Origin of the sequence: Kitasatospora sp. NPDC086009 (genome assembly GCF_044540385.1) — a bacterium.
Lineage (GTDB): Bacteria > Actinomycetota > Actinomycetes > Streptomycetales > Streptomycetaceae > Kitasatospora.
This window is the reverse complement of sequence record NZ_JBITSA010000009.1, coordinates 225,780-324,488: the sequence shown is the minus strand read 5'-3', so window position 1 is coordinate 324,488 and position 98,709 is coordinate 225,780. Positions and strand designations below refer to the sequence as shown.

The 98,709-nt window shown below is 73.9% G+C and carries 90 protein-coding genes and 1 riboswitch (1 of these 91 cut by a window edge); of the genes, 34 read left to right on the top strand and 56 right to left on the bottom strand.

The window, feature by feature from the left end:
• Positions 1–436: 436 nt before the first annotated feature.
• The gene (gene tyrS, locus ACIF6L_RS23105) at positions 437–1,705 is read right to left on the bottom strand and encodes a tyrosine--tRNA ligase (RefSeq protein ID WP_396490099.1); all 1,269 of its coding nucleotides are present in this window, start codon (positions 1,703–1,705) and stop codon (positions 437–439) included.
• Between the two features lie 339 nt (positions 1,706–2,044).
• Here tyrS and ACIF6L_RS23100 point away from each other — a divergent pair, with 339 nt between their 5' ends.
• Positions 2,045–2,569, top strand: coding sequence for an HNH endonuclease (locus tag ACIF6L_RS23100; protein ID WP_329490154.1), 525 nt, complete (start codon positions 2,045–2,047; stop codon positions 2,567–2,569).
• A 67-nt stretch (positions 2,570–2,636) separates the two neighbouring features.
• On the opposite strand, the gene ACIF6L_RS23095 is transcribed toward ACIF6L_RS23100, so the two are convergent.
• The 7 genes from ACIF6L_RS23095 to ACIF6L_RS23065 all read right to left on the bottom strand — a co-directional run bounded on the left by ACIF6L_RS23095 (position 2,637) and on the right by ACIF6L_RS23065 (position 8,885).
• On the bottom strand, positions 2,637–4,637 hold the full coding sequence (locus ACIF6L_RS23095; protein WP_396490089.1) for a PQQ-binding-like beta-propeller repeat protein: 2,001 nt from the start codon (positions 4,635–4,637) through the stop codon (positions 2,637–2,639).
• A 161-nt stretch (positions 4,638–4,798) separates the two neighbouring features.
• Entirely contained in the window at positions 4,799–5,101 is a 303-nt protein-coding gene (locus ACIF6L_RS23090) for a 4a-hydroxytetrahydrobiopterin dehydratase (protein WP_396490088.1), read from the bottom strand.
• A gap of 38 nt (positions 5,102–5,139) precedes the next feature.
• Positions 5,140–5,316: a DUF1272 domain-containing protein gene (locus tag ACIF6L_RS23085; RefSeq protein WP_329492298.1), complete on the bottom strand. Its 177-nt coding sequence runs from the start codon at positions 5,314–5,316 to the stop codon at positions 5,140–5,142.
• A gap of 88 nt (positions 5,317–5,404) precedes the next feature.
• A complete protein-coding gene (locus tag ACIF6L_RS23080; protein WP_329490151.1) occupies positions 5,405–6,163 on the bottom strand; it encodes a sulfite exporter TauE/SafE family protein in 759 nt (252 codons plus the stop codon).
• Between the two features lie 272 nt (positions 6,164–6,435).
• Entirely contained in the window at positions 6,436–7,482 is a 1,047-nt protein-coding gene (locus tag ACIF6L_RS23075; protein ID WP_329490150.1) for an SPFH domain-containing protein, read from the bottom strand.
• A 10-nt stretch (positions 7,483–7,492) separates the two neighbouring features.
• The gene (locus ACIF6L_RS23070) at positions 7,493–7,915 is read right to left on the bottom strand and encodes an NfeD family protein (protein WP_396490087.1); all 423 of its coding nucleotides are present in this window, start codon (positions 7,913–7,915) and stop codon (positions 7,493–7,495) included.
• Between the two features lie 178 nt (positions 7,916–8,093).
• A complete protein-coding gene (locus tag ACIF6L_RS23065) occupies positions 8,094–8,885 on the bottom strand; it encodes an ABC transporter ATP-binding protein (protein WP_329490148.1) in 792 nt (263 codons plus the stop codon).
• Positions 8,886–9,032: 147 nt separating this feature from the next.
• On the opposite strand from ACIF6L_RS23065, the gene ACIF6L_RS23060 reads away from it, so the two are divergent.
• The gene (locus ACIF6L_RS23060) at positions 9,033–9,830 is read left to right on the top strand and encodes a hypothetical protein (protein ID WP_329490147.1); all 798 of its coding nucleotides are present in this window, start codon (positions 9,033–9,035) and stop codon (positions 9,828–9,830) included.
• Positions 9,831–9,860: 30 nt separating this feature from the next.
• On the opposite strand, the gene ACIF6L_RS23055 is transcribed toward ACIF6L_RS23060, so the two are convergent.
• The 3 genes from ACIF6L_RS23055 to ACIF6L_RS23045 all read right to left on the bottom strand — a co-directional run bounded on the left by ACIF6L_RS23055 (position 9,861) and on the right by ACIF6L_RS23045 (position 14,528).
• The gene (locus ACIF6L_RS23055) at positions 9,861–10,517 is read right to left on the bottom strand and encodes a response regulator transcription factor (RefSeq protein WP_329490146.1); all 657 of its coding nucleotides are present in this window, start codon (positions 10,515–10,517) and stop codon (positions 9,861–9,863) included.
• Complete coding sequence (locus ACIF6L_RS23050) at positions 10,510–11,607, bottom strand: GAF domain-containing sensor histidine kinase (protein WP_396490098.1); 1,098 nt, start codon at positions 11,605–11,607, stop codon at positions 10,510–10,512. Before ACIF6L_RS23050 ends, ACIF6L_RS23055 begins: the two co-directional genes overlap by 8 nt.
• Before the next feature lie 338 nt (positions 11,608–11,945).
• Positions 11,946–14,528 (bottom strand): FHA domain-containing protein, encoded by a 2,583-nt coding sequence (locus ACIF6L_RS23045; RefSeq protein ID WP_396490084.1) that lies wholly within the window; start codon positions 14,526–14,528, stop codon positions 11,946–11,948.
• 301 nt (positions 14,529–14,829) lie between these two features.
• Between ACIF6L_RS23045 and serB the strand changes: the two genes are divergently transcribed.
• Positions 14,830–16,086: a phosphoserine phosphatase SerB gene (serB, locus tag ACIF6L_RS23040; RefSeq protein WP_329490144.1), complete on the top strand. Its 1,257-nt coding sequence runs from the start codon at positions 14,830–14,832 to the stop codon at positions 16,084–16,086.
• A 94-nt stretch (positions 16,087–16,180) separates the two neighbouring features.
• Here the strand turns inward: serB and ACIF6L_RS23035 are convergent, their stop codons facing one another.
• From ACIF6L_RS23035 to ACIF6L_RS23025, 3 genes are all read right to left on the bottom strand, one after another.
• Positions 16,181–16,708 (bottom strand): histidine phosphatase family protein, encoded by a 528-nt coding sequence (locus tag ACIF6L_RS23035; protein WP_329490143.1) that lies wholly within the window; start codon positions 16,706–16,708, stop codon positions 16,181–16,183.
• Positions 16,709–16,898: 190 nt separating this feature from the next.
• Positions 16,899–17,021 carry an SGM_5486 family transporter-associated protein gene (locus ACIF6L_RS23030; RefSeq protein ID WP_329490142.1) on the bottom strand — a complete coding sequence of 41 codons (123 nt, stop codon included), beginning with the start codon at positions 17,019–17,021 and terminating at the stop codon, positions 16,899–16,901.
• Positions 17,022–17,067: 46 nt separating this feature from the next.
• Positions 17,068–18,369, bottom strand: coding sequence for an MFS transporter (locus tag ACIF6L_RS23025; RefSeq protein ID WP_329490141.1), 1,302 nt, complete (start codon positions 18,367–18,369; stop codon positions 17,068–17,070).
• Between the two features lie 129 nt (positions 18,370–18,498).
• Here ACIF6L_RS23025 and ACIF6L_RS23020 point away from each other — a divergent pair, with 129 nt between their 5' ends.
• Positions 18,499–19,173 carry a FadR/GntR family transcriptional regulator gene (locus tag ACIF6L_RS23020; protein ID WP_329490140.1) on the top strand — a complete coding sequence of 225 codons (675 nt, stop codon included), beginning with the start codon at positions 18,499–18,501 and terminating at the stop codon, positions 19,171–19,173.
• Positions 19,174–19,285: 112 nt separating this feature from the next.
• Here ACIF6L_RS23020 and fabI read toward each other — a convergent pair whose 3' ends face one another.
• Both fabI and fabG read right to left on the bottom strand, forming a co-directional pair.
• Positions 19,286–20,053, bottom strand: a complete 768-nt coding sequence (fabI, locus tag ACIF6L_RS23015) for an enoyl-ACP reductase FabI (RefSeq protein WP_329490139.1) — start codon at positions 20,051–20,053, stop codon at positions 19,286–19,288.
• 2 nt (positions 20,054–20,055) lie between these two features.
• Complete coding sequence (gene fabG, locus ACIF6L_RS23010; RefSeq protein WP_329490138.1) at positions 20,056–20,775, bottom strand: 3-oxoacyl-[acyl-carrier-protein] reductase; 720 nt, start codon at positions 20,773–20,775, stop codon at positions 20,056–20,058.
• A gap of 340 nt (positions 20,776–21,115) precedes the next feature.
• On the opposite strand from fabG, the gene ACIF6L_RS23005 reads away from it, so the two are divergent.
• The 6 genes from ACIF6L_RS23005 (at position 21,116) to ACIF6L_RS22980 (ending at position 26,935) form a co-directional block, all read left to right on the top strand.
• The gene (locus tag ACIF6L_RS23005; protein WP_329490137.1) at positions 21,116–22,261 is read left to right on the top strand and encodes an MBL fold metallo-hydrolase; all 1,146 of its coding nucleotides are present in this window, start codon (positions 21,116–21,118) and stop codon (positions 22,259–22,261) included.
• 146 nt (positions 22,262–22,407) lie between these two features.
• The gene (locus ACIF6L_RS23000) at positions 22,408–23,961 is read left to right on the top strand and encodes a TldD/PmbA family protein (RefSeq protein WP_359804449.1); all 1,554 of its coding nucleotides are present in this window, start codon (positions 22,408–22,410) and stop codon (positions 23,959–23,961) included.
• Positions 23,961–25,358 carry a metallopeptidase TldD-related protein gene (locus ACIF6L_RS22995; RefSeq protein ID WP_359804348.1) on the top strand — a complete coding sequence of 466 codons (1,398 nt, stop codon included), beginning with the start codon at positions 23,961–23,963 and terminating at the stop codon, positions 25,356–25,358. Before ACIF6L_RS23000 ends, ACIF6L_RS22995 begins: the two co-directional genes overlap by 1 nt.
• Positions 25,359–25,386: 28 nt before the next feature.
• Positions 25,387–25,935: an RNA 2'-phosphotransferase gene (locus tag ACIF6L_RS22990; RefSeq protein ID WP_396490083.1), complete on the top strand. Its 549-nt coding sequence runs from the start codon at positions 25,387–25,389 to the stop codon at positions 25,933–25,935.
• A gap of 103 nt (positions 25,936–26,038) precedes the next feature.
• A complete protein-coding gene (locus tag ACIF6L_RS22985) occupies positions 26,039–26,422 on the top strand; it encodes a DUF3099 domain-containing protein (RefSeq protein WP_329490134.1) in 384 nt (127 codons plus the stop codon).
• A 264-nt stretch (positions 26,423–26,686) separates the two neighbouring features.
• Positions 26,687–26,935 (top strand): hypothetical protein, encoded by a 249-nt coding sequence (locus tag ACIF6L_RS22980; RefSeq protein ID WP_396490082.1) that lies wholly within the window; start codon positions 26,687–26,689, stop codon positions 26,933–26,935.
• A gap of 47 nt (positions 26,936–26,982) precedes the next feature.
• Here the strand turns inward: ACIF6L_RS22980 and moaA are convergent, their stop codons facing one another.
• The 4 genes from moaA to ACIF6L_RS22960 form a co-directional block, all read right to left on the bottom strand.
• On the bottom strand, positions 26,983–27,972 hold the full coding sequence (gene moaA, locus ACIF6L_RS22975; protein WP_329490132.1) for a GTP 3',8-cyclase MoaA: 990 nt from the start codon (positions 27,970–27,972) through the stop codon (positions 26,983–26,985).
• A gap of 92 nt (positions 27,973–28,064) precedes the next feature.
• Positions 28,065–29,675 carry a cation acetate symporter gene (locus tag ACIF6L_RS22970; protein WP_380392201.1) on the bottom strand — a complete coding sequence of 537 codons (1,611 nt, stop codon included), beginning with the start codon at positions 29,673–29,675 and terminating at the stop codon, positions 28,065–28,067.
• Positions 29,672–30,028, bottom strand: a complete 357-nt coding sequence (locus ACIF6L_RS22965) for a DUF485 domain-containing protein (RefSeq protein WP_329490130.1) — start codon at positions 30,026–30,028, stop codon at positions 29,672–29,674. The genes ACIF6L_RS22970 and ACIF6L_RS22965 overlap by 4 nt, the downstream gene beginning before the upstream one ends.
• 250 nt (positions 30,029–30,278) lie before the next feature.
• Positions 30,279–31,322 carry a zinc-dependent alcohol dehydrogenase family protein gene (locus ACIF6L_RS22960; RefSeq protein WP_329490129.1) on the bottom strand — a complete coding sequence of 348 codons (1,044 nt, stop codon included), beginning with the start codon at positions 31,320–31,322 and terminating at the stop codon, positions 30,279–30,281.
• 159 nt (positions 31,323–31,481) lie between these two features.
• On the opposite strand from ACIF6L_RS22960, the gene ACIF6L_RS22955 reads away from it, so the two are divergent.
• Entirely contained in the window at positions 31,482–32,477 is a 996-nt protein-coding gene (locus tag ACIF6L_RS22955) for a DEDDh family exonuclease (protein ID WP_329490128.1), read from the top strand.
• A 31-nt stretch (positions 32,478–32,508) separates the two neighbouring features.
• The gene (locus tag ACIF6L_RS22950; protein WP_396490081.1) at positions 32,509–33,309 is read left to right on the top strand and encodes an SURF1 family protein; all 801 of its coding nucleotides are present in this window, start codon (positions 32,509–32,511) and stop codon (positions 33,307–33,309) included.
• Between the two features lie 8 nt (positions 33,310–33,317).
• On the opposite strand, the gene ACIF6L_RS22945 is transcribed toward ACIF6L_RS22950, so the two are convergent.
• Both ACIF6L_RS22945 and ACIF6L_RS22940 read right to left on the bottom strand, forming a co-directional pair.
• Positions 33,318–33,650, bottom strand: a complete 333-nt coding sequence (locus ACIF6L_RS22945) for a thioredoxin domain-containing protein (RefSeq protein ID WP_329490126.1) — start codon at positions 33,648–33,650, stop codon at positions 33,318–33,320.
• Complete coding sequence (locus ACIF6L_RS22940; protein ID WP_329490125.1) at positions 33,651–34,076, bottom strand: MerR family transcriptional regulator; 426 nt, start codon at positions 34,074–34,076, stop codon at positions 33,651–33,653.
• A gap of 178 nt (positions 34,077–34,254) precedes the next feature.
• Between ACIF6L_RS22940 and ACIF6L_RS22935 the strand changes: the two genes are divergently transcribed.
• Complete coding sequence (locus ACIF6L_RS22935) at positions 34,255–35,025, top strand: SDR family oxidoreductase (RefSeq protein ID WP_396490078.1); 771 nt, start codon at positions 34,255–34,257, stop codon at positions 35,023–35,025.
• A 28-nt stretch (positions 35,026–35,053) separates the two neighbouring features.
• Here the strand turns inward: ACIF6L_RS22935 and ACIF6L_RS22930 are convergent, their stop codons facing one another.
• From ACIF6L_RS22930 to ACIF6L_RS22890, 9 genes are all read right to left on the bottom strand, one after another.
• Positions 35,054–35,695 carry an alkaline shock response membrane anchor protein AmaP gene (locus ACIF6L_RS22930; RefSeq protein ID WP_329490123.1) on the bottom strand — a complete coding sequence of 214 codons (642 nt, stop codon included), beginning with the start codon at positions 35,693–35,695 and terminating at the stop codon, positions 35,054–35,056.
• 79 nt (positions 35,696–35,774) lie between these two features.
• Positions 35,775–36,389, bottom strand: coding sequence for a DUF6286 domain-containing protein (locus ACIF6L_RS22925; RefSeq protein WP_396490077.1), 615 nt, complete (start codon positions 36,387–36,389; stop codon positions 35,775–35,777).
• Between the two features lie 296 nt (positions 36,390–36,685).
• Complete coding sequence (locus ACIF6L_RS22920; RefSeq protein WP_359804354.1) at positions 36,686–37,075, bottom strand: hypothetical protein; 390 nt, start codon at positions 37,073–37,075, stop codon at positions 36,686–36,688.
• Entirely contained in the window at positions 37,075–37,266 is a 192-nt protein-coding gene (locus ACIF6L_RS22915) for a hypothetical protein (protein WP_329490120.1), read from the bottom strand. The genes ACIF6L_RS22920 and ACIF6L_RS22915 overlap by 1 nt, the downstream gene beginning before the upstream one ends.
• Positions 37,267–37,308: 42 nt before the next feature.
• Positions 37,309–37,815 carry an Asp23/Gls24 family envelope stress response protein gene (locus tag ACIF6L_RS22910; RefSeq protein WP_359834588.1) on the bottom strand — a complete coding sequence of 169 codons (507 nt, stop codon included), beginning with the start codon at positions 37,813–37,815 and terminating at the stop codon, positions 37,309–37,311.
• Positions 37,816–37,980: 165 nt separating this feature from the next.
• On the bottom strand, positions 37,981–38,787 hold the full coding sequence (locus ACIF6L_RS22905) for an enoyl-CoA hydratase/isomerase family protein (protein ID WP_352288345.1): 807 nt from the start codon (positions 38,785–38,787) through the stop codon (positions 37,981–37,983).
• Between the two features lie 231 nt (positions 38,788–39,018).
• Positions 39,019–39,252, bottom strand: a complete 234-nt coding sequence (locus ACIF6L_RS22900) for a helix-turn-helix domain-containing protein (RefSeq protein WP_049658450.1) — start codon at positions 39,250–39,252, stop codon at positions 39,019–39,021.
• A 361-nt stretch (positions 39,253–39,613) separates the two neighbouring features.
• Entirely contained in the window at positions 39,614–41,212 is a 1,599-nt protein-coding gene (locus ACIF6L_RS22895) for an ABC-F family ATP-binding cassette domain-containing protein (RefSeq protein WP_329490117.1), read from the bottom strand.
• A 202-nt stretch (positions 41,213–41,414) separates the two neighbouring features.
• Entirely contained in the window at positions 41,415–42,344 is a 930-nt protein-coding gene (locus ACIF6L_RS22890; RefSeq protein ID WP_329490116.1) for a hypothetical protein, read from the bottom strand.
• A gap of 353 nt (positions 42,345–42,697) precedes the next feature.
• Here ACIF6L_RS22890 and ACIF6L_RS22885 point away from each other — a divergent pair, with 353 nt between their 5' ends.
• Positions 42,698–43,942, top strand: coding sequence for a glycoside hydrolase family 26 protein (locus tag ACIF6L_RS22885; RefSeq protein WP_396490074.1), 1,245 nt, complete (start codon positions 42,698–42,700; stop codon positions 43,940–43,942).
• Between the two features lie 34 nt (positions 43,943–43,976).
• Here the strand turns inward: ACIF6L_RS22885 and ACIF6L_RS22880 are convergent, their stop codons facing one another.
• From ACIF6L_RS22880 to ACIF6L_RS22825, 12 genes are all read right to left on the bottom strand, one after another.
• Positions 43,977–45,140: a GNAT family N-acetyltransferase gene (locus tag ACIF6L_RS22880; protein WP_396490072.1), complete on the bottom strand. Its 1,164-nt coding sequence runs from the start codon at positions 45,138–45,140 to the stop codon at positions 43,977–43,979.
• Positions 45,137–45,949, bottom strand: a complete 813-nt coding sequence (locus ACIF6L_RS22875) for a Wzz/FepE/Etk N-terminal domain-containing protein (RefSeq protein WP_396490070.1) — start codon at positions 45,947–45,949, stop codon at positions 45,137–45,139. The genes ACIF6L_RS22880 and ACIF6L_RS22875 overlap by 4 nt, the downstream gene beginning before the upstream one ends.
• A gap of 65 nt (positions 45,950–46,014) precedes the next feature.
• A complete protein-coding gene (locus ACIF6L_RS22870) occupies positions 46,015–47,130 on the bottom strand; it encodes a glycosyltransferase (protein ID WP_352288332.1) in 1,116 nt (371 codons plus the stop codon).
• Positions 47,127–48,152: a polysaccharide deacetylase family protein gene (locus ACIF6L_RS22865; protein WP_396490068.1), complete on the bottom strand. Its 1,026-nt coding sequence runs from the start codon at positions 48,150–48,152 to the stop codon at positions 47,127–47,129. Before ACIF6L_RS22865 ends, ACIF6L_RS22870 begins: the two co-directional genes overlap by 4 nt.
• Positions 48,142–49,851: a lipid II flippase MurJ gene (locus ACIF6L_RS22860; RefSeq protein WP_396490066.1), complete on the bottom strand. Its 1,710-nt coding sequence runs from the start codon at positions 49,849–49,851 to the stop codon at positions 48,142–48,144. The genes ACIF6L_RS22865 and ACIF6L_RS22860 overlap by 11 nt, the downstream gene beginning before the upstream one ends.
• Positions 49,848–51,176, bottom strand: coding sequence for an O-antigen ligase family protein (locus tag ACIF6L_RS22855; protein ID WP_359804362.1), 1,329 nt, complete (start codon positions 51,174–51,176; stop codon positions 49,848–49,850). The genes ACIF6L_RS22860 and ACIF6L_RS22855 overlap by 4 nt, the downstream gene beginning before the upstream one ends.
• Positions 51,177–51,181: 5 nt before the next feature.
• Positions 51,182–52,705, bottom strand: coding sequence for an exopolysaccharide biosynthesis polyprenyl glycosylphosphotransferase (locus ACIF6L_RS22850; protein WP_329490108.1), 1,524 nt, complete (start codon positions 52,703–52,705; stop codon positions 51,182–51,184).
• Between the two features lie 333 nt (positions 52,706–53,038).
• A complete protein-coding gene (locus tag ACIF6L_RS22845; RefSeq protein ID WP_396490063.1) occupies positions 53,039–54,193 on the bottom strand; it encodes a glycosyltransferase in 1,155 nt (384 codons plus the stop codon).
• A gap of 186 nt (positions 54,194–54,379) precedes the next feature.
• On the bottom strand, positions 54,380–54,820 hold the full coding sequence (locus ACIF6L_RS22840; protein ID WP_359834569.1) for an SRPBCC family protein: 441 nt from the start codon (positions 54,818–54,820) through the stop codon (positions 54,380–54,382).
• A gap of 126 nt (positions 54,821–54,946) precedes the next feature.
• A complete protein-coding gene (locus ACIF6L_RS22835; RefSeq protein WP_396490061.1) occupies positions 54,947–55,948 on the bottom strand; it encodes an ABC transporter permease in 1,002 nt (333 codons plus the stop codon).
• A complete protein-coding gene (locus ACIF6L_RS22830) occupies positions 55,945–56,952 on the bottom strand; it encodes an ABC transporter ATP-binding protein (RefSeq protein WP_396490059.1) in 1,008 nt (335 codons plus the stop codon). Before ACIF6L_RS22830 ends, ACIF6L_RS22835 begins: the two co-directional genes overlap by 4 nt.
• Before the next feature lie 55 nt (positions 56,953–57,007).
• On the bottom strand, positions 57,008–57,811 hold the full coding sequence (locus ACIF6L_RS22825; protein ID WP_396490057.1) for an ABC transporter permease: 804 nt from the start codon (positions 57,809–57,811) through the stop codon (positions 57,008–57,010).
• 137 nt (positions 57,812–57,948) lie between these two features.
• Here ACIF6L_RS22825 and ACIF6L_RS22820 point away from each other — a divergent pair, with 137 nt between their 5' ends.
• Positions 57,949–58,836, top strand: coding sequence for a winged helix-turn-helix transcriptional regulator (locus ACIF6L_RS22820; protein ID WP_396490055.1), 888 nt, complete (start codon positions 57,949–57,951; stop codon positions 58,834–58,836).
• Between the two features lie 41 nt (positions 58,837–58,877).
• Complete coding sequence (locus ACIF6L_RS22815) at positions 58,878–59,771, top strand: HipA family kinase (protein ID WP_396490053.1); 894 nt, start codon at positions 58,878–58,880, stop codon at positions 59,769–59,771.
• 122 nt (positions 59,772–59,893) lie between these two features.
• On the opposite strand, the gene ACIF6L_RS22810 is transcribed toward ACIF6L_RS22815, so the two are convergent.
• From ACIF6L_RS22810 to ACIF6L_RS22800, 3 genes are all read right to left on the bottom strand, one after another.
• Positions 59,894–61,384, bottom strand: coding sequence for a S8 family serine peptidase (locus ACIF6L_RS22810; protein WP_380394050.1), 1,491 nt, complete (start codon positions 61,382–61,384; stop codon positions 59,894–59,896).
• Between the two features lie 357 nt (positions 61,385–61,741).
• On the bottom strand, positions 61,742–62,860 hold the full coding sequence (locus tag ACIF6L_RS22805; protein WP_396490051.1) for an amidohydrolase family protein: 1,119 nt from the start codon (positions 62,858–62,860) through the stop codon (positions 61,742–61,744).
• 3 nt (positions 62,861–62,863) lie between these two features.
• Positions 62,864–64,357, bottom strand: a complete 1,494-nt coding sequence (locus ACIF6L_RS22800) for a glutamine synthetase (protein WP_396490049.1) — start codon at positions 64,355–64,357, stop codon at positions 62,864–62,866.
• 559 nt (positions 64,358–64,916) lie between these two features.
• Here ACIF6L_RS22800 and ACIF6L_RS22795 point away from each other — a divergent pair.
• From ACIF6L_RS22795 to ACIF6L_RS22755, 9 genes are all read left to right on the top strand, one after another.
• Positions 64,917–66,692: a 3-hydroxybutyryl-CoA dehydrogenase gene (locus ACIF6L_RS22795; protein ID WP_359804372.1), complete on the top strand. Its 1,776-nt coding sequence runs from the start codon at positions 64,917–64,919 to the stop codon at positions 66,690–66,692.
• 224 nt (positions 66,693–66,916) lie between these two features.
• Entirely contained in the window at positions 66,917–67,825 is a 909-nt protein-coding gene (locus ACIF6L_RS22790; RefSeq protein ID WP_396490048.1) for a TetR family transcriptional regulator, read from the top strand.
• A 389-nt stretch (positions 67,826–68,214) separates the two neighbouring features.
• Positions 68,215–69,552 carry a crotonyl-CoA carboxylase/reductase gene (gene ccrA / locus ACIF6L_RS22785; protein ID WP_359834559.1) on the top strand — a complete coding sequence of 446 codons (1,338 nt, stop codon included), beginning with the start codon at positions 68,215–68,217 and terminating at the stop codon, positions 69,550–69,552.
• The gene (locus ACIF6L_RS22780; RefSeq protein ID WP_329490094.1) at positions 69,552–71,591 is read left to right on the top strand and encodes a protein meaA; all 2,040 of its coding nucleotides are present in this window, start codon (positions 69,552–69,554) and stop codon (positions 71,589–71,591) included. The genes ccrA and ACIF6L_RS22780 overlap by 1 nt, the downstream gene beginning before the upstream one ends.
• Positions 71,592–71,616: 25 nt before the next feature.
• Entirely contained in the window at positions 71,617–72,594 is a 978-nt protein-coding gene (locus ACIF6L_RS22775; protein WP_329490093.1) for a CoA ester lyase, read from the top strand.
• Positions 72,595–72,623: 29 nt separating this feature from the next.
• Positions 72,624–73,127, top strand: coding sequence for a MaoC family dehydratase (locus tag ACIF6L_RS22770; protein ID WP_352288293.1), 504 nt, complete (start codon positions 72,624–72,626; stop codon positions 73,125–73,127).
• Between the two features lie 183 nt (positions 73,128–73,310).
• The gene (locus tag ACIF6L_RS22765; RefSeq protein ID WP_329490091.1) at positions 73,311–74,513 is read left to right on the top strand and encodes an acyl-CoA dehydrogenase family protein; all 1,203 of its coding nucleotides are present in this window, start codon (positions 73,311–73,313) and stop codon (positions 74,511–74,513) included.
• Positions 74,514–75,018: 505 nt separating this feature from the next.
• Positions 75,019–75,711, top strand: a complete 693-nt coding sequence (locus ACIF6L_RS22760; RefSeq protein WP_329490090.1) for a phosphatidylserine decarboxylase — start codon at positions 75,019–75,021, stop codon at positions 75,709–75,711.
• Complete coding sequence (locus ACIF6L_RS22755) at positions 75,698–76,576, top strand: CDP-alcohol phosphatidyltransferase family protein (protein ID WP_380391186.1); 879 nt, start codon at positions 75,698–75,700, stop codon at positions 76,574–76,576. Before ACIF6L_RS22760 ends, ACIF6L_RS22755 begins: the two co-directional genes overlap by 14 nt.
• A gap of 215 nt (positions 76,577–76,791) precedes the next feature.
• Here ACIF6L_RS22755 and ACIF6L_RS22750 read toward each other — a convergent pair whose 3' ends face one another.
• The 3 genes from ACIF6L_RS22750 to ACIF6L_RS22740 form a co-directional block, all read right to left on the bottom strand.
• Positions 76,792–78,117, bottom strand: a complete 1,326-nt coding sequence (locus tag ACIF6L_RS22750; RefSeq protein WP_359804377.1) for a hypothetical protein — start codon at positions 78,115–78,117, stop codon at positions 76,792–76,794.
• 402 nt (positions 78,118–78,519) lie between these two features.
• Entirely contained in the window at positions 78,520–79,635 is a 1,116-nt protein-coding gene (locus ACIF6L_RS22745) for an alpha/beta hydrolase (RefSeq protein ID WP_329490088.1), read from the bottom strand.
• A 322-nt stretch (positions 79,636–79,957) separates the two neighbouring features.
• Positions 79,958–80,671, bottom strand: a complete 714-nt coding sequence (locus ACIF6L_RS22740; protein ID WP_396490044.1) for a transcriptional regulator — start codon at positions 80,669–80,671, stop codon at positions 79,958–79,960.
• A gap of 212 nt (positions 80,672–80,883) precedes the next feature.
• Positions 80,884–81,076: riboswitch (cobalamin riboswitch) on the top strand.
• Between the two features lie 93 nt (positions 81,077–81,169).
• Here ACIF6L_RS22740 and ACIF6L_RS22735 point away from each other — a divergent pair.
• From ACIF6L_RS22735 to ACIF6L_RS22710, 6 genes are all read left to right on the top strand, one after another.
• Complete coding sequence (locus ACIF6L_RS22735; protein WP_396490042.1) at positions 81,170–82,141, top strand: cobalamin biosynthesis protein; 972 nt, start codon at positions 81,170–81,172, stop codon at positions 82,139–82,141.
• Complete coding sequence (locus ACIF6L_RS22730; RefSeq protein ID WP_359804381.1) at positions 82,138–83,655, top strand: cobyric acid synthase; 1,518 nt, start codon at positions 82,138–82,140, stop codon at positions 83,653–83,655. Before ACIF6L_RS22735 ends, ACIF6L_RS22730 begins: the two co-directional genes overlap by 4 nt.
• Positions 83,648–85,777, top strand: coding sequence for a putative cobaltochelatase (locus ACIF6L_RS22725; protein WP_396490040.1), 2,130 nt, complete (start codon positions 83,648–83,650; stop codon positions 85,775–85,777). Before ACIF6L_RS22730 ends, ACIF6L_RS22725 begins: the two co-directional genes overlap by 8 nt.
• Before the next feature lie 5 nt (positions 85,778–85,782).
• A complete protein-coding gene (cobO, locus tag ACIF6L_RS22720; protein ID WP_329490083.1) occupies positions 85,783–86,388 on the top strand; it encodes a cob(I)yrinic acid a,c-diamide adenosyltransferase in 606 nt (201 codons plus the stop codon).
• Between the two features lie 194 nt (positions 86,389–86,582).
• Positions 86,583–87,959, top strand: a complete 1,377-nt coding sequence (locus ACIF6L_RS22715) for a cobyrinate a,c-diamide synthase (RefSeq protein ID WP_396490038.1) — start codon at positions 86,583–86,585, stop codon at positions 87,957–87,959.
• A gap of 202 nt (positions 87,960–88,161) precedes the next feature.
• Positions 88,162–89,625 (top strand): M6 family metalloprotease domain-containing protein, encoded by a 1,464-nt coding sequence (locus ACIF6L_RS22710; RefSeq protein ID WP_396490036.1) that lies wholly within the window; start codon positions 88,162–88,164, stop codon positions 89,623–89,625.
• Positions 89,626–89,974: 349 nt separating this feature from the next.
• Here ACIF6L_RS22710 and ACIF6L_RS22705 read toward each other — a convergent pair whose 3' ends face one another.
• The 4 genes from ACIF6L_RS22705 to ACIF6L_RS22690 all read right to left on the bottom strand — a co-directional run bounded on the left by ACIF6L_RS22705 (position 89,975) and on the right by ACIF6L_RS22690 (position 94,227).
• The gene (locus tag ACIF6L_RS22705; RefSeq protein ID WP_396490034.1) at positions 89,975–90,844 is read right to left on the bottom strand and encodes a hypothetical protein; all 870 of its coding nucleotides are present in this window, start codon (positions 90,842–90,844) and stop codon (positions 89,975–89,977) included.
• A gap of 87 nt (positions 90,845–90,931) precedes the next feature.
• Entirely contained in the window at positions 90,932–91,969 is a 1,038-nt protein-coding gene (locus tag ACIF6L_RS22700; protein ID WP_359804388.1) for a TolB-like translocation protein, read from the bottom strand.
• The gene (locus tag ACIF6L_RS22695) at positions 91,966–93,330 is read right to left on the bottom strand and encodes an MFS transporter (RefSeq protein ID WP_396490032.1); all 1,365 of its coding nucleotides are present in this window, start codon (positions 93,328–93,330) and stop codon (positions 91,966–91,968) included. The genes ACIF6L_RS22700 and ACIF6L_RS22695 overlap by 4 nt, the downstream gene beginning before the upstream one ends.
• Positions 93,331–93,336: 6 nt before the next feature.
• Positions 93,337–94,227 (bottom strand): alkaline phosphatase family protein, encoded by an 891-nt coding sequence (locus ACIF6L_RS22690; RefSeq protein ID WP_329490074.1) that lies wholly within the window; start codon positions 94,225–94,227, stop codon positions 93,337–93,339.
• A gap of 359 nt (positions 94,228–94,586) precedes the next feature.
• On the opposite strand from ACIF6L_RS22690, the gene ACIF6L_RS22685 reads away from it, so the two are divergent.
• The 3 genes from ACIF6L_RS22685 (at position 94,587) to ACIF6L_RS22675 (ending at position 97,166) form a co-directional block, all read left to right on the top strand.
• Positions 94,587–95,333, top strand: coding sequence for a cobalamin biosynthesis protein (locus tag ACIF6L_RS22685; RefSeq protein WP_396490030.1), 747 nt, complete (start codon positions 94,587–94,589; stop codon positions 95,331–95,333).
• Positions 95,330–96,391, top strand: coding sequence for an Rv2231c family pyridoxal phosphate-dependent protein CobC (gene cobC / locus ACIF6L_RS22680; protein ID WP_396490028.1), 1,062 nt, complete (start codon positions 95,330–95,332; stop codon positions 96,389–96,391). The genes ACIF6L_RS22685 and cobC overlap by 4 nt, the downstream gene beginning before the upstream one ends.
• A gap of 100 nt (positions 96,392–96,491) precedes the next feature.
• Positions 96,492–97,166, top strand: coding sequence for a hypothetical protein (locus ACIF6L_RS22675; RefSeq protein WP_359834542.1), 675 nt, complete (start codon positions 96,492–96,494; stop codon positions 97,164–97,166).
• 110 nt (positions 97,167–97,276) lie between these two features.
• Here ACIF6L_RS22675 and ACIF6L_RS22670 read toward each other — a convergent pair whose 3' ends face one another.
• From ACIF6L_RS22670 to nadE, 3 genes are all read right to left on the bottom strand, one after another.
• On the bottom strand, positions 97,277–98,068 hold the full coding sequence (locus ACIF6L_RS22670) for an MOSC domain-containing protein (RefSeq protein WP_396490026.1): 792 nt from the start codon (positions 98,066–98,068) through the stop codon (positions 97,277–97,279).
• Entirely contained in the window at positions 98,065–98,598 is a 534-nt protein-coding gene (locus ACIF6L_RS22665) for a hypothetical protein (protein WP_396490025.1), read from the bottom strand. The genes ACIF6L_RS22670 and ACIF6L_RS22665 overlap by 4 nt, the downstream gene beginning before the upstream one ends.
• 83 nt (positions 98,599–98,681) lie before the next feature.
• Positions 98,682–98,709: the end of an ammonia-dependent NAD(+) synthetase gene (gene nadE, locus ACIF6L_RS22660; RefSeq protein WP_329490068.1), read on the bottom strand. It continues 803 nt past the right edge of the window; only the last 28 of its 831 coding nucleotides appear in the window; its start codon lies beyond the right edge, outside the window — the gene reads right to left on this strand; the stop codon is at positions 98,682–98,684.

Here is a 98,709-nt window from a genome sequence, read left to right as displayed (position 1 = left end):
GGAACGGACACTTCCTTCGGACCGCCTTCCAGCGGGCCCTCCGGGCGCTTCGTTCTTTCGTGTTTCCAGCTTACCAGATGTTTTCCGCTCCGTTTTCCGGAGTTTCATTCATCCGACCCTTGCTGGGAAGGTCCGCTTTTCTGCGGCGACCTCCACATTAGCTTATTCCGGGACTGGCCCGAAATTCCCCGCTCCCACCGTTCGACGAAAACGCCGAGCGACCCAAGTTAATGGGCGACGAGTGAGAGTTGGACTTGCCGATTGCGATGGCCGCTCGGCCGACCCCCGGCTGCCTCTCGGCCCGCCGTGTGTCCGCCCGCTTCAGCGACTCGTCCAACACTAGGCCAGTCGGAGGAGGACGTCAAACACCGGAGGGCCGGATCTGTCCAGATCCGGCCCTCCATGCTCAAACCCGCAGGTCAGCGGTGGTGCTTTTTCAGCCGGCCGAAACCAACTCGATGGCGGCCAGGTTGCGCTTGCCACGCCGCAGGACGAGCCAGCGGCCGTGCAGCAGGTCGGCCTCGGCCGGCACCGCCTCCTCGTCCGTCACCTTGACGTTGTTGAGGTACGCGCCGCCCTCCTTGATCGTCCGGCGAGCGGCCGAGCGGCTCGGCGCCAGGCCGACGGCGACCAACAGGTCGACCACTGCCTGGAGTTCGGCCACCTCGGCCCTCGGCACCTCGGCCAGCGCGGCGGCCAGGGTCGGCGCCTCCAGGTCGGCGAGGTCACCCTGGCCGAAGAGCGCCTTCGATGCGGCGACCGCGCGGTCGTACTGCTCGGCGCCGTGCACCAGGGTGGTCAGTTCCTCGGCGAGTGCGCGCTGGGCGAGACGGGCGGCGGGGCGCTCAGTGGTCTCGCGCTCCAGTTCCTCGATCTCCTCCTTCGAGCGGAAGCTGAAGATCCGCAGGAAGGTGGAGACGTCCCGGTCGTCCGCGTTCAGCCAGAACTGGTAGAAGGCGTACGGGGTGGTGAGCTCGGGGTCGAGCCAGACCGTGCCCGACTCCGTCTTCCCGAACTTGGTGCCGTCCGCCTTGACGATCAGCGGAGTGGCCAGCGCGTGCACGGACTTGGCCTCGGCCTTGCGGATGAGGTCCGTGCCGGCGGTCAGGTTGCCCCACTGGTCGCTGCCACCGGTCTGCAGCGTGCAGCCGTAGCGGCGGTTCAGCTCCAGGTAGTCCATGCCCTGGAGGATCTGGTAGCTGAACTCGGTGTAGCTGATGCCCGCGTCGGAGTTGAGCCGCCGCGAGACGGCCTCCTTGGCGATCATGTTGTTGACGCGGAAGTACTTGCCCACGTCGCGCAGCAGGCCGATGGCCGACATCCCGGAGGTCCAGTCCAGGTTGTTGACCATGCGCGCCGCGTACGGGCCCTCGAAGTCGAGGAAGCGCGAGATCTGGCCACGCAGGCGGTCGACCCAGCCGGCCACCGTCTCGGGGTCGTTCAGGACGCGCTCGGCGGTCGGCTTGGGGTCGCCGATCAGGCCGGTGGCGCCGCCGACCAGGCCCAGCGGGAGGTTTCCCGCCTGCTGGATGCGGCGCATGGTCAGGATCTGCACCAGGTTCCCGAGGTGCAGGCTGGGGGCCGTCGGGTCGAAGCCGCAATAGAACGTGACCGGGCCGTCCGCGAACGCCTTGCGCAGTGCGTCCTCGTCGGTGGACAGGGCGATCAGCCCACGCCACCGCAGCTCGTCGACGATGTCCGTCACGGTCACGCTTCTCCTTGGATCGGGCGTCCGCCCGGTACGGACCCGGTTCGGTCGGGCCCCGGTACGGAACGGCTCCAGCGTGGTAGAGCCTACGCGGTCCCGGCCATCGGGTTTTCGCCGAGGCGTCCGACCGGGCGGCTGCCCGCAGCGCTCCCGCGGGCCGCGCGGACTCCCGGCGGAACGCTCCCCCTCCCCCGCTCCACCCCTCACCTCCACCGGAAATTCCGTTGTTCGTCGGCCCGGGGCCCCTTCAGAGTGGTCCCACCGCCGTGCGGCGGCAGTGACGTGTGTGGAGACGGTCGTGCCGCCGTGGCACGCCCGGGGAAAGGGTGTGCCGAGGTGCGCAACACGCTGGTTCTGAACGCGAGCTACGAGCCCCTGACGACGGTGTCGCTCCAGCGCGCCGTGGTCCTGGTGCTCCAGGACAAGGCCGTGGTCGAGCAGGCCCATCCGCTGCGGAGCATCCGCGGTACGGGCGTCTCCGTCCCGGTGCCCCGGGTGATCAGACTGCAACGCTACGTGCGGGTGCCGTTCCGACAACAGGCTCCGTGGTCCCGCCGCGGTGTCCTCGTCCGGGACCAGCACCTGTGCGCCTACTGCGGGCGCCGGGCCACCACCGTGGACCACTTGCAGCCCCGCTCCCGCGGCGGGGCCGACAGCTGGCTGAACACGGTGGCCGCCTGTGCCGAGGACAACCAGCTCAAGGCCGACCGGACGCCGGAGCAGGCGGGGATGAAGCTGCTGCGCAAGCCGTTCGTCCCGACCCCGCAGGCAACCCTGATGATGGCGCTCGGCCTGCGCGGCTCGGACCTCCGGGACCTGGCGGACTGGCTGCCTGCCCCGGTGGCCGCCTCCGCCGCGTAGCCGCCCCGGCCGCACGGCCACCCCGGCCGCCCCGGCCGTGAAGGGCTGGGCCCCGGACGGCCGGGGCTCAGCCCTTGGCCTGGTACCCGGCCGCTATCCCGAAGTTGGCCGAGTGCTCGGGCACCGCGACGACCCGGCCACCGCCGATCAGGACGCGGCCGGAGACCAGCAGCGAGCCGGTGCCCTGCGGGAAGTTGCCGCCGACCGTCTCCTGGCCGCCGGCGAGTGCGAAGCGGCTGAGGTGGGCGGGCTGTTCGAGGCGTTCGTCGGCGGCGAGCACCAGCGCGCCGCCGTCCACACCGACGGCCCGGGCGACGCCCTTCTCGGCGGCGGCCGCCTTCCAGCGCTGCTTGCCGCTGTCCAGGTCGTACCCGACGACGGAGATCGCACCGCCGCCGTTCGCCGGGGCCAGCGTGGTGACCATCGTCCGATCCTGGAAGAAGACACCGGGGGTGGCCGAAAACGTCCCGTGGGCGGCGTCCAGCCTGCCCTCGCCGGCGGCGACCGGTATCTCGGCGGCCGGGTCGCCGGCCGGGCCCCAGGCGAACACCTTGTCGTCCTCCGGCCTGGCCCCCGTGGTCAGCACCACGGAGGGCTCGGCGGAGAGCACCGTGACCGTCTTCGGCTGGTTGTTGAGGCCGCGCCACCAGCTCACCTTGCCGTCGGCGGTGTTCAGCGAGACGGCCTGGTCGACGGGGGTGGAGTCGGCGCAGGAGCTCGCCACCATGACGGTCTTGCCGGTGACTCCACCGGAGAGGGTGCAGAACTTGCCCTGGCCGGTGTACTGCCAGACGTCCGTGCCGTCGGCCGACTCCCAGGCGACCACGTGGTCGTCGCCGACCGCGATCACCTTGTCCTCGGTGACGCCGACCCGCGCGGTGTAGCCGCCCTTCGCATCGGAGAGCGGCTTGCTCCACGCCGTCCGACCGGTCCTGCTGTCGACGGCGGCCACCACCGTGCACGGGCTCTTCGGGTCCGGCTGGCTCCGGAACAGCACGGCGCCCAGACCGGCCTGGTTGACGCCCGCCGAGAGCCCGCAGGGAGCGGCCCCGGCCACCGGGGGCTGAACCGACCAGGTCGGCCTGCCGGCCGCCAGGTCGTAGGCGTGGACGCCGGTGGCATCGGCCCGCACCACCGCGTCGGCCAGCAGCCAGCTGCCGACCAGCGTGTCGTCGGTGCCCGGCCGGAGTGCGGCGGCGGGCTGGGCCGACCAGGCCTTGGCGTGGGCGACGGTGAAGCCCGGTTCTCCCCCGGCGGCGGCCGTGCCGCCGCCCTGCGCACCGACCATCGCGGCCGCCGCCACCAGGACGCCGAGCGCCGCCACCCCGGCGCCGGTCCGGACCATCAGGGCCCGCCGGCCGGGGGCGTGGTCGGCGGAGACCACCGCATCGGCCGCGGCCCGGGCCTTGGACCCGAAGCCGGCGGACCGCTTCCCGGCCCCCCGCGCGTCCGCGTCCGCGCGCACGTCCACCGCGGCGCCACGCCGCCGCCCGGTCGACCGGGGGCCACCACCGGCGGGCTTCGACGCGACGACGGCGGCCGGGGCGGGCTCGGGCTCGTCAACCGGCCCGGGCTCGCCGCCCGGCTCAGGCTCGGGTTCAGGCTCGGGCTCGGGCTCGGGCCGCACATAGCCGTCGGTGGAGTACGCGGCACCCGGCGGGGCGTACAGCTCCTCACCGGTCGGCTGCTGCGGGACGGCGTACGGGGCGTACTGCTGCTGCCCGTAGTCGCCGTACGGGTAGGACGGCTGGTGCTGCCCGCCCTGGCCGTACCCGGTCTGGGGGTACTCCGCGTATCCGGCCTGCGGATAGCCCGTCTGCGGATAGCCGGCCTCCGGGTAGCCGGTCTGCGGGTAGCCCGTCTGCGGGTACACAGCCTGCGGGTACGCGGTCTGCGGGTAGCCGCCCTGCCCGTGGCCGTGCGGCAGGTGGCCGTCGGCCGGGTGGCCGGTACCGCCGTCGTACCCGTGGCCGCCCTGCCACTGCTGCTGGTCCGGGTACGCCGTCTGCCAGTCCTGCTGCGGGTACCACGGCTGCTGTGCGGCGTCTCCGAGGGGATCCTGCGCCATCCGTTCCGTCCCTCCCGACCGCCGGCGATGCGGCAGTCAGCATCTCACGCCGCCCGGAGCGCCTCCTTCCGGCCTCGACGGGGCCGGAAGGAGGCCCCCTGAGGCACCACGAGGCCGGTGCGGCACGGGTGCGGGCAGGTGCGGGACAGGCCCGGGAGGCGTCAGGCGGACTCGGCCCGCAGGGCGGCGTCGATGCGGCCGGCCAGGGTGGCGTCCAGCGAGGTGAGGCCACCCGCGCTGTGGGTGGAGAGCGCGAAGTGCAGCGTCCGCCAGCGGATGTCGATGTCCGGGTGGTGGTCCAGCGCCTCCGCCTGCTCCGCGACCGCGACGACCACCCGGATCGCCGCCGGGAAGTCCGCCGCGTCGGCGGTGCGGACGATGCTGTCGCCGTCCCGGCTCCACTCCGGCAGGTCGGCCAGGGCGGCCGTGATCTCGTCCTCCGTCAGACGCGCTCTGCTGCTCATCGAACCGCTCCCGGGTGTCGGGGGTGACTGGTGAAGGGTCAGGCCCTCCGGCGCGGACGGGGCACCAGTTCGCCGCCGCAGTTGGGGCAGGTGGCGGCCATGGCCTCGGCACAGTCCGGACAGAAGGTGCACTCGTAGGAGCATAGGGACGCCGGGCCGTCCGCCGTCAGCGACACCGCGCAACGTTCGCAGGTGTCGCGCATCTCCAGGGCCATGGCTTCCTCCACATCGAATTCCGGGACCACGTCGAACAGGTCAGACAGCTCGGACAGGTCGAGAAGCACCGCGGCGACCGGCGGACCGTCAGCTGACGAGCAGCTTGGTGACGGCCACCAGGCCGACCACCACGATCACCCCGCGCAGCGCCGGCGGCGGCAGCTTGCGCCCGACCTTGGCACCGAGCAGGCCACCGCAGAGCGAGCCGACGGCGATCAGCCCGGCGGCGGCCCAGTTGATGGTCGAGGTGAAGAGGAAGAACACCGCGGCGACGCCGTTGACGATCATCGCCAGCGCGTTCTTCACCCCGTTGATCCGCTGCAGGTCCTCCTGGAGCAGCATGCCCATCAGGGCCAGCAGCAGGACGCCCTGCGCGGCACCGAAGTAGCCGCCGTAGATGCCGGTCAGGAAGACGCCGGCGAGCAGCGCCAGGCCGCCGTCGGGGTCGCCGCCGGGCCGGCGCCGGGCGGCGACCGCCTTGGCCACCCGGGGCTGGATCACCACCAGGACGAGGGCCAGCAGGATCAGCACCGGCACGATGGTGTCGAAGGCGCTGCTCGGCAGCTCGATCAGCAGCACGGCGCCGACCAGGCCGCCGAGGAGGGCGGCGATGCCGAGGCGGACCAGCCGGCGGCCCTGGTCGGCCAGTTCCCGCCGGTAGCCGATCACACCGCTGAGCGAGCCGGGCACCAGGCCGAAGGCGTTGGAGACGTTGGCGGTGACCGGCGGGATGCCGACGGCGAGCAGCACCGGGAAGGTGATCAGGGTCCCGGAGCCGACGATCACATTGATCATCCCCGCGCCGACACCCGCCACCAGGACGGCGATCGCCTCCCAGAGCGTCATGGGCCACCTCTCGTCTCGGACCTGTCCGAGGCGATCATGCCGGACGGCGGGGTGCCGCTACCAGGGTCCGCCCACGATTCGGGACGTACACCACACGCCCGTTCACCGGAGCCGACGGACGCACGACGGACGCACGACGGAGGCCGGGCGGGCGCACGGCGGACGCCGGGCGGGCGCACCACGAATGCCGGGCGGAGGCGGAGCAGGCCGAGGGCCCGCCACCCGCGCCAGACGGGTGGCGGGCCCTCGGCGCCGCGTGGGACGGGCTCAGCTCACTCCGGGTCGATCTTCCGGTACTCGCGGGCCGGGTCCACCCGGGGGCGGGCGGCGCCCTTGGTGTCGGTGTCCAGCGGGCGCGGACCGGCCGCCGGGTCGAGCGGGACCTGGGTCGCGGCCGGGGCCGGGGCGCTGGGGGCGGCGGCCGCACCGCCGTTGATACCGCCGTTGCCGGCCAGGCCGGTGAAGGCGCCGCCGAGGCCCTTGAGCGCGTCGCCGACCTCGCTGGGAATGATCCACAGCTTGTTGGAGTCGCCCTTGGCGAGCTCGGGCAGGGTCTGCAGGTACTGGTAGGCGAGCAGCTTCTGGTCGGCGTCGCCGTCGTGGATCGCCTCGAAGACGGTGCGGATCGCGGCGGCCTCACCGTCGGCGCGCAGCACCGCGGCCTGCGCCTCACCCTCGGCCTTGAGCACCTCGGCCTGCTTCTCACCCTCGGCCCGCAGGATCTGGGCCTGCCGGGCGCCCTCGGCGGTGAGGATCGCGGCGCGCTTGTCACGGTCGGCGCGCATCTGCTTCTCCATCGAGTCCTGGATGGAGGTCGGCGGCTCGATCGCCTTCAGCTCGACGCGGTTGACGCGGATGCCCCACTTGCCGGTGGCCTCGTCCAGGACGCCGCGCAGACCGGCGTTGATCACCTCGCGGGAGGTCAGCGTCGACTCCAGGTCCATCGAGCCGATGATGTTGCGCAGCGTGGTGACGGTCAGCTGCTCGATCGCCTGGATGTAGCTGGCGACCTCGTAGGTGGCGGCCCGGGCGTCGGTGACCTGGTAGTAGATCACCGTGTCGATGTTGACCACCAGGTTGTCCTGGGTGATCACCGGCTGCGGCGGGAAGGGCACGACCTGCTCGCGCAGGTCGATGCGGTTGCGGACCCGGTCGATGAACGGGACGACGATGTTCAGTCCCGCGTTGAGCGTCCGGGTGTAGCGGCCGAAGCGCTCCACGATCGCGGCGCTGGCCTGCGGGATGACCTGAATCGTCTTGATCAGCGCGATGAATGCCACCACGACCAGGACGACCAGGACGATAAGGACGGGTTCCACGGACTCTCCCCTAGACGACCAGGGCGGTCGCGCCCTGGATTTCGACGACGTCGACCTGCTGCCCCGGCTCGTACACGCTGCCGGGGTTGAGCGCGCGGGCCGACCAGATCTCGCCCTTGAGCTTGATCCGCCCGCCCTCCCCGTCGACTCTTTCCGCGACGATCGCGGTGGCGCCCGGAAGCGCCTCGATGCCCATCTTGATCTGCGGGCCCTTCCTGAGCTGCCGGTACGCGATCGGGCGGACCACGACCAGCAGGGCGACCGAGACCACGACGAAGGTCAGGACCTGGACCACCGCCCCGGCGCCGAGCCCCGCGGCACCGGCCGCGGCGAGCGCGCCGACCGCGAACATCGCGAACTCCGGCATCGCGGTGACGACCAGGGGTATGCCGAGGCCGACGGCGGCCAGGAGCCACCAGATCCAGCTGTCCACGTGTCCATCCTAGGGAGCGAAGGGCCTTCGAGGCGGACAGTTCCCGCAGGTGGAGGGGCGGAAACCGGTCGCACGTGCGACCGGCTCCAGTTCAGTGGAGTTCAGCCGGATTCCCCGGGCTCCGGCCGGGGCCCGCGGGAGGCCGGCACACGGCCCGGCGCACGGCCCGGCGCGGGCCTCAGCCGAGCGGCAGGCCCTGCGCGGACCAGCGGTCGCCGTGGCGCTCCAGGGTCAGCGGCAGGCCGAAGCACCTGGAGAGGTTGCGCGCCGTCAGCTCGGTGTCGATCGGACCGGCGGTGAGCACCTTGCCCTGGCGGATCATCAGCACGTGGGTGAAGCCCGGCGCGATCTCCTCCACGTGGTGGGTGACCATGGCCATGGCCGGGGCGAACTCGTCCTGGGCGAGCGCGCCGAGGCGGCGCACCAGGTCCTCGCGGCCGCCGAGGTCCAGTCCGGCGGCGGGCTCGTCCAGCAGCAGCAGCTCGGGGTCGGTCATCAGGGCGCGGGCGATCAGGGTGCGCTTCTTCTCGCCCTCGGAGAGGGTGCCGAACTTGCGCTCGGTCAGCCCGGCCATGCCGAGGCGGTCCAGCAGGGCGAGCGCGCGGGACTCGTCCGCCTGCTCGTACTTCTCCTGCCAGCTGACCGTCATGCCGTAGGCGGCGGTGAGCACGGTCTGCAGCACGCTCTGGCCGGCGGGCAGCTTGTCGAACATGGCGGCGCCGGCCAGGCCGATCCGGGAGCGCAGCTCGAAGACGTCGACCTCGCCGAGCTTCTCGCCGAGGACGGACACCTTGCCGGTGGTCGGGAAGAGGTACGTGGAGGCGATCTGCAGCAGGGTCGTCTTCCCGGCGCCGTTGGGGCCGAGGATGACCCAGCGCTCGCCCTCGGAGATGGACCACGAGACCTGGTCGACCAGCGCGCGCTCCTCCCGGACCACGGATACGTCCACCAGCTCCAGCACGTCGCTCATGCCTATGCCTTCCCCAAAACAGAAATTCGGCCGTCGGTGCGGGCGGGCAGCCTACTCCGGCGGCCGGTGGGCACGGAGTGGGTGCGCCGCACGCGCATGGGCAAACCTACGCCACGCGGATGACCGCCGATTCCGTAGGCTGGCCGGATGCTCGCGACTCCTGCCGACAATCCGTACGAAGAGCCCCGTTCGGGGCGGCTGGCCGCTTGGGGCAACGCCCTGTTGGCCGGTCTGGTACCGCCCGACGACGCCGCCTCGGCGGTGCTGGGCAGTGACGAGAGCCACCGGGTGACCGGACTGCCGGGCGACGAGCCGGGCGAGCGGCACGGGCTCACCTGGGCGCTGGGGCGGCTGAGGGTGCTGGGGGTGCGGGGGCTTCGGCTGGCCCTGCCGTCCGCCGGCCACCCGCTCGGGCTGACCGGTCCGGCGCCGTTCAACGCCCGGGCGCTGGGCGCGGGCGAGGCCGTGCTGGCGGTCGGGGCGCCGCTCGGGCTGGTGCCGGAGATCGAGGTGTTCGGGCCGGTCGGGGACCGCTCGGCGATGGTGCTCTGGCGCTGCTCGGAGGTGAACGACGCGCCCCCGGCCGACGTGCCGTCGCTGCACGAGGCGGAGCGCGAGCTGGCGGACGGGCTGCGGGAGGCGACGGCGATGCTGGCCCGGCTGGACGTGGCCGGGGCCGGACCGGAGGCGCTGCGGGCGCTGGAGGCGTACCGGCGGCGGGGGCACGTCGAGCTGCTCGCCCCGGGGTACCCGCCGCGTGCCGTCCGGGTGCTGGAGTCGGCCCGGCAGGTGACGGCGCTGCTGGCGATCGCCTCGGGTGGGCACGGCGCGGCGGTCAGCGCTTCGGAGATGGCCTCCCGCCAGGCGGTGCTGGACCCCCTGCGGCGGACCGCCCGGCGGGCCCAGGTGGCGGCGTACAACGCGCTGGTCGACGAGAAGGGCTGATTTCCGCCCCCGTCCCGGCCGCGCCGGCCGCTACGCCTCACGGGCCTCGCCGTGCCGGACGGCCCAGAGCGCCGCCTGGGTGCGGTCGGCGAGGTCCAGCTTCATCAGGATGTTGGAGACGTGCGTCTTCACCGTCTTCTCCGACAGGTGCAGGCTCCGCGCGATCTCCCGGTTGGAGCGCCCGTCGGCGATGTGGCCGAGCACCTCGCGCTCGCGCTCGGTGAGGGTGGCGCCGCGGCCCTGCGGCTGGCGGGGGCCGTCGTCGGCGAGCAGCGCCTCCGCGAGCTCGGGCTGGAGCAGCACGTGGCCGGCGTGGACCGAGCGGATCGCCCCGGCCAGCGCCTCCGGGTCGACGTCCTTGTATACGTACCCGGCGGCGCCGGCCCGCAGCGCGGGGACCATGGTGCGGTGCTCGGTGAAGCTGGTGACGATCAGGATCCGGGCCCGGCTGCCCTCGCCCTTGAGCGTGCGCAGCGCCTCGATGCCGTCGACGCCGGGCATCTTGAGGTCCATCAGGACGACGTCGGGGTCGAGCTCCCGGGCCCGGTCGACGCCTTCGGCGCCGTCGGCGGCCTCGCCGACCACCTCGATGTCGTCCTGGACCTCCAGGAAGGTGCGCAGACCGCGGCGGACCACCTGGTGGTCGTCGACCAGCAGGACGCGGATCGCTGGCGTGGTGTCAGGCACCGGGGACCTCCATCTCGACGACCGTCCCCTTCCCGGGGGCCGAGTCCAGGGTGAGCGTGCCGCCGACGGCGGCGGCGCGGTCGCGCATCGAGGCCAGGCCGAGGTGGCGGCCGGCCCGGCGGACCGACTCGGGGTCGAAGCCCCGGCCGTCGTCGCGCACCCGCAGGACGGCGCCGCGCGCGGGCGTGCCGGTCAGGGTGACGGTGACGCTGCGGGCGTCGGAGTGGCGCAGCGCGTTGTGGAGGGCCTCCTGCGCGATCCGCAGCAGGGCCGCCTCCTGGGCCGGCGGCAGGGCGCGGACGCCCTCGGCGGCGAAGGCGACGTCGGCGCTGTGGGCGCGGTCGAGGACCTGTACCTGCGAGGCGAGGGTGGCGCTGAGGCCGTCCTCCTCCAGGGCGGCGGGGCGCAGCTCGACCACGACGGCGCGCAGCTCGTCGGCGGCCTCGGCGGCGAGTTTGGCGACCTCGGCGAGTTCGGCGCGGGCCCGGGCCGGGTCGCGGTCGACGAGCTTGGCGGCGGCCTTGGCGGTGAGGCGCAGCGAGAAGAGCTTCTGCGCGACGGCGTCGTGCAGGTCGTGGGCGATCCGGGCGCGCTCGCCGGCCAGGGTCAGCTCGCGGCTGCGCTCGTAGAGTCGGGCGTTGGAGAGGGCGAGGGCGGCGTGCGCGGCGAGGATCCGCAGCAGTTCCTCGTCGTGGTCGGTGAAGCCGCCGCCACCGCGCTTGTTGGCGAGGAAGATCACGCCCATCACGTGCGGCTCGTCCTCGGCGGCGTCGGTGTCGAGGACGGGCATCCCGAGGAAGGCGTCCATCTCGGGGTGGGCGGCGGGCCAGCCGCCGAAGGCGGGGGCCTGGCGCACGTCGGCGAGCCGGATGGGGCCGGTCTCGTGCAGCATCTCGGCGAGCACGCCGTGCTGGCGGGGCAGCGGGCCGATGGCCCGCCACTGCTCGTCGGTGACGCCGTCGACGACGAACTGGGCGAAGCCGCCGTGGTCGTCGGGCACGCCGAGGGCGGCGTACTCGGCGCCGAGCAGGCCGCGGGCGGAGGCGGTGATCCGCCGCAGCACCTCGCGGACCTCCAGGTGGCGGCTCATCGCGAGCAGGGCCTGGCTGATGGCCTCGATCCCGGCCAGGCAGGGCTCGCAGGCGGGCAGCGGGCCGGCGGCCGGCGGGCCGACCGGGATCCGGTCGACGGGCAGCAGGCCGGCCGGGGGCCGGCGGTCACTGGGCGCGGTGGGCATACGGCCAAACTACCGCCGCCGGGGCGGCCTCCGCGTCGGTCCACGGGCGCGCGGGGAGCAGGTCCACGGACCTAGGGCCCGAGACCCTGCGGCGAGGGGGCCGGTAAGCGGAGGGGTGCCGGTACGCCGAGGGGCGGCCCCGCCCGTCGCCGGGTGGGGCCGCCCCTGGGTGAGCGGTGCGGTGCGGGCGGTCAGCCCTTCTGCATGACCTCGGGCTCGTGGCGGCGCTGGAGGCGCGTCACGATGACGCCGATGACGATCGACATCACGATCAGGATGCCGCCGTCCAGCACCAGCTGGCCGACGTTGTGGCCCCAGATCGCGTCGTACTCGGGGTTCTTGAAGTCCTTGTTCCAGGGCCCGAGCAGCTTGGACAGGTCGAGCGTGGTGGCGACCATGCCGACGCCCCAGCGGGCCGGCATCAGCCAGGCGAACTGCTCCAGGCCCGGCTTGCTGAAGATCTGGAAGAGGCAGCCGGTGAAGACGACCTGGATGATCGCGAACATGACCAGCAGCGGCATGGTCTTCTCGGCGGTCTTCACCAGGGCGGAGATCATCAGGCCGAACATCATCGAGGCGAAGCTCAGCAAAATCAGGCCGATGCTCATCTCGATGATCGGCAGGTCCTTGATGATCAGACCGTGCTCGGGCAGCTTGCGCGGCAGGTAGCCGACGGCCGAGATGATCGCGCCCTGGACCACGCTGAAGAAGCCCAGCACGATGATCTTGGACATCATGTACGCCGACCGGGAGAGGCCGGTGGCCCGTTCCCGTTCGTAGATCGCCCGTTCCTTGATCAGCTCTCGGACCGAGTTGGCGGCTCCGGAGAAGCAGGCGCCGATCGCCAGGATCAGCATGATCGTCGCGGCGCCGCTGTTGATCCCGAGCTGCGACTTCGGGTTCGGCGCCAGCCCGGGATCGTTCGGGATCAGCACGCTGACCGCGCCGAGCACCGCCGGGAGCAGGATCGACAGCGCCAGGAACCCGCGGTCGGAGGCGAGCACCGAGGCGTAGCGGCGGATCAGCGTCCACAGCTGCGAGCCCCAGCTCTGCGGCTTCGGCGGGCGGACGGCCTCCTGGACGATCTGGGCGGACTGCACGGCCCCGGCGTCCACGTCGGCGGAGTACTGCTGGTAGTGCACCGACCCCCGGTAGCGGCCGGCCCAGTCGTGGTCCGGGTAGTTCTCGAAGGCCTGGAAGACGTCGGCCCAGGTCTCGTACCCGAAGAAGTGCAGCGCCTCGTCCGGCGGCCCGAAGTAGGCCACCGAGCCGCCCGGAGCCATCACCAGGAGCCGGTCGCAGAGGGCGAGTTCGGCCACCGAGTGGGTGACGACCAGGATGGTGCGGCCGTCGTCGGCGAGGCCGCGCAGCATCTGCATGACCTCGCGGTCCATGCCCGGGTCGAGACCGGAGGTGGGCTCGTCCAGGAAGATCAGCGAGGGCTTGGTGAGCAGCTCAAGGGCGACCGAGACGCGCTTCTGCTGGCCGCCGGAGAGCGCGGTGATCCGGTTGTCGGCGCGCTTGTCCAGGCGCAGCTCGTAGAGCACCTCGTCGATCCGCGCCTCGCGCTCGCGCGCCTCGGTGTCACCGGGGAACCGGAGCCGGGCCGCGTACTTGAGGCCGGTGCGGACGGTCAGCTCCTTGTGCAGGATCTCCGACTGCGGCACCAGGCCGATCCGCGAGCGCAGTTCGGCGAACTGCTTGTAGAGGTTGCGGCCGTCGTAGAGGACGTCGCCGCGGTCGGCCGGGCGGTAGCCGGTGAGGGCGCGCAACAGGGTCGACTTGCCGGAGCCGGACGGGCCGATGACGGCGACCAGCGACTTCTCCGGGACGCCGAAGCTGACGTCGTTGAGCAGGACCTTCTTGCCGCCCTTGAAGTCGACCTCGACGGTCAGGTGGCGGGCGGAGAAGGAGACCGCGCCGGTGTCGACGAACTCCTGCAGCTGGTCGCCGACCAGGACGAAGCTGGAGTGGCCGACCGTCAGGCGGTCCTGCGGCCCCATCAGCTGGCGCTGGACGGGCCGGCCGTTGAGGAAGATGCCGTTGTGGCTGCCCAGGTCGACGATCTCGTACCGGCCGTCCGGCAGCTGGCGCAGCTCGGCGTGGTGGCGGGACACCTGGAGGTCGGAGACGACGATGTCGTTGTCGAGCGCGCGACCGATCCGGACGGTGTTCATCCCCGCCGTCAGGTTGCGGATCATCGTCGGCTGCGGGCCGCCGGCCTCGTGCTGCGGCGCCAGCTGCTGCGGGAAGCCGCCGTGCTGGGGCGCCTGCGGGGGGAAGCCCTGCTGCTGCGGGAAGGCCGGCGGCTGCCCGCCGCCCCACTGCTGCTGGACCGGCGGCTGGTAGGCCTGCTGCTGCTGCGCCGGCGGCTGCTGCTGGGCCCACGGCTGCTGGACGGGCGCCTGCTGCTGGGCGGGCGGGACGTGGCTGCGGCTGGTGGCGGCCTCGTGCCAGGCGGGGGCGGGCGCGGCGGCCTGGGCGGGCGCGGAGAAGCTCAGCCGGGGGCCGTTCTCGGCGTTGCCGAGGTTGACCACCGCGCCGGGGAAGAGCGGGGCCTGCTGGGTCCGGGCGCCGGCGGTGTACGTGCCGTTGGTGCTCCCGTGGTCGTCGAGCTGCCAACCGGCCCCGTTGAACGAGATGGTGGCGTGCTGCCAGGAGACCCTGGCGTCGTCGAACGGGAAGTCCGACTGCGGGTTGCGCCCGATGGTGTACGACCGCCCCGGCTCCAGAGTCCGCTGCTGTCCGTTGATATCAATGACGAGTTGCGGCACTGCTCGCCTGCCCCGCTCTCTCGGTCCCCCGATTTTGCCCCCGGTCGGGGGTGCGATGTCCTGAATCCGACGGGGGGAATCATTCCAGCCCGCCGCCCGGTGGTGAAAGTCACCCCCGGTGACTGTGACCAGGCGGCAACGATTCGCGGACGCCCCCGCCACCGCCCCCGGGGCGTCGCCCGCGCGCCACCGTCCGGTCACCCGGGTGGTGCGCACACCGCCCACACCCGCTCCACACCCCCGTCCACGACGCGGACGGGTGCCGTGGCGCCGCCGGCCGGCGGGTAGCGTGGGAGCCACCATGAACGCATCGCCCTTGGCCGCCGAGCCGTTCCCCGCCCCGCAGCCCCGGACCGAGGACGAGCGCACCCTGCTCGTCAAGGTGTTCGGCAAGGACCGCCCCGGCATCACCGCCGGTCTCTTCGCCACCCTGTCCGGGTTCGGCGTCGACGTCATCGACATCGAGCAGGTCGTCACCCGCGGCCGGATAACGCTGTGCGCCCTGGTCACCCCGCCGACCGCGCCCGGTGCCGAGGGCGAGCTGCGTTCCACCGTGCACCGCTGGGCCGAGGAGCAGAAGCTCCAGGCCGAGATCATCTCCGGCATCGGCGACAACCGGCCGCGCCGCGAGGGCCGTTCGCACGTCACCGTGCTCGGCCACCCGCTGACCGCCACCGCGGTCTCGGCGCTCACTTCCCGGATCACCGACTCGGGCGGCAACATCGACCGCGTCTTCCGGCTGGCCAAGTACCCGGTGACCGCGGTCGAGCTGGCCGTCTCCGGTGTCGCCACGGACACGCTGCGCGCCGCGCTGGCCCAGGAGGCGGCCCAGCAGCGGGTGGACATCGCGGTGGTCGCGGCGGGCCTGGAACGCCGGGCCAAGCGCCTGGTGGTGATGGACGTCGACTCCACGCTGATCCAGGACGAGGTGATCGAGCTCTTCGCCGCCCACGCGGGCTGCGAGGCGGAGGTCGCCGCGGTGACGGCCGCGGCGATGCGCGGCGAGCTGGACTTCGCCGAGTCGCTGCACGCCCGGGTCGCGCTGCTGGCCGGCCTGGACGCCGGGGTGACCGAGAAGGTCCGCGCCGAGGTCAGGTTCACCCCGGGCGCGCGGACCCTGATCCGCACGCTGCAGCGGCTGGGCTTCCAGGTCGCGGTGGTCTCCGGCGGCTTCACCCAGGTCACCGACCACCTGGTGGAGCAGCTGGGCCTGGACTTCGCGGCGGCCAACACCCTGGAGGTGGTGGACGGCAGGTTCACCGGCCGGGTGGTCGGCGAGATCGTGGACCGGGCCGGCAAGGCCCGCTGGCTGGCCCGCTTCGCCGAGCAGGCGAAGGTGCCGCTGGAGCAGACCGTCGCGATCGGCGACGGCGCCAACGACCTGGACATGCTGAACGCGGCCGGGCTGGGCGTGGCGTTCAACGCCAAGCCGGTGGTCCGGGAGGCCGCCGACACCGCGGTGAACGTGCCCTTCCTGGACACCGTGCTGTACCTGCTGGGCATCACCCGCGAAGAGGTCGAGGCGGCCGACGCGCTGGACGGCACGCCGACCGAGTAGCCGCGGCCGGACGCACCCGAGGGGCACGAGGACCGGTCCTCGTGCCCCTCTTCGGCCACCGCGCCCGGACCGGGCGGCGCGGGGGCCGTTCGGCTCAGTCCTGCGGCGTGAAGTACGAGACCAGCGCGGCCACGCCCGGCTCGACGCCCTTCCAGGAGCCGTCGAAGCTGAGCACCGCGACGGCCGCGGTCGGGAAGCCGCCGAGCCGCAGCCGCTCCAGCGCCTCCCGGTCGCCCTCGTCACCGGCCAGCACCTGGGTCAGCCCGAGCACGCCCGGGTTGTGGCCCACCAGCACCACGTCGGGGTGGTCCTCGGGGGTCTCCTGGAGGACGGCGATGATCTCCCCGGGGCTGGCCTCGTAGATCCGGTCCTCGTACACCGTCCGGCGGGCGCGCTTCGGCAGTTCGTGCGCGGCGAGCTTCCAGGTCTCACGGGTGCGCAGGGCCGTGGAGCAGAGCACGTAGTCGGGGTTGATGCCGGAGTCGGCGAGCCAGCGGCCGGCTTCCGGGGCCTGGTGGCGGCCCCGGTCGGCCAGCGGCCGCTCGTGGTCGTCGACGCCGTCGGGCCAGTCGGCCTTGGCATGGCGGAGAACGATGATCCTGCGGGGCGTGTCGGCGCTCATACCCAGCAAGCTTGGCAGAAAAGCGGCCCGGGGGCGCGATGCCGCCGGTTGCCGCCACTCTCCGGGGTGCCGGGTGTCATCCTGCGCCGTTCACCGGCGGTCGGCGTGCGGTACCGCGGCCGGTCCGCGGGCGCGGACCGGCCAAGCGCCGCTGACCGGCCGGATCGGCCCCGGCGGGCCGCGCGGCGGATCAGCCGAGGTTCTGGGCCACCGTGGCGACGATCGCCAGCAGCACCACGATGCCGACGATCAGTGCGGCGATCTGGCCGAGCTTCTTGTGGCCGTCGGTGGGGTTCGGGTCGAGTACGGGCATGACCGGATTCTCCCACCCCGGTCGTGCCCGCCCGTCAGCGGCCCCGCTACGCCGCGGCGCCGGCGGCGGCCGGGAGGACCGCCTCGTCCTCGATGTGCCGGGCCCGCGCGGCCCGCAGGCCGAACAGCATCTGGGGCACCAGCAGCACGGCGAGGAAGCCCAGCGGCAGGTACCACTCACCGGTGGCCTGGTACAGCCGGCCGATCAGGATCGGGCCGGGGATGGAGATGAGGTAGCCGACGCCCTGGGCGAACGCGGAGAGCTGGGCCACCCCGCCGGCCGTCCGGGCCCGGAGGCCGATCATGGTGAGCACCAGCGGGAAGGCGCAGTTGGAGAGGCCGACCAGGGTCGCCCAGACCCACGGCACGCCGGCCGGCGCCAGCGCCAGCCCGGCGTACCCGGCGATGCCACAGGAGGCCAGCACCACGACGAAGAGCCGCTGGTCGCCGCGGCGCGCGGCGAGGTTGGGCAGCACGAAGGAGACCGGGACGCCGATCACCATGGTCAGGGCCAGCAGCACCCCGGAGGTGCCCTCGGAGACCCCCGCGTCCTGGAAGATCTTCGGCAGCCAGCCCATCACCACGTAGGCGCCGGTGGCCTGGAGGCCGAAGAAGCAGGCCATCGCCCAGGCGGTCCGGCTACGGGTGATCGGCAGCTTGGCGACCGCCCCGCCGGTCTTCCCGCCGCGCTCGCGCCTGGTCACCGCGACCGGCAGCCAGAGCAGCAGCGCGACCGCGCCGAGGGCCGCCCAGACGCCCAGGCCGACCCGCCAGTCCCCGCCGAGCGCGCTGGTCAGCGGCACGGTGACGGCGGCGGCGAGCGCGGTGCCGGCCGACAGCGACATGGAGTACAGGCCGATCATCGGACCGACCTTCTCCGGGAAGTAGCGCTTGATCACCACCGGGATCAGCACGTTGGAGACCGCCACCCCGGCCAGCGCGAGGGCGGTGAGCAGCAGGAACACCGCCGTGCCGCCGGCGAACGAGCGGGCCAGCACGCCGGCCGTGATCGCTCCCATGCCGGCCGCGACCACCGCGATCGGCCCGAACCGCCGGGCCATGCCGGGCGCGGCGAAGCCGAACAGCGCGAAACAGAGCGAGGGGACGGCGGTCAGCAGGCCGGCCAGCGTCGGGTTCATCCCGAGGTCGGTGCGGACCTGGTCGAGCAGCGGCCCGAGGCTGGTGACCACGGGCCGGAGGTTGAAGGCGGCGGCGGCGATCGCGACGGCGAACAGCCAGCCGAGGTAGGTGCCCCGGCGGGCGGAGGCGGATGCGCCGGTGGCGGGCCGCTCGGTCTGCGGTCCGGCCCCGGTCCGTGGGGTGGTGGTGGTGTCTGCTGCGGAAGGCATGGGAGCCATCATAGAATGATGGGATGAATTAGCGCATCCTCGACTTGGCATGATGTCCCGACCCGCCCCAAGCCGACCCACCCGCCGGCCGACGCCCCCACCGCCGACCCGAAGCCGCAAGGAGTCCCCGTGGCGCTGTCCTCTCCGAGGCGCACCCCGCTGTCCGACCAGGTGATCGCGCAATTGCGCGCCCAGATCACCTCGGGCGAGTGGCCCGTCGGCTCACGCATCCCGACCGAGGCCGCGCTGGTCGAGGAGCTCGGCGTCGCCCGCAACACCGTCCGCGAGGCGGTCCGCGCCCTCGCCCACAACGGGCTGCTGGACATCCGCCAGGGCTCGGGCACCTACGTCCTGGCCACCAGCGAGCTGGCCGGCGTCATGCACCGCCGCTTCGCCGACGCCGACCAGTCGCAGGTCGCCGAGCTGCGGGTGACCCTGGAGACCTCCGCGGCCGGCCTGGCCGCCACCCGCCGCACCGCGCGCGACCTCGCCCTACTGGACGCCACGCTGGCCCGCCGCGAGGACGCCTGGCGCTCCGGCGACGCCGAGGACTTCATCCAGGCCGACGCCGCCTTCCACCAGGCCGTGGTCGCCGCCGCCCACAACGACGTCCTCGCCGCCGTCTACGCCGACCTCGGCGAGGTCACCCGCGCCCACCTGCGCCACGACGTCGGCCCGGAGCTGATCGCCGAGCGCTACCTCGGGCACGACAAGATCCTCGACGCGATCCGGGCCGGCGACCCGCAGCGCGCCTCGGTCGAGGCCGGCCGTGCCATCGGCGCCTGCACCCCGCCCGACGCCTGACGCCCGACGCCCGACGCCTGACGCCGTGCGCACCGGCGCGCGCGGGGCCCGCACAGCACCGCGGCCCGGCACCCCCAGGAGGGGTGCCGGGCCGCGGTGGTGCGGGCAGCGGTCAGGCGCCGATGGCGTGCAGGCCGCCGTCCACGTGGACGATCTCGCCGGTGGTCTTCGGGAACCAGTCCGAGAGCAGGGCGACGACGCCGCGGCCGGCCGGCTCCGGGTCGGAGAGGTCCCACTTCAGCGGGGAGCGGGTGTCCCAGGTGGCGGCGAGGTCCGCGAAGCCCGGGATGGACTTGGCGGCCATCGAGCCGATCGGGCCGGCCGAGACCAGGTTGACCCGGATGTTGCGGTCGCCGAGCTCACGGGCCATGTAGCGGGAGGTGGCCTCCAGCGCGGCCTTGGCCGGGCCCATCCAGTCGTACTTCGGCCAGGCGAACTGCGCGTCGAAGGTCAGACCGACGACCGAGCCGCCGTCCTGCATCAGCGGCAGCAGCGCCGTGGTGAGCGACTTCAGCGAGAACGCCGAGACGTGCATGGCGGTCGCCACGGACTCCCACGGCGTGTTCAGGAAGTTGCCGCCCAGGGCGTCCTGCGGGGCGAAGCCGATCGAGTGGACGATGCCGTCCAGGGTCGGCAGGTGCTCGCGGACCTGGTCGGCGATGCCGGCCAGCTGCTCCTCGCTGGAGACGTCCAGCTCCAGCACCTTGACCGGGTTCGGCAGCTTCTTGGCGATCCGCTCGGTGAGGCTGGGCCGGGGGAAGGCGGTGAGGATGATCTCCGCGCCCTGCTCCTGCGCGAGCTTCGCGGTGTGGAAGGCGATGGAGGACTCCATCAGCACTCCGGTGATCAGGATCCGCTTGCCCTCAAGGATTCCACTCATGCTCAGTGACCCATGCCCAATCCGCCGTCTACGGGAATGACGGCTCCGGTGATGTACGCGGCCTCGTCCGAACCGAGGAACCGCACGGTGTTGGCGACCTCGGCGGGCGCCGCGTAGCGGCCCAGCGGCACGCCCGAGACGATCTCCGCGCGGCGCTCGTCGCTGAGCACTGCGGTCATGTCGGTGTCGACGAAGCCGGGGGCGACCACGTTGACGGTGATGTTGCGCGGGCCGAGCTCACGCGCCAGCGAGCGCGCGAAGCCGACCAGGCCGGCCTTGGAGGCGGCGTAGTTGGCCTGGCCCGGGGAGCCGGTGAGACCGACCACCGAGGAGATCAGCACGACCCGGCCCTTGCGCGCGCGCATCATCAGCTTGGAGGCGCGCTTGACCACCCGGAACGCCCCGGTCAGGTTGGTGTCCACGACGGAGGTGAAGTCCTCTTCGGACATCCGCAGCAGCAGGGTGTCGTGGGTGATGCCCGCGTTGGCGACCAGCACCTCGACCCCGCCGTGCTTGGCCTCGATCTCCGTGAACGCCGCGTCGACCTGCGCGTTGTCGGTGATGTCGCAGCGCACCGCGAGCACGTCGTACTTGGCCAGCTCCGCGGGAACCTCACCCGAGCGGCTGGTGATGGCGACCTTGTCGCCCGCCTCGGCGAAGGCCAGGGCGATCGCGAGGCCGATGCCCCGGTTTCCTCCGGTGACGAGAACCGAGCGGCTCAACGATCCACCTCTCTCCGTAGTGTGCGCGTACGTCGGTATGAGCACGCAGTGTGACGCTATCGGTCGGCCCCGGGCGGCGACGAATCGGGCTCCCACAGCGCCTCACCGAAGGAACTGTCGCAATCCGACAATCCGTACCGGGGCCGCCCGTCCCCGGTCCCCGACCGCCCCGGCCTACCCTTGTGGCGTCCACTGCGGCGGTTTTCCGGGAACAACGCGACGGGGCGCACCCGTTGCCCCCGTGGTGCGGGACGACCGGGGCCGGCCGTACCGAAGTTCCCGGACGGGTCCCGGCGCGCGGGGCCCGGCGGCCACGGCGACGAGCGAAGGCAGAGCACGGATGAGCGACGCACAGTCCGGTACCACCCACCGGCGGGGACGACTGCTGGCCCTGGCCGCCCTGGCGGCCGGCGCGGGAGCGGCCGCCTGGTCGCTGCGCGACCTGCCGGCGGCCTTCGGACGGCGGCCGGACGCCGCCCGGGAGGCCCGGGTGCGCAACTCCCCGCAGTACCGGGACGGCGTCTTCCACAACGCACCGTCCACCCTGGCCCGGGCCAAGTCCGCGCCGGACATCGACCGGGACACCGTGCGCCGGATGCTGTTCCAGCGCGAGGGCCGGGTCCCGGCCCACCCGGTGCCCACCGTCCGCCCGGCCGGCGGACCGCGCGAGGCCGCCGAGGGCGTGGAGATCACCTGGTACGGGCACGCCTCCGCGCTGGTCGAGATCGAGGGCACCCGGGTGCTGCTCGACCCGGTCTGGAGCGAGCGCTGCTCCCCCACGGCGCACGTCGGCCCCAAGCGGCTGCACCCGGTGCCGGTCGAGCTGGAGGAGCTGCCGCAGGTCGACGCGGTGCTCATCTCGCACGACCACTACGACCACCTGGACATGGCGACGGTCAAGCGGCTGGTCCGCAGCCAGTCCGCGCCCTTCGCGGTGCCGCTCGGCATCGGCGGCCACCTGCGCCGCTGGGGCGTCCCGGAGCACCGGATCATCGAGCTGGACTGGGACGAGACCTGCACGCTCGGCGAACTCGCCGTCACACTCACCTCCGCCCACCACTTCTCCGGGCGCGGTCTGACCCGCAACACCACGCTCTGGGGCTCCTGGGTGATCGCCGGGCCGACCCGCAAGGTCTTCTACACCGGGGACTCCGGCTACTTCGAGGGCTACGCGCGGATCGGCGAGCAGCACGGCCCGTTCGACGCCGCCCTGATGCAGATCGGCGCCTACGACACGGCCTGGGCGGACATCCACATGACGCCGGAGGACGCCGTCCTCGCGCACCGCGAGCTGAACGCCGGCCTGCTGGTGCCCGTCCACTGGTGCACCTTCAACCTGGGCCTGCACCCCTGGGCCGAGCCGATCGAGCGGCTGCTGGTCGAGGCCAAGGCGCAGGCCGTCCCGCTCGCGGTGCCGCGCCCCGGCGAGCGGGTGGACGTCGACAACCCGCCGGAGCTGGACGGCTGGTGGGAGACGGTCGGCTGACCGGATCCCCGGGGGCGGCGGCCGCCGCGTGTCACCGCCCGAATGCGCTGGCCGAAACCCCCTGAACGGGACATGATGCCGTGCGGGTACCCGGTTCGGAGTACCCGCACCGTCATCCCCCCGACCAGGGAGCCCGCTTGCCTCCGATGTCCCCGACCAGCAGTTCCGGCGCCCCGCACGGGCGCGCCGTCGACCCGCTGTTCCTCGCCTACCCGCTGCGCGCCCTGGCCGACGCGGCACTCACCCGCGCCCGGGAACTCGGCGCCGAACACGCCGACTTCCGCCTGGAGCGGGTCCGCAGCGCGTCCTGGCGGCTGCGCGACGCCCGGCCGGCCGGCACCTCCGACAGCGTCCAGCTCGGCTTCGCCGTCCGGGTGCTGCTGGACGGCGCCTGGGGCTTCGCCGCCGGGGTCGACCTCACCGGGGCCGCGGCGGCGCGGGTCGCCGAACAGGCCGTCGCGGTGGCCCGGCTGTCCGGCGGGATCAGCCGGGCGGCCGGTGCGAAGGAGCGCGTCGAGCTGGCGGACGAGCCGGTCTACCCGGACGCCACCTGGGTCTCCGCGTACGAGCTGAACCCGTTCGAGGTGCCGGACGCGGAGAAGACCGCGCTGCTCGCGGACTGGAGCGCGCGCCTGCTCGGCGCCGAGGGCGTCTCGCACGTCAGCGCCAGCCTGCTGACGGTGCAGGAGAACAAGTTCTACGCCGACACCGCCGGCACCGTCACCACCCAGCAGCGGATCCGGCTGCACCCCTCGCTGGAGGCCACCTCGGTGGACGAGCGCACCGGGGCCTTCGACTCGATGCGCACGCTGGCCCCGCCGGCCGGGCGCGGCTTCGAGTACCTGCGCGGCACCGGCTGGGACTGGGACGCCGAGCTGGCCGAACTGCCCGCCCTGCTGGCCGAGAAGATGAAGGCGCCGAGCGTCGAGCCGGGCCGCTACGACCTGGTCGTCGACCCGTCCAACCTCTGGCTGACGATCCACGAGTCGATCGGCCACGCCACCGAGCTGGACCGCGCGCTCGGCTACGAGGCCGCCTACGCCGGCACCTCCTTCGCCACCTTCGACAAGCTGGGCTCGCTGCGCTACGGCTCCGAGCTGATGCACGTCACCGGCGACCGCACCGCCGAGCACGGCCTCTCCACCATCGGCTACGACGACGAGGGCGTCGCCACGCAGTCCTGGGACCTCGTCAAGGACGGTGTCCTCGTCGGCTACCAGCTCGACCGCGGCATGGCGAAGCTCAAGGGCTTCGACCGCTCCAACGGCTGCGCCTTCGCCGACTCCCCCGCCCACGTCCCGGTCCAGCGGATGGCCAACGTCTCGCTCCAGCCGGCCGCCGACGGCCCCGACACCGAGGGCCTGTTCGCCGGCGTGGAGAACGGCCTGTACATCGTCGGCGACCGCTCCTGGTCGATCGACATGCAGCGCTACAACTTCCAGTTCACCGGTCAGCGCGCCTACGCCATCCGCAACGGCGAACTCGCGGGCCAGGTCAAGGACTTCGCCTACCAGGCCACCACCACCGACTTCTGGGGCTCGATGGCGGCCGTCGGCGGCCCGCAGACCTACGTGCTCGGCGGGGCCTTCAACTGCGGCAAGGCCCAGCCCGGCCAGGTCGCGGCGGTCAGCCACGGCTGCCCCTCGGCGCTGTTCCGCAACGTCAACGTGCTCAACACCCAGCAGGAGGCGGGTCACTGATGACCGCGATTCAGCCCCACGAACTCGTCGAGCTGGCGCTCGGCCTCTCCCGCGCCGACGGCTGCGTGGTGATCGCCGACGAGGAGTCGACCGCCAACCTGCGCTGGGCCGGCAACGCGCTCACCACCAACGGGGTGACCAGGGGCCGGCGGCTCACCGTGATCGCCACGGTGGCCGGCGCCGAGGGCACCGCCTCCGGCGTGGTCTCCCGCGAGGCCGTCACCGCGGACGAGGTGGAGGGCCTGGTGCGGGCCGCCGAGCAGGCCGCCCTGGCGGCCGGTCCGGCCGAGGACGCGCAGCCGCTGGTGGCCGACCGGCCGTCCTCGCCCGACTTCGCCGGGCCGCCGGCCGAGACCTCGATCGAGGTCTTCGCGGCCTTCGCGCCCGCCCTCGGCGAGGCCTTCGCCCGGGCCGCCGCCCAGGGCGAGCTGCTGTACGGCTTCGCCCGGCACGAGGTGGTCTCCAGCTACCTGGGCACCTCCACCGGCCTGCGGCTGCGCCACGACCAGCCGACCGGCACGGTCGAGCTGAACGCCAAGACCGCCGACCTGTCCGGCTCCGCCTGGGCGGGCGCCGCCACCCGGGACTTCGCCGACGTGGACGTCGCCGCACTGCACACCGAGCTGACCAAGCGGCTGGCCTGGGGCGCCCGGAAGATCGACCTGCCGGCCGGCCGCTACGAGACGCTGCTGCCGCCCTCGGCCGTGGCCGACCTGATGGTCTACCTCAGCTGGTCCGCCGGCGGCCGGGACGCCGCCGAGGGCCGGACGGTCTTCTCCAAGCCGGGCGGCGGCACCAGGGTGGGCGACAAGCTGGCCGCCCTGCCGCTGACTCTGCGCTCCGACCCGGCCGAGCCGGGGCTGGAGGCGGCGCCCTTCGTACTGACCCACTCCACCGGCGGGGACTCCTCGGTCTTCGACAACGGCCTGGAGCTCACCGCCACCGAGTGGATCCGCGACGGCGAGCTGGCCGAGCTGATCACCACCCGGCACTCCGCCGGGCTCACCGGCCTGGCACTGCGCCCGGCGGTGGACAACCTCGTGCTGGAGACGGCCGACGGGGCCGGCGCGCCGACCCTCGACGAGATGATCGCCCGCACCGAGCGCGGCCTGCTGGTCACCTGCCTCTGGTACATCCGCGAGGTGGACCCGGCGAACCTGCTGCTCACCGGCCTCACCCGGGACGGCGTGTACCTGGTGGAGAACGGCCAGGTGGTCGGCGCGGTGAACAACTTCAGGTTCAACGAGTCGCCGGTCGACCTGCTCGGCCGGATCACCGAGGTGGGCCGGACGGAGCGCTGCCTGCCGCGTGAGTGGGGCGACTGGTTCACCCGGGCCGCGATGCCGCCGGTGCGGGTCGCGGGGTTCAACATGAGTTCGGTGAGCCAGGCCTCCTAGCCGGCTCGGGGGCGAGGGATCGGGAGAGATGGACGAGAAGCGCACGGTCAGGACCAGCAAGACGCTGTCCCGCGTCCTGCGGCACGAGCCCGAGCGGATCGGGATCACGCTGGACGAGGCCGGCTGGGTCGGGGTGGACGTGCTGCTCGCCGCGCTGGCGGCGAACGGCACCCGGCTGACCAGGTCCGAGCTGGACCACGTGGTGGCGACCAACAACAAGCGCCGCTTCGCCTACTCCGACGACGGTCTCTCGATCCGCGCCAGCCAGGGGCACACGGTGGCGGTCGACCTCGGTCTGGCCGCCGCCGAGCCGCCGGCCCGGCTGTTCCACGGCACCGCCTCCCGGAGCCTGGACGCGATATTCCGCCAGGGCCTGCGGCCGATGGCCCGCCAGGACGTCCACCTCTCGGCCGACACCGACACCGCGCTGCGGGTCGGCTCCCGGCACGGCCGGCCGGTGGTCCTGGCGGTCGACGCCGCCGCCATGGCGGCGGCCGGTCACACCTTCCGGATCAGCGCCAACGGCGTCTGGCTGACCGACGCGGTACCGCCGGAGTACCTCTCCCTACTCCATTAGGACGCGGCGTCCGCCCCCGGTCTCGTCGGCCGCCCCCGCGCGGCGTACCGTGAAGTGGCCGCGCTGCGAGGCACGGCAGGTGCGTGGACGAGGGCGGTAGGACATGGGCAAGAGCGCCGGCGGTGGACAGGTCCACCGGATCACGGGGGCACGCAGCAGCCTCACCGAGGACGTCCGGGGCCGACAGCGCCGCTACGTGGCCTCGATGCTGCTCCGCACCGTCTGCGTGCTGCTCGCGGTGGTCCTGTGGGACGTCCAGCGGGTGCTCGCGTTCGCCGCACTCGCGGGCGCGGTGCTGCTGCCCTACTTCGCGGTGCTGATCGCCAACGCCGGCCGCGAGCGGGCGCCGGGGCTGCCGAGCACCTTCGACGTACCGCCGGAGACCGTGCTGATGCTCGGCCCCGGCGGTACGGGTGGGGCCGGCGCTTCGCATGATGCCGGTGTGGCACAGAGCGTGCCCACCGATTCTTCACAGCCATCGAACTGACTGTCCGTTTTAGGGGGTTTTCCAGCGACTCCCTCGACAGAAAGCTCAAAAGAACCTCAGATTAATCATGCAAGACCTCCCCATGCCGGGGTCCTGCCGTGACATACTGCGTACGCGCTCCGCATCCCCCGTCGGAGCGACGGACCGACGCCGGGCGGCTCCCCCCGTGGCTGCCCGGCGTCGCCATGCCCGGACGCGCCGTCGCCGTCCGGGAGCGTGAAAGACTGGCGGTGCAGACGACCCGCTATCGCTGAGGACGGCACCATGGAATCCCCGGGCTCCCCGCAGACGCAGGCACCGGTCTGCTCGGCCAAGGGCTGCCGGGCGGACGCCCGGTGGGTGCTGGTCTGGAACAACCCGAAGCTGCACACCCCCGACCGCCGCAAGACCTGGGCGGCCTGCGGGGAGCACCGCGAGCACCTCTCGCAGTTCCTCGGCGTGCGCGGCTTCCTCAAGGAGGTCGTCGCCCTCGCCGACTGGACCGCGCCGGGCCCCGCCGAGCCGTCCGCGTAGCGTCCGGCGACAGGGCCCGGCGACAGGGCCCGGCGGTACGGAGCCGGTCAGCCGCCGATCGCGGACATCGGCCGCTCAGGCTGCAGGAACTCCGGGGCGTCGATCCCGGCCCCGGCCTTCTTGCCCCACATCGCCGCACGCCAGAGCTCGGCGATCTCGTCGTCCCCGGCGCCCGACCGCAGCGCCGTCCGCAGGTCCGTCTCGCCGGTCGCGAACAGGCAGTTGCGGACCTGGCCGTCGGCGGTCAGCCGGGTGCGGTCGCAGGCGCGGCAGAACGGCCGGGTGACCGAGGCGATCACGCCGACCCGGCCCGGGCCGCCGTCCACCAGCCAGCGCTCGGCCGGAGCCGCGCCGCGGCGGTCCGAGGGCTCGGGGGTCAGCGTGAACCGGGTGGCGAGCCGTTCCAGGATCTCCCCGGCGGTCACCATCGACGAGCGGTCCCAGCCGTGCTGGGCGTCCAGCGGCATCTGCTCGATGAACCGCAGCTCGTAGCCCTCCGCCAGGCACCGGGCGAGCAGCTCGGGCGCCTCGTGGTCGTTGACCCCGCGCATCAGGACGGCGTTCAGCTTGACCGGCGTCAGCCCGGCGGCGACGGCGGCGCTCAGCCCGTCCAGCACGTCCTGGTGGCGGCGGCGACGGGTGAGGGTGTGGAAGGTGTCCGGGTCGAGGGTGTCGAGCGAGACGTTGACCCGGTCCAGCCCGGCGGCGCGCAGCGCCCCGGCGGTCCGGGCGAGGCCGATGCCGTTGGTGGTCAGCGAGAGCTCGGGGCGGGGTTCGAGCGCGGAGCAGGCGGCGACGATGCCGACCAGCCCCGGGCGCAGCAGAGGCTCACCCCCGGTGAACCGGACCTCCCGGACGCCGAGCTCGCGCACGGCGAGGCCGACCAGCCGGACGATCTCCTCGTCAGTGAGCAGGTCGGGCTTGGCCAGCCACTGCAGACCCTCCTCGGGCATGCAGTAGGTGCAGCGCAGGTTGCACCGGTCGGTGAGGGAGACCCGCAGGTCGACGGCCTGCCGGCCGAAGGTGTCGAGCAGCACGGCGGTCCCTTCCCGTGAGTGTGCGGCCGGGAGTGCGGCCGGCCCGGTCCCCGCTCCCGCGGGGCCGGGCCAGCTTAGTCACCACCCGCCCGTCAGTGGGCGCCCAGCCCGGTCAGCGAGCGGACCTCCAGTTCAGCGTACTTCGCCGGGTCGGCCTTCTCCTTGGAGAGCAGGGTGCCGATCCAGCCGGCCAGGAAGCCGATCGGGATGGAGACCAGTCCGGGGTTCTCCAGCGGGAACCAGTGGAAGTCGGCGTCCGGGAAGAGCGAGGCCTTGCCGCCGGAGACGACCGGCGAGAAGAACACCAGCGTCACCGAGCTGACCAGCCCGGCGTAGACCGAGCTGACCGCGCCGGTCGTGGTGAAGCGCTTCCAGAACAGCGAGTAGAGCAGCGTGGGCAGGTTGGCGGAGGCGGCCACCGCGAAGGCCAGCGCGACCAGGGCGGCGGTGTTGAGCTTCCCCGCGAAGAGGCTGAGCACGATGGCGACCGCGCCGATCGCGACCGCGGCCCACTTGGCCGAGAGGATCTCCTCCTTCTCGGACGCCTTGCCGCGCCGGATGACGTTGGCGTAGAGGTCATGGGCGAAGGAGGCCGAGGAGGCCAGGGTGAGGCCTGCCACCACGGCCAGGATGGTGGCGAAGGCCACCGCCGAGATCACCGCGAGCAGGATCGCGCCACCGGTGGTGCCCGGGCCGCCGCCGAGCTGCTCGGCGAGCTGCGGGGCGGCGGTGTTGCCGGCCGGGTTGGCCGCCTTGATCGCCTTGGGGCCGACCAGCGCGGCCGCGCCGAAGCCGAGCGCCAGGGTCATCAGGTAGAAGCCGCCGATGATGCCGATCGCCCAGAGCACGGACTTCCGGGCGGCCTTGGCGGTGGGGACGGTGTAGAAGCGGACCAGGATGTGCGGCAGGCCCGCGGTGCCGAGCACCAGCGCGATCCCGAGGCTGAGGAAGTCGAGCTTGGTCGTCCCGTTCACCCCGTACTTCAGCCCCGGTTCGAGGAACGCGGCGCCCTTGCCGCTGGCGTCGGCGGCGGCGCCGAGCAGCGCGGAGGGGTTGAAGTGGTACTTGGCCAGCACCAGGACGGTCATCAGCGCGGTGCCCGCGATCAGCAGCACCGCCTTGACGATCTGCACCCAGGTGGTGCCCTTCATGCCCCCTATCACCACGTAGATCACCATCAGGGCGCCGACCGCGACGATGGTCAGCCGCTTGGCGCCGTCCCCGCTGACGCCGAGCAGCAGGGCGACCAGCGTGCCGGCGCCGACCATCTGGGCGAGCAGGTAGAAGATCGACACCACGATGGTGGAGATGCCCGCGGCGGTCCGGACGGGGCGCTGCTTCATCCGGAAGGCCAGGACGTCGGCCATGGTGTAGCGGCCGGAGTTGCGCAGCGGTTCGGCGACCAGCAGCAGGGCGACCAGCCAGGCGACCAGGAAGCCGATCGAGTAGAGGAAGCCGTCGTAGCCGGACAGCGCGATGGCGCCGGCGATGCCAAGGAAGGACGCGGCGGACATGTAGTCACCGGAGATGGCCAGGCCGTTCTGGAACCCGGTGAAGCTCCGGCCGCCGGCGTAGAAGTCGGCGGCGCCCTTGGTCTGCCGTCCGGCCCAGACGGTGATGCCGAGGGTGGCCAGGACGAAGAACCCGAACAGGGTCATCGTCAGACCGCGGTGCTCGGTGGCGGAGCTGGCGAGCAGGGTCATTCGGCGGCCTCCCGGGGAGCGTGGACCACGGCGCCCTGGGCTTCGCGGATCGCGGCGGCGGGCGGGTCGAGCCGCCGGTCCGCGTAGCGCGCGTACCAGGCCGCGATGGCGAAGGTGGTGACGAACTGCAGCAGCCCCAGCACCAGGGCGACGTTGATGTGCCCGGCCACCTTGGTGCCCATGAGGCCGGGGGCGTAGCTGGAGAGCAGGACGTAGAGCAGGTACCAGAGGACGAAGCCGATGGTGACCGGGAAGGCGAAGCTCCGGAACGAGCTTCGAAGGGTGCGGAACTCCTCGCCCTCTTCAATGAGTTGGACTTCGGTAGGGGCAGTGGTGATCGGCGGCGATTCCACGCTGTCTCCTCACTCCTTCGGCGTAGTGGTCGCACCAGTGGAACGATCGGACGTGAGGGGCGTCACAGTCCGGATGCGCGCCGCGCAATGCTAGGAGGGTCGTGCCCGCTCCGAAAGGGGTTGTCCGTGACCAGCCATCCGTTCACCCGCTCGCGCTAGTCAATTGGCCGAAAACCATCACTCCCCGACCACGGGAAGGGCGGCACCGATGTGCGGTGCCGCCCTTCGTGGAGCCTGTGGTGACGATGCGTCAGAAAGCGATCCGTACCTTCAGCGCGGAGCGGTCGTCCATCGCCCGGTAGCCGTCCGGGACACCGTCCAGGTCGACGGTGCGGTCGAAGACCAGGCCGGGCTCGATGGCGCCGGAGAGGACGTCCGGCAGCAGCTCGGGGATGTACGCGCGGGCCGGCGCGACTCCGCCCCTGAGCGAAACGTTTCGGCCGAACATCTGGCCGATGTCCACGCCGGCGCTACCGCCGTGCGGGACTCCGACGTACCCGACCGCGCCGCCGTCCCGGGCGATCGAGATCGCGGTCCGCATCGACTCCTCGGTGCCGACGGCCTCCAGCACGGCGTGCGCGCCCTGTCCCCCGGTCAGCTCCTTGACCGCCTCGATCGCCGCCTCGCCGCGCTCGGCGACCACGTCCGTCGCCCCGAAGCGCCGGGCCAGGTCGGTACGGGCGGTGTGCCGGCCGAGCGCGATGATCCGGCCCGCGCCGAGCCGGTGCGCCGCCAGGACGCCGCACAGGCCGACCGCGCCGTCGCCGACCACCGCGACGGTGGCACCGGCGCGCACGCCCGCCGTGACGGCCGCGTGGTGGCCGGTGGCCATCACGTCGGAGAGGGCGAGCAGGTTCGGCAGCAGCTTCTCGTCGCCCGCCGCCTCGCCGGGCAGCCGCACCAGGGTGCCGTCGGCGAACGGCACGCGCACGGCCTCGCCCTGGCCGCCGTCCGAGCCGACCTCGCCCCAGAAGCCGCCGTGCGGGCAGGAGGTCTGCAGGCCCTCGCGACAGAAGTCACACGTGCCGTCCGACCAGACGAACGGGGCGACCACGAAGTCGCCCGGGCGCACGTCGCGGACCTCGGTGCCGACCTCCTCGACCACGCCGAGGAACTCGTGCCCGATCCGCTGCCCGGCCGTCCGCGCCGCCACGCCCCGGTAGGCCCAGAGGTCGCTGCCGCAGATACAGGCGTTCACCACGCGCACCACGGCATCGGTCGGGCGTTGGATCACCGGGTCCGGCACCTCCTCGATCCGGATGTCGTTCGGGCCGTGGATCACGGTGGCGCGCATGGGGGATTCGTCCTTCGCAGAGACGGCCGCGTGAGGGTGTGGTGCGGCCGGGGGATATTCGACTGGGTGTACGACGAATACGCGTCCCACTCTATTCCGGCCGACCGGTACGAACATTTCGGCCGAGCCCGGTCGCGACGGCGCTTATTCTGTTTGACCATGCATGCGATCCAGCCCGAGACGAACGGCGCGCCGCGGACCGTCCCCGTCCCCGCCCAGCGCTCCGCCGCCCCCGACGAGGGCTTCGCGGTGGTCGACGTCGAGACCACCGGGCTCGGCCGCTCGGACCGCGTCATCTCGGCCGGCCTCTACCAGCTGGACGCCGACGGGGAGGTCACCGACCACTGGTACACGCTGGTCAACCCCGGCCGCGATCCCGGCCCGGTCTGGATCCACGGCCTCACCGACGACGTGCTGGCGGGCGCGCCCACCTTCCCGGAGATCGCCGACGAGTTCGCCGAGCGGCTGCGCGGCCGGGTGATGGTCGCCCACAACGCGCTCTTCGACTGGAACATGATCTCCCGCGAGTTCTCCCGGGCCGGCCTGCGCGCCCCGGTGGACCAGCGGCTCTGCACCATGGTCCTCTCCCGCGACCTGCGGCTGCCGCTGCCCAACGGCAAGCTGGCCTCGCTCGCGGCGTACTTCGGCGTCCGCCAGCGCCAGGCGCACAACGCCCTCGACGACGCCCGGGTGCTGGCCGAGGCGTTCCGGCCCAGCCTGCACCTGGCCCGCTCGGGGGGCGTCCCACTGCCGCTGCAGACCTGTGTGGCCGTCACCGACCTCGGCGCGGAGGAGCCCGCCTCCCCCGCCCGCGGCTCCTGGACCGGCGCCTCCTACCGGCAGGCCAGGAAGCGCCCGCCGTGCCCCTACCCGAACCCGGGACGCTGGGAGGACGGCAAGCCGCTGGTGCAGGGCATGCGGGTGGCGTTCACCGGCGACACCGCGACCGACCGCGAGGTGCTGGAGGACCGCGCGGTGGAGGCCGGCCTGCACATCGCCTCCTCGGTGAGCCGGCTCACCAGCCTGCTGGTCACCAACGAGCCGGGGGGCTGGAGCGGCAAGGCCCGCAAGGCCCGCGAGGTCGGCACGCCGGTCCTCGGCGAGGACGCCTTCCTGCATCTGCTGCGCGAGGTCGCCCCGCACCCCGGTGCGTGATCCGGTTGTGAGGTGGGCGTACCGTGCCCGTGTGTACCGTTTTCTGCTCTCGCGGCGCTGGGTGATCACGCTGCTGATCGCCCTGCTGCTGATCCCCACCACCATCCGGCTGGGGTTCTGGCAGCTGCACCGCCACGAGGCACGCGTGGCCCGCAACGAGCTCATCGCCCAGGCACTCACCGACCGGCCGGTCCCGTTCGACACGCTGTCGGGCTCGCCCGGCTTCACCGTCCCCAAGGACCTCACCTGGCGGACGGTGACGGCGACCGGGGAGTACGACCCGGCGCACGAGTTCGTGGTCCGCAAGCGGACCGGTTCCGGCGGGGACAAGATCGGCTACTTCGTCGTCACCCCGCTCCGGCTCTCCGACGGCAAGGGCAGCGTCCTGGTCAACCGCGGCTGGGTGGCGTCCGGCGGCTCCGCCACCGAGTACCCGCAGGTGCCGGCCGCGCCGGCCGGGGAGGTCACCCTCACCGGCCGCCTGCGCGCCGACGAGACCGCGGCCGGCAGCGGCATCCGGGACCGGGCCGGCCTGCCGGACCGGCAGTTCAACCTGATCAGCACCGAGCAGCAGGCCGGCGAGACCGGCGCCACCCTGCTCGGCGGCTACCTGGAGCTCACCGTCACCACCCCGGCCCCGGCCGACCAGCCCGAGCTGCTGCCCGAGCCCAACCACTCCGACATCGGCCCGCACATGGCGTACGCGGTCCAGTGGTGGCTGTTCACGGCGATGATCCCGGTCGGCTTCTGGGTGATGGTGCGCCGCGAGGCCAAGGACCGCGCCAAGGAGGCCGCCGAGGCCGAGGTGGAGCAGGAGAGCGTGCCGGCGTAGCCCGCGAGTTACAGCACGTCCTCCAGTTCGCGCAGCAGCCGCACCTTGGCCCGGGCGCCGACCATGGACTTCACCGGCTCACCGCCCCGGAAGACCATCAGTGTCGGCATCGACAGGACCCCGTACGCGGCCTGGGTCTGCGGATTGTGGTCCACGTCCACGGTGACCACCGTGAGCCGGTGCGCCTGCTCCTTCGCGATGTCGGCCAGCACCGGCACCATCTGGCGGCACGGCGGGCACCAGTCCGCCGTGAACTCCACCAGGACCGGCCCTTCGGCCCCCAGCACCTCGGTCGCGAACGTGTCGTCCGTGACCTCCGGCACTCCAGCGATCTTCCCCATCTACCGCTCCTCCCACTCGACTGCCAACTCACACTGCGGCGTCTGCCAGGCGGCCTCGGCCGCCAGCTCGTCACGGGCCTGCTCGGCCCGGGCGAACTGCTCGGCCACCTGCGTACGGACCTCCTGGAGCCGGGTGATGCACTCGTCCAGCTCGGCCAGCTTGCGCCGGTAGACCTCCAACGAGGCCGGGCAGGAGTCCCCCTCCGGGTGGCCCGCCCGCAGGCACTCGACGAACGGGCGGGTCTCCTCCAGTTCGAAACCGAAGTCCTGGAGCGTGCGGATCTGCTTCAGCAGCCGCAGATCGTCCTCGCCGTACGCGCGGTAGCCGTTGCCGGCCCGTCGGGCGGGTAAGAGCCCGAGCTGCTCGTAGTACCGCAGCGCCCGGGTGGTCGTCCCCGCCCGCTCCGCCAGCTCACCGATCCGCATGACCGCACCCGTTCCTTCCGACCGCCGTTCGAACGCCGTCGGGTACGACGGTAGACCTTGACGCGGGCGTCAAGGCCAGCTCCCGGACGCAGTCGGCCGAAACTCGCCGCCGCCCCGGGCCGCGGCGGCCGCCGTGCCCCCTACCCCGCCGCTCCCCCGACCCGGCAGGATGGGAGCCATGGATCTTGGACTGAAGGACACGGTGTACGTGGTCACCGGCGCCACCCGGGGCCTCGGCCTGGCGGCCGCCCGCGAGCTCGCCGGCGACGGCGCCCGGGTGCTGGTCAGCGGGCGGAACAAGGAGTCCGTCGACGCGGCGGTGGCCGAGCTCGACGCCCTCGGCGGCAGCGGCGCGGCGCACGGCCTGGTCGCCGACAACGCGGACCCGGAGACCGCCGGGCGGCTGCTCGGCGCGGCCGTGGAGCGCTTCGGCCGGCTGGACGGCGTGCTGATCAGCGTCGGCGGCCCGCCGCCCGGCCCGGTGAGCGCCGCCCCCGAGGAGGCCTGGCGCGGCGCCTTCGAGTCGGTCTTCCTCGGCGCCCTGCGGCTGGCCCGGGCCGCGGCCGAGGCGCTCGGCGAGGGCGGTGTGATCGGCTTCGTGCTCTCCGGTTCGGTCCGCGAGCCGATCCCCGGCCTGGGCATCTCCAACGGGCTGCGGCCGGGCCTGGCGATGGCCGCCAAGTCGCTCGCCGACGAGCTGGGCCCGCGCGGGATCCGGGTGGTCGGCCTGCTCCCGGCCAGGATCGACACCGACCGGGTCCGCGAACTGGACGCCCTCGGCGGCGACCCCGCCGCCGCCCGGGCCCGCAACAGCGCCGGCATCCCGCTCCGCCGCTACGGCACCCCGGCGGAGTTCGGGAAGGTCGCCGCCTTCGCGCTCTCCCCCGCCGCCTCCTATCTGACCGGTGTGATGATCCCGGTCGACGGCGGCGCCCTGCGCGGGCTCTGAGCCACCCGCCGGAGCCGGTCGCGGGCGGCTAGTCGACCCGCGGACGCCGGCGCCGGCCGCCGCGCCCGCGCGCGGCGGCCGGCTTCGCCGCCTGCACCCGCACCCGGAGTTCGGCGGGCAGCTCGGCCAGGCCGAGGCTGGCGCGGGCGTCACCGCGCGGGCCGGTCTCGAAGTGCTCCACCAGCTCCGCCGGATCACCGCCCGGGGTCAGCCGCACGGCCGCCCGCAGCCGCTGCCGACCGGAGCCCCGCAGCAGCCGGACGCTGACCCGTTCGACCTCCGGAAGGGCCACCGTCCCGGTCTCCAGCGCCTCCTCCAGGGCCCGGGTGCGCAGCCGCAGCCGCAGTCCGCCCACCCCCGGCGTGGGGAGGACGACGGTCGCCGGGCCGCTGCGGCGCAGCTGGGCGAAGAGCCACCAGCCGGTACCGAGGACGACCAGGACCAGCCCGGCGGTCACGGCCGGCCACCACCACGTCTCGTCGGACCAGCGGGTCCGCGAGCTGGAGCTGACCACCGGCTGGTCCGGCGAGGTGAGCGGCCACCGGCTCGGCGGGTCCACCCCCAGCCGTGCGTAGAGGTCGAGCCCGCCGGCCAGCACCAGCAGGCCGACCGCCAGCAGCAGCACGGCGGCGGCGCCCAGCAGCACCCGGTTGACGGTGGACCGACTCACCGCACCATCACCACCCCTCCTCGTCCGACCTTCACCCGCGTGTCCGTCCTCCGCCGCCCGGCTCCGGGCGGTGTCCCGCTCATCCGACCCCGCCGACCCCGTCGGCCGCCGGCGTGCCCGGGACCGCCGCGGCGCCGTCCGGCGGCCCGGGCACGGCGCCGTCGCCCGCGCCGCCCCCGCCCCGCTTCGCCCGGACGTCGAGGCGCAGCGGCCGGGCCAGGCTGATCTTCCCGAGCTCCGCGCGCAGCTGTCGCTGCACCGAGGCCGGGTCGGCCGGGCCCGTGAGCACCGCCTTCACCCGGCGGCGGTTGACCCGGACGGTGAGGTGCTCGATGCCCGGCAGTCCGGCCGCCCGGTCGTGCAGGAGGGTGCCGACGCCGGCGCGGTCGATGGCGGCGGAGGTCCCGCCGAGCGGGCGCAGCGGCAGCCAGCGGCGCAGCCCGGGGGCGAGGGCGAGCCAGAGCAGCCAGGCCCCGAGCAGGACGGCCGCCCCGGCGCCGACGAGCACCCAGGGGTCGTCCAGGTGGCGGGTGGCCAGTTCGTCCGCGACCTCGGCCCGCCAGCGGCGGGCGGCGTGCCCGGTGCGCACGGCGATCACGTCGTAGAGCAGTGCGGCGCCGACCACCAGCACGACGGTGGCGACGACTACGGCGGCGACCGTGCGGGGGGCCCGCAGCCGGGGCACCTTGACCATGACCGGCTCGGGCTCGCCGGCCTCCGGCGGGAGAGCACTCGCCCCACTCAAACCCGGCGGCGACGACCCCGGCGGGACAGCGCCCGACCCACCCGAACCAGGCGGCGACGACCCCGGCGGGAGAGCACCCGACCCACCCGAACCAGGCGGCGACGACCCCGGCGGGACAGCGCCCGACCCACCCGAACCAGGCGGCGACGACCCCGGCGGGACAGCGCCCGACCCACCCGAACCAGGCGGCGACGACCCCGGCGGGACAGCGCCCGGCGCAACGGCGTCCGGTGTCGGCCCGGTCGTCACCGCGGCCCCCCGGTGACCAGTCGTTCGACGACCACCACCACCTCGCCGACCCGCGTCCCGGTCAGACCGCCGACCTGCGCGGCGATCCGCTCCCGGACGGCCCGGGCGAGCGCGGCGAGGTCGGCGGGGAACGGCAGCTCGACGGAGACCCGGACGGTGACGGTGCTGCCCGGCACGGCGACCGAGACCTTCGGCGGCGCACCCCGCTCCGTCCGGCCGCGCCACGCGTCGTCGAGCGCCTCACGGGCGGCCCGGGCGGCGATCCGGGCGTAGACCCGGTCGGCCACCCGCAGCCGCCCGCGGACGCCGGGCTCGCGGCGGCGGGCGGCGGGGGTGACCGCGGTGGTGGAGGTGGCCGAGGTGGCAGGGGTGACGGGGGACGCCATCAGCGGCGCCGGTCGCGGCCGCGCAGCAGGTCACCGAGATCACCGATCTCGATGTCGCCCTCCAGCAGGCGCCCGACCACGAAGCCGACCACGCCCAGCGCGGCCACCAGCAGGAACGCCGCGAAGCCGCCGAAATAGCCGGCGAAGCCGAGGGCCATACCCACCACCAGGCCGACAATGGCCAGGTTCATCCGCTACTCCTCGTCTTCCACTGCTGCTGTCCCCCGACGGGGCTACTTCAACTTGGGCCGCTGTCCGGAGGGGACGCTCTCCTCTTCCTCCTCCTCGACGTCCGGCTCGTCGGGCAGATGGACGTCGTTGACCGCGATGTTGACCTCGACGACCTCCAGGCCGGTCATCCGCTCCACCGCGTCGATGATGTTCTCCCGTACCTGACGGGCCAGTTCGGGGATGACCACGCCGTACTCGACGACCAGGGCGATGTCGATGGCGGTCTGCTTCTCCCCCACCTCGGCCTTGATCCCTCGCCCGACGGCGGACTTGCCGCCGGGCACCCGGTCGCGCATCGCGCCGAAGGTCCGGGACAGGCCGGAGCCGAGGGCGTGGATGCCGGACACCTCGCGGGCGGCCATACCGGCGATCTTCTCGACCACACCGACGGCCAGGGCGGTACGGCCGCGGTCGGTCACCCCCCGGCCGGTGTCGGCCGCCGGGGCGACCGGTCCGGGCGCGGCGGACGGGCTCTTGTGCATGGTGGCGGGCGTCGGAGTGTCAGGCATGGGTGGTTCTCCCGTCGTACGGCTCCAGCTATATCGCAAATCGCTCCAACTCTGGCATTTCGCCACGATTCGCGCCCCCGGAGCGGCGACCGGGGGAGCCGCGACGCCGAAGGCCCGGCTCCGGGGGCGGTCCCCCGGAGCCGGGCCTTCGGCGTGCTCGTGCGGTCAGTCGCCGATGCCGGCCAGATCGCGCAGGCGGCGAGCCTGTGCCGCCCGTTCGGCCGAACGCTGCTCGTCGTACGAGCGTCCGCCCGCACCCTGGAGCAGCGCCTTGGTCTCGATGACGGCGCTGCGCGGGGCGGCGAGCAGCGCGGCGGCGAGGTCGCGGGCGGCGGCGTCCAGCTCCGCGCCGGGGACGGCCAGGTTGGCCAGCCCGATCGCGGTGGCCTCCTCGGCGCCGACCCAGCGGCCGGTCGCGCAGATCTCCAGCGCCCGGGCGTAGCCGACGAGCTCGGTGAGCGGCTTGGTACCGGCCAGGTCGGGGACGAGACCGAGCGAGGTCTCCTTCATGGCGAACCGGGCGTCGTCGGCGACCACGCGCAGGTCGCAGCCGAGGGCGAGCTGGAAGCCGGCGCCGACGGCGTGGCCCTGGACGGCGGCGATCGTGACCACGTCGGGCCGGCGCCACCAGGAGAAGGCCTCCTGGTAGTACGCGATGGTGTCGTCGAGGTCCTTGTCCTCGGCGGCGGCCAGCTGGAGGAAGGTGACCTCGCCGGGGATCCCCTCGGGGGTGAACATCGCGCGGTCCAGGCCGGCCGAGAAGGAGAGGCCCTCGGCGCGCAGGAGCACCACCCGGACGGCGCCGGGCAGCTCCCGGCCGACTGCGGCCAGCGCGCGCCACATCGCGGGCGACTGGGCGTTGCGCCGTTCGGGCTGACAGAGGGTGACGACGGCGAGTTCGCCGTCGATCTCCAGGCGGACGCCGTCCTGCTCCCAGCTCGGGGCCTGCGGGTCGGTGGCGGGGGCGGTCATGCGGGGACCTCCGGTGGCGAGGGACTTGGCTACCGGAGAGTAACAAAACTGGGCGCGCTGCGGCAGGGCAGCGGCGCCCAGTGTTTCGGACGGGTCCGGGCCGGGCCCGGACGGACGGCGGCGGGCATGACGATCGGCGGCCGGTTCGCTCCGACCGGAGGCGGACGACCGACGTCGTCCATCCGGCCCGCGCCCTGCCGCCGAGTCATCCGTCGAAGAACTGACGGACCGTCAGGAGCTGGCTCCAGCAGTAGCTTTGTTCTTGCCCCGCGTGGCACCGCCGCGGCCCCGGAGGATCACTCCGGACTCGCTCAGCATCCGGTGCACGAAGCCGTACGAGCGACCGGTCTCCTCCGCGAGAGCGCGAATGCTCGCCCCGGAGTCGTACTTCTTCTTGAGATCGGCCGCGAGCTTCTCACGCGCGGCACCGGTCACCCGGCTGCCCTTTTTCAGAGTCTCGGCCACCCGTGCCTCCTCGTAGCGTTGCTCGGTCAGATTCCCATGATCACCCATCCACAGCCTCCTGGCCACCCATTCGACAAGGTCGATGCCGGGAATGCGCGTTCCGTCGGTGGTGATCCGAGCGCACAAGGGCGCTCACGCAGAGTGCACGCCCCCGGGGCGATACCGCCATTCGGCGCGAAAGAGCTGATCAGCAGCGTCGGCCCGACCACGATCGAGTGGCGGGCCGACGGAAGCTTCTCAAACGGAATCCCGGACCTCTTCATTCCCGGACACGCCGTAAGTACTAGTCTTTCTGGTCCGAAAAGTGGACGAGGCGTCTACTCCAGGCCGGCGGAGGCCGGGCCGGATCAAGGGAGCCGGATCAGGCGAGCGAGACCAGGTCGTTGTAGGCCGGGCTCCAGAGGTCCTCCACGCCGTCCGGCAGCAGGATGATCCGCTCCGGCTGGAGCGCGTCGACCGCGCCCTCGTCGTGGGTCACCAGCACGACCGCGCCGCTGAACTCGCGCAGCGCGCCCAGGATCTCCTCGCGGCTGGCCGGGTCGAGGTTGTTGGTGGGCTCGTCGAGCAGCAGCACGTTGGCACTGGAGACCACCAGCGAGGCCAGCGCCAGCCTGGTCTTCTCACCACCGGAGAGCACCCCGGCCGGCTTGTCGACGTCGTCGCCGGAGAACAGGAAGGAGCCGAGGATCTTGCGGATCTGGACCAGGTCGGTGTCGGGCGCCGAGGAGCGCATGTTCTCCAGCACCGTGCGCTCCGGGTCCAGGGTCTCGTGCTCCTGGGCGTAGTAGCCGATCTTCAGGCCGTGGCCCGGGATCACCTCGCCGGTGTCCGGCTTCTCCACCCCGGCCAGCATCCGCAGCAGGGTGGTCTTGCCCGCGCCGTTGAGGCCCAGCACCACGACCCGCGAGCCGCGGTCGATGGCCAGGTCCACGCCGGTGAAGATCTCCAGCGAGCCGTAGGACTTGGAGAGGTCGGCGGCGGTCAGCGGGGTCTTCCCGCAGGGCGCCGGGTCCGGGAAGCGCAGCTTGGCGACCTTGTCGTTCAGCCGGACCTGCTCCAGGCCGGACAGCAGCTTCTCCGCACGGCGGGCCATGTTCTGCGCGGCCACCGTCTTGGTCGCCTTGGCACGCATCTTGTCGGCCTGCGCGTTCAGGGTCGCGGCCTTCTTCTCCGCGTTGGCCCGCTCGCGCTTGCGGCGCTTCTCGTCGTCCTCGCGCTGCTGCTGGTACTGCTTCCAGCCCATGTTGTAGACGTCGATCGCGGAGCGGTTGGCGTCCAGGTAGAAGACCTTGTTGACGACCGTCTCGACCAGCTCGACATCGTGCGAGATGACGATGAAGCCGCCCTTGTAGGTCTTCAGGAAGTCCCGCAGCCAGGCGATCGAGTCGGCGTCGAGGTGGTTGGTGGGCTCGTCGAGCAGCAGCACGTCGGAGTCCGAGAAGAGGATCCGGGCCAGCTCGACGCGGCGGCGCTGACCACCGGAGAGGGTGTGCAGCTGCTGTTCGAGGATGCGGTCCGGCAGGCCCAGCGCGGCGGCGATGGTGGCGGCCTCGGCCTCGGCTGCGTACCCGCCCTTGGTGAGGAACTCCGTCTCCAGGCGCGAGTACTTCTTCATCGCGTTGTCCCGGGTGGCGCCCTTGCCGTTCGCCATCCGCTCCTCGTTCTCGCGCATCTTCTTCAGCACGCTGTCGAGGCCGCGGGCGGAGAGGATGCGGTCCTTGGCGAGGACGTCGAGGTCACCGGTGCGCGGGTCCTGCGGGAGGTAGCCGACCTCACCGGAGCGGGTGACCGTGCCCGAGGCCGGCAGGCCCTCGCCGGCCAGCACCTTGGTGAGCGTGGTCTTCCCGGCGCCGTTGCGCCCGACCAGACCGATCCGGTCGCCCGGGGCGACCTTGAAGCTCGCGGACTCGATCAGGATGCGGGCACCGGCGCGCAGCTCAAGGGCGTTGGCGGAAATCATGGCTGGGACTACTCCTGGGACGTGGGCGGGCGCCTGGGCATGGCACAGGGCCGGGGCAGCGGAAGGGGGCGACGTCGGCAGACCGGCGGACCGCCCGGGGCGGCGCCGCTCGTCCGCTAGTGCCCGGAGAGAACAGCCATGACAGCAAGTCTACCGGGCCCCGTGACGGGGCCCGGAGGCTTTTACCGCCGGGGTACCGGTCTCAGGACTGCGGGGCGTCCTCCGCGGCGTCGCAGCTGCCCTGCGGGCGGACGGCGGCGAAGGGCTCGGCCGGGCTGCCGCAGGCCGCCTCGGGGGCCGCCGCCTGGGTGTCGAACACCTTGGGGCCGACGATCGGACCGTCCGAGATCAGCACCCGGCGGCCGTCCAGGGCCTTCAGCGACACCCCCGGGCCGGCGGCCAGCTGCCAGCCGGTGCTGTCCAGCCGGTAGCCGGTGATGCCGCCGGAGACCGGCTGGCCGGTGCTGTTGGCGCAGCTGCGCGGCACGAGCACCGCGAAGTCGGTGCCCACCGTGCGGGTCGGGTCGTAGACGCAGTTGCCGGCCGGCTTGGAGTTGTAGCGGAGGTCACCGTCGGCGTCGCGGAAGCCCATGGTCAGCTCGGGGGTGACCACGGCCACCCAGGGCGCGGACTGCTGGACGGTGTGCAGGGCCGCCGCGGCGCGCTCCCGCTGGAGCTGCCTGCGCTGCTCGTCGGTCCGCTTCTCGGCGCCCGGCTCGCCCTGGCCGCTCATCCAGTCCGCCAGGCCGGGTACCGCGCGGTGCCAGCGCACCTCGTGGTCACCGGGGCGCACCGAGGTGACCAGGCCGTCGTCCCAGACCACCACGGCGTTCTCGCCCGCCATCGCCAGGTACAGCGCGGTGGCGCCCTCCCGGCGGTAGGACCAGGCGGGCTCGCCGGTGTCCCGGTTGTAGGCCTCCAGGCCGGGGCCCACCTTCAGCTCCAGACCGTCCGCGCCCAACGACTGCGAGTTGACCGGGCTGGCGTCCGCGCCGCCCGGCCCGGCCACCCGGTCACCGAACGGCACCGGCTTGTTGGCATGCGCGGCCGCGCCCGCCACAAGGACCAGCAGGACCGCCAGGGCAGGGAGGATCGATCGGGGGGTGAGGACACGCAGCGGCTTCCAGGACACGGGCGGAGCGTACCTTTCGACACCGTCACGAGTCAGCCGGACCCGGCCGGACGGCGGGGCGGCGCGGGCGCGGCCGGCCGATTCGCGCCCTTCGCCGGATCCGCCCGCCCACCTGCGCCGTCGGACCCGCGGCCGCCCGGGAGGCGCTCTGGGCGGGCGGCCGCGGTACGGCCTCCAGGGCCGTCCGGACTGTTACAGAGGTGATACACGGCACGTTGCGGCAGACGGCGTTCGAATACCGCCCACTTTAGGGTGACATTCGGCTTTTCCGACGCCTGCGGGGCCTACTGTCTGCGAGCGGGGTATCACGGTCCGTCCCGCTGCCCCCGCCCCGTGACGCCGGAGGAGAGACCATGCGACTCGGCCGCCTGACGCTGGCTGCCGCCGCCCTGCTGATGCTGACCACCGCGAGCGTCCCCACCGGGACCCCGCTCAGCCAGACCGAACGGCACGCCCTCTCCTCGGACGCGTTCCAGCCCCGCGGCGCCGCCCCCCGGCCGGTCGTCCAGCGGCCGAGGCACGAGGCCCCGTTCGGCGCCTTCGTCGGCTCGTGGGACAAGTACATCCCCCAGCTGGGCCGCTACGCGCAGTGGCTGAACAACGCCAACGTGCAGGTCGGCCACACCTATCTGGCCGGCAACAGCTGGGCGGACGTCGAGGGCGAGCCGGTGGTGCTCGGCATGTGGTCGCAGTGGCGGCTGGCCGACCCCTCCCGGATGCTGATCCTCGGCGTCCCGATGCTGGTGCCCAGCGAGGCCGCCGTGCCGGACGGCGAGGTGGCCAAGCTGCTCGCCCAGGGCGCTCGGGGGGACTTCGACCGGCACTTCCTGCGGCTCGCCCGCCGGCTGGTGGCGCTCGGCGGGGCGGACACCGTGCTCACCCTCGGCTGGGAGATGAACGGCACCACCTACACCCACCGCTGCAAGCCCGACCCGACCGCCTGGAAGGCGTACTGGCGGCGGATCGTCTCCGTGATGCGCTCGGTGCCCGGTCAGCGGTTCCGCTTCGACTTCACCCCCAACCGGGGGCTGGACGCGATCCCGTGGACCAAGTGCTACCCCGGCGACGACGTGGTCGACATCATCGGCATGGACAGCTACGACCAGCCCGCCGGCGCCACCTTCGACGACTACGTCCGCGAGCCGTACGGGCTGCAGGACCAGGTCGAGTTCGCCGCCAAGCGCGGCAAGCCGGTCTCGTACCCGGAGTGGGGGCTGTTCCGCAACGGCGACAACCCGGAGTTCGTGCAGCGGATGGTGGAGTGGATCCGCACCCACGACACCAGCTACCAGACGGTCACCGACTACTGCCCGCACGGGTTCTGGCAGTGCGCGCAGAACCCGCGCTCCAGCAGCCGGTTCAAGCAGCTGATGGCCGGGTCCCAGGGGGCTCCGGTCACCGCTGTGCCGGCGCCCCCGGCGGTCACCCCGCAGCCGGGGGCCGCCGGGTCGGGCTCGCCGGGCACCTCGCCGGCCGCGGCCGCCTCCGGAACCCCCTCCGCACCGGCCTCGCCGTCCGCGCCACCGTCCTCCTCGCCCTCCACGCCGCCCTCACCGTCCGCCGCACCCGCGCCGGGCGGGCTGCCGGCCCGGCGCTGAAGGCGGGCGGCCGGCCCCGCAGGCGGGTCGGGGCTCAGCTCCGCCGGCGGGCCGCCAGCGCCTCCTTGAGCCTCGGCAGCCGGGTGCGCAGGACGTGCACCGCGACCTGCCGGGCCCGGACCGAGCCGGCCCGGGCGGCGGCCGCCGGCGCCGGCCCGCGCGGACCGAACAGCAGCCGCTGGTTGAACAGCTGGTCCGGCCGCCAGCGCTGCTTGTAGGGCTCCTGGCCGCGCAACAGGCTGAGCAGCGGGATCCCGGCGTCGACCGTCTCGTCCAGCGCCGCCCCGAACAGCAGACCGGCGATGTCCAGGCGCTCGCGCAGCCGGGGGTGCGCGCCGTACAGGTAGAGACCGCCGAAGGACGGGCAGAGCAGCAGCAGGTTCACCGCGACCAGCTCGCCGTCCAGCCAGTACTGGTGCACCGCGGCGCGGCCGGTGGCGACCAGGCCGGTGGTGGACTCGGCGAGGTGCCGGGCGAACCGCCCGGTGCGGTGCTCCGGGGTGACGCCGCGCTCGTGCCACTGCTCGAAGTGCAGTCGGAGCAGCCCCTCCAGGGCCTCGGGCACCTCCTCCGGGGGCGTCGAACGGACCTCGACCCCGGCCTCGGCGATCTTGCGGAGCTTCACCCGGCTGCGCTGGGCGGTCTTGCCGGGCACCCGCTTGAGCAACTGCTCCATCGGGACGGCCGGCAGGTACTGGCAGAGCGAGTCGCCGAAACGGCGCCGCCGGCCCCGCCACTGCTCGAAGACCCGCTGTACGGCCGCCTCGGGGTGCACCTCGCGCAGCTCCAGGCTGTGCCAGGGGCGGGTGAGCGGCAGGGCCGCGGCGAACTCGGCCGCCGCGCGATCGGCGCAGGAGTCGTCGAGCAGGATGTCGGTGAAGTCGATCAGCCCGTCGCCGAGGCCGGTCAGCCCGCCGAGCGGGCCGGGGCGCCGCCGGAACGCTCCCGCGCCGACCAGCCGGCCGTTCCGGCGGACCAGCAGGACCAGCAGGTCGCCCGGGCGGCCGTACTGGCGCCACCAGGAGCGCTGCCAGACCGCGGCCTGGAAGAAGGTGGCCGTCCGGCAGCGGGTGACCAGGTCGTCCCACTCCTCGGCGAGGACGTCCAGGGCATCGTCCTCGCGGTGCAGCTCGGTGGTCCAGCGGGGCGCGCCGGCCTGGGCGGGGAAACCGGTGGTGGCCGGCGCCTCGGTGCTCATCGACCGCTCCCGGCGGCGCTCTTCTCCTTGGCCGAGGCCTTCTCGGCGGGCGACTTCCCGCCGGCTGCCTTCCCGCCCGTGGGCTGCGCCGGGGCGGCCTGCTCGGGGACGGCCTGCCCGGTGCCGGGCCGCTCCGCCGCGGCCGGTTCGGCCGGGGCCTCGGCCGCCGCGGCCTCCTCGGCGCGCGGGCGCGGGGTGACCGGGGCGGCGGGCTCCGTGCCGGGCGTCGCCACGGCGGCCGGACCGGCCTCACCGCCCCGGCGGCGAGTCATCATGACCAGCGCGCCGATCAGCACCCCGGCGGCGGCGCCGACCGCGACGTCCAGCTGCGCGGACGGCGTGGTCGGCTTGTCGGGCTCGGCGGCGGGGGCCAGCGGGACCAGCCGGACGCCGGTCTCCTTGCTGCTGGTGTTGGCGAAGGCGACCAGCGACCGGGCGACCGCGTCGGCGGCCAGCACCGCCTCCCGGGGCCGCGCGCCGGTGCCGGTGATCTCGATCATCGGGGCGTCCGGGGAGGTGGTGCCGTGCACCAGGGTCTCCAGTTCGGTGCGGCTGTGCCCGGTCTCGGCGGCGGCGGCCGCGAGCACCTGGGGCTGACCGGCCAGCCGGCCGTACGCCTGGGCGAAGTTGATCGCCGAGGCGCTCTCCCCCTGGTTCTCCGGCACCACGATCACATAGGAGTTGGCGGCGTACGAGGGGTGCGCGACGACGGCGTACCCGGCGCCGGCGGCGGCGCCCAGCGGCACCGCGAGGACCACCGGCCACCAGCGGCGGGCCAGGCTGCGGACGCTTCGGCGCGGTTCGGACATGGGGTGCTCCTTGGATATGGGGGCCGCCCGGCCGGCGGCCCGGGGGTTCGGCGGCTGCCGGCGGCTCAAGCGGGTGCCAGGCGGTCGTAGAGGGCGCCGAGGTCGGCGGCCACCCGGACGATGTCGTAGTGGCCGACCGCCGGGGGCCGGGGCAGGGGCTCGGGGCTGTGGTCGTTGAGGTGGCGCAGCTCGCGCAGCGCGGTGGTGTAGGCGGCGGCGTCGGAGGGGATCCGGCGGGCCTGCGGGGCGGCGGCCGGCGGGAGTTCGTCCAGGGCCGGACAGGCGCTGTGGCGGACCGGCAGGCCGGCCGCCAGGCCCTCCAGGACGCCGAGGCCGAAGGTCTCCGCGGTCGAGGGGGCGGCCAGCACGTCCAGCGCGGCCAGCAGGTCGGGGACGTCGTCGCGCTCGCCGGTGAGGACCAGGCGGTCGCGGACGCCGAGTTCGGCGGCCCGCCGCTCCAGGGCGGCGCGTTCGGGGCCCTCGCCGACCAGCACTAGCCGGGCGGCCGGGTCGAGGCCGGCGAGCGCCTCCAGCAGGACGTGGAACCGCTTGCCGGGCACCAGCCGGCCGACCCCGCCGACCACCCAGCTCGCCGCCGGGAGGCCGAGGTCGGCGCGCAGCCGGTGCCGGGCCGCGGCCCGGTCGGCGTCCGGACGGCGGTAGCGGGCGGCGTCGATGCCGTTGGGGATCAGCTCGACCCGGCCCGGCGGCACGCCCCAGGCGTGCAGCGTCTGGGCGACCTGCCGGGACACCGCGACGGTGGTGGTGCCCAGGCGCTCGGCCGCCAGGTAGAGACCCTTGACGCCGCGGGTGACCGGGCGGCCCTCGATCACCCCCGCGTGCAGCGAGTGCTCGGTGGCCACCACCGCCCGGACGCCGGCCAGCCGGGCGGCCAGCCGCCCGTACAGGCCGGCCCGGTAGAGGTGGGTGTGGACGAGGTCGTAGCGGCCGGACCGGATCAGCCGGACCAGCCGGGGCAGCGCGCCGACGTCGCGGTTGCCGCGCATCGCCAGGTGGTGGACGGTGACGCCCTCGGCGCGGAGCGCGGTGGCCACCGTGCCGGGGTTGGTCAGCGCGACCACCTCGCAGTGCTGGTGCGCGGGCAGGTGGCGCAGCAGCAGCTGGAGCTGGCGCTCGGCGCCGCCGGAGGCGAGACCGGTGACGATGTGCAGCACCCTCACCGGTCGGCCCCCCGCCGGCCCGCACGCTCCCCGGCGGGGCGCTCGGACCCGCCCGCGGTGCTCCGGGCCCCGGCGCTCCCCTGCGTCTCCTCGCGCTCGGCGCCGGCCCGGCCCTTCGACGCGGAGCGTGCCGCGAGGCGGTTGCGGCGCAGCTCGGTGACGGTGTCGCGGAGGCGGTGGCGGCCGCGCTTGGCGCGCAGCCGCCAGGCGCCGTCGCGGTCGCCGACGTAGCAGCGGGGCAGCGCGTAGCGGCCGGTCAGCGGGGAGTGCGCGATGGCGCAGGCGTAGTCGTAGCCGGCGTCGCGCACGGCCAGCGTGGCGGGCAGGTCGACGGCGCCGTACGGGTAGCAGAAGCCGGTGACCGGACCGCCGACGACCTCCTCCAGCACGCGCCGGCTCTCCCGGGTCTGGGTGGCCAGGACGTCGGCGGGCAGGCCGGGCAGGGCCTGGTGGCCGAGGCCGTGGGAGCCGATCTCCCAGCCGGCGGCCGCGAGTTCGGTGACCTCCTGGACGGTGAGCAGCTTCTTGCGCGGGCCCTTGACGTCCCAGTCGTTGGCCCGGCCCAGCAGGTCGGCGACCACGTAGGCGGTCGCGGTGAACCCGTACGCCTGCAGAATCGGTACGGCGAAGCGGCCGAAGTCCGCGTAGCCGTCGTCGAAGGTCAGGCCGACCATGTTGTCGGCCCGGCCGGCGGCCCTGGCCCGCATCAGCTCGCGGACCGAGACGCCGCGCCGGCCGCGCCGGTGCAGCCAGGCGATCTGCTCGGCGAAGCGCTCCGGGCTGACGGTCAGCTGGTACGGGTCGTCCTCCTCGACGGCCACCGAGTGGTACATCAGGATCCACGGCGAGGTGGCCTCCTGGACGGGTGCCCGGGTGGCGGGTCGGCGACTTCGGGGCAGCTGTGCCTCCGGGCGGCGGCCCTCGGCGCGCGGCACCTCGGTCCGTGGACCGGCTGCCGCCGGCGCGCCGGAGCGGCGTACGCCCGACAGCACCGACCGTACGGATCCCCGTTCAGCGTCCATGGGGAGGCTTCCCTTCATCGGCAACGGATGGCGGGCACAGGGCCCGGACGACGGCGAGGACCGGTCCGCGCACCTCGCGGGCACCGAGACCGGTGCCGAGGGCGGCGAAGGCGAGCGCCACGGTGAGGCCCCCGAGCAGCGTCGAGAGCAGGGGGTCGGCGGGGAGTCCGGCGGCGGGGGTGCCGAGGGCGGCCGCCCCGGCGGCGGCGGCCAGCAACCGGGCGTGGCCGCCGAGGACCAGCCGCAGGCGCAGCGCGATGCCGCGCAGGACGAGCCCGCGCAGCAGCAGCGCCGCGGTGGTGGTGATGCCGGCCGCGTTCCCGGCGGCCAGGCCGAGGGCGCCGAAGCGGGGCGTGGCGAGCAGGCCGACGGCGACGGTGACGACCAGGCCGAGCACCATGGCGGCGGCCGGGTACCAGTCGAGCAGCCGGCGGCCGCCGTCGTCGGTGCTCGGGTCGCCGGCGCGGCGGACCACCGGGCGGAGCGAGAAGTAGGGGCGGATCATCACGCCGATCAGCGCCTGCGCGGGCAGTCCGAAGCTGTAGACGCGGATGACGGCCGCGGTGGCGGCGGTGTCCTGGGTGCCGAAGGCGCCGCGCTGGAAGAGCAGGGCGACCACCGAGGGGGCGCAGGCCAGCAGGAAGGCGGTGCCGAACAGGACGACCGCGGCCGCCTGGCCGAGGTCCTTCTCGACCCGGTCGCGGGCGGCGGTGAGGTCCCCGGCGGCGAGCGCCCGGGCGACCAGCGGGAAGGTCACCGTGCAGATCAGGATGGCCGCCGTCATGGCCAGTTGGGAGACCTTGGCGGCGTAGTTGAGGTGCGAGATGGTGCCGGGCGGCAGCGCGGAGCCGAGGAAGCGCTCGATGAAGACCTGAGCCTGCCGGGTGAGCGTGAAGGCGGCCACCGGCAGCAGCGCGAGCGGGATCAGCACGAGTGCGGGGCGGGCCCGGCGGCCCGCGGCGGCGCGGCCGGACCGCAGCCGGCGCAGGAACGGGACGACCAGCAGACCGGCCATCAGCAGGCTGCCGAGGGCGACGCCGATCGCGGCGGAGCGGACGCCCCAGAGCGCCTGGCAGCTGAGCAGGACGCCGAGGATGCCGACGTTGTAGGCGACGTAGATGCCGGCCGGGGCGGTGAAGCTGTGGTGCGCCCGGAGTGCGGCGGCGAGATAGCCGGCCACGCCGAAGGGCAGCACGGTGCAGGCGGTGATCCGGGTGCAGGTGACGGCGAGCCCGGGGTCGGCCAGGCCGGGGGCGAGCAGGTCGACCAGCTGGGGGGCGCCGAGCGCGACGCCGAGCGAGAGCGCGGTGAGCGCCAGCAGCAGCCAGGGCAGGGTCGCGCGGACCAGCTGGCGGACCGGGTCGGGCCCGTCGGGGTGCTCCTCCCGCAGGACCAGGGCCAGGGCGAAGGCGGGCACCATGAGGAAGGACATGGCGTCCTCGATCAGCAGCGGTGCGGCGGTCTCCGGGACGGTCCAGGCGACCAGGAACGCGTCGGTGCCCTGGTTGGCGCCGAAGTAGCGGGCCAGCAGCAGGTCGCGGAGCAGGCCGAGGGCGGAGCCGGCGGCGCTGAGCACGGCGGTGATGCCGAAGGCCTTGGCGAGGAAGCCGCGCCGGGAGGCCGCCGTGGTCTCGGCGGCGGGTGCGGAGCGGGGGGCCGGCAGCGTCGGGGTGAGCGCGGTCGGCCGGTCGGTGGTCATCGGGGGGTCGCCTCCGGTGTGGCGCCGGCGGCGGTCCGGGCGGCGAGGCCGAGGACGACGGAGGTCAGCACGGTGGTGGTGCCGCCGATGTCCGCGTAGAGGAAGTCGACCAGGACCCAGACCAGCAGGGCGAGCGCCGCGAGGCCGCTGCCCCGGGCCCGGCGCAGGCACCCGATCAGCAGACCGAGGAACAGCGCGGCGTAGGCGACGATGCCGATCAGCCCCTGCTCGCTGAGGACCAGGAGGTACATGTTGTGCGGGGAGAGCAGCGGTTCGCGCTGGAATCCGATGGTGGCGTCGGCCGCGTCGCTGCCCGAGGAGAGCCGCAACGGGGCGTTGCTGTCGCGCAGTTGCTGGAAGGCCTTGGGGCCGGCGCCGCTGACCGGGTGGTCCTGCCAGATGCGCCCGGCGGTGGACCAGAGGTCGTAGCGGTCGGACACCGACTGGTCGGGGGCGGCCGAGACGGAGCCGATGGAGCTGATCCGGGCGGTGACGCCGGAGGCCCCGAGGCCGAGGCCGCCGATCAGCACGACGGCGGCGGCCAGGCCGAGGACGGCGCTGCGGACCGCCAGCCGGGCGTCGGCCCGCAGCAGCAGGACGGCGGCGGCGGCGCCGGTGGCGATCCAGCTGCCGCGGCTGAACGAGACGGCGAGCGGGAAGGCCAGGAAGGCCGCGGCCGCGAACATCGCCCGGCGCAGCTTCGGCCGGCCGGCCGGGCCTCGCTCGGCGAGCCCCAGCGCGAGGGCCGCGAGCAGGCCGTAGCTGACCACGGTGGACATCGCCATGATGTCGAGCGCGCCGAAGGTGCCGACGGCGCGGATCGGCCGGCCGGTGTAGGAGGCGCCCGTCCCGGTGAGGTACTGGTGGGCGCCGACCACGCCCTGGACCAGCGCGGCGGCGACGAAGGAGCCGAGCACCAGCCGCCGGTCGGTGCGGTCGCGCAGCGAGCAGAGGACGGCGGCGGGCACCAGGACGAAGACCTGGGTGAGCCGGACGAAGCCGGTGAGGCTGGCGGCCGGGTCGATCGAGCCGACGGTGGCGACGGCGGCGGCGAACACGATCACGCCGAACTGCACGGCGGCGGTCCGGCCGATCGCGGGGGTGCGGCCGCGCAGCAGCTCGACGGCGGTGACCGCGACCAGGGCCAGCGAGGCGAGGTCGGCGGCGGTGACGTGGACGGCGGCGGTGACGTCCTTCTCGCCGGTGGGCACGCAGACCAGCAGCACGGTGGCGGCCGCGAGCAGGCTGGGCCGGGCGGCGAGCGCCGCGACCGTCCGGTGTAACGCCCGGGCGGGCGTCGGGACGAGATCGAGGGTGAGGGCCACGCTGGTCAGCTTCCGTCCGGGTGGAGCATCAGGGCCGCGGTGCGGCACAGGATCTTGACGTCCTGCCAGAGGCTCCAGCTCTCGATGTAGCGGTTGTCGAAGCGGGCCCGGTCCTCGATGGAGGTGTCCCCGCGCAGGCCGTTGACCTGGGCGAGGCCGGTGAGGCCGACCGGGACGCGGTGGCGGTCCGCGTACTCGGGGTAGGCCTGGCTGAACCGCATGACGAAGTAGGGGCGCTCGGGGCGCGGGCCGACCAGGCTCATGTCGCCGCGCAGCACGTTCCACAGCTGCGGCAGCTCGTCCAGGGAGCTGCGGCGCATCAGCTTGCCGACGGCGCCCATCCGGTGGTCCTGGGAGATGTTCCAGCGGGTCGCCGACTCGTGCTCGTTGCTGGGGCGCAGGGTGCGGAACTTGAGGACGGTGAAGACCCGGCCGTCCAGCCCGGTGCGCTGCTGGCGGAAGAGCACGCCGGGGCCGGTGTCGAAGCGGACGGCGAGCGCACACAGGGCGAGCACGGGGGCGAGGGCGAGCAGGCCGAGGCCGGCGGCGGTGACGTCCAGGGCGCGCTTGGCGGCCCAACCGGGGCGGCGCATCGCCGGGCGGTCCACCTTCAGGCAGGGGAAGCCCCAGAGGTGGTCGCCGCCGGTCGAGTGGCCGTTCTCCAGGGAGCCGTACTCGCGCAGCGCGGGCACCAGCCAGACCTGGCAGCCGAGCCGGGCGGCGTCGCGCAGGGCGGCGGCGGTCTCGGCCTCGTCGGCGGCGCCCGCGGTGGCGACGACGTGGTGGATCCGGTGACGGCGGACCTCGCGCTCCAGCACCTCGCGGCCGCCGAGCACCGGCAGGTCGGTGTCGCCGGCCAGCAGCGGCGGGTCCGGGTCGAGGAAGCCGACCGGGCGCATGCCGTACTCGCCGCGCTCCCTGAGGGCCTCGGCGACCCGGCGGCCGAGCCGGCCGGCGCCGAGGACCAGTACGGGGCTGGGCCGGCTGCGGCGGATCCGGCGGACCAGGTGGAAGAGCAGCGTCCGGCCGCAGACGGCGAGCAGCAGCTGGGCGCCGAGCAGCGCGGTCAGCCGGGCCGGGGTCGCGGGGCCGGTGTCGGGCCAGCGGCCGTCCAGGCAGCCGGCCAGGGTGACGGCGAAGGCGGTGGCCACGACGGCCCGGACGGTCAGCGCGGGGAGCTCGTCGAGGACGGAGAGGGTGAGCCGGGCCCGGTAGAGGCCGCCGGCCAGGTTGAGCAGGAGCAGCAGCGGGAGCAGGGCGGCCACGCCCAGCAGCGGATCGACCCGGACCGCGGGGTCGAGGGCCCGGTTGGCGAGCCCGGTGGCGGTGCACAGGGCGAAGGCGTCGACGGCGGCCAGGGTGACGGGCAGGGCGAGCCGGGAGCGGACCGGTCGGCGGTGGCGGCGGAGCGCCGGGGTGCTGCGGGTCTGTGCGGACCTGGCGGGGCGGTCGAGCAGTCCGGTGGCGGGCCGGCGCGGGCCGGACAGGGGCCGACCGGGCCGTGGCACGCTGTCGTGGTCAATGGTCATCAGCGCACGAACTCCCCTGCTGTGTGCCCGGGGTGACGGCGGCCCGGCACCGGTTGGCCCGGGGCGGCCGTCCCGGCCCGGTGGGCGCGGTCCTGACTGCACCTGCTGCCGCTGGCGGCTTTCGGTTCTCTCGCGAATTCCCGGCGTGAAATCGAAATGAAGCAGGCAAAATCAGACAGTACCGAACGTGGCCCTGGATGCTGGAAGTTGACTTGCCATTTCATTCCAGCCGCCCATTAATAGGTATTTCCGATTTCACCCCTCGCCCACAAACCGGTTGAGGGTGCGAATACGACAGCTCCCAGCGGAGGGCATTCACGGCATGTGAAACGATCAGATCCGCTCTGGGACACGGGCACGGCGGCGTCCGGCCGCCGGCCCGGCGCCCAGTAGATCGCGGTAGAGCGCGTCCACCTGTTCGACCACCGATCGCACGTCATGGCGCGCCACGGCGTGCTCGCGCAGGCGCGCACCGCGTCGCTCGCACTCGATCGGGTCGGACAATGCTTCGGCCATTCGGGTGGCGAGCGCGGCGGCGTCCTCGGGCGGCACGACCGCGCACTTCCGCTCGGTCGGAGGCAGGCATTCACGGGCTCCGGGCACGTCCGTCAACAGGACCGGCCGGCCCGCCGCCATCGCCTCCAGCGGCGCCAGCGCCATCCCCTCCCAGCGCGAGGGCAGCACCACCAGATCGGCCGCAGCCAGCCACGGCCGCGGATCCGGCACCTCCCCGGCCAGCCGGATCCGGGACGGTTCGGCCGACTCCCGGACGGTGGCGGCCAGCCGGGCCTCCTCCGGACCGGTGCCGACCAGGGCCAGCCGGGCCTGCGGCACCAGCCGCAGCACCTCGGGCCACGCGTCGAGCAGCACGTCCTGGCCCTTCTGGCGGCAGAGCCGGCCCACGCAGACCGCCAGCGGCGCGTCGAGGTCGAGGCCGAGCGCGATCCGGGCGGCCCGGCGGTCGGCGGGCGCGTAGTGGCGCACGTCCACACCGTTGGGCACCACCGCCCAGTCGGCGTGCAGGCCCGCGGCGACGCCGTCCGCCCGCTCCTGGACGCTGACGCAGAGCAGGCGGTGCGCCCAGCGGGTCGCGTAGCGCTCCCAGCGCAGGGTGGCCGCGGCCAGCGCGCCGTCCACGGCGGCGAACGACCAGGCGTGCGGCTGGAACACGGTCGGCATCGCGCCCCGGATGGCCAGCCGGCCCGCCAGTCCGGCCTTGGCGCTGTGCAGGTGGACCATGTCGGGCGCGGCGGCGCGGACGATCCGGCGCAGCCGCCACGCCTCGGCGGCGACGGACGGGCCGGGCGAGCGGCGGGCGGGCCAGTCCTGGACCAGCGCCCCGGCGGCGGCGGCCTCCTCGGCCAGCCGGCCGCCGCGCGGGCAGGCGACCAGGACCCGGTGGCCGGCCTCGCGCTGGCCGCGGACCAGGTCGACGACGACGCGGGCGACCCCGCCGTCGACGGGCTGCGAAATGTGAAGGATCGTCATATGCACGGCGGCGAGCCTAGGGTGGCTCCGCCGTGCCCGGGGGCCGTCGTCACCCGCAGGTGGCGGCCGTCCACCCGTACGGCTTGCTTGTCGTACGGGTGGGCGAGGCCGTCGAATCTTCTTGCTGGTCCGGCGCCCGGGGCGGCGGCCGGCGGCCCTCCCCGGCCGGCCCGGACGCGCCCGGTCTCAGCGGACCTCGGCCGCCAGGTTGGCCAGGATCTGGTCGTGGATCCGGTTCAGGCCCTTCGGCGCGAAGGTGCGCTCGAAGAAGCCGCCGATGCCGCCCGCACCCTGCCAGGTGGCCGAGACGGTGACCTTCGACCGGCCCTCACCGGCCGCGGCGACCGTCCAGGTGATCACCATGCTGGAGTTGGCGTCCTTCTCCACCAGCTGGTCCGGCGTCGGCGCCGAGACGGTGAACAGGCAGTCCCGCACCCGCTTCTCGGTGGCCTGGAGCCGCCAGTGCACCTGGGTGCCCGCGCCGGTGCCGCCGACCCGGACCTCGTACTCGCTGTACTGCGCCGGCAGCAGCTTGGGGCGGGTCACCTGGTAGTCGGCCAGCGCCTCGTAGACCCGCTCGGGGGCCGCGTCGTAGACCCGCTCGGTGGTGGCCTGTACCTGTCCCATGACCGTGCTCTCCTCGTCTGGTACGTCCGGTTTCACCGGCTAGCCAACCACAGCGCACGGCCCGGGACGGTGCAGGGGCTCGGGGTGGCACCGCGTCCCGGCCGGCCGTGGCGCGCCGGGCCGGGCTCAGGACAGGCGCAGGCCCCCCGTCCGCTGCGCCCGCGCCTCGCCGAGGCGCAGCGCCAGTGCCGCGCCCGCCAGCAGCAGCACGCAGAGCACGGCCAGCCGGCCGAGCCCGGGGGCGAGTTCGCCGAACCCCTCCCGCTCCAGCAGCGCGCCGCGGACCACGGCCAGGCTGCCGGTCAGCGGCAGCGCCGCGCCGAGCATCCGCAGCACCCCGGGCAGCGCGAAGACCGGCAGCCGGACCCCGGCGACGAACCACATCGGATCGTCCAGCACGGTGTAGACGAAGGTGGAGTCGCGCGAGAACACCATCAGGCTGTTGAGCAGCGCGCCCCAGGCCACCGCGGGCAGCAGCAGGGCGAGGAGCACCACCGGGTAGACCCAGGGCCCGGCGACGTCCAGGCTGCCGAAGCCGAAGGCGGCGGCGCCCAGGAAGCAGGTGAGCAGCCAGGCGTTCTGCAGCAGTGCGCCGGCGCCGTTGGCCAGCATCAGGACCAGCCGGTCGGCGGGCGAGAGGAAGAGCAGCTCCAGCGTGCCGGTGGTGCGCTCGTAGGCGAAGTTCCACGCGGACTGGACGAGCGAGAAGAAGAACGCCCAGGCCAGCGCACCGGTCGCGAGGAAGCCGAGCAGCTTGGCCGGGTCGGCGGCGAGCGGCCAGCGGGCGGCGGCGGCCGAGCCGGCGGCGATCGGGTGCAGCGTGTAGTAGGTGGCGGCCAGTTGGAGGACCGGCCAGACCAGCATCGAGGCGAGCACCAGCGGCTGGCCGAAGAGCGTGCGGTGCTGCTTCAGCGCCTCGGCGGCGAACACCTTGCCGGCGTGCCGCAGCGGCCGGGTGGCGAGGCGGTCGCCGTCCGGGCGGGGCGGGCGACGGGTGCCCGGGCGGGGTGGCGGGAGGGTGCGGCCGACGGGGTGGGGCGGCCGGGCGCCCCGGTCGGCCGCGGCGAGCAGCAGCAGCTCGACGGAGGGCGGCGCGGGGTGCGCCGGCCGGGTCGACGGGCCGGTCACGCGGCCACCTCCGAGCGGGCGCCGGCGGGCGCCGGGGCGGTGTCGGTGAGCGCCAGGACGGCGTCCTCCAGGGTGGCCTCGGTGACCTCCAGCCCGCCGATCGACCCGCCGGCGGCGACGATCGCCCCCGCCAGCGGGCCGGCCACGTCCTCGGGATGGCGGACGGTGACCAGCAGGCCGCCCTGCCCGGTGGCCCCGAGCTCGGCGCGGACACCGAGGCGGAGCGCGAAGTCGGCCACGGCGGCCTCCAGTTCGGGAGAGGGATTGGTGACGGTGACCCGGACGCTGCGGTGGCTGCCGGTCGCGGCCTTGAGGTCGGCCGGGCTGCCGGCGGCGAGGTGGCGCCCGCCGGAGATCACGTAGACGTGCCCGCACAGCTCCTCGACCTCGGTCAGGTAGTGCGAGGTGAGCAGCACGCCGCGCCCCTCGGCGGCGAGGGCGGCGACCACCCGGCGCAGGTCCCGGGCGATCGGCGCGTCCAGGCCGAGGGTGGGCTCGTCGAGCAGCAGGTAGGCCGGGTCGTTGATCAGGCCGCGGGCGATCGAGAGCCGCTGGGTCATGCCGCGCGAGTACCGCTCGACCGGGGTGTCGGCGGCTCCGGTGAGGCCGACCAGCTCCAGGAGTTCGCCGATCCGGGGGCGCAGAACCGCGCCGGGGACGTCGTAGAGGTGGCCGAAGTAGCGGAGGTTCTCGGCGCCGGTGAGCTTGCCGTAGACCATCCGCTCGCCGCCGGCGATCAGGTTGATCCGGCGCCGGGCCTCGCGGGCGTGCTCGACCAGGTCGAGGCCGTCCAGGGTGACGGTGCCGGAGGTGGGGCGGAGCAGGGTGGCGAGGATCTTGATGGTGGAGGTCTTGCCCGCGCCGTTGAGGCCGAGCAGTCCGGTGACCCGGCCGGCCGGGATCTCCAGGTCGAGGCCGTCGACGGCGGTCTTCACGGCGCGCGGGCCGAAGAGGCCCTTCTCCCGGCTGCGGAAGGTCTTGCGCAGGGCGGTGGTGCGGATCATGTCACTGGCTCCGGTTGGGGTGGTCCATGCGTCGGGGGCTCCGTTCGGAGGCGGTTCAGAAGCTCCGCTCGGCGGCCCGGCGCTCGGCGGCGGGCAGCAGCCGCAGACCGAGCAGCAGGTAGCCCAGGCTGAGGGCGAGGCAGGTCACCAGCCGCGCGGTGAGCTCGGTGAGCGGCTGCCCCCGGCCGAGCGCGCCGCGCAGCACGTCCATCGCGGAGGTGACGGGCAGCAGCTCGGCCAGCCACCGGGCGGGCACCGGCAGGTAGCTGTTGGGGAAGGTGATGCCGCAGAGCAGCGAGACGGCGAGGAAGACGGTGTTCTGCGAGATGTGCGCCTCGCCGGCGACGATCATCAGCGCGCCGAGCAGCACCGCGACGGCGAAGACGGCGGCGCTGAGCGCGAACAGCCCGGCGAGGGCGGCGAGCGGGTGCCAGGCGGGCAGCGTGACGCCGAGCACCGCGGCGAAGCCGCCGAGCAGCCCGACCTCGACGGCGGTGTTGAGCAGCGCGAACCCGGTGAAGCCGAGCAGGTAGGGCAGCCGCCCGGCGGGGGCGATCAGCAGCGCGCCCAGGGTGCCCTGGCGCTGCTCGGTGATCAGCGCCTTGCTGCTCCAGAGCAGCATCCGGACGGTGAACATGTAGCCGGCCGCGCCGATCGCGATGTAGCCGAGGTAGTCGGCGCCTCCGGTGCGGGCGGTGAAGTCCTCGGCCACCGAGCCGCCGCCGATGGCGTGCAGGCCCAGGTAGGACAGGCCGAGGGTGAAGACGCCGATCAGCAGACAGCCGACGGCGTAGGACCACGGGTAGGCCCGGAAGGTCATCGTCCAGGTGCGGCGCAGCGTCGCCCAGGCGACGGACATCTGCTCCCCCCATTCCTTCTCGTTCGTCCTCAGGCGCACTCGTTCCGCATGAGTTTTCATCAGGAACTTACAAGTTCCCTTTCGGAACTCGCAAGGGGGTGCGAGGATGGACCGTCCTGGACGTGAGAGGAGCGACGGTGCTCAAAGAGGTACCCGCGCGGGACGCCACCTGCGCGATCGCCCAGTCGGCGGCCGTGATCGGCGACTGGTGGAGCATCCTGATCGTCCGCGAGTCGGCGCGCGGCCTGCTGCGCTTCGACGAGCTCCAGCACGAGCTGGGCATCTCCCGGAAGGTCCTCACCGAGCGGCTCGGCCACCTGACCGAGGCAGGCGTGCTGGTCCGGGTGCCGTACCAGAGCGCCCCGGTGCGCCACGAGTACCGGCTCACCGAGGCCGGCCGGGCGCTGCTGCCGGTCCTGGTCGCGATGCAGGACTGGGCGGACCGCTGGCTGCTCGGCGACGGTGCGCTCTCCGGCTCGGCCGCGCCCGACAGCGCGGAGGCCGCCCGGCTGGCGGCGCTGCCCGGCACCCGGCTGCCGGCGCTCACCCTGCCCGCGCACACCGGCGGCGAGCTGGACCCGGTCGATCCGGCGGCCGGCGCCACCGTGCTGTTCTGCTACCCGGCCACCGGCCGCCCCGGGCCACTGCCGCCGGGCTGGGGCGACATCCCCGGCGCGGTCGGCTGCACGCTGGAGAACCGGCTCTTCCGCGAGGCGTACCCCGAGTTCCGCGCGGCCGGTCTGGCGCTGCGCGGGGTATCCACCCAACGGCCCGACGAACAGCGGGATTTCGCGGCGGCGGAGGAGATCCCCTTCCCCCTCCTGTCCGACCTGGACGTCCGGCTGGCGGCCGCCCTGCGACTGCCCACCTTCCACGTCGGCCAGGGCCTGCGGCTGAAGCGGGCGGTGCTCGTGCTGGACCGCGCCCGGGTGGTGCGCCGGGTGGCCTTCCCGGTCACCGACATCCCCGCCGCCGTCCGGCAGGCGCTCGCGGACGCGCGCGAGGTGGCGCTGGAAAGCCGCTGAACGGGTCGGGCCCGGAAGGCGCACGGGTTAGGGTGACGGATGTGCTCGATCAGGTGACAGCAGTGCGCTACGTCGATCCGCTGCGGGCCGGCGGCTCCGTCCCCGGCGTCGTGGAGACCGACGACCTCGGCACCTACGTGGTCAAGTTCATCGGTGCCGCGCAGGGCCGCAAGGCCCTGGTGGCCGAGGTGATCGTCGGTGAACTGGCCCGGCGGCTCGGCCTGCCGGTGCCGGAACTCCGGCTGGTCGACTTCGACCCGGCGGTCGCCGACGCCGAGCCCGACCCGGAGGTCCAGGACATCCTCCGGGCGAGCCGCGGACTCAACCTCGGGATGGACCTGCTGCCCGGCGCCCGCGACTTCAGGCCCGGCATGATCCCCGTCGGGCCGGCCGAGGCCGGCCGGGTGGTCTGGCTGGACGCGCTCACCGGCAATGTCGACCGCAGCGTGCACAACCCCAATCTGATGGTCTGGCACGGCAAGCTCTGGCTGATCGACAACGGCGCCGCGCTGGTCTTCCACCACCGCTGGTCCGCCGCCGCGGGCTCGGTGGGCAAGCGCTACGACCTGAGCGCCCACGCCCTCGGCGGCTACGCCCCCGACGTCGCGCTGGCCGACGACGAGCTCGGGCCGCTGGTCACCCCTGCGCTGCTGGAGGAGGTCGTGGGGCTCGTCCCCGACGCGTGGCTGGCCGACGAGCCCGGCTTCGACTCGGTGGCGGCGGTGCGGCACGCCTACGTCACCCACCTCGCCGCCCGTGCGGCGCGCTCCCGCGACTGGCTGCCGGACGGCTTCGCCACGCCCGAGCAGGTGCGCGAGGCCGAGCGCCGGCGGGCCGCCGCCAGCCGGGCCGGCCGGCCCGCCTGGCTCCAGGAGGTGCCGGACCTGCACGGCAAGCCGGCGGTCGAGACGGTCTGGGACCACCACTTCGAGTGAGGGCCGGGGCGCCCCCGCTACCCGTGAGGGGTGGGGAGCGGGACCGAAGTCCCGCTCCCCACCCCTTGGTTCGATCAGCGTCGGCCGCTCGGGCCGTCGGCGCCTACCGTGCGGTCAGCGCGTCAGCGCCACCACTGGACCGCCTTCTCGGCGTTGATGATGCCCGCGCCGTAGAAACCGTTGTCGTCCGCGCCGCCCTCGCAGGTGGCCGCCCACCTGCCGGTGCCGCCCGGGTTGTACGGGCCCGAGGGGCAGGCGTGCGACTCGGCCTGGTTGGTCAGCAGCTCGGTCAGCTCCTCCGGGCTCGCCCACGGGAAGGTGCTGGCGAGCAGCGCCAGGACGCCGGCCGCGTGCGGGGAGGCCATCGAGGTGCCCTGCATGTAGCCGTAGCGGCCGCCGGGGATGGTGGAGAGGGTGCGGCCGTTCTTGTCCGGGGTGTCCGGGATCTGGTAGAGCCGGTCGCCACCGGGGGCGGCGACGGTCACCTTGTCCTTGCCGTAGCTGGAGTAGTACGACTTGTCACCGTTGACGCCCACCGAGGAGACCGAGACCACGCCGTCCAGCTCGGTCGGCAGGTTGAGGCAGTCCTGGGTGATCGGGCGGGTGCCCGGGGTGGTGTCGTCCGGGCTGCTGACGTCCACGGTCTTGTGGGCGAGGTCGATGTTCTCGTTGCCCGCCGCGGCCACGTTGAGGACGCCCTTGCGCTGCGAGAACTCGACCGCGCGGCGCACGGCGGTGGTGATCGCCGCCTGGTCCGCGTCGTTCTGGCAGTTGAACATCCACGGGTCGACGTAGTAGCTGTTGTTGGTCACCTTGAACTTGTGCTCACCGGCCCAGACGAAGCCGCAGATCGCGTACTCCGGGTAGATGAACCCGCCGTCGTCGACGACCTTGACGGCGGCCAGCTTGACATTCGGGGCTATGCCCTCGATGCCCTTGCCGTTCTTGGCCGCGGCTATGGTGCCGGCCACGTGGGTGCCGTGGTCGCCGTCGGGGCCCGGCTGCCAGGCCGCCCAGTCGGTGTTCGGCTTGCCGCCGTCGATGCAGGAGACCGACTGCGAGGCGTCGACGTTGGCGGCGAGGTCCTCGTGGGTCCCGTCGATGCCGGAGTCCAGCACGCCGACGGTCACGTTGCGGCTGCCCAGGGAGAGCTTGTGGGCCTTGTCCACGCCGATCTGACGCATGTCCCACTGGTTGGCCCAGTAGGGCTCCTGGCCGGCCGCGGCGGCGGTGACCGGCTCGGCGGCGACCTCGGCCTTCTGCGTCTCGGCGGCCGTGATGCCCTTGGTGCGGCTGGTGCCGACCGACTGGACCCCCTTCGCCTTCCGCAGCTTGGCGGCGAACTGGGTGTCGGTCGAGCGGGCGATCACCACGCCGATCTGCTCGTACGAGTACACCACGGTGCCGCCGAGGGTCGTGACGGCCTTCTCGACCTTCTGCACCTGGCCGTGGTTGGCCTGGGTGTTGACGACGTAGCTCAGCAGCGGCCCGGTGGTCGGCTCGGCCCCGGAGGCGGCGACGGCGGTCCCGGCGGGCAGTGCCAGGGCACTGGCCGCGGCGAGGGCGACGCCCACTGCGGCGTACCGGGTCCGGCTGATCCGAGGAACACTCATAGGGGTTGGCCCTCCCGAGTCGTCGTGCAGCTGCGGATGGCAGGTGCAGTGGAATGATCGGGACGCTAGTGAACATGCGTTGTAATCCGCAAGAGGTAGTCATCTAATCGACACCGTTCGGCCACTTCCGAGGGGTGTGGCTCCGGCCGATCCGACCCGGTGTCAATCCATACGGTGAATATCCGGCCCGCGCGCGCTTTCCCTCACCGGGGCGTAGACGATCCACAATTCCCGGGCCACCGGGGCCGCTCGGCGCACCCGGTCAGGGGCCGCCGCCGGGGCGCCCGCACCGCGCCGACCAGGGCCGGACGCTCCACCGGCCGGCCGGCCCGGACCGCTACCGCGCCCGCCCGCCGCTCAGAGCCGGTACAGGCGACGGGCGTTGTCCGCCGCGACCTGCCGGGCGAGGTGGCGGCCGTCGGCCGCCGAGCAGGCGCCGTCCGCGCGCCAGCCGTCCAGCAGGGTGCCCAGGCCGTGCCGGAACTGGGCGGCGCCCACCAGGTAAAGCTCCGGCAATCCGTAGGCGTCGGTGGAGAAGAGCAGCTTGCCGAACGGCGCCAGCTCCAGCATCTCGCCGAGTACGGCGGCCACCCGGGGCCCGACGTAGGAGGCCGTCAGCCCGAGGTCGGTGTACACCAGCGGGAAGGCCTGGGCCAGCCAGGCCGCCTGCCGGTGGTAGGGATATCCGTGCAGGAGCACCAGCGGAACGCCGCTCGGCTCGGCGGCCCGGACGAAGTCGGTCAGCAGCGACGGGTCGGCCCGGTGCAGGGTGAGGTCCGGATCGCCGAACCCGGTGTGCAGTTGGAGCGGCAGGCCGAGCTCGGCGCAGACGTCGAGGGCCGTCCAGAGCAGGTGGTGCAGAAGCACGGGGTGGCTCAGCCGGCCGCGCCCGGCGCGCAGCCACTCCCCGGCGGCCGCCACCACCGCCGCCGGGGCGGGGCGCTCGGCCGGTACCGCCAGGCCGTGCCGGTAGGCCACCACCGACTTGACCGCCACCGCGCCGGCCGCCGAGGCGGCCAGCGCCTCGCGGACGAGGGCCGGCCAGGCCCCGGCCGACGTCGAGACCGTCTCGGCGACGGACTCCAGCCGGACCACCTCGCGCACCCGGGCGCCGGCCGCCTCGGCGAACTCGCCGAGCGGGAGCAGCGGGTGGCCGGCCGCCTCGGCCAGGCCGGTGTCCACCAGGCAGGTGTCCAGCCCGGCGGCCGCCAGCAGCCGCCGGGTGGCCTCGGCGGCGCCCAGCTCCGCCCGCCGGGCCAGGTAGTCGGCGGCGGGGGCGTGCACGGGCAGCCCCAGCGCGGGCGGGCACCAGCGCCGCACGGCCAGGCCGAGGGCGCTGTCGAACGGCGTGGTGCCGGGCGCGGGCGGGCGGTCGGACTCGGTGAGCAGCCCGGCCAGCGCGCCGTCGGCGAGGTCGGCCACCACCACGCCGTGGCAGTGGTGGTCGACCAGCGCCGGCACCTCCAGCGAGCGCACCGGTCAGTACCGCCAGCGGGTGGCCGCGACCAGTTGCTCCGGGGTGGCCGAGGCGTGGCGCTCGCTCTCGCCGCGGCGGACGGCCAGCACCGCCTCGTACAACGGCTCGCCGAGCGCCTCGCGGAGCACCGCCGACTGCTGGTAGGCCGCGAGCGCGTCACCCGGACCCGCCGGGAGCCGGGGCACCGTGCCGGGCGCGGCCTCGGCCGGGTCGCCGGTGAACTCGGGCGGGAGCGCGAGCCGTTGCGCCAGCCCGGCGAGACCGGTGGCGAGCACCCCGCCGATCGCCAGGTACGGGTTGGCGGTGGCGTCGAAGCACTTGATCTCGGCGTTGGCCGCGGTGGCGCGCTCCCCGGTGGAGCCCGTCACCAGCCGCAGCGCCGCCTCCCGGTTCTCCAGGCCCCAGCACTGGTAGGCGCCGGCCCAGTGCGAGGGCACCAGCCGCAGGTACCCGGCCGGGCTGGAGGAGCCGAGCACCAGCAGCTCGGGCAGCGCGCCGAGCACTCCGGCGAGGAAGCCCTCCGCCTCGGCCGTCAGCCCGTGCGGGCCGGCTCCGCCGCGGGCGAGGTTCCGGCCGTCCCGCCAGAGGCTGAGGTGGAGGTGGCCGCCGTTGCCGACCGAACCGGCCTCGACCACCGGGGCGAAGGAGGCGCGCAGGCCGTGCCGGGCGGAGACGGCGCGGACGGTCTGGCGGACCAGGACGGAGGTGTCGGCGGCCTCGACCGGCCCCTCCGGTGCGACCGACACCTCGAACTGGCCCGGCGCGTACTCGGGGTGGATCTGCAGGACGGCGAGGCCCTGCGCGCCGAGGGCGTGCAGCACCTCGCGCAGGTAGTCGCAGAGGTCGGTCAGGCGCTGCATGCCGTAGGCCGGGCCGTCGGTCGGGTAGCGGGGCTCCTCCTGTGCCGGCCCGGCGAGCGCGACCACCCACTCGACCTCGATACCGGCCTTGACGGTGATCCCGCGCTCGGCGGCGGCGGCCGTCATCCGGCGGGCGAACAGCCGCTGGCAGCCCGGGTGCGGGGCGCCGGACTGGGTGTACCGCTCACCCGGGGCCCAGGCCCAGCCGGGCTGGGCGGCCAGCGGGACCACCCGGTCGAGGTCCGGGTAGAGCCGGAGGTCGCCGGTGGGCCCGCCGACCGACCGGCTGGTGACGATCGAGTCGTCGGCCAGGAAGACGTCGAAGCAGGGCGCCGTGCCGACACCCCACTCGGCGGCGTGCACCAGCCCGTCCAGCGGGACGGCCTTGACCCGGGCGATGCCCGCGTTGTCCACCCAGGTGACGGCGACCGCCTCGACCCCCGCCGGGCGCAGCCGCTCGACGGCCGCCTGCGCCCGCTCGCCGCGCTCGGCCCGCGGCGGCAGGGCGACGGCGGCCGCCGGGCCCGCGGACGGGTCGGGCGCGGCGGCGGGCCGGGACGCGGCGGCGGGAGCCGCGCCCCGGGTGGGCTCGGACGGGTCGGCGAGGCCGGCGGAGGAGACGGCTCCGGTGCTCATGCGGCCATGCTGTCGTGCCCGCCGACCAGGGGGAATTCCCCTATCGGGTGGTTCCGGCGGACGCCTGTCCACCCGTTCACTCCTGCGGGTCGCACCCCGGGCCGCACACCGGGCCGCCGCGGATCCCGGGACCCGGCCGCCCCGGGCGCGGGCCGGCGGCGACCCGGGGCGGCCGGGAATCCGGTGGCGCCCGCCCCCTTCCTACTGGCGAGTAGCTTCGCTACAGTGTCCGCACGCACCACCGTCGGGCTTCGGGAGCCGCACCGACGGGGTCGCCGGCCGGCGCGTGATCGCGCGGAACGGTCCGGCGGCGGGCGGTGCGTCTTCACCGGTCGTAGCCGCGGGTCGCGGCGGGCCGGATTCTCGCCTCGTATCAGAGCCGCTTCCTTCACCCCGAGCGCCTGAGTACCACGGCACACCCGCAGCACGGCCGGAGCGGACCGGCGGCTGCGCCGGTGGGCCGCAACCGTCATCTCCCCATGCCCCCGCGCGCGGACCCTCCTCCGGCGGCGCGTCCGCCGGAGCGCGCGCGGGCCCTTATGACAAGGAGTCAGGACAGATGGAGCGTCCCTTCCCCACGGTCGCCGTGGTCGGCCTCGGCACGATGGGTGCCGGTGTCGCGGTGGCGGTCGCGCAGAGCGGCCGCCGAGTGATCGGCATCGAGGCCACCGAGGACTCCGCCGCCCGGGCCCTGGCCCGGATCGAGGAGGCCACCGCGCACGCCGTCGCCCGCGAGCGGATCACCGCCGAGGACCGGGCCGCGCTGCTCGCGCGGATCTCGGTCGGCCACGCGCTCGACGCCGCCGCCCCGGCGGACCTGGTGATCGAGGAGGTCCCCGAGCAGCTGGAGCTGAAGCGGGAGCTCTTCGCCGAGCTGGACCGGATCTGCCCGCCCGCGACGGTCCTGGCCACCGGCACCACCGCGCTGTCGGTGACCCGGATCGCCGCCGCCACCGCGCGCCCGGAGCGCGTGCTGGGCCTGCACTTCTTCAACCCGGTGCACACCATGAAGCTGGTCGAGGTGGTCCGCACCGTGCTGACCGCCCCGCAGGTCGCCGAGGACGCCGCGGCGTTCGCCCGCGACCTCGGCAAGGAGCCGGTGGCGGCGGGCGACCGCGCCGGCTTCGTGGTGAACGGGCTGCTCTTCGCGTACCTGAACCAGGCCGCCGCGATGTTCGAGTCCAAGTACGCCACCCGCGAGGACATCGACGCCGCGATGCGGCTCGGCTGCGGGCTGCCGATGGGACCGCTGGCGCTGCTCGACCTGATCGGCGTGGACACCGCGCGGACCGTCCTGGAGGCCATGTACGAGCAGTCCCGGGACCGGCTGCACGCACCCGCGCCGATCCTCGGCCAGCTGGTCTCCGCCGGACTGCTGGGCCGCAAGTCCGGCCGGGGCTTCTACACCTACGAGGCGCCCGGCTCGTCCAAGGTGGTCGGCGCCGCCACCGGGGCCACCGCGGCGAAGGCGCCCGGCCGGGAGGTGCGCCGGGTCGGTGTCTGCGGCTCCGGCACGATGGCCACCGGCATCGTCGAGGTGTTCGCCAAGGCCGGGTACCCGGTGCTGCTGGCCGCCCGCAGCCAGGAGAAGGCCGAGCGCGCCAAGGCGCAGCTGGCCAGGTCGCTGGAGCGCTCGGTGGCCAAGGGCCGGCTCTCCGAGGAGCAGCGCGACGCGGCGCTGGCCCTGGTGACGCCGGTCGGGCAGTACACCGAGCTGGCCGACGTCGACCTGGTGGTCGAGGCGGTGGCCGAGGACCTCGCGGTCAAGCGCGAGCTGTTCGCCACCCTGGACAAGATCGTCAAGCCGGGCGCGGTGCTCGCCACCACCACCTCCTCGCTGCCGGTGATCAGCTGCGCGGCGGCCACCTCGCGGCCGCAGGACGTGATCGGCCTGCACTTCTTCAACCCCGCGCCGGCCATGAAGCTGGTCGAGGTGGTCTCCACCGTGCTGACCGCGCCGGACGTCACCGCGACGGCGCTGGAGATCTGCGCCAAGGTGCGCAAGCACCCGGTGGAGTGCGGCGACCGGGCCGGGTTCATCGTGAACGCGCTGCTCTTCCCGTACCTGAACGACGCCGTGCGGATGCTGCAGGAGCACTACGCGACGGTGGACGACATCGACACCGCGATGAAGCTCGGCTGCGGCTACCCGATGGGCCCCTTCGAGCTGCTGGACGTGGTCGGCCTGGACGTCTCGCTGACCATCGAGCAGGTGCTGCACCAGGAGTTCCGCGAGCCGGGCCTGGCGGCGGCGCCGCTGCTGGAGCACCTGGTGGCGGCCGGCTGCCTGGGCCGCAAGACCGGCCGCGGGTTCCGCGACCACGCGCGCCGGTGACCACGCCGTCGGTCGGGGGCGCCGCGCCGCTGGGCGCGGGCCCCACCGGGACGGGCCCGGCACCGCTCCTGCCGGGGCAGCCCGGGTACGGGTCGCCGCGCACCGGCTGGAGCCCCGGGGCGGTGTCGGCGCGCTGGCCGAGACCGGCCGTGACCGGACCGGTCGCCCCGGTACGACGGGGAAGGCCCGCGGCGCCGGTGCCGGGGGCGTGTAGCGTTCCGGGCATGGATCGGGTTCAGTCAGCCTCCCCGCAGCACTCCGCCGGACCGCGCGGCGCCGACCGGCCGTCCGGGACCGGCGCCGAGGGGAATCCCGGCAACCGCCGGGCGGCCGCGCAGCGCCAGCAGATGCGTCAGGACCTGGCCACGGCGGCGATGGAGCTCTTCGCCTCGCAGGGCTACGAGGAGACCACGGTCGACCAGATCGCCGCGGCCGCCGGCGTGGCCCGGCGGACCTTCTTCCGGTACTTCCGGTCCAAGGAGGAGGCGATCTTCCCGGACCACGACGACACCCTCGTCCGGGTGGCCGACCTGCTGGCCAGCGCCGAGTCCGACGAGCACCCGCTGGACGTGGTCTGCCGCGGTATCAAGGAGGTGCTGCGGATGTACGCCTCCACCCCGGCGGTCTCGGTCGCCCGGTACCAGCTGATCCGTCAGGTGCCGGCGCTGCGCGAGCGGGAGATCGCCGTGGTGGCCCGGTACGAGCGGCTGTTCACCCGCTACCTGCTGGGCCGGTTCGACACCGGGGGCGAGATCCCCTCGGGCTGGCAGCGGGCCGGCGAGGACGACTCGATGCTGGCCGAGGTGTCGGCGGCGGCGGTCGTCGCGGCCCACAACCACGTGCTGCGGCGCTGGCTGAGGGCCGGTGGGCGGGGCGACGTGGAGGCGCAGCTGGACCACTCCTTCGAGGTGATCCGGCGGACCTTCTGGGCCTCCGCGGCGCCGGGGGTGAGACGGCGGGGGTCCCTGGTGGCACCCGGTGCCAGTGTGACCCCCCTGGAGGAGGCGGCCGCGAGCGCACTGAGTGCCAGCCCCGGAGGTGAGGTACTCATCACAGTGGCCCGGACCGACGCTCCGCTGGACGTCGTGGTGGACAGCATCAGGGCCGCGCTGAGCAGTGCCAGGCACGCCTGAGAGCTAGCGTTTCCGCAGGTCAGAGCAGTTCGAAGGGCCCGTACCGACGATCCGGTGCGGGCCCTTCGCGCACCCGCCGGCGGGCGCTCGAACGCGGATTTGATTCACCTGAATTGATGACACCCGGTGTCTTTACGAGTGGCACAGGGTGCCACTACCTTGTTACCCACCAGTCGCGGCGCCGCGGCTCCCCACCACGGCGCGCCGTCGTCCGGCGCTCCCACACCCCGGGAGCTGTGCCCAGCAAGGTCCACCGCAGATCCACCGCACGGTCCCAGCCAGGCCACCCGCCAGACCACCCAACCACCCATCTCAGCGAAGCCGGTGTCCGCTCCCGGCTCCCCCAGACGCCCTGTGCCCCTCACACAGGTACGCCTTCGGAGGCAGCCATGAAGGAAATCCTCGACGCGATCCTCAACTCCGACAGCACCGCGGCGGACTTCGCCGCGCTCAAGCTGCCGGAGTCCTACCGGGCGGTCACGCTCCACAAGGACGAGGAGCAGATGTTCGCCGGCCTCGACAGCCGCGACAAGGACCCCCGCAAGTCCCTCCACCTCGACGAGGTCGCCCTGCCCGAGCTGGGCCCGGGCGAGGCTCTGGTCGCCGTCATGGCCAGCGCCGTGAACTACAACACCGTGTGGAGCTCGATCTACGAGCCGGTCTCCACCTTCGGCTTCCTGGAGCGCTACGGCCGGCTCTCCCCGCTGACCAAGCGCCACGACCTGCCGTACCACGTGCTCGGGTCCGACCTCGCGGGCGTGGTGCTGCGCACCGGCGCCGGGGTCAACGCCTGGAAGCCGGGCGACGAGGTCGTCGCGCACTGCCTCTCGGTCGAGCTGGAGTCCCCGGACGGCCACAACGACACGATGATGGACCCGGAGCAGCGGATCTGGGGCTTCGAGACCAACTTCGGCGGCCTGGCCCAGCTGGCACTGGTGAAGACCAACCAGCTGCTGCCGAAGCCGAAGCACCTGACCTGGGAGGAGGCCGCCTCCCCCGGCCTGGTCAACTCCACCGCCTACCGCCAGCTGGTCTCGCGCAACGGCGCGGGCATGAAGCAGGGCGACAACGTGCTGATCTGGGGCGCCAGCGGCGGCCTCGGCTCGTACGCCACCCAGTACGCGCTGGCCGGTGGCGCCAACCCGATCTGCGTGGTCTCCAACGACCAGAAGGCCGAGATCTGCCGGGCGATGGGCGCCGAGGCGATCATCGACCGCTCCGCCGAGGGGTACAAGTTCTGGAAGGACGAGCACAACCAGGACCCGCGCGAGTGGAAGCGGCTCGGCGCGAAGATCCGCGAGTTCACCGGCGGCGAGGACGTGGACATCGTCTTCGAGCACCCGGGCCGCGAGACCTTCGGCGCCTCGGTCTACGTCACCCGCAAGGGCGGCACCATCGTCACCTGTGCCTCCACCTCGGGCTTCATGCACCAGTACGACAACCGCTACCTGTGGATGTCGCTCAAGCGCATCGTCGGCTCGCACTTCGCCAACTACCGCGAGGCGTTCGAGGCCAACCGCCTGATCGCCAAGGGCAAGATCCACCCGACGCTCTCGAAGGTCTACTCGCTGGAGGACACCGGCCAGGCCGCCCTCGACGTGCACCACAACAAGCACCAGGGCAAGGTCGGCGTGCTCTGCCTGGCGCCGGAGGAGGGCCTGGGCGTGCGGGACGCGGAGTTCCGGGCGAAGCACATCGACGCCATCAACCGCTTCCGGAACATCTGATGGCCGGACGCGACCGCCCCTGGCTGATGCGCACCTACGCGGGGCACTCGACCGCGAGCGACTCCAACGCGCTCTACCGCAAGAACCTCGCCAAGGGGCAGACCGGCCTGTCGGTGGCCTTCGACCTGCCGACCCAGACCGGCTACGACTCGGACCACGTCCTCGCCCGCGGCGAGGTCGGCCGGGTCGGCGTCCCGGTGGGCCACGTCGGGGACATGCGGGCCCTGTTCGAGGGCATCCCGCTCGAACAGACCAACACCTCGATGACGATCAACGCCACCGCGATGTGGCTGCTGGCGCTCTACCAGGTGGTCGCGGAGGAGCAGGGCGCCGACATCGCCAAGCTCACCGGCACCACCCAGAACGACATCGTCAAGGAGTACCTCTCGCGCGGGACGCACGTCTTCCCGCCCGGGCCCTCGGTCCGGCTGATCACCGACATGATCGCCTACACCGTCGGCAACATCCCCAAGTGGAACCCGATCAACATCTGCAGCTACCACCTGCAGGAGGCCGGCGCCACCCCGGTCCAGGAGATCGCCTACGCGATGTGCACCGCGATCTCGGTGCTGGACGCGGTGCGCGACTCCGGCCAGGTGCCGGCCGAGCGGATGGGCGAGGTGGTCGCCCGGATCTCCTTCTTCGTCAACGCCGGCGTGCGCTTCGTCGAGGAGATGTGCAAGATGCGCGCCTTCGCCCAGCTCTGGGAGAAGGTCACGCTGGAGCGCTACGGCATCCAGGACGCCAAGCAGCGCCGCTTCCGCTACGGCGTCCAGGTCAACTCGCTGGGCCTGACCGAGGCGCAGCCGGAGAACAACGTCCAGCGGATCGTGCTGGAGATGCTCGCCGTCACGCTCTCCAAGGACGCCCGGGCCCGGGCCGTCCAGCTGCCCGCCTGGAACGAGGCGCTCGGCCTGCCCCGCCCGTGGGACCAGCAGTGGTCGCTGCGGATCCAGCAGGTGCTCGCCTACGAGTCCGACCTGCTGGAGTACGGGGACCTCTTCAACGGCTCCGAGGTGATCGAGACCAAGACCGCCGAGCTGCTGGCCGGCGCCGAGGCCGAGATCGCCAAGGTGCTGGAGATGGGCGTCAAGGCGGGCAACCGGGGCATCATCCCGGCCGTCGAGTCCGGCTACCTGAAGTCCAACCTGGTCGCCTCGCACGCCGCCCGGCGGGCCCGGATCGAGTCCGGCGAGGACAAGATCATCGGGGTCAACTGCTTCGACACCACCGAGGAGAGCCCGCTCACGGCCGACCTCGACACCGCGATCATGGTGGTCGACCCGGCCTCCGAGCAGTCCGTGCTGGCCGCACTGGAGGAGTGGCGCGGCAAGCGCGACGAGGCCGCCGCCCAGCAGGCACTGGAGGAGCTCAAGGCCGTCGCCGGCACCGACGTCAACCTGATGGAGGCGACGCTCGCCTGCGCCCGCGCCGGGGTCACCACCGGCGAGTGGGCCTTCGCCCTTCGCGAGGTCTTCGGCGAGTACCGCGCGCCCACCGGCGTCGGCGGCGCCCCGGTCGCGGTGGCCGCCGAGCCCGGCGGCGAGCTGGCCGCGGTCCGCGAGGCGGTCGCCGCCACCGCCGCCGAGCTCGGCGTCGGCAAGCTGCGCCTGCTGGTCGGCAAGCCCGGCCTGGACGGACACTCCAACGGCGCCGAGCAGATAGCCGTCCGGGCCCGTGACGCCGGGTTCGAGGTGGTCTACCAGGGCATCCGGCTGACGCCCGAGCAGATCGTCTCGGCCGCCGTCGCGGAGGACGTGCACTGCGTGGGCCTGTCGATCCTCTCGGGGGCGCACTCCGAGCTGGTGCCCGACGTCCTGCACCGGCTCCGCCGGGCCGGGGTGGAGGATGTCCCGGTGATCGTGGGTGGCATCATCCCGGCAGCGGACGGCGAGGCCCTCAAGGCCGCCGGCGTCGCCGCCGTGTTCACCCCGAAGGACTTCGGCATCACCACCATCATCGGCCGGATCGTGGACGAGATCCGGCTGGCCAACAGGCTCCAGCCGTGGACGCCCACCACCGCCGCGTCCACCAGCTGATCGTGGAAGGAACTGACCACCCCTCATGAGCAACGCCAGCGACACCCCCGTCAACCGGCTCCGCCCCCGCCGCTCCTGCCTCGCCGTACCGGGCAGCAACCCGCGCTTCCTGGAGAAGGCCCAGGGCCTCCCGGCCGACCAGGTCTTCCTCGACCTGGAGGACGCCTGCGCCCCGCTGGTCAAGGAGAGCGCCCGGCACAACATCGTCGACGCGCTGAACAACGGTGACTGGGGCAAGAAGACCAAAGTCGTCCGCGTCAACGACTGGACCACCCACTGGACGTACCGCGACGTGATCACGGTCGTCGAGGGCGCCGGCCCCAACCTCGACTGCATCATGCTGCCGAAGGTCCAGGACGCCGAGCAGGTCCGGGCGCTCGACCTGCTGCTCACCCAGATCGAGAAGACCATGGGCTTCGAGGTCGGCAAGATCGGCATCGAGGCGCAGATCGAGAACGCCAAGGGCCTGATCAACGTCGACGCGATCGCCGAGTCCTCCCCGCGCCTGGAGACGATCATCTTCGGCCCGGCCGACTTCATGGCCTCGATCAACATGAAGTCCCTGGTGGTCGGCGAGCAGCCGGCGGGCTACCCGGCCGACGCCTACCACTACATCCTGATGCGCATCCTGATGGCCGCCCGCGCCAACGACCTGCAGGCCATCGACGGCCCCTACCTGCAGATCCGCAACCAGGAGGGCTACCGCGAGGTGGCCGGCCGCGCCGCCGCGCTCGGCTTCGACGGCAAGTGGGTGCTCCACCCGGACCAGGTCTCCGCCGCGAACGAGATCTTCTCGCCCTCGCAGGAGGACTACGACCACGCCGAGCTGATCCTCGACGCCTACGACTGGTGCACCTCCGAGGCGGGCGGTGCCAAGGGCTCCGCGATGCTCGGCGACGAGATGATCGACGAGGCCAGCCGCAAGATGGCCCTGGTCATCGCGGGCAAGGGCCGCGCCGCCGGGTTCGAGCGCACCTCCAAGTTCGAGCCCCCGCAGGCCTGACCCCTCCTGACCTCCTAAGGACCATTGAGATGCAGTTCGGACGCACCTACGAGGAGTTCGAGGTCGGCGCTGTCTACAAGCACTGGCCCGGCAAGACGGTCACCGAGTACGACGACCACCTCTTCTGTCTGCTCACCATGAACCACCACCCGCTCCACATGGACACCAACTACGCGGAGCGGACGACCGACTTCGGCAAGAACGTCGTGGTCGGCAACTACATCTACTCGCTGCTGCTCGGAATGTCCGTCCCGGACGTCTCCGGCAAGGCGATCGCCAATCTGGAGATCGAGTCGCTGCGCCACATCGCGCCGACCTTCCACGGCGACACCCTGTACGGCGAGACCACCGTGCTCGACAAGTGGCCGTCCAAGTCCAAGGACGACCGCGGCATCGTGTACGTCGAGACCAAGGGCTACAAGCAGGACGGCACGGTCGTCTGCATCTTCCGCCGCAAGGTGATGGTGCCGACGGCGACCTACATCAAGGAGCGCGGCGGCGAGCAGCCCGGCCGCCCGACTCCGCTGTCCTAGCCCGTCCAGAGCCGTACCACCCAGGAGCCCCGGACGGGTAGGCCGCCGTCATCGGCCGATCCCCACCCCGGTACCGGGGGCCCTGCTGCCGCAGCCACGCCGGCAGGGCCCCCGGAAAATCCCCCCCCCCCGCTGTTCTGCCCTCCCCCCACCCTCTCCCTCTTTCGCCACAGGAGCCGCACGATGGGACGCCTCGCACAGACCGACGGCCTCACCGAGATCCAGCGGGACATCCTCGCCACCGTGCGGGATTTCGTCGACAAGGAGATCATTCCGGTCGCGACCGAGCTGGAGCACAAGGACGAGTACCCCACCGCCATCGTGGAGGGGATGAAGCAGCTCGGCCTCTTCGGCCTCACCATTCCCGAGGAGTACGGCGGCCTCGGCGAATCGCTCCTCACCTACGCCCTGGTGGTGGAGGAGATCGCACGCGGCTGGATGTCCGTCTCCGGCATCGTGAACACCCACTTCATCGTGGCCCACATGATCAACGCGCACGGCACCCAGGAGCAGAAGGACTACTTCCTGCCGAAGATGGCCGCCGGCGAGATCCGCGGCGCCTTCTCGATGTCCGAGCCGGGCCTCGGCTCCGACGTCTCCGCGATCTCCACCAAGGGCGTCAGGGACGGGGACTCCTACGTCCTCAACGGCCAGAAGATGTGGCTCACCAACGGCGGCACGTCCACCCTGGTCGCGGTGCTCTGCAAGACCGACGAGGGCGGCAGCTCCCCGTACAAGAACATGACCACCTTCCTGATCGAGAAGACGGCGGGCTTCGGCCCGAACCCGACCGTCCCCGGGCTCACCGTGCCCGGCAAGATCGAGAAGATGGGCTACAAGGGCGTCGACACCACCGAGCTGATCCTCCAGGACGTCCGCGTCCCGGCCGACCGCGTCCTCGGCGGCGCCCCGGGCAAGGGCTTCTACCAGATGATGGACGGCGTCGAGGTCGGCCGCGTCAACGTGGCCGCGCGCGGCTGCGGCGTCGCCCGCCGCGCCTTCGAGCTGGGCATCTCCTACGCCCAGCAGCGCTCCACCTTCGGCAAGAAGATCGCCGAGCACCAGGCGATCCAGTTCAAGCTCGCCGAGATGGCCACCAAGGTCGAGGCCGCCCACCAGATGATGGTGATGGCCGCCCGCAAGAAGGACAGCGGCGAGCGCAACGACCTTGAGGCCGGCATGGCCAAGTACCTCGCCTCCGAGTACTGCAAGGAGGTCGTCGAGGACGCCTTCCGCATCCACGGCGGCTACGGCTTCTCCAAGGAGTACGAGATCGAGCGCCTCTACCGCGAGGCTCCGATGCTGCTCATCGGTGAAGGTACTGCGGAGATCCAGAAGATGATCGTCGGACGTCGTCTGCTGGAGGAGTACCGCATCGCGGAGTGAGGACGACCAGCACGAAGACTCGCCCGGGCGGCGCGGTGACGCTCCGCCCGGCGGGTTGACGGCCCGGTGACGGCCGGTCGACGGGCGTGCGGGCCCGTCCCGGCACCCCGCCGTGCCACCACGACCCCGGCCTGGTCCGCCTGGGGTCCGGCACGGCTCCCGAAGCGGCCGTAGGGCGTACAGCTGCTGTCACGCGCCCTGCGGCCGCTTCGGCGCACCCCGCGCGCGCCCCTGCGCCGACGGCCCGGGGTTCCCCGGGCATGCCTGTTGAGACAAGAGTCACCAGCCCTGCCCGGACCCTTGGGAACCGGAGCGGGTCGAGCTACGGTCGTATACACAGAAGGCGCAGCTGCGCCGCACGCAGGACACATGACCGAGCAGGCGGGTTGCCCACCCACCGTGTGGTCCCGATAGCATCCACCGGGACAGACGCCGTCCCTTTATTACTCGATCCCCGCGGTGGCCCCCGTCCAGCGGCCATGATCCCCCGCGACAAAGGTCTTCGATGCCCATCAGCCCGTCCCCTCACACCTCCGTCACGGACAGCGATGCCCTCGCCGCCACGACGGCCGGCCGGCGACCCCGCGTGACCATCGCGCGCGGAGCCACCCCCTGGTTCGTCCCCACCCTCGCCACGGCAGCCGTGACCACCGCCCTCACCCGGCGCAATGGCGCGTGGGCCCTGGCGGCGGTGCCCGCCTGTGCGCTCAGCGCCGGCATGCTGTGGTTCTTCCGCGACCCCGAGCGTGAGATCGGCACGGGCAGAGTGATCTCCCCCGCCGACGGCGTGGTGCAGAGCATCGACGCCTGGCCGGACGGCCGCACCCGGGTGGCGATCTTCATGAGCCCGCTCAACGTCCACGTCAACCGGGCGCCCCTGCCCGGCACCGTGACCTCCGTCGAGCACGTCGCGGGTGGTTTCGTGCCCGCGTTCAACAAGGACAGCGACCAGAACGAGCGGGTCGTCTGGCACTTCGACACCGAGCTCGGCGACATCGAGATGGTGCAGATCGCGGGGGCCGTGGCCCGCCGCATCGTGCCGTACGTCGACGCCGGTACCAAGGTCGAGCAGGGCGATCGGATCGGTCTGATCCGCTTCGGGTCCCGGGTCGACACCTACCTGCCGGCCGGCGTCGAGGTCGGCGTCGAGGTCGGCCAGAAGACCACAGCCGGGGTGACGCGCCTTGACCGTGACTGAACCTGAGACGATCGTCGGCCTGGACGACGAGGAGACGGCCCTGCGCCGCCGCCGTTGGGCGCGCGACCGCGAGCTGCGCGCCCCGCGCTCTCCCCAGCACCTGTCCACCGCCGACTTCCTGACCCTGGGGAACGCCGTCTGCGGCTTCCTGGCGATCTACTCGATCACCACCGGGGTCCTCGTCCCGCACATCACCAACCCGGACGCCGCGCCGGACAAGCACAGCGCCGCCACCGCGGTGACGCTGCTGCTGATCGGCTCGATGTGCGACCTCTTCGACGGACTGGTGGCGCGCAAGCTGCGCTCCTCCGCCCTCGGGGCCGAACTCGACAACCTGGCCGACCTGATCAGCTTCGGCATCGCGCCGGCCTACTTCGTCGCGGTCTGGGGCATGGTCTCGCCGGGCTCCGACAGCCGTCTCTCGGCGCTGATCGCGCTGACGGTGCTGCTGTCCGTGGTGCTGCGGCTGGCGCGGTTCTCCGCCGTGAAGATGCGACCCGGGGTGTTCCAGGGCATGCCCTGCCCGATGGGCGCCATGACGGTGATCGCCATCGTGCTGCTCGACCCGCCGTTCCTGCCCGGTCTGCTCGCCATCGCCGGTACCGCGTACCTGATGATGAGCCGGATCGAGTACCCGAAGCCGCAGGGGCTGCTGGCCACCGCGACGCTCTGCTGGATCGTGCTCTCGATCGGCTGCCTGGCGGCCTGGGCGACCGGCCTGAAGGGCGGCGACTACCTGCTGCACATCGGCGCCTACGGCCAGATCGCGCTCGCCGCGATGGCCCCGCTGCTGGTGATCCGGCGCAAGGTCGGCCAGAAGGTCGGGGACGTCCGGGCGCGCCGGGCGGAGTCCCGGCTCGGCTGACCCCGAGGGACGTACGACGAAGGGCCCGGATCCGCTCGACGGATCCGGGCCCTCTCGCATGCCCTGCGGCCCTTGCTTGGGCCGGTGGTGACGGCCGTGCGGGCGGCGTGCGGCCCCGTGGAGGCCGGCTGCGGCCCTGCCGGGCCGGGTGGCGGCCGTTGGGCCGCCGCGGTCAGGCCCGAGCGGCTCCGCGCCGCCGCAGTGCGCCCTGACCGCTACGCGCCGCCGCGGTGGACGCTGAAGGCCGAGCGCCGGGCCGCGCGGGCCACGACCGGGTCCGGGTGGACGCCGGAGACGGCGGTCAGCACCGACGCCGCCCGCGGGTGGCCGGACTGCCGGGCCCGGGCGAACAGCCGGACCGGGTCACCGGCCGAGGCGCCCTCGACATGGCCCACCAGCAGCTCGGTCTCGCCGTGGTCGAGCACCGCGGCCGCGGTGTCCACCCAGAGCCAGGCGGCGTCCTCCGCGCCCAGCACATCGGCCGGGGCGACGCCCTCGTCCGACTGCTCGGCCAGCCAGAGCAGCGCGTAGGGGCGCAGCACCGGGGCGTCCACGGCCGCCCGGACGGCCTGCTCGGCGGTGGAGCCGGCCACCCGCAGCGCCTCGAAGGCGAGGCCGCGCACCAGTGCGTCGTCACCCTGGGCGGCGTCCAGCAGCTCGGCCACCGCCCGGTCGGCCGGTCGGGCCGCCACCCAGGCGCGGAACTCGGCCCGGGCCGGGCCCGGCGAGTAGTCGGCGCAGGCGTTGAGCAGCTCGAAGGCGCTCTGCTCGATGTGTCCGGCGGCGGTCTGCGCGACGGTGCAGATCTCCTCCAGCTTGGCCCGCACCGCCCAGTGCCCGAGGGGGGAGAGCTCGGCGGCGTCGTCCTTGCGGACCACCGCGCCGACCGCAGCCAGGCCGTCCAGCATCCAGTCCAGCACGGCCGCCACGTCGGAGGGTGCGGCCGGGGTGTCGATCTGCGGCTCGCGGCAGGTGCCGCGGACGGCCGAGACCGCGGAGGCGGCGTGCGGCACGGGCGAGAGGCCCAGCGCGCCGTCGCCGCCGCCGACCCGGCGCTCGTCCAGGCCCCGGCGCAGCAGCTCCAGCAGTTCGCTGTCGGCGACCGGGCCGGCCACCAGGTGGAGGAAGGAGAGCAGCTGCGGCGCCTGGTCGACGGCCTGCCCGGCGAGCACCGCGAACACGCCGCGCAGGGCGGCGGGCGGCACCGGGGCGAGCAGCGTCCAGGCGTCGAACAGGGCGGACCAGCCGCGGACCACGGCCTCGTCGTCGTGCTCCCAGGCGTGCAGGCGCCAGCCGGGGGCGGCGCCGCCGTCCCGGGCCTCGACCAGACCGACCAGCAGGGCCTGGCCCCAGGCCCTGCCGGCGGCGCCCACCGTCATGGCGAGGGCGCGGCCCGCGTCGCGGGCGTCCTCGGGGAGCAGCTCGCCGCGCTTGTCGACCTCGGCGAGTTCACCGGCCCAGCGGGCGATGCGGACGGCGTCGATCAGCATCCGACGGGCCAGCGGGGCGAGCTCGGCGGGAGCGGGGAAGCCGTCCGGCACCGGGACCCGGCCACGGCCGGGGGCTGGTGCGGGGCCTCGTCGGCGGGGTACGCCGGAGCCGCCCGGCCTGGCGCCGGCGGGGCGGTGGGCAGTTCCGGGGAGACGGGTCACCGTCGCACCGGAGCCGATCGTCGGCGGGAGCTGGGCATCACGGTCGCGCGGATTCCGAGACGTCACGTCGAGCAGTCTTCCCCTTGTACCGGCCTTCTGTCACATCCGATCGGCCCCGACTACCGACAGGTGGTCGCAGGGGGTCGACAAGATCGGGCAACAGAGGCCAAACCGCCTGGCCGAATCCGTGTGACGCGGACACGCCAGCCTGGGGAAAGACGGGGCGGACGGGGTGCGGGAAGGGGCCCGAGGGGCTGTCCGGAACACGGCTGGGACCGCCCGCGACGGGCCTCAGAGCAGGGGGGTGAGCCAGCGCCGCAGGTGCTCCTCGTAGCGGTCGGGGTCGGCGTTCCAGAGGCCGGCGTGCTCGCCGCCGGGGACGGCCTGGAGGCCGACCACGTCGGAGCGGCGGTGGGCCAGCCGGGCGGCGGCCTGCCAGGGGGCCAGCGCGTCGTCGGGCCCGTGCAGGAGGAGCGTGGGCACCCGCAGGTCGGTGCCGTCCGCGAGGCGGGCGAAGTCGGCCAGATCCACGCCGGCCCGGCCCTCGGCCGCGAGCGCGCCCAGCTCGGCGGCGGCGCCCCGGTAGCCGGCCCGGGCGGCGCCCCGGCGGGCGGTGGCCGACCAGTCGAGCACGGGCGAGTCCAGCACCAGGCCGCTGATCGAGGAGGCCCAGGCGGAGCGGGCCGCGGTCTGCAGGACCATGGTCGCGCCGAGCGACCAGCCGTACAGGATGACCCGCCCGGCGCCGCTGTCCAGGGCCAGCCGCAGGGCCGCCTCGACGTCGCGCCACTCGGTCTCGCCGAAGTGGCCGAGGCCGTCCGGGGAGGCCGGCGCGCCCTCGTCGCCGCGGTAGGTGACGGCCAGGACGGGCAGCGCGAGCCGGTGCAGGACGGGCATCACCGGCAGGGTCTGCTGCCGGTCGGCGCCGGGGCCGTGCACCAGGATCACCCAGGTGCCCCGCTTGCCGTCCAGCCGCCAGGCGGGTAGCGCGCCCAGCTCGCCCTGGACGGCGGTCTCGGTGTACGGCAGGCCGAGGGCGCTGGTCGGGTCGCCGAGGTGGACGCGGGGCGTGAAGCGGACCGCGGTACCGGGGGCCAGGGTGCCGCGGTCGGCGCGGACCAGCCGGCGGGTGACGCCCCGCTCGTCGGCGTGCAGGATCTCGCCGACCACCGCGTGGCCTCCGTCGCCCCACTCGACGGCCCAGCGGCCGGGGCGGGCGCTCTCGGCGCTGCGGGTGAAGGTGGCCCGTCCGGCGGCGAGGGTCAGCACCACGACGGGGCCGGCGGCCCGCTCCCGGCCGACCGCCGGGCGGACCATCCGCTCGGAGGCCCTCCGGCCGATCAGCAGGACGGCGGCCCCGGTGCCGACGGCGGCGGCCGCCACGGCGGCTGCGGTTCCCCAACGCATATCGCTCCCCGCTCTGTTGGTCGCGGACTGGGCAGTCTGCCCACCAGTCCACTCGCGGGGGCGCCACCCGGCCACCGGACGCGGCCGTCCGGGTCACGGCGGCACGGGTCTTGGCCGGGTCACCGCGGCGCGGGTCTCGGCCGGGTCACCGCGGCGCGGGTCTCGGCCGGGTCACCGCGACACGGGAAGCGGCTGCGAGAAGCGACGGCGCGGTTCTCGGCCCTCTGGTCACGGCGGCGCGGGAAGCGGCAGAGGGAGAGGGCAGGGAGGGAGAGGGCAGGGAGGGGGAGGCGCCGCGCGGGGGCGGCGCGGTAGCGGCCCGTCAGACCGGGATCTCGGTCTCCAGGCGCTCCAGCAGCTCCCAGAACCGCTCGCCGAGCGGCCGGGCCGCCGCCGCGCGGGTGTCCGCCGCCGGGGCCGGGGAGCCCCAGCTGCCGGCGCCCCAATGGGAGGTGACCTGGTACTCGTTCTGCAGCGCCGTCAGCACGGCGGTGAGGTCGACCTCGTGCACCGGCACGATCCGGCCGATCGGCCGGAGCTGCGCCTGCCAGCGGCCGTCCACGCACTGCCGCAGCCGCCGGTCCAGCTCCTGCGCCCGGCCGGTCACCGCGACCAGCTCGCGCAGGGTCGTGCCGAGCACCTGGGCCAGCGCGTGGGTCTGCTCCTGGTCGCCGTCCCACTGACCGGTCGCCTCGGCCCGCTGGTACCGGTCCAGTGCGAGGCCGATCCGGTGGGCCGCGCTCTCCTGGTTGAGCTCCCGGGCGACCCGGAAGTCCCGCAGCCGGGCCGGGCGGACGCCCATCAGCTGGGCCGGCGGGCACCAGAGCGCCCGGGCCAGGGCGATGAACTCGTCCTCGGCGGGGCGCAGCTCGCCGCTCTCCCAGCCGAGCACGTGGGAGGGCAGCAGCCGGACGCCGTGCGCGGCCATGCCCTCGACCACCTGCTCGGGGGTCAGCCCGAGGCCGGCGCGGTGCGCGCGGGCGGCCGCGGGCGAGAAGGGCACCGGGGGCACGGCGGGTGGCTGTCTGCGTCGCATGGCCCGACGGTAGGGGGCGGTCCGGCCGCCCCCCAGCCGCCGAACACACGAAGCGGGCCCGGAGGCTCCTCCGGGCGACTGGACGATCGCACAGGCTGTCATGCCCCTGCGGGGGGTGCCGATCGGAGGTAGCGACGGCGTCGGGCGGTCCGGCTCCGCTGTGACCAACCCCTCCGTGACCTTGGTTGACGCACGGTTCGGCCGCGTGATGGGATCCTTCAGCCAAACGGAGGCATGCAGAGGAAGCCGGTGCGAGTCCGGCGCGGTCCCGCCACTGTCACCGGGGAGCACACTCGGAGTCCCTCCTCCGCCGGCCACGGCGCCGGAGGGGGCCCATCGCGGCGGGCCGTCAGAAGCCGCCGCCGGGCCCGGGGGTGCGTTCGACCCGGAAGCCAGGAGACTCTCGCCCCCGGTACGTCGATCCAGGGCGCGGACCCTGAGTGAGGACACGCACGCGATGCAGGCTGCCCCGACCTTCCGAGCCCTCTGCTGTCCACCGTGCGCCCGCTGACCCGCGCCGCCGCCTTCGCCCTGGGGGCCGCGGCCGGGTACCTCGCCGACGCCCGCTTCGCCGACCCGCGCCGCGGCCACCCGGTGGCCGTCTTCGGCGGCGCGGCCGGCCGGCTGGAGCGGCGGATCTGGCGGGACGACCGCGCCGTCGGAACGGCTTTCACGGCGCTCTGCGTGGGCACCGTCGCGGCCGGCGCGCTGGCGGCCGACCGCACCCTGGGCCGCCGGCCGCTCGGGCGGGCCGCGCTGGCCGCCGCCGCGACCTGGACGGTGCTCGGCGGCACCTCGCTCACCCGCGAGGCCCGCACGATCGGACGCTCGCTCGCCGCGCACGACCTCGCGGCGGCGCGGCAGCGGCTGCCGCACCTGTGCGGGCGGGACCCGAGCGCCCTCGACGAGGGGCAGATCGCCCGCGCGGTGGTCGAGTCGGTCGCCGAGAACACCGCCGACGCCGTGGTCAACGCACTCGTCTGGGGCGCCCTCGCGGGCACGCCCGGGCTGCTGGCGTTCCGCGCGGTCAACACCCTGGACGCGATGGTCGGCCACCGCTCGCCGCGCCACGCCCGGTTCGGCTGGGCCTCGGCGCGGCTGGACGACGTGGCGGGCTGGCCGGGCGCGCGGCTGACCGCGCTGCTGACCGTCGCCGCCGCGCCCGAGCCCCGGACGGCCTGGCGGGTCTGGCGCCGGGACGGCTCCGCCCACCCCAGCCCCAACGCGGGCCAGGCCGAGTCGGCCTTCGCCGGCGCCGTCGGCGTGCGGCTCGGCGGCACCCTGCGGTACGGCGCCCGGGTCGAGCACCGGCCGGTACTGGGCGGCGAGCTGCGGCCGGTGACGGTGGACGACATCGAGCGCGCCTGCCGGCTCTCCCGCCGGGTGGGACTGCTCGCACTGGGTACGACCGTCGCCGGGCACGCCGTCGTGCAGGCACTCAAGGCGGGGACGAGAAGGGGGAGCGCATGAGCAACGCACTGCTGGTCGCCGGGACGACCTCGGACGCCGGCAAGAGCGTGGTCACCGCGGGCATCTGCCGCTGGCTGGCCCGTCAGGGCGTCGCCGTGGCGCCGTTCAAGGCGCAGAACATGTCGCTGAACTCCTTCGTCACCGCCGACGGTGCCGAGATCGGCCGCGCCCAGGCGATGCAGGCCCAGGCGGCCCGGGTGGAGCCCGAGGCGGCGATGAACCCGGTACTGCTGAAGCCCGGCGCGGACGGCCGCAGCCAGGTGGTGCTGCTCGGCCGGGCGGTCGCCGAGGTCGGCGCGCTGGACTACCGCGACCGCAAGCCCGTCCTGCTGGAGCGAGCGCTGGAGTGCCTGGCCGACCTGCGCCGGCGCTACGACGTGGTGGTCTGCGAGGGCGCCGGATCGCCCGCCGAGATCAACCTGCGGGACCGGGACATCGCCAACATGGGCCTGGCCACCGCCGCCGGCCTGCCGGTCGTGGTGGTCGGCGACATCGACCGCGGCGGCGTGTTCGCCGCGATGTACGGGACGCTGGCGCTGCTGTCGGAGCAGGACCAGCGCCATGTGGCGGGCTGGTTCGTCAACAAGTTCCGCGGCGACGCGCGGCTGCTGGCGCCCGGGCTGGAGATGCTGCGCGAGCTGACCGGCCGTCCGGTGCTGGGCACCCTGCCGATGCTGTCCGGGCTCTGGCTTGACGCCGAGGACTCCCTGGACCTGACCACCGTGGTGGACCGCGCCGAGGGGCGCGGGCCGCTCGGCGCCGACGTGCTGCGGGTGGCCGTGGTGCGCTTCCCCCGGCTGTCCAACTTCACCGACGTGGACGCACTGGCCCAGGAACCCGGGGTGCTGGTCCGCTGGGCCACCCGGCCCGAGGAGCTGGCCGACGCCGACCTGGTGATCCTGCCCGGCACCCGGGCCACCGTGGCCGACCTGGCCTGGCTGCGCGAGCGCGGCCTGGAGCCGGCCCTCAGGGCCCGGGCCGCGGCCGGGCTGCCGGTCCTCGGCGTCTGCGGCGGCTACCAGATGCTCGCGCGCGCCATCCACGACGAGGTCGAGTCGAAGGCCGGTGCCGTCGACGGCCTCGGGCTGCTCCCGACGCACGTCCGGTTCGGCGCCGAGAAGGTGCTCGGCCGACCGGTCGGCGAGGCCTACGGGCAGCCGGTCCAGGGGTACGAGATCCACCACGGGATCGTCACCGTGGAGGGCGGAGAGGCGTTCCTGGACGGCTGCCGGGTGGGGGCGGTCTGGGGCACGACCTGGCACGGCGCGCTGGAGAACGACGGCTTCCGGCGCGCGCTGCTGCGCGAGGTCGCCGCTCTGTCGGGCCGGGCGTTCGTGCCCGCGCCGGACACCTCGTTCGCCGAGGCGCGCGAGGCCCGGCTGGACCGGCTGGGCGACCTGATCGAGGAGCACGCGGACACCGACGCGCTGTGGAAGCTGATCGAGGGCGGGGTGCCGGCCGCGGGTTCGCTGCCGTTCCTGCCGCCCGGGGCCCCCTTGGAGAATCATGAGTGACGTCCGCTACCCCTTCACCGCGATCGTCGGAATGGCCGACCTGCGGCTCGGGCTGCTGCTCAACGCGGTCTCCCCGGCCGTCGGCGGCGTGCTGGTGCGGGGTGAGAAGGGCACCGCCAAATCGACCATGGTGCGGGCGCTGGCCGGACTGCTCCCGTCCATCGCCGCCGTCGACGGCTGCCGTTTCGCCTGCGACCCGGCCGCGCCGGACCCGGCCTGCCCGGACGGCGCGCACGACGGCGCCGACGAGACCCACCGCCCGGCCCGGTTGGTCGAGCTGCCGGTCGGCGTCTCCGAGGACCGGATCGTCGGCTCACTGGACCTGGAGCGCGCGCTGGCCGAGGGCGTGAAGGCGTACGAGCCGGGCCTGCTGGCCCGGGCGCACCGGGGCGTGCTCTACATCGACGAGGTCAACCTGCTCCAGGACCACGTGGTGGACCTGCTGCTGGACGCGGCCGCGATGGGCCGCTCCTACGTGGAGCGCGAGGGCGTCTCGGTGCGCCACGCGGCGCGGTTCCTGCTGGTCGGCACGATGAACCCGGAGGAGGGCGAGCTGCGCCCGCAGCTGCTCGACCGGTTCGGCCTGACCGTGGAGATCGCCGCCACCCGGGAGCCGGCCGAGCGCGCCGAGGTGGTCCGCCGCCGGCTGGCGTACGACGCCGACCCGGCCGGGTTCGCCGCGCGCTTCGCCGAGGACGAGCGCGCGCTCGCCGGGCGGATCACCGCGGCCCGGGAGCTGCTGCCCGAGGTGGAGCTGACCGACACGGCGCTGCGCCAGATCACCGCCGTCTGCGCCGCCTTCGAGGTGGACGGGCTGCGCGCGGACATCGTGATGGCCCGCACCGCCGTCGCGCTGGCCGCCTGGGCTGGCCGGACGCAGGTGCTGGAGGAGGACGTCCGCAAGGCCGCGCAGCTGGCCCTGCCGCACCGCCGCCGGCGCAACCCCTTCGACGCGCCGGGGCTGGACGAGGAGCAGTTGGAGCGGACCCTGGAGGAGCACGCCGGGCCCGAGGAGCCCGAGCCCGCGGAGCGACCGTCGGAGGGGGAGCAGCCCGGCGAGGGCCCCGAGGGGAGCGGCCCCGAGGACGACGGCCCCGGCCCCGACGGCCCCGGCCCCGACGGCGGCGGCCCCGACGGTGGCGGCCCCGACGGTGGCGGCGGCGCGCCCGCGCCCGCGGACACGCCCGACGGCTCCGCGGCCGCCGGGCCCGAGCCGCAGGCGCCGGCCGAGCCGGAGGCCGTCCCGCAGCAGGGCCGGGGCGGCGCGCCGCAGACCGCGCCGGTGGCGGCCGGCGAGCCGTACCGCACCCGGCTGTTCAAGGTGGAGGGCACCGGGAAGGGCGCCCAGGGCCGCCGCTCCCCCGCCGAGACCGACGGCGGCCACACCATCCGCGCCCGCCGCCCGCAGGGGCGCCTGGCCCGGCTGCACCTGAGCGCGACCCTGCGGGCCGCCGCGCCGCACCAGGTGGCGCGCGGGCGGGACTCGCGCGCGCTGCTGCTGCAGAAGGACGACTTCCGCGAGCAGGTCCGGCAGGGCCGCGAGTCCAACCTGGTGCTGTTCCTGGTGGACGCCTCCGGTTCGATGGCCGCCCGGCAGCGGATGACCGCCGTCAAGGGCGCCGTGCTCTCCCTGCTGATGGACGCCTACCAGCGCCGGGACAAGATCGGCATGATCACCTTCCGCGGCGCGAGCGCCGAGCTGGCCCTGCCGCCGACCTCCTCCGTCGAGGTGGGCGCGGCCCGGCTGGAGTCGCTTCCGACCGGCGGCCGGACCCCGCTGGCGGCCGGGCTGCTGCGGGCCCACGAGGTGCTGCGGGTCGAGCGGATGCGCGACCCGCACCGCCGCCCGCTGCTGGTCGTGGTGACCGACGGCCGGGCGACCGGCTCCCGCGACGCCGTCGCGCGCTCCCACCAGGCGGCCGGACTGTTCACCGCCCAGGGCGTGGCGAGCGTGGTGCTGGACTGCGAGGCCGGCCCGGTGCGGCTCGGCCTGGCCCGCACCCTGGCCGCCCGGCTGGGCGCCACCGCCGTGACCCTGGACGAGCTGCGGGCCGAGGGCGTGGCCTCGCTCGTCCGCGACAACCGTGCCAACCGAGCCACCCCGACGCGAAAGGCGGCCTGATCCACATGCCCAAGGGAGTCCCCGAGAGCGTGCCCGACGACGGCCTGACGACCCGCCAGCGCCGCACCCAGCCGATCACCGCCGTCCACACCGGCCCCGGCAAGGGCAAGTCCACCGCCGCCTTCGGCATGGCGCTGCGGGCCTGGAACCAGGGCTGGCCGATCGGAGTGTTCCAGTTCGTCAAGTCCGCGAAGTGGAAGGTCGGCGAGGAGAACGCCCTGCGCGTGCTCGGCGCCTCCGGCGAGGGCGGCACCGTCGACTGGCACAAGATGGGCTCCGGCTGGTCCTGGATCCAGCGCTCCACCGAGATGGAGATGGACAGCGAGGCGGCCGCCAAGGAGGGCTGGGAGCAGGTCAAGCGCGACCTGGCCGCCGAGACCTACCGCTTCTACGTGCTGGACGAGTTCACCTACCCGATGCACTGGGGCTGGGTCGACGTGGACGAGGTGGTCGCCGTGCTGAAGGACCGCCCGGGCAGCCAGCACGTGGTCATCACCGGCCGGTACGCGACCGAGGCGCTGACCTCGGCCGCCGACCTGGTCACCGAGATGACCAAGGTGAAGCACCCGATGGACACCGGCCGCAAGGGCCAGCGCGGCATCGAGTGGTGAGCCCGGCGGGCTTCGCGGGATCCGTGGGTTCCCTCGGGCCCGTGGGTTCCCTCGGGTCCGTGGGTTCCCTCGGGTCCGTGCCGCCCGTGGGTTCCCTCGGGTCCGTGCGACCCGTGAAGCCGGCGAAGTCCGTGACGTCCGTGAAGTCCGTGAAGCCCGTGACACGTCCGTGAGTCCGCGAAAGCAGTAGAGCCTTGAACAGCGTCCCCCGTCTCGTCGTCGCCGCGCCGTCCTCCGGCTCCGGCAAGACCACCGTCGCCACCGGCCTGATCGCCGCGCTCGCCGCGCGCGGTCTGGCCGTCTCGCCGCACAAGGTCGGCCCGGACTACATCGACCCGGGCTACCACGCCCTGGCCGCCGGCCGGCCGGGCCGCAACCTGGACGCCTTCATGTGCGGGCCGGAGCGCATCGCGCCGCTCTTCCTGCACGGCGCCGCCGGGGCGGACGTCGCGGTGGTCGAGGGCGTGATGGGGCTGTTCGACGGCGCCTCCGGACGCGGCGAGCTGGCGTCCACCGCCCACGTCGCCAAGCTGCTGCGGGCACCCGTGGTGCTGGTGGTGGACGCCTCCTCGCAGTCCCGCTCGGTGGCCGCGCTGGTGCACGGCTTCGCCTCCTGGGACCCGGAGGTCCGACTGGCCGGGGTGATCCTCAACCGGGTCGCCTCCGACCGGCACGAACTGCTGCTGCGCGAGGCCCTGGAGGAGGGCTCCGGGGTGCCGGTGCTCGGCGCGGTGCGCCGCTCGGCGGCGGTCGCCACACCGTCCCGCCACCTCGGCCTGATCCCGGCCGTCGAGCGCTCGGCCGAGGCGCTGCGGGCCGTCGCCGACATGGGCGAGCTGGTCGCCGCGTCGGTCGACCTGGACGCCGTCCTGGCGCTGGCCCGGACGGCTCCCCCGCTGGACGCCACGCCGTGGGACCCGGCCGCCGAGGTCGAGCGGGTGGCCGGCGCGCCCCGGATCGCGGTGGCCGGCGGCGCCGCGTTCTCCTTCTCGTACGCCGAGAACGCCGAACTGCTCACCGCGGCCGGCGCCGAGGTGGTGCCGTTCGACCCGCTGCACGCCGACGCGCTGCCCGCGGACACCGCCGGCCTGGTGATCGGCGGCGGCTTCCCCGAGCTGTACGTCCGGGAACTCAGCGCGAACGGGACGCTGCGCGCTGCGATCGCCGCGTTCGCCGCCTCGGGCGCGCCGATCGCCGCCGAGTGCGCCGGACTGCTCTACCTCGGGCGGGAGTTGGACGGCCTGCCGATGTGCGGCGTACTGGACACCTCGGCCCGGATGACCGAGCGGCTGACCCTCGGATACCGGGAGGCCGTCGCGCTGACCGACTCGCCGCTGGCGCCGACCGGCACCCGGGTGCGCGGGCACGAGTTCCACCGCACGGTCTGCCAGCCCGGCGCCGGGGAACGGCCCGCCTGGGGCTGGCGACTGCCCACCGGGCCGAACACCGAGGGCTTCACCGGGGGCACGCTGGGCAACGTTCACGCTTCGTACCTGCACCTGCACTGGGGAGGATCACCGCAGCTCGCCGCCTCGTTCGCGGCCGCCGCGGCCGCGTACCGCGCGGGCTGAGCGAACCGGCGCGCCCCCGGGTCTGGTGCTTTGCCCACGCGGAGCGTCAGAATAGGGCTGATAGCCGCAAATCGCCCATTTCGCAACCGGTACCGGCCAGACCCGACCGCCTTTGGCGAGCCGACCGATTGCCGGCGACCGCCCGCTCGGCGGGGTCGCCATGCTCCCCCGCGGAGTGAGCTGGCTCAAAGGAGCCGTCACGATGCGTCACACCTTAACCCCGCAGTATCACCACCCCCTCGACCCCACCGGCCACCGGCACGCCTGCCCGGTACCGCTGTCCCCCAAGGCCTTCGCCCAACTCCGGGCCCGCTACCAGGACCTCGTCGAACACCGGCGGATCCCGGCGAGCCTCACCTTCGAGCAGTACTACTACGTCTGGCGCTCCCGGCGGCGCGGTGAGAATGTCATCGGCCTCGACGACGGCGCCGTCCGCCCCGGCCCCAGCACCGGGGCCCAGTTGATCACCCGTCCGACCAAGAAGCTGCGCGGCACCATCCGCACCCTGGTGCTGCTGGTCGACTTCCCCGACCACCCGCACAGCCCCGAGCACACCGTCGGCCACTTCGAACAGATGCTGTTCAGTGCCGACACCTTCACGACCGGCTCGATGCGCGACTACTACCGCCTGATCAGCGGATTCGACGCCGCCCACCCGACCGAGCACGGCATCGACATCCAGGGCGAGGTGCACGGCTGGTTCCGCCTGCCGCAGCCGCTCTCCTTCTACACCGACAACCAGTCCGGCACCGGCAACCCGCCCCGGAACTCCCAGGGCATGGCGGCCGACGCGCTGCGACTCGCGCTCGACCAGGGCATCGACTTCTCCGCCGGCTACGACGCCCTCGGCGAGGGCCTCGTCACCGCCCTGTTCATCGTCCACGCCGGCTCCGGCGCCGAACAGACCGAGCGCCCCGGCGACATCTGGAGCCTCAAGTGGAACCCGCCCGGCGAGGACGGCGTGCTGGTCGCGCCCGGCCTGCGGGTGCAGACCTTCCTGACCGTCCCCGAGGACTGCGCGGTCGGCGTCTGCGCCCACGAGTGGGGCCACCTGGCCGCCCGCTGGGCCGACTTCTACGACACCGGCCGCGTCGAGGCGACGACCTCCAACGGCCTCGGGGACTACTGCCTGATGGCGGGCGGCTCCTGGGGCAACGACGGCGTCACCCCCGTCTTCCCGAACGGCATGCTGCGGATGTTCCACGGCTGGACCACCCCGCAGGAGGTCTCCAGCACCACCACCGGCATCGCGCTGCGGCCCGTCGCCGAGGGCGGCGACCTGCTGTTCGTCCGCAACCCCCAGCGGATGAAGGAGAGCCAGTACATCATCGTCGAGTACCGCCGCCAGCGCGGGCAGGACGAGTTCCTGCCCTCCCAGGGCGTCGCCGCCTACGTGGTGGACGAAGCCATCGACAACGTCAACGACGAACACCACCTGGCCATCGCGCTGATGCAGGCCGACGGCCGCAACGACCTGGGGAAGATCTTCGGCACCGGCAACCGGGGCGACCGGACCGACCTCTACCCGGCCCTCGGCAACACCGGCATCGGCCAGCACACCGCACCGGCCCTCAACGAGCCCGACGGCACCTGGAGCGGAGTCACCCTCGACATCGCCGGCACCCCAGGCGCCGAACAGATGGGCGTCGACGTCACCATCACCTGACCCACCCCGACCGGGCGGCCCGCGCGAAACCACGCCCGGCACACCGGTCAGCCTCCCATCCGGGCGGCTGACCGGCGCCCGGGCGTCCTGGGGATCCCCATCACCAGGAATACGCGCCGATGATCATTATTGATGAATTCTGATCGACAGAGAAGTAATCACGCCTGGTATCTGACCGGCCATGCGATGGCGTCGATCCCTACCGAACGCCGGACGGACTGTTTTCCTGGGCGACTCCCCGCCATGTACCGCAGGATGACAGCTCGGATCGTCCGCCTCTTGTGACGACCGGCTGCTCGGCCGGCTGACGGACTGGGCGAGCACGAGTATCCGAGAAGCGCTCCGCCGGTCAGCCGGTGGCGCGGACGTAGATGTCGGCGGCGCCCGAGAGGCCGTTGGAGACCGTCACGATGTAGATCCGACGGCCGGCGACGGGGTGGGTGGGAGACGGGGTGGGGGTGAGGCTGGGGGTGGGGGTCTCGGTCGGGGTGGGCGGGTCGTCGGCGGAGCGGAGGCCCGTCGCGGGCCGGGGCGCGACGGGCTCGGCCGCCTCGGGGGCGGGGTCGGGAGCCGGGGTGGCCTCGGGGTCGGGGTCGGCGGAGGGCGGCGGGTCGTCCGAGGCGCAGGGCGACGGGGTGGCGACCGGCTCAGCCGGGGCCGGGGCCGGTTCCGACGGCGGTTCGGAGACGGTCGGGGGTTCGGCGGCCGGCGGGGTGGCGACCGGTAGGGGCGTCGGGCTCGCCGAGGGCGCCGGCATCGGGGCCAGTTCCTGGGCCTCGGTCGGCTCGTCGCCGCCCAGGGCCGCCGTCAGGTCGGACGGCAGCGGGGCGACCGGGCCGGGGGCCGGGAGGTCGTAGGTCCGCAGGAAGTCGTCGACGCCGACGTCCGGGCCGCCGGCCAGCCGGTAGTGCAGGTAGGCGACCGGCGCGCCGTCGGCGAGGCGGGTGTACACCGCGCCCACGGGGACGTAGTAGCGGCCCGCGCCCGGGTGCTGGGAGGGGTGGAGGCCGGCCAGGAGTTCGGCGCGGTCCCGGTCGGTCTCGATCGCGCCCCGGCCCAGGGTGAGCGCGTTGACGCCCCGGACGGCGAGGGCCGCCAGCAGCGCGATGGTGAGCACCAGGCCCACCGCGATCGTGCGGCGCAGCACCGGCCGGCCGGACAGGGCGGGCCAGGAGTCGCCGGCCACCCGCTCGGGCGCAGCCCGCCCCTGTTCCTTCAACGCTCCCCGCTCCCCCGCCTCGCACCGCTCTCACTGCTCGACGTGGAACCCTACGCCCGAAGTTCCGAGTGGGACCACCCAGCCCGATCAGCCCGGATAGGCCGGTGCCACCGCGGCTTCGAGCACCCGCTCGGCCAGACCGTCGCCGTCCGCCGGGACGGTCCACAGATCGGCCCCGAAGTCGCCGGGGAGGGCGTAGAGCAGCGTCGCGTCGTCGACCCAGACCGCCTGGTCGTCGACGTTGCGCTGCTCGGCGGTGGCCGTCTCGGTCATGGTGGCGAGGTCGAGCACGTAGAGCCGCCAGGGCGAGTCCTCGGACAGGCCGGGGACGCGCTTCTTGTAGGCGATGCGGGTGCCGTCCGGGGAGAGCGAGGGGCATTCGACGTTCTCGTGGAGCGTGGTGAGGGTGCGGGCGGCGAGGTCGCCGCGGACGAGGTGGGTCCGGCCGCCGGTGGCCACGGTGGCGTAGAAGGTGTTGTCGTCGGCGAAGGTGACGCCCCAGACGTTGACGTCGGACGCCTGGTACGGCTTGCCGTCCTTGATCACCGCGAAGGTCTCCAGGTTCTCCCGGAGGTTCCAGTCGCGGACGTCGACGATCGACGAGCGGGTGGAGAAGTCGGTGCCGGCGTAGGAGTCGCCGCTGACGAAGACCGTCCAGGCCGCGAGGTGGCCCGAGGGCGAGACCCGGGAGCGGGTCGGGATACCGGCGGCGGGGAAGGACTTCAGCTCGCGCAGGTGGTCGTCGAGCACGACGGCGCGGTAGGTGTCCTGCAGCGCGCCGCGCTCGGCCCGGAGGCAGATGCCGGTGCCGGCCGCCGCGTAGAAGCGCAGGCACTGCACGCCCGAGGAGGTCCGCGGGCCGTCCGGCTGGTCGGCCGGTACGGAGACGAGCTCGTCGAGGTGCGGGCCCCAGGCCATGTTGCGGAACACCAGTTGGCGGCCGCCGGCCGGCGGGCGGAGCGACACCGGGCCGGGGGTGACCACCGGAGCGCCGGGCTGTGCCTGCTTGGTGCGGGTCGAGTTGTCGGCCGCGTGCAGGACGGCGCCGGTGCCGACGGCGCCGAGCAGGACGACGGCGACCAGCAGGATCAGCACCCTGGTCCGGCCTTGGAGCGGTGGGGTCACGACGGTACCTCGGAATCGGAGGGGGGAGCGGTTCCGGACGCGCCCGGGGCGGTGGGCGTCCCGGAGGCGGTGTCCCTGGGGGCGTCCCGCAGGACGAAGGCGGCCGCCAGCACGCAGCCGGCCAGCGCCGCCGCGGACCAGCCGAGCGCGGCGGTGCCGCCCACCGCGCTCCACAGCGCGCCGAAGGCGAGCGAGCAGCCGAACCGGGCGAGCGCCTGCCCGGTGCCGACCAGGGCCAGCCCGGCGCCGCGCTGCTCCGCCGGTACCGCGTCGGCCGCCGCGGCCGCCAGCACGCCGTCCGTCGAGGCGTAGAACGCACCGTGCAGCACCAGGACGCAGACCACCGCCGGCAGTCCGCCCAGCGGCGAGAGCAGCAGCCCGTACGCCAGCAGCAGGCCACCGTGACCGGCGAGGAAGAGCCGGCGGCGGCCGAGCCGGTCGGCGAGCGCGCCCAGCGGGACGGCGAGCAGCAGGAAGCCCGCGGCCGTGCCGAGCGGCAGCAGCGGGAAGAGGTCGGTGGCGAGGCCGAGCCGGCGCTGCACCAGCAGGTAGAGGAAGGAGTCGCTCACGGTGGTCAGGCCGAGCAGCACGGCGCAGAACGTCAGCCGGCGCAGCCCGGGCAGGCGCAGCAGGGCGAGGCCGTCGCGCAGCCGGGGGGCGGTGGCCGTCGCGGTCTCGCCCGGCTGCCGGTTCGGCACGAAGAGCAGCAGCACCAGCACGCCGAGCACCGCGACACAGGCGCTGACCGTGAACACCGCGTCGTAGCCGTGCCGTTGGCCGCCGTCGGCGAGCAGCGGGCCGCCGGCCAGGCGGAGCACGAGGAAGGCGGCGAGCGGACCGATCAGCGCACCGGCCGTGTCCATCGCCCGGTGGACCCCGAACGCCCGCCCCCGGTGCGCGGGTTCGGTGGCGAGCGAGATCATCGCGTCCCTCGGCGCGGTGCGCAGTCCCTTGCCCGTGCGGTCGACCGCGATCACCGCGCCGATCAGCGGCACGGTGTGGACGAGCAGCAGCAGCGGCTTGCAGAGCGCCGAGAGGCCGTACCCGGCCACCGCGACGGCCTTGTGCCGGGAGGCGCCGTCCGCGCCGCGCCGGTCGGCGAGGTGGCCGCCGGCCAGCCGGACCAGCGCGCTGAACCCGTTCTGGATGCCGTCCAGCAGCCCGAAGCCGAGCGGCGAGAGGCCGAGCCCGGTGAGCAGGTACAGCGGCAGCACCGCGCTGACCATCTCGGAGGAGATGTCGGTCACCAGGCTGACGGTGCCCAGGGCCAGGACGGTGCCGGGGACGGCGGCCGCCCGCCGGCCCGGCCGGAGGGCCGGGTCGACGGGGACCTTGGAGCTGCGGGATTCCGCGACGTACATGGGAGGTCAGTTCCAGATGCCGGTGATGGTCGCGGCGGACGCGGCGTTGCCCGCGTGGGTGGTCAGCCCGGCGAGGTCCTCCAGCGTGCGCAGCACGTTGTAGTGGTTGTAGGTGGTGGCGGTGGTGGAGCCGGGCGTGACGTGCTCGCCGTAGAAGACCGTGGGGATGCGGTTGCCGGAGAGGCGGTTGTCCTCGTCGAAGGTGACGACGAGGATGCTGTTGTGGGTCTTGGCCCAGGTCGCGTACGCGCCGAGCTTGTTCTTCAGCCAGGTGTCGCCGGTGGAGACCGAGCAGTCGTGCATGTCGTTGCAGAGGTCCGGCACGACGAAGGACACCTTGGGCAGGGTCGTGTAGTCGGTCGGGAACTGCGCGAAGGTGTACGCGGTGTTGGTCGGCACGTTCTTGAAGCCGAACCACGGGTTGTGCTTCTGGGCGTACTTGCCGCTGCTGCAGACCGTCGAACCCTGGCTCGGCAGGCCCTCGTTGTAGCTGCCCCAGGTCTTGCCGGCGGCGATCAGCTCGGAGCCCAGGTTGGCGGCGGTGAGCGAGCCGACCGGCACGCAGCTGTCGTCGGTGCGCCCCTGCGCGCTGCCGGAGAACAGCTGGTAGTAGTTGGGCTCGCTCGGGTGGGTGAGCCCGAACGACTGGGTCAGCGTGGCGCCGCCCGCCTTCAGGGTGTTGTTGATGTACGGCGCGCTGGAGCTGCCGACGACCTGCGAGTACGCGTGGTTCTCCAGGACGACGACGACCACGTGGTCGGGCGTCGGCAGGGTCGCGGCCTGTGCGGTGCCGGTGGCCGCCCAGAGGCCGAGCGATCCGGCGACCAGGCCGAGGCCGGCGCCGAGGGCGGTCAGGGTGCGGCGGGGGTTGCGGGGGCGGAGTCGTGCGAAGGGCATGGTGTCCTCCGTGCGTCGGGGAGAACCGGGGTTCGGCAGGAACACCCGGGTGGGGGGTCGTGCTGTGCGGGTCGCAGTGCGTGACTGCGTCGGAGCGCCGCAAACAGTAGGAGCGCGGCGGTGGCGTGGACCGCTCAGGGAAGGTGAAGAACAGGCGAACACCCTCCGGCGCCCGGCGACGGAGGTCACACGGGCCCCGATTGACCCCTCCGTCGCCGCCGTGGTGGGATTTCGTCGGCCGACGAGCGGCTGCCGCAGTGCCGCCGGGGAGCGCCGGACGACCGCCGGGCGGCCTCCTGACGGCCTCCGCATGGCCTCCTGACGGCCTCCGAACGGCCTCCGGGTGAAGGGAACGCGACGTGATCGGGCTGCCGGCCCTGGACGCGGCGGGTCACGCACCCGCCGAGCAGCCGCACGCGGCGCGGCCGGACAGTTGCCCGGCCTTCCGGGCCGAGCACGGCGGCGGGGGCCCGGGCGAACTCCTGGACCGCGCGCCGGACGGCTCACCGGCCGCCGCGCGGTGCTCGGACAGCCCGGCTGACCCCGACGGCCTCGCCTCCGGTGCCCTCGTCATCGGCGCCCTCGCCCCCGACCGCCTCGCCCCCACTGCCCTCGCCCCCGACCGCCTCGCCCCCACTGCCCTCGCCCCCGGTGCCCTCGTCGTCGGTGTCGGCCTGCGCGCGGCGGCGGGTCCGTCCGACGTGACGCGGCTGATCCACCGGGCCCTGCGCGAGGCCGGATTGCCCAGCGGCTCCGTCGCCCGGCTCGCGACCCTCACCGGCAAGGGCGACCACCCCGCCGTCCGCCACGCCGCCGCCGCGCTGGGCCTCCCGGTGGACGAGCACCCGGCGGAGGCCCTCGCGGCCGTCGCCGTCCCGAACCCGTCCGTCGCCGTCGGATCGGCGGTCGGCACCCTGAGCGTGGCGGAGGCCGCCGCCCTGGCGAGCGCGCCGGGCGGCGAACTCGTCGTCCCCAAGCAGAAGTCCGCGTCGGCGACGGTGGCGGTCGCCCGGGCCGCTCGCGGTCGCCCCGGGCCTCGCGACCCGCTCGCCCGCGTCCCCGGGCCGTCCCTTCCCGTCGATGCCGTTGTTGGAGACCCCTCGTGACCACCCCCGACCATGACCTCCGCCACCACGGTGACGCGGAGGTGCGCGCCGACGGGGCCGGTCTGGTCGACCTCGCCGTCAACGTCCGCACCGGCACACCCCCGCAGTGGCTGCGTGAGCACCTCGCGGCGACGCTCGGCGAGCTCGCGGCGTACCCCGACGGCACGGCCGCCCGCGCCGCCGTCGCCGCCCGGCACGGCCGACCGGTCACGGAGACGCTGCTCACCTCGGGCGCGGCGGAGGCCTTCGTGCTGCTCGCGCGCGTCCTGACGCCACGTCACGTTGTCGTCGTACACCCGCAGTTCACCGAACCGGAGGCGGCGCTGCGGGACGCCGGGCACGCTGTGGAGCGGGTACTGCTCGTACCCTCGGACGGCTTCCGGCTCGGTGCGGTGCCGGAGGAGGCCGACCTCGTCGTCCTCGGCAACCCCACCAACCCGACCTCCGTACTGCACCCGGCAGCCGCCGTCGCCGCCCTGGCGCGCCCCGGTCGCACCCTGGTGATCGACGAGGCGTTCATGGACACCGTGCCCGGCGAGTGCGAATCCCTCGCCGCCGTCCGGGACCTGCCCGGCCGGGTGGTCGTGCTGCGCAGCCTCACCAAGACCTGGGGCCTGGCGGGCCTGCGCATCGGCTATGCGCTCGGCCCGGCCGACCTGATCACCGCGCTCGGCGCCGCCCAGCCGCTCTGGCCGGTCTCCACCCCGGCGCTGGCCGCCGCCGAGGTGTGCAGCGCACCCACGGCGCTCGCCGAGGCCGAGCAGGCCGCCCAGGACCTCGCCCTCCACCGCGACCACCTGCTCAAGGGCCTCGCCGCCTTCCCCGCCGTCCGGGTGCACGGGGAGCCGGCCGCCTCCTTCGTCCTCGTCGAACTGCCGGACGCGGCCGCCGTCCGCGCCCGGCTGCGCGAGCACGGCTTCGCCGTCCGACGGGGCGACACCTTCCCCGGGCTGGGCCCGGACTGGCTGCGGATCGCCGTCCGGGACCCTGGGACGACGGACCGTTTCCTGGACGCGCTCGGCTCGGTGCTGACGGTCCGGACCGGCACCGGCCGCTGAAACACGACCGGGACATTTCACGAACTACCCGGTGATCATGCCCGGCCTACCGTGGAGGCAGACGACAAACCGCACTGCCGGACGGAAGTTGGGACCACCCATGCGCTCGCGAATCGCCCTCACCGCTCTCGCCGTCACCGCCCTCGCGGCCGCCGCGACGGCCTGCGGCCCGGAGAACAGTGACGCACCCGCCGCCGGCGCCGCCCCGACGACCGCTCCCCCGGCCGCCTCCGCCCCCGCCGCCGCGCCGTCCGCGTCGGCCCCCGGCACACCCGCCGCGCCCGGCAAGTCCGCCGCGCCCGCCGCGTCCACCAAGCCCACGGCCACCACGCCGGCCGCGCCCGCCCCGGGCAACCCGGGCGACAAGACCGGCTACGGCCAGGCCTGCGGCACCAACGACCTCACCTTCGGGGCGAAGATGGAGACCCAGGCGGGCGGCTACATCCTGGTCACCGCCAAGGCCAAGGCCGGGATCACCTGCGTCCTGCCCGCGACGCACCCGGTCATCGCCTTCGGATCGGGCGGCATCGAGGCCCGCAACGCCGAACAGGCCGCCGGTGCGCCGATCACCCTCACCGGCAGCGCGGTCGCCTACGTGGGGATCAACCCGAAGAGCACCAACACCGACCAGAACATCGAGTTCAAGGACGTCATCATCGGCATCGCCGCCGGCGACCCGGACCCGGCGAGCATCCCCGTCGGCTCCGTCAAGGTCGACAAGCCGGTCGTCACCAACTGGCACACCAACGCCAAGGACGCCGTCCCGGGTGTCTGATCAGCCGTGATTGACGCTGTCGATCAACCCACGCCGCACCTTCACGGCGAATTCACGGCGAACCGGAGGCAGGCGCCGCCCTCGACCGGCGGCGACCGCCACCCCCGTGATCAGCAGAGACTCACCGCGTCCCCCACCCGCACCCTCCCCGGCTCCACTACCTGCGCATAGACGCCCGCGCAGGGCAGCGCCGGCATCCCCTCCAGGGGCACGACCCGGTTCTGCGCGGCGAGCACCTTCAGGGCCGCCGTGCTGCGCGGCAGCTCGCCATGCACGAGGGTCGGGACGGCGCAGCGCGGGGTCGGGGCCAGCACCCGCAACCGGAGGTCCGGGCCGATCCGCAGCTCGCGGCCGACCCAGGCGTTCTCGACGTAGCCGTCGCCCTCGGTGCGGATCACCAGGTTGGGGCGGTAGCGGGCGGCCTCGGTCGCCACGGCGTCCAGGGTGGAAGTCGTGAGCAGGTGCAGCGGGGCGAAGTCGAAGAAGCCCCCGGCGGGAGCGGCGCGGCCGATCTCGTTCTCGGTGACGGCGACCTCCCTGTCGATCCCGCGTGCCAGCACCTCCTCCGGCACGGCCCGTTCGACGGTCGCACCGGGCGGGCGCTCGCTCACCAGGGAGACCTCGCGGCCCAGCAGCGCGGACAGTTCGCCCTCGCCCACCTCCCGGCCATCCGGCCCGGTGATCACGACGCCGCCGGGGTGCAGCACGGCGGTGAACCGGAGCATCTCCGCCCAGAGCCTCGGGTTCTTGGCGCTCGCTACCCGGCCACTCGCGGCGTCGAGCAGCCCCAGCGCCCGGTCCCCGTCCAGCCCGCGCTCGGAGACGCCGGCCTCGCCCAGCTCCTCCCCCAGCAACGACTTCACCGGGTACCGCCGGATCCGCTCCACCGTCCCGATCCTCATGCCACCGCCTCCGCCCACTCCCGTAGCGCCGTGAAGTCGCCGTCTCCCAAGCCGAGTTCGGGATCGACGTGCAGGGTCAGCGCGGGCCCGGGGTGGTGCGCGGCTATCCACTCCGCGTCCTGCGGCCCCAGCTCGTCGTCCACCCAGACGAACGGGCGCCCGGCAGCCCAGGCGACCAGGTTCCTGGTCTTCCAGTGCAGCCCGTCCGGGTCCTGCTGGTGCAGCTCCGGCCAGTGGATGTACGGCAGCACGGGCAGCCCCAGCAGCGGCCCGATGAAGGTGTTCGCCTCGTCCATCCACGTGGTGGCCCACACCAGTTCGTACCGCAGCGCCAGCAGTTCGGGCCCGTGGTCCGGGTTGATCCAGATCCGCAGCGGCCGCACACGCTCGGCGGGCCGCTGCGGGAAGCGGGCGACCCAGCAGTCGGGCTTCACCCGGTGCGTCCCGTAACCGTGCGGCCGCCGGTGCCGCTTCGCGGCATAGGGGTTCAACGGCCCGTCGACATCGAGCAGGAGCAGCGGCAACGTCATACCGGGCATCCTCGCCGGAACCCCGCACCGGGACCAGGGGTTTATCGGGCGGAGCAGGCCGGCGTGGTGGGCCGTGGACCGCCTTACGGGGCGATCGGGAGGCGGCGCTTG

What these genes read in the sequence shown, in the direction of transcription:
- ACIF6L_RS23095 (WP_396490089.1), bottom strand. Translation starts at nt 4,637, where the DNA reads ATGGCGCAGGATCCCCTCGGAGACGCCGCACAGCAGCCGTGGTACCCG.
- ACIF6L_RS23090 (WP_396490088.1), bottom strand. Translation starts at nt 5,101, where the DNA reads ATGAGCAGCAGAGCGCGTCTGACGGAGGACGAGATCACGGCCGCCCTG.
- ACIF6L_RS23085 (WP_329492298.1), bottom strand. Translation starts at nt 5,316, where the DNA reads ATGGCCCTGGAGATGCGCGACACCTGCGAACGTTGCGCGGTGTCGCTG.
- ACIF6L_RS23080 (WP_329490151.1), bottom strand. Translation starts at nt 6,163, where the DNA reads ATGACGCTCTGGGAGGCGATCGCCGTCCTGGTGGCGGGTGTCGGCGCG.
- ACIF6L_RS23065 (WP_329490148.1), bottom strand. Translation starts at nt 8,885, where the DNA reads ATGAGCGACGTGCTGGAGCTGGTGGACGTATCCGTGGTCCGGGAGGAG.
- ACIF6L_RS23060 (WP_329490147.1), top strand. Translation starts at nt 9,033, where the DNA reads ATGCTCGCGACTCCTGCCGACAATCCGTACGAAGAGCCCCGTTCGGGG.
- ACIF6L_RS23050 (WP_396490098.1), bottom strand. Translation starts at nt 11,607, where the DNA reads ATGAGCCGCCACCTGGAGGTCCGCGAGGTGCTGCGGCGGATCACCGCC.
- serB (WP_329490144.1), top strand. Translation starts at nt 14,830, where the DNA reads ATGAACGCATCGCCCTTGGCCGCCGAGCCGTTCCCCGCCCCGCAGCCC.
- ACIF6L_RS23035 (WP_329490143.1), bottom strand. Translation starts at nt 16,708, where the DNA reads ATGAGCGCCGACACGCCCCGCAGGATCATCGTTCTCCGCCATGCCAAG.
- ACIF6L_RS23030 (WP_329490142.1), bottom strand. Translation starts at nt 17,021, where the DNA reads ATGCCCGTACTCGACCCGAACCCCACCGACGGCCACAAGAAGCTCGGC.
- ACIF6L_RS23025 (WP_329490141.1), bottom strand. Translation starts at nt 18,369, where the DNA reads ATGCCTTCCGCAGCAGACACCACCACCACCCCACGGACCGGGGCCGGA.
- fabI (WP_329490139.1), bottom strand. Translation starts at nt 20,053, where the DNA reads ATGAGTGGAATCCTTGAGGGCAAGCGGATCCTGATCACCGGAGTGCTG.
- ACIF6L_RS23005 (WP_329490137.1), top strand. Translation starts at nt 21,116, where the DNA reads ATGAGCGACGCACAGTCCGGTACCACCCACCGGCGGGGACGACTGCTG.
- ACIF6L_RS23000 (WP_359804449.1), top strand. Translation starts at nt 22,408, where the DNA reads ATGTCCCCGACCAGCAGTTCCGGCGCCCCGCACGGGCGCGCCGTCGAC.
- ACIF6L_RS22995 (WP_359804348.1), top strand. Translation starts at nt 23,961, where the DNA reads ATGACCGCGATTCAGCCCCACGAACTCGTCGAGCTGGCGCTCGGCCTC.
- ACIF6L_RS22990 (WP_396490083.1), top strand. Translation starts at nt 25,387, where the DNA reads ATGGACGAGAAGCGCACGGTCAGGACCAGCAAGACGCTGTCCCGCGTC.
- ACIF6L_RS22985 (WP_329490134.1), top strand. Translation starts at nt 26,039, where the DNA reads ATGGGCAAGAGCGCCGGCGGTGGACAGGTCCACCGGATCACGGGGGCA.
- ACIF6L_RS22980 (WP_396490082.1), top strand. Translation starts at nt 26,687, where the DNA reads ATGGAATCCCCGGGCTCCCCGCAGACGCAGGCACCGGTCTGCTCGGCC.
- ACIF6L_RS22970 (WP_380392201.1), bottom strand. Translation starts at nt 29,675, where the DNA reads ATGACCCTGCTCGCCAGCTCCGCCACCGAGCACCGCGGTCTGACGATG.
- ACIF6L_RS22960 (WP_329490129.1), bottom strand. Translation starts at nt 31,322, where the DNA reads ATGCGCGCCACCGTGATCCACGGCCCGAACGACATCCGGATCGAGGAG.
- ACIF6L_RS22955 (WP_329490128.1), top strand. Translation starts at nt 31,482, where the DNA reads ATGCATGCGATCCAGCCCGAGACGAACGGCGCGCCGCGGACCGTCCCC.
- ACIF6L_RS22945 (WP_329490126.1), bottom strand. Translation starts at nt 33,650, where the DNA reads ATGGGGAAGATCGCTGGAGTGCCGGAGGTCACGGACGACACGTTCGCG.
- ACIF6L_RS22940 (WP_329490125.1), bottom strand. Translation starts at nt 34,076, where the DNA reads ATGCGGATCGGTGAGCTGGCGGAGCGGGCGGGGACGACCACCCGGGCG.
- ACIF6L_RS22935 (WP_396490078.1), top strand. Translation starts at nt 34,255, where the DNA reads ATGGATCTTGGACTGAAGGACACGGTGTACGTGGTCACCGGCGCCACC.
- ACIF6L_RS22925 (WP_396490077.1), bottom strand. Translation starts at nt 36,389, where the DNA reads ATGGTCAAGGTGCCCCGGCTGCGGGCCCCCCGCACGGTCGCCGCCGTA.
- ACIF6L_RS22920 (WP_359804354.1), bottom strand. Translation starts at nt 37,075, where the DNA reads ATGGCGTCCCCCGTCACCCCTGCCACCTCGGCCACCTCCACCACCGCG.
- ACIF6L_RS22915 (WP_329490120.1), bottom strand. Translation starts at nt 37,266, where the DNA reads ATGAACCTGGCCATTGTCGGCCTGGTGGTGGGTATGGCCCTCGGCTTC.
- ACIF6L_RS22910 (WP_359834588.1), bottom strand. Translation starts at nt 37,815, where the DNA reads ATGCCTGACACTCCGACGCCCGCCACCATGCACAAGAGCCCGTCCGCC.
- ACIF6L_RS22905 (WP_352288345.1), bottom strand. Translation starts at nt 38,787, where the DNA reads ATGACCGCCCCCGCCACCGACCCGCAGGCCCCGAGCTGGGAGCAGGAC.
- ACIF6L_RS22895 (WP_329490117.1), bottom strand. Translation starts at nt 41,212, where the DNA reads ATGATTTCCGCCAACGCCCTTGAGCTGCGCGCCGGTGCCCGCATCCTG.
- ACIF6L_RS22885 (WP_396490074.1), top strand. Translation starts at nt 42,698, where the DNA reads ATGCGACTCGGCCGCCTGACGCTGGCTGCCGCCGCCCTGCTGATGCTG.
- ACIF6L_RS22880 (WP_396490072.1), bottom strand. Translation starts at nt 45,140, where the DNA reads ATGAGCACCGAGGCGCCGGCCACCACCGGTTTCCCCGCCCAGGCCGGC.
- ACIF6L_RS22875 (WP_396490070.1), bottom strand. Translation starts at nt 45,949, where the DNA reads ATGTCCGAACCGCGCCGAAGCGTCCGCAGCCTGGCCCGCCGCTGGTGG.
- ACIF6L_RS22865 (WP_396490068.1), bottom strand. Translation starts at nt 48,152, where the DNA reads ATGGACGCTGAACGGGGATCCGTACGGTCGGTGCTGTCGGGCGTACGC.
- ACIF6L_RS22860 (WP_396490066.1), bottom strand. Translation starts at nt 49,851, where the DNA reads ATGACCACCGACCGGCCGACCGCGCTCACCCCGACGCTGCCGGCCCCC.
- ACIF6L_RS22850 (WP_329490108.1), bottom strand. Translation starts at nt 52,705, where the DNA reads ATGACCATTGACCACGACAGCGTGCCACGGCCCGGTCGGCCCCTGTCC.
- ACIF6L_RS22845 (WP_396490063.1), bottom strand. Translation starts at nt 54,193, where the DNA reads ATGACGATCCTTCACATTTCGCAGCCCGTCGACGGCGGGGTCGCCCGC.
- ACIF6L_RS22840 (WP_359834569.1), bottom strand. Translation starts at nt 54,820, where the DNA reads ATGGGACAGGTACAGGCCACCACCGAGCGGGTCTACGACGCGGCCCCC.
- ACIF6L_RS22830 (WP_396490059.1), bottom strand. Translation starts at nt 56,952, where the DNA reads ATGATCCGCACCACCGCCCTGCGCAAGACCTTCCGCAGCCGGGAGAAG.
- ACIF6L_RS22825 (WP_396490057.1), bottom strand. Translation starts at nt 57,811, where the DNA reads ATGTCCGTCGCCTGGGCGACGCTGCGCCGCACCTGGACGATGACCTTC.
- ACIF6L_RS22810 (WP_380394050.1), bottom strand. Translation starts at nt 61,384, where the DNA reads ATGAGTGTTCCTCGGATCAGCCGGACCCGGTACGCCGCAGTGGGCGTC.
- ACIF6L_RS22800 (WP_396490049.1), bottom strand. Translation starts at nt 64,357, where the DNA reads ATGAGCACCGGAGCCGTCTCCTCCGCCGGCCTCGCCGACCCGTCCGAG.
- ACIF6L_RS22795 (WP_359804372.1), top strand. Translation starts at nt 64,917, where the DNA reads ATGGAGCGTCCCTTCCCCACGGTCGCCGTGGTCGGCCTCGGCACGATG.
- ACIF6L_RS22790 (WP_396490048.1), top strand. Translation starts at nt 66,917, where the DNA reads ATGGATCGGGTTCAGTCAGCCTCCCCGCAGCACTCCGCCGGACCGCGC.
- ccrA (WP_359834559.1), top strand. Translation starts at nt 68,215, where the DNA reads ATGAAGGAAATCCTCGACGCGATCCTCAACTCCGACAGCACCGCGGCG.
- ACIF6L_RS22780 (WP_329490094.1), top strand. Translation starts at nt 69,552, where the DNA reads ATGGCCGGACGCGACCGCCCCTGGCTGATGCGCACCTACGCGGGGCAC.
- ACIF6L_RS22775 (WP_329490093.1), top strand. Translation starts at nt 71,617, where the DNA reads ATGAGCAACGCCAGCGACACCCCCGTCAACCGGCTCCGCCCCCGCCGC.
- ACIF6L_RS22770 (WP_352288293.1), top strand. Translation starts at nt 72,624, where the DNA reads ATGCAGTTCGGACGCACCTACGAGGAGTTCGAGGTCGGCGCTGTCTAC.
- ACIF6L_RS22765 (WP_329490091.1), top strand. Translation starts at nt 73,311, where the DNA reads ATGGGACGCCTCGCACAGACCGACGGCCTCACCGAGATCCAGCGGGAC.
- ACIF6L_RS22760 (WP_329490090.1), top strand. Translation starts at nt 75,019, where the DNA reads ATGCCCATCAGCCCGTCCCCTCACACCTCCGTCACGGACAGCGATGCC.
- ACIF6L_RS22745 (WP_329490088.1), bottom strand. Translation starts at nt 79,635, where the DNA reads ATGCGTTGGGGAACCGCAGCCGCCGTGGCGGCCGCCGCCGTCGGCACC.
- ACIF6L_RS22740 (WP_396490044.1), bottom strand. Translation starts at nt 80,671, where the DNA reads ATGCGACGCAGACAGCCACCCGCCGTGCCCCCGGTGCCCTTCTCGCCC.
- ACIF6L_RS22730 (WP_359804381.1), top strand. Translation starts at nt 82,138, where the DNA reads ATGAGCAACGCACTGCTGGTCGCCGGGACGACCTCGGACGCCGGCAAG.
- ACIF6L_RS22725 (WP_396490040.1), top strand. Translation starts at nt 83,648, where the DNA reads ATGAGTGACGTCCGCTACCCCTTCACCGCGATCGTCGGAATGGCCGAC.
- cobO (WP_329490083.1), top strand. Translation starts at nt 85,783, where the DNA reads ATGCCCAAGGGAGTCCCCGAGAGCGTGCCCGACGACGGCCTGACGACC.
- ACIF6L_RS22710 (WP_396490036.1), top strand. Translation starts at nt 88,162, where the DNA reads ATGCGTCACACCTTAACCCCGCAGTATCACCACCCCCTCGACCCCACC.
- ACIF6L_RS22695 (WP_396490032.1), bottom strand. Translation starts at nt 93,330, where the DNA reads ATGTACGTCGCGGAATCCCGCAGCTCCAAGGTCCCCGTCGACCCGGCC.
- ACIF6L_RS22690 (WP_329490074.1), bottom strand. Translation starts at nt 94,227, where the DNA reads ATGCCCTTCGCACGACTCCGCCCCCGCAACCCCCGCCGCACCCTGACC.
- ACIF6L_RS22675 (WP_359834542.1), top strand. Translation starts at nt 96,492, where the DNA reads ATGCGCTCGCGAATCGCCCTCACCGCTCTCGCCGTCACCGCCCTCGCG.
- ACIF6L_RS22670 (WP_396490026.1), bottom strand. Translation starts at nt 98,068, where the DNA reads ATGAGGATCGGGACGGTGGAGCGGATCCGGCGGTACCCGGTGAAGTCG.
- ACIF6L_RS22665 (WP_396490025.1), bottom strand. Translation starts at nt 98,598, where the DNA reads ATGACGTTGCCGCTGCTCCTGCTCGATGTCGACGGGCCGTTGAACCCC.